Here is a 114,131-nt window from a genome sequence, read left to right on the forward strand (position 1 = left end):
GTAAAAAGGTGTGGGCTGTCGGTCCGATTTACTGGTAGACGAAGCCCATGACGATGCCGATGAGGGCGAGCGCCTCACAGAAGGCGAAGCCCATGATCTGGTTGGTGCGGATCAGACCGGCGGCCTCGGGCTGGCGGGCGAGTGCCTGCGTACCGTTACCGAAGATGATGCCGACGCCGACGCCGGGGCCGATCGCGGCGAGGCCGTAGCCGATCGAGGCGACGTTGCCGACGACGTTCTCCTTGGCGGAGGCCGCGAGGTTGACCATGTCGAGAGCAGCGGACATGCCGTTACTTCCTTCTCTTTCAATGACCCGGTGGGGGTTGGCCACCGGACGACTGTTGGATTGGGGGTCTAGCTGGGTCCCTGGGCGGGAGTGGCTCAGTGGTGCTCGGCCAGCGCGCCCTGGACGTAGCTGCAGGCCAGGAGGACGAAGACGTACGCCTGGACGGCCTGGATGAAGAGCTCGAAGGCCGTCATCACGAGGACCATCACGAACGAGGCGCCGGCGTAGACGAAGCCCAGGCCGTTCATGAGGTACCAGGTGGCCAGCGAGAACATCACGATCAGCAGGTGACCGGCGAACATGTTCGCGAACAGTCGGACCGCGTGCGTGAAGGGCCGGATGATGAGGTTCGAGAAGAACTCGAGGACGACGACCATCGGGAGGATCGCACCGAGGGACTTGTCGTAACCGACGATGTTCTTCCAGCCGCCGACGAAGCCGTGCTTCTTGAAGGTCAGCGAGATCCAGAGCACGTACACGATCAGCGCGAGACCGGCCGGGAAGGCGATCAGCGAGGTGACCGGGAACTGGGCGAGCGGAATGATCGACCAGAGGTTCATGATCCAGACGAAGAAGAACAGCGACACCATGAAGGGGACGTACTTCTCGCCGTCCTTCTTGCCGATGATCTCGTAGACGATGCCGCGGCGGACGAAGTCGTAACCGGCCTCGCCGACCATCTGCATCTTGCCGGGGATCAGCTTGGGCTTGTTGAAGGCCGCCCAGAAGAACCCGACGACCACGATGGAGCCCAGCAGAGCGAGCAGCATCGGCTTGGTGATGTCGATGCCTCCCACCGTGGCGATGGGCTCGTACATGAACGTGTGCAGGCCCGGCGCCGGGAAGCCGCATCCACTGAAGATGTGGCAATCCGGGTCGAAGGCAAGCGTCTGGTCAGCACTCACCGCGGGCTCCTTCAGCGTGGCGCATAGGTACGGCAACCTCGTTGTGTCGGCGCGGCACGCAGCCGCGGGTCGGCACTGGACTGGTCTTACGGATAAGGGGGCGGCGGTTCGGCGTCGAGCCTCGCGCTGGGACAGGCGTCAGCTCGGATGCCCGCGCCCGCAATGCCGCAGTTGGCACCGGACGATAGCAGGAAGCCGAACGCGCCTTTATCCCGGCCCTACCCCTCACTGCGACGACCCCGGCTTCTTGGGGTCGTCGACGTACATGATCTTGGCCTTCATGTACGCGCGTGCCTGCGCGGCGATCCAGACGAGGGTCGACGCGAGCAGGGTGAAGGCGAAGGCCTTGAAGTCGAAGAACGTCGTGTTCTTGAGCATCAGCATCAACACGAAGAGCAGCAGCAGCTGGGTCGTGTAGAGCAGCAGACCCATGGCCTGGAACAGGTGCGGGTACGACTTGGCCGTCCGCTGGAGCACCACGAGCCCGATCCCCATGAAGGCGATCACGACGGCGCAGCCGATGACGGCGCCGATCGCGCCCTTGCCGCCGGCAACCACGCCGCTGATGACCGCGGCGATGGCGCCGGTCGCAGCAGCGGGAATGGCAGCTGACAGAAGGATGCGTGCGTCGTTGGACGGCATGGCGGTGTCTCCGCTGTTGCTTGGTGGGGGCGATGGTGTCGTCAGGGACGAGCGTAAGCCCGGTCCGAGGTGTGTCTCGGGGCCAACGGACCGTCGCACTACGGTCTTTCGGCTCTGCCTCCGGGTCTCGTGAACGGTATCACAAACTATTTGAGTAGTTCTTTACCCGGGAAGTGTGCTGACTGTCACACATGAGTGGGACCGTGCGCGTGTGTGCAGCACGCCGAGGAGTTTTGTCTGGTAATGCGGCCCGATATGACATTCGTCAACTCGGCGTTCCGGCCTTCCGCCGGTCGGTGAAGCGCGAACGGTGGCCGATGGCGGTGGCCCCGTTGACCCCCGCGGGCACCGGTACGCGCTCCTCCGCCGGCTCCCCGACGGCCCCGGCGACCGGAACGGCGCCGTCCGGCCGCGTGCCCGGCAGGCCTCCCCGGCGTCCTGCTCCGCGGCGCCGGTAGCGCGGCGGGACGAAGGACTCCGCCCAGCGCGGGGCGCGCGGCGTGAAGCGCGGCAGCAGGAGCAGCACCAGGCCGATGGCGCTCAGGAACACGACCACGAGCACGATCCACATCGACGTCGAGTGCACCGAGTACGCGAGCGTCCCGAAGGCGATGAGCGCCGACCAGAAGTACATGATCAGGACGGCCCGGCTGTGCGAGTGCCCGATCTCGAGCAGCCGGTGGTGCAGATGCCCGCGGTCGGCGGCGAACGGCGACTGGCCGTTCCAGGTGCGGCGCACGATGGCCAGGATCAGGTCGGCCATGGGGATGGCGATGATCGTCAGCGGCAGCACGAGCGGGATGAAGACCGGCAGGGCGGCGTGGGTGGCCTCACGGGTCGAGCCCTCGAAGAGCTTCAGCACGTCCGGGTCGACCTGGCCGGTGATCGAGATCGCCGAGGCGGCCAGGATCAGACCGATCAGCATCGAACCGGAGTCGCCCATGAAGATCCGGGCCGGATGCATGTTGTGCGGCAGGAAGCCCAGGCACATGCCCATGAGGATCGCGGCGAAGAGCGTCGCGGGGGCGGCGGCCTCGATCGTGTAGCCGTACCAGAGGCGGTACCCGTACAGGAAGAAGGCCGCGGCGGCGATGCAGACCATGCCGGCGGCCAGGCCGTCGAGGCCGTCGACGAAGTTCACGGCGTTGATGGTCAGGACGACCAGGGCGACGGTGAGGAGCGTGCCCTGCCCCTTGGTGAGCGCGACCGTGCCGACGCCCGGGATCGGCAGCCACAGGATCGTCAGACCCTGCATCACCATCACGCCGGCGGAGATCATCTGCGCGCCCAGCTTGATCAGCGCGTCCAGCTCGAACTTGTCGTCGAGGACACCGATCAGCCAGATCAGGGCGGCACCGGAGAGCAGCGCGCGGGGCTCGTTGGAGAGCTCGAAGACGCTGTTGAGGTTCTGCAGGTGGTCCGCCACCAGCAGTCCGGTGCACAGGCCGAAGAACATGGCGATGCCACCGAGCCGCGGAGTCGGTTCTCGGTGTACGTCTCGGGCACGGATCTCCGGCATCGCCCCGGTCGCGATGGCGAACTTCCGCACCGGACCGGTGAGCAGATAGGTCACCGCGGCCGTGACACAGAGCGTCAGCAGGTAATCACGCACGGGCTGCCCCACAGGAATCGCTGGCCATCTCAGCCCCACACCCTAGCCGTGCTGTCCATGTGCTTGAGGACATACGTCCCGGCCGGATGGTTGCGCTCCGGGCTTCCTCACCGTCCATACGGGGGAAATCGCCCGGCAAGATCACGTACTTCCGCGCGTACCCGGGCCGTCTCCTGCGGTTCGTCCCGTAGCGCGATCGTGAACAGCGCGGCGATCCGGGCCATCTCCGAAGCGCCCATTCCCTGGGTGGTGACGGCGGCGGTTCCGAGACGAATCCCACGTCCGTCCCCGTACGGCAGGGCGCAGGTGTCGAGGACCAGGCCGGCGGCGGCGAGGCGCGAGCGCGCCGTGCGGCCGTCGACACCGAGGGGGGCGGGATCGGCGGTGATCAGGTGGGTGTCGGTGCCGCCGGTGGTGAGCGCGAAGCCCTCGGCGGAGAGCGCGTCGGCGAGGACCCGGGCGTGGGCGACGACCTGATGGGCGTACGTGGTGAAGGCGGGCGTCGACGCCTCGCCGAAGGCGACGGCCTTGGCGGCGATCGTGTGCATCTGGGCGCCGCCCTGCGTGAACGGGAAGACGGCACGGTCGACACGGTCGGCCAGCTCGCCGCCGCAGAGGATCATCCCGCCGCGCGGGCCGCGCAGGACCTTGTGCGTGGTGGCGCAGACCACGTCGGCGTACGGGACGGGGTTGGGCGCCGCTCCCCCGGCGACGAGCCCGATGGGGTGGGCGGCGTCGGCGATGAGATAGGCCCCGGCCTCGTCGGCGATCTCCCGGAAGATCGCGTAGTCGATGTGGCGCGGGTAGGAGATGGAGCCGCAGACGATCGCCTTGGGGCGGTGGTGACGGGCGAGGGCGGCGACCTGCTCGTAGTCGATCAGCCCGGTCTCGGCGTCGACGCCGTAGGGGACGAAGTCGAACCAGCGGCCGGAGAAGTTGGCGGGCGAACCGTGCGTGAGATGGCCGCCGTACGGAAGCCCCATGGCGAGGACGGTGTCCCCGGGCCTGAGAAGGGCCGCGTACGCCGCCAGGACGGCCGAGGAGCCGGAATGGGACTGGACGTTCGCGTGCTCCGCTCCGAAGAGCGCGGTGACCCGCTCGACGGCGATCCGCTCGGCGGCGTCGGCGAACTCGCAGCCGCCGTGGTGGCGGGCGCCGGGATACCCCTCGGCGTACTTGTTGGCGAGCGGGGAGCCGAGCGCGGCGAGGACGGCGGGCGACGTGAAGTTCTCGGCGGCGATCAGCTGCAGACTGTCGGCCTGCCGGCGCACCTCCCCGAGCAGCACGTCGGCGATCTCCGGGTCCTGACGGCGCAGGACGTCGAGATCCTCTTCGGGTGGAGCGGTGACCGGCATCGTGGGCTCCAGGCGGCGCGGGGGCTGGCCTTCAGCTCCAATGTAGGCGCGTGGGCACGCGTTTGCCCGATGTTCACCCGGACCCTGGGCCGGATGGCTCTGCGTCGCCCGGCGGCTCCCGCCGCCACGCGACACGCCGCACAGCCGCCCCCCTCAGCGCCGTTGCGGGCACCCCGGTCAGGGCCGTCACGACAGGGTCCGGTGCCGTGTCGAGTCCCCGGCGTCGACGCACCCCTCGCACTGCTCGGCCCCTGGGGGCCTTCCCAGGCATCGGGCCGCTGCGCCGGCCTCCGGCCGACGGACGTGGGCAGCACACGTCGGCACGCCTCAGCGGCGCGCCGGCACCCCGGTCAGGGCCGTCACGACAGGGTCCAGTGCCGTGTTGATCTCCTCGCCGATGGAGCGGAAGAAGGTGATCGGAGCACCGTACGGGTCGTTGACCTCGTCGGCCTCCGCGCTCGGGGCCAGGAGCCACCCGCGTAGAGCCGCCGCCGCACGCACCAGCGCACGCGCGCGTTCGACCATGCCCTCGTCCAGCGGATCCGGCAGGGTCGCGGGATCTATGGCGCGGACGAGGCGCGTGAACTCCTTCAGGGTGAAGGTGCGCAGGCCCGCCGAGTGGCCCATCGAGATGACCTGCGCCCGGTGGTCGCGGGTCGCCGTCAGGACCAGGTCCGCGCGGATGACGTGCTCGTCGAGGAGCTCACGTCCGACGAAGCCGCTGTGGTCCGCGCCGAAGTCGGCTAGGACCAGCTCCGCGTTGGCCTCCATCGGGGCCCCCTCGTGGCCCCAGGTGCCCGCGCTCTCCACGATCAGGCCGCCGCCCCGGGGGTCGCCGAGGCGGGAGCTCAGGGCATGGCGGGTCAGCCGCTCGGTGATCGGCGAGCGGCAGACGTTGCCGGTGCTGACGTGGAGGATGCGGAAGGAAGTGCTCTCGTGCCCCGCTATGCCACGCCCCTCAGGGGCGGTCAATTGGCCACCTCGAGGTCGGGTACGACCTTCCGGAGCTCCTCCGGGGAGAGCGCGCCCTGACGCAGCAGGACCGGCACCTTGCCTGTCACGTCGACGATCGACGACGGGACGATCCCCGGCGTCGGACCACCGTCGAGGTAGACGGAGACCGAGTCGCCGAGCATGCCCTGCGCCGCGTCGCAGTCCTCCGGCGACGGGTGCCCGGTGAGGTTCGCCGAGGAGACCGCCATCGGGCCGACCTCGGTGAGCAGCTCGATCGCGACCGGGTGCAGCGGCATCCGGATCGCGACCGTGCCCCGGGTGTCGCCCAGGTCCCACTGCAGCGACGGCTGGTGCTTCGCGACGAGCGTGAGCGCGCCGGGCCAGAAGGCGTCGACGAGCTCCCACGCCTGCTCGGAGAAGTCCGTGACGAGCCCGTGCAGCGTGTTCGGGGAGCCGATGAGGACGGGCGTGGGCATGTTGCGGCCCCGGCCCTTGGCGTCCAGCAGGTCCGCGACCGCCTCCGAACTGAAGGCGTCCGCGCCGATCCCGTACACGGTGTCGGTGGGCAGCACGACCAGCTCGCCACGGCGCACGGCGGACGCGGCCTCGCGCAGCCCGGTCGCACGGTCGGTCGCCTCGTTGCAGTCGTATCGCCGAGCCATTTAGCGGGCCTCCTCATACACAAGCGTGGTCATGGCAGCGCGGATCACGGCGTGGCCTTGCGGGCGGTCGCGAAACGCGGACGGTTGTTCAGGTCCGGGTGGTCGGCGGCATCCGCCCAGCCGGCCTCCTCGTTGAAGATCCACGGCACCTGGCCGCCCTGCGTGTCCGCGTGCTCGATCACGACGAGGCCCCCCGGGCGCAGCAGACGGTGCGCGGTGCGCTCGATGCCGCGGATGGTGTCGAGGCCGTCCTCGCCGGAGAACAACGCCATCTCCGGGTCGTGGTCACGCGCCTCGGGCGCCACGTACTCCCACTCGGTGAGCGGGATGTACGGCGGGTTGGAGATGACCAGGTCGACCTGGCCGTCGAGCTCCGGCAGCGCGCTGAGCGCGTCGCCCTGGTGGACCGTGACACGCGAACCCTCGGCGTTCTTGCGGGTCCACACCAGCGCGTCGTCGGAGAGCTCGACCGCGTGCACGCGCGAGCGCGGCACCTCCTGCGCCATCGCGAGAGCGATCGCGCCCGAACCGGTGCACAGGTCGACGATCAGCGGCTCGACCACGTCCATGGCCCGTACGGCGTCTATGGCCCACCCGACGACCGACTCGGTCTCCGGGCGGGGTACGAAGACGCCCGGCCCCACCTGGAGCTCCAGATAGCGGAAGAACGCCCGGCCGGTGATGTGCTGGAGCGGCTCGCGCGCCTCGCGGCGGGCCACCGCCTCCCAGTAGCGGGCGTCGAAGTCCGCGTCCTTGACGTTGTGCAGCTCCCCCCGCTTGACGCCGTGCACGAACGCGGCGAGCTCCTCGGCGTCGAAACGCGGTGAGGGAACGCCGGCGTCGGCCAGCCGCTGGGTGGCCTGGGCCACCTCGGCAAGCAGCAGGTTCACGCTGGTCCTCCGTGGTGCGGGTGGGGCTGACAAGTCCTACGCTGCTGCGAGCTTGGCGGCGGAGTCGGCGTCGACGCAGGCCTGGATCATCGCGTCCAGGTCGCCGTCGAGCACCTGGTCCAAGTTGTACGCCTTGAAGCCGACGCGGTGGTCCGAGATCCGGTTTTCCGGGAAGTTGTACGTACGGATCTTCTCGGACCGGTCGACGGTACGGACCTGGCTGCGACGGGCGTCGGCGGCCTTGGACTCCGCCTCCTCCTGCGCGGCGGCGAGCAGCCGGGACCGCAGGATACGCATCGCCTGCTCCTTGTTCTGGAGCTGGCTCTTCTCGTTCTGGCAGGAGGCGACGATGCCGGTCGGCAGGTGCGTGATGCGAACCGCGGAGTCGGTGGTGTTGACGGACTGGCCGCCGGGGCCCGACGAGCGGTACACGTCGATGCGGAGATCGTTGGCGTGGATCTCGACGTCGATCTCCTCGGCCTCGGGGGTCACGAGGACACCGGCGGCGGAGGTGTGGATCCGGCCGGCCGACTCGGTGGCGGGCACGCGCTGCACGCGGTGCACCCCGCCCTCGTACTTCAGCCGCGCCCAGACGCCCTGGCCGGGCTCGGTCGCGCCGTTGCCGCCCTTGGTCTTCACGGCGACCTGGACGTCCTTGTAGCCGCCGAGCTCGGACTCGGTGGAGTCGATGATCTCGGTCTTCCAGCCGACGCGCTCGGCGTAGCGCAGGTACATCCGCAGCAGATCGCCGGCGAAGAGGGCGGACTCGTCGCCGCCCGCGCCGGCCTTGATCTCCAGGATGACGTCCTTGTCGTCGCTGGGGTCGCGCGGGACGAGCAGCAGCCGCAGCCTGTCGGTCAGCTCCTCGCGCTGCTTCTCCAGATCCTTGACCTCGGCCGCGAAGTCGGGGTCGTCGTGCATCAGCTCGCGGGCGGTCTCGATGTCGTCACCGTTCTGCTTCCAGGAACGGTAGACGGCGACGATCGGGGTCAGCTCGGCGTAACGCTTGTTCAGCTTGCGCGCGTTGGCCTGGTCCGCGTGGACCGAAGGGTCAGCGAGCTTCGTCTCGAGATCGGCGTGCTCGCCGATCAGTTCCTCGACCGCCTCGAACATCGGGGGCTCCTGGTTTTCGTACGAACGGACTGCGGGGACGGCAAAGCGCCGGTCCGGTACTCCCAGCGGGAGCGACCAAGGACCGGCGCAGTGACGTGCTACTTCTTGGCCGCAGCCTTGCCGAAGCGGGCCTCGAAGCGGGCGACGCGGCCGCCGGTGTCGAGGATCTTCTGCTTGCCCGTGTAGAACGGGTGGCACTCGGAGCAGACCTCGGCACGGATGGTGCCCTCGGTCAGGGTGCTACGGGTGGTGAACGACGCGCCACAGGTGCAGCTGACCTGGGTCTCGACGTACTCGGGGTGGATCTCGCGCTTCAAGGTGTCTCCTAGTTTCGGGAGGGCTCCGGGTCGCCGTGCGGATTGCACCTGCGTGAACCGGGACCGACGTACCAGTCTGCCAGGACCGGCCGTATCTCCCAAAACCGGGTCCCTGGTGAAACTATTCCGAGGCCGTGGCGGGCGTTCCCACGACGCCGTCCGCCTGGCCCGTGGCCGCGTCCTCCGTGGCGGAGGCGGGGATGGGGCGGTCTGCCTTGAGAGCCTGCCAGACCTGTCGCGACGGGGCCTCCAGCGGGATGACGCGGTTCGGGTCGGCGGGGTCGTACTCGACGGGCATGGTGACCATGTGGACGTCCTTGGCGCCGAGCCCGGAGAGGCCCTGGGCGAAGCCCATCAGCTCGTTGACGGAGTCGAGCTCCGAGTCGGGAGTGATGGCCTTGGTGGCGGTGTCGGCGACGTCCAGGAGCTTCTTGGGGTTCGTGAGGACGCCGACGTCCTTGACCTGGTCGATGAAGGCCTTCATGAACGCCTGCTGGAGCTGGATGCGGCCGAGGTCGCTGCCGTCGCCGACGCTCTTGCGGGTGCGGACCAGGCCGAGGGACTGCTCGCCGTCGAGGGTGTGCGTACCCGGTTCGAGGTCGAGGTGGCTCTTGGAGTCCTTGATGGCCTTCGTCGTGGTGATCTCGACGCCGCCGAGCTTGTCGATCAGCTTCTTGAAGCCGGAGAAGTCGACCTCGATGTAGTGGTCCATGCGGATGCCTGACATCGACTCGACGGTCTTCACGGCGCAGGCCGGGCCGCCGACCTCGTACGCGGTGTTGAACATCGCCCGCCGCTCGCGGGGGACGGTCCTCCCCCGCCCGTCGGTGCAGGAGGGACGCTCCACGAGGGTGTCGCGCGGGATCGAGACGACGCTGGCCTTCTTGTGGCCCTCGTAGACGTGGACGACCATCGCGGTGTCGGAGCGGGCGCCGCCCTCGTCCTTGCCGTAGGCGCCGTTGTCGCCGGACCGGGAGTCGGAGCCGAGGACGAGGATGTCCATCGAGCCGTTGTCGACGTTCTTGGGCCGGTCGGTGCCGAGCTGGGCGTTGATGTCCACGCTCTTGAGGTTGCCGTCGAGCTTGAAGTAGACGTATCCGAGCCCGGAACCGCCGATGACGACGAGCGCGGCGGCGCTCCAGGCGGCGACTGTCACCGCGCGGCGGCCCTTCGGGGGCTCCTTGCGGCGGCGGCCGCTGCCTGGGGGTCCCCCCACGCCCCCTGGGCGTAGGGAGAATATTCGGCCGCCCCTGCTCTGCTCGCTCATCTCCCACCTCAGGTCTTCGCTTCACCTTCTGTGACGGCGAAGCACCCGAAAGGGTTGCATAGGAACCTGTGAGGTTTCGCAGAGCGACGGAACGGAACGCACAGCGCCCACCGTGCCGAGGCACGATGGGCGCTGTGTTCATCCAGGTCACGGCAGGGTTACGACCTCAGGGCCGGCCATCCGCCGTGTGACCGAGGTCTCGCCTCAGTCGTTGTTCCCGGCTCCGGGAGTCGTCTTCTGGATCTGGAGCAGGAACTCACCGTTCGACTTCGTCTGCTTCATCTTGTCGAGCAGCAGCTCGATCGCCTGCTGCTGGTCGAGCGCGTGGAGCACGCGGCGCAGCTTCCAGGTGACCGCGAGCTCGTCGGCGCCGAGCAGGATCTCTTCCTTACGCGTACCCGAGGCGTCGACGTCGACGGCCGGGAAGATGCGCTTGTCGGCGAGCTTCCGGTCGAGCTTGAGCTCCATGTTGCCGGTGCCCTTGAACTCCTCGAAGATCACCTCGTCCATGCGCGAGCCGGTGTCGACCAGCGCGGTGGCCAGGATGGTCAGCGAGCCGCCGTCCTCGATGTTGCGCGCCGCACCGAAGAAGCGCTTCGGCGGGTAGAGCGCGGTCGAGTCGACACCACCGGACAGGATGCGACCGGAGGCCGGGGCGGCGAGGTTGTACGCACGGCCCAGGCGGGTGATCGAGTCGAGCAGGACGACCACGTCGTGACCCAGCTCCACGAGACGCTTGGCGCGCTCGATGGCCAGCTCGGCGACCGTGGTGTGGTCCTCGGCCGGACGGTCGAAGGTCGAGGAGATGACCTCGCCCTTCACCGACCGCTGCATGTCGGTGACCTCTTCCGGACGCTCGTCGACGAGGACGACCATCAGGTGGCACTCGGGGTTGTTGTGCGTGATCGCGTTGGCGATCGCCTGCATGATCATGGTCTTGCCGGTCTTCGGCGGGGCCACGATCAGACCACGCTGGCCCTTGCCGATCGGCGACACGAGGTCGATGATCCGCGTGGTCAGCACGCCCGGGTCGGTCTCCAGACGGAGCCGGTCCTGCGGGTAGAGCGGGGTCAGCTTGTTGAACTCCGGGCGGCCGCGGCCGGAGTCGGCGGCCATGCCGTTGGAGGAGTCCAGACGCACCAGCGCGTTGAACTTCTCGCGGCGCTCGCCCTCCTTCGGCTGACGCACGGCTCCGGTGACGTGGTCACCCTTGCGCAGGCCGTTCTTGCGGACCTGGGCGAGGGAGACGTACACGTCGTTCGGGCCGGGCAGGTAGCCGGAGGTCCGGATGAACGCGTAGTTGTCGAGGATGTCCAGGATGCCCGCGACGGGGATCAGGACGTCGTCGTCGGAGACCTGCGGCTCACCGGTCGCGAAGTCGTCACGGCCACGACGGCCACGACGGTCGCGGTAGCGGCCGCGACGGCCACGGCGGCCGCCCTCGTCGTCGAAGTCGTCCTGCGGGCCGCCCTGCTGACCCTGCTGGCCGCCCTGACGCTGCTGGCGCTGACCGCCCTGGCCACCGCCCTGCTGGTCGTCGCCCTTGCCGCCACGGTCGCGGCGGTCGCGCTGACGGTCGCCGCGGTCACGGCGGTCCCCGCGCTCGCCCCGCTCGCCGCGGTCACGGCGGCCGCGGCCCTCGGCGGTGTCGGCGGCGGTCTCGGCCTTGGCGTCGGCGGAGCCGTCCGTACGGGACTCGGTTCGGGAGTCCGTCCGGGTGTCGGCCTTGGCCTCGGTCTTCACGGCCTGGGAGGACTCGGTCTTGACGTCGCCCTCCGGGCTGCCGGCCGGAGCCGTGGCCCGACGGCGGCGGCGCTCGCCGGCCGGCTGGTCGTCGGAGGCCGGCTGGCCGGGGATGTCGATCTGCTGCTGGGCGACGGCCTTCTCGGCCTTGTCCGCCTTCGGGGCAGCGGTCTCGGCGGCGCCCTCGGCCGTACGGGCCTTGGAGGTGGCGCGGCGCTTCGGCTTGGTCTCAGCCGTGTCGGCGGCGGCCTTGGCGGGGGCTCCGCCCCCGGCCTGCGCCTCCTTGATGACCTCGATCAGCTGGCTCTTGCGCATGCGCGCGGTGCCCCTGATGCCGAGGCCGGACGCGACCTGCTGCAGCTCGGCCAGGACCATGCCCTCGAGGCCGGTGCCGGAGCGGCGGCGCCGTGCGGTGGTGCCAGTGGCAGCACCTGCGGCGGGCGCGGAAGTGTCGACGGGGTTGTCGGCAGTCACGCCCATCAGATCGGTGGTGTCGCTCACGAAGGGTCCTTCCCTGGAGCGGACGTCGGCCATCTGGCTCGGCGACCGGTTGTGCTGTCCGACGACGGTCTGGCTTGTGGACCGTGTCGGGGCGGTGGTCCCGCCGGGTACGGCGGAGGAGGAAAAAACGTGCTGTGGGTCCGGCCCGAGGCCCCCTGCTCGGCCCTCACGTGGAAAGAGCGAGGGGTGTCGTGCCGGTTCCGGAGCGTGCTCGAAACTGCTCAGGCGGGCTGCTCAGGCAGTTGGGGAGGCTCCCGGAAGAATGGGTGGTCCCTGATGGGGACACTCCGCACCGCGCCACAAAAACGTCGGGTGCAGACTTGAGGTTAACACTACCGGCTCCAACAAACATTCCCCCTCTCCCTCACCGGCAATCACGCGTCCCTAGGGCGCGAGCGGCAGGACACTCGCTCCGGACACATCGAGGTCGAGCCGGTTCGCGGCCCATCCCTCGCCCGCCAGCAGGGCGACCTTGTCGGCCGACCCCTGTTCGGCCAGCGCGAGCACCGTGGGGCCCGCGCCGGAGATGACCGCGGGGACTCCGTCCGCCCGCAGCCGGTTCACGAGGGCGATGCTCTCGGGCATCGCGGGAGCCCGGTACTCCTGGTGCAGCCGGTCCTCCGTGGCCGCGAGCAGCAGCTCGGGGCGGCGGGTGAGCGCCTCCACGAGGAGCGCGGCGCGTCCGGCGTTGGCCGCGGCGTCGACGTGCGGGACGGTGCGCGGCAGCAGACCGCGGGCGGTCTCGGTCAGTACGGGCTTACCGGGGACGAAGACCACCGGAACGATGGAATCGGAGGGATCCATCCTGATCGCCCGCGCGGCACCGGACTCGGTCCAGGCGAGCGTGAAACCGCCGAGCAGGCAGGCGGCGACGTTGTCGGGGTGTCCCTCGATCTCGGTGGCGAGTTCGAGGAGGGCCGCCTCGTCGAGGCGGGTGTCGCCGCCTATGGTCACGGCGCGGGCGGCGACGATGCCGGCGCAGATGGCGGCGGAGGAGGAGCCCAGGCCCCGGCCGTGCGGGATGCGGTTGGCGCAGACGACCTCGAGGCCGCGCGGCTGGCCGCCCAGCAGGTCGAAGGCGGTACGCAGGGAGCGTACGAGCAGGTGGCTCTCGTCGCGCGGGAGCGTGTCGGCGCCCTCACCGGCGATGTCGATGTGCAGCCCGGAGTCGGCGACCCGGACGACGACGTCGTCGTAGAGACCCAGCGACAGGCCGAAGGCGTCGAAGCCCGGGCCGAGGTTGGCGCTGGTGGCGGGAACGCGCACCCGTACGGCGGCGGCGCGGAACGCGGGACCGGCCATCGCTCGATGACTCTCCTTGACTTGCGACTACGGGATTTCAAGAGAAGTACACGGAAACCCGGGGGCCGTTTCTGCCTCGGGGGCGACAACGGCAACGACACCGCGCATATGCAACGGGGCGGGTTCGGTACAGCCTATCGAAGGAAGGTTCTGTGGCGACATAGGGCGCACAGGAGGCGCACGATGCGTGTCGCATGCCTTCCTGTGCGCCTATGTACGTTCCTGATCGGGTTTGCCTCTCCGGGGCTTCCCGGAGAGGCGAATTCCGACGGCGGCGTGCCTACGGCTTACGTGCCTACGGCTTACGCGAGGCCGAGGCGCTCGGCCGCCGCGGCGGCGTCGACCGGGACGGTGACCGGCTGCGGCGCGCCGGCGACGGCCCAGTCGGGGTCCTTGAGGCCGTTGCCGGTGACCGTGCAGACGATCCGCTGGCCCGGGTCGACCTTGCCCTGCTCGGTGGCCTTCAGCAGGCCGGCGACGGACGCGGCCGAGGCGGGCTCGACGAAGACGCCCTCCTGGGAGGCCAACAGCCGGTAGGCGCGAAGGATCTCACGGTCCGTCACCTCGTCGATGAAGCCACCGGACTCGTCCCGGGCGGCGATCGCGTAGTCCCACGAGGCCGGGTTGCCGATGCGGATCGCGGTGGCGATCGTCGACGGGTCCTTGACGACCTCACCGCGTACGAGCGGAGCGGAGCCGGAGGCCTGGAAGCCCCACATGCGCGGGGTGTGGGTCGCGAGACCATCGGCCGCGTACTCCCGGTACCCCTTCCAGTAGGCCGTGATGTTGCCGGCGTTGCCGACGGGCAGCACGTGGATGTCGGGGGCGTCGCCCAGCATGTCCACGATCTCGAAGGCGGCGGTCTTCTGACCCTCGATACGGACCGGGTTCACCGAATTGACCAGCGCCACCGGGTAGTTCTCGGAGAGACCGCGCGCCAGCGTGAGGCAGTCGTCGAAGTTGCCGTCGACCTGGAGGATCTTCGCGCCGTGCACGAGCGCCTGGCCCATCTTGCCGAGCGCGATCTTGCCCTGCGGCACGAGGACGGCGGAGACCATCCCGGCACGTACCGCGTAAGCCGCCGCGGACGCCGAGGTGTTGCCGGTGGAGGCGCAGATGACGGCCTGCGCGCCCTCCTCCTTGGCCTTCGAGATGGCCATGGTCATGCCGCGGTCCTTGAAGGAACCGGTGGGGTTGGCGCCCTCGACCTTGAGGTGCACCTCGCAGCCCGTGCGCTCGGAGAGGACCTGAGCGGGAACGAGCGGCGTGCCGCCCTCACGGAGCGTGACGACCGGCGTCGTGTCCGTGACCGGAAGACGGTCCCGGTACTCCTCGATGATGCCGCGCCACTGGTGGGTGCCCTTGCTGGTCATGGGTCCTTACTCCCCTTCAACACGCATGATGCTGGCGACACCGCGCACGGTGTCGAGCTTGCGCAGCGCCTCGACGGTCCCGGAGAGGGCTGCGTCGGGCGCGCGGTGGGTGACGACGACGAGGGAGGCCTCGCCGTCCTTGCCCTGCTGGCGGACCGTGTCGATCGATACGCCGTGCTCGGCGAAGACCGTCGCGACCTGGGCGAGGACGCCCGGCTTGTCGGCCACGTCGAGGCTGATGTGGTACCGCGTCACCACGTCGCCCATGGGGCTCACGGGCAGCTGGGTGTACGCGGACTCGCCGGGGCCGGTGGCCTCGTTGAGCTTGTTGCGGCACACGGCGACCAGGTCGCCGAGGACCGCCGACGCCGTCGGGGCGCCGCCGGCGCCGGGGCCGTAGAACATGAGCCGCCCGGCGGCCTCCGCCTCGACGAAGACCGCGTTGTAGGCCTCGCGGACGGAGGCGAGCGGGTGGCTCAGCGGGATCATCGCGGGGTGCACGCGCGCGGTGACGGACTCGCCGTCGGCGGCCCGCTCGCAGATGGCGAGCAGCTTGATGGTGCAGCCCATCTGCCTGGCCGAGGCGAAGTCGGCGGCGGTGACCTCGGTCATGCCCTCGCGGTAGACGTCGTCGAGGCGTACGCGGGTGTGGAAGGCGATTCCGGCGAGGATGGCGGCCTTGGCGGCGGCGTCGAAGCCCTCGACGTCGGCGGTCGGGTCGGCCTCGGCGTACCCGAGGGCGGTGGCCTCGTCGAGCGCCTCGGAGTAGCCGGCGCCGGAGGTGTCCATCTTGTCGAGGATGAAGTTCGTCGTGCCGTTGACGATGCCCATCACCCGGTTGATCTTGTCGCCGGCGAGGGACTCGCGCAGCGGCCGGATGAGCGGGATGGCGCCCGCGACGGCGGCCTCGTAGTAGAGGTCCTGGCCGTGCTGGTCGGCGGCGGCGTAGAGGCTCGTACCGTCCTGGGCGAGGAGCGCCTTGTTGGCCGAGACGACCGACGAGCCGTGCTCGAAGGCGGTGGTGATGAGGGTGCGGGCGGGCTCGACACCGCCGATGACCTCGACGACGACGTCGATGTCGCCGCGTTTCACCAGCGCGGTCGCGTCGGTGGTGATCAGCTCCGCGGGAATGCCCTCACGGACCTTGTCCGGGCGGCGGACCGCCACGCCGGCGAGCTCGACCGGGGCGCCGATGCGCGCGGCGAGGTCGTCGGCGTGCGTCGTCATGATGCGCGCCACCTCTGAGCCGACCACACCACAGCCCAGCAGCGCCACCTTCAGCGGACGCGTACGCATCATCCGACCTCGTCTCTCGTACTGCTTCTCGTACTGCTTCGTATCTCTACGGTTGGACCAGTCTCACTCACCGGACGAGGGTTTCTGCCCCTCGTCCGGATCCTGAGACATCTATTTCATCACCCGACATCGAGACGCAGGAGATCTTCCTCCGTCTCACGCCGGACGATCACGCGCGCCTCGCCGTCGCGGACGGCGACGACGGGCGGGCGGAGTGCGTGGTTGTAGTTGCTGGCCATCGACCGGCAGTACGCGCCGGTGGCGGGCACGGCGACCAGATCGCCGGGCGCGATGTCGGCGGGCAGGAACGCGTCCCGTACGACGATGTCGCCACTCTCGCAGTGCTTGCCGACGACACGGGTCAGCATGGGCTCGGCGTCACTCGTCCGCGACACGAGCGCGACGCTGTACTCGGCGTCGTACAGCGCGGTGCGGATGTTGTCGGACATGCCGCCGTCCACGCTGACGTACGTCCGCAGCCCGTCGAGGGGCTTGACGGTGCCGACCTCGTACAGCGTGAAGGCGGTGGGTCCGACGATGGCGCGGCCCGGCTCCACGGAGATCCGGGGCGTGGCGAGCCCGGCGGCGGCGCACTCCCGGGTGACGATCTCGTGCAGGGCCTTGGCGATGTGGTGGGGCTCGCGCGGGTCGTCGTCGGAGGTGTAGGCGATGCCGAGGCCGCCGCCGAGGTCGATCTCGGGGAGTTCGACGCCGTGTTCGTCGCGCACCTCGGCGAGGAGCTGGACGACGCGGCGGGCGGAGACCTCGAAGCCGGCCATGTCGAAGATCTGCGACCCGATGTGCGAGTGGATGCCGATGAGCTCCAGTCCGTCCAGCTTCAGCACGCGCCGGACGGCCTCTGCGGCCTGTCCGCCGGCGAGCGCGATGCCGAACTTCTGGTCCTCGTGGGCGGTGGCGATGAACTCGTGCGTGTGGGCCTCGACGCCGACGGTCACGCGGATCTGGACGCGCTGCCGCTTGCCGAGGGAGTCGGCGATGTGGGCGACGCGGACGATCTCCTGGAAGGAGTCGAGGACGATGCGCCCGACGCCGACCTCGACGGCCCGCCGGATCTCCGCCTCGGACTTGTTGTTGCCGTGGTAGGCGATGCGCTCCGGCGGCATGCCGGCGGAGAGGGCCGTGCTCAGCTCACCGGCGGAGCAGACGTCGAGGTTGAGCCCCTCTTCCTTGAGCCAGCGCACGACGGCGCGGGAGAGGAAGGCCTTGCCGGCGTAGAAGACGTCGGCGTCGGCGCCGAAGGCGTCGGCCCAGGCACGGCAGCGGACGCGGAAGTCGTCCTCGTCGAGGATGTAGGCGGGCGTGCCGTACTCCTCGCGGAGCTCGTCGACGGTGAGACCGCCGACGGTGACCTGCCCTGCGTCGTCACGACGGACGGTCCGGGCCCAGACCTTGGGGTCGAGCCGGTTGAGGTCGGCGGGCGGGGCGGTGTAGTGCCCCTCGGGGAGGACGTCGGCGTGGCGGGGCCCGGCGGGGTGGGCGGAACGGCTCATGTCTGCATCTTTCAGATCTGGTCGGGTGCGCTGATGCCGAGCAGGGAGAGGCCACCGGCGAGCACCACCCCGGCGGCTTCGGCGAGCGCGAGCCGGGAGCGGTGGGCGGCCGAGGGTTTCTCGTCGCCGAGGGGCAGGACGGTGTGCTGGAAGTCGAGCAGCGCGTCGGCGACGACTTCGAGATGCCGGGCGACCCGGTCGGGGGCGCGGTGGCGTGCGGCGGAGGCGAGAACGGCGGGGTGGTCGCCGAGTGCGCGGGTGAGCGCGGGCGCGTCGACGTGCTCACGGACATCGCTGTGGAACGAGAGCTGTGCCGCGTTCCGGACGAGGGCACGGGCGCGGGAGTGGGCGTACCGGACCCGGAAGAGGGGATTGCCCTCGTCCTGCCGCAGCAGCAGTTCGTCGAGTGGGGCCCGGTCATGGCCGGCGGCGGAGAGGAGCCCCCAGCGGGCGGCGTCGAGCCCGAAGCGGCCGAGGAGCTCGGCGGCGGTGTACGGGACGGGCAGCGGGGCGATGTCGGTGACGAGGCGGCCCCGGGAGTCCTCGGCCTCGGTCCGTACCCCGAGATCGGCCCACGCGGGGTCGGCGGCGTCCTCGCAGGAGGTGCGCACGGCGTACCCCTGGAAGAGAAGGACGCGCCGCACGGCGTCGGCGGTGACGGCGGCCCGGACGTCGGCGCGGTAGGCGGGCTGGACGACCTGACCGGTGGGCTCGACCCGCCCGTACCGCTCGCCGCGCCGGAGGATCTCGCGCACGAGCTCCTGCTGGGCACCGGTCTGCAGGGTGAAGTTCAGGAACCCGGGCCCGGTGATGTCGACGGCGGCGATCCCGGGGCTCGGGTGGAGCCGCTCACGCAGGATCGCGGCGACGTCGAGCGGCGGCCGCTGGGCGGCGCGGGCGAGGGTGAGGGCGACGTTACTGGCGAAGTCCCCGACCCCCCCGGGCCGGGGCCGCTCGACCTTGACGCTCTCGGGCACGTCGACCCGCAGCGCACCGTCATCGACCGCACGGCGCACGGCGTGCAGCACGGTGAGGGAGAGGTCCGCGGGGGTCACGGGACAAGCGTATGGGAGAGGGGGGGTGGAAACGCGAACCGGTTTCGCGATGCGGGCAGGGGGGGTGGGGGCGGGGCGGCGCGGGGCGCGGGGCCCGGGCTCGGCGGACGCTGGGTGTGCGGGGCGGGCGGGGGCGGCGGTACGGGGCGGGCTCGACGGACGCAGGGACGCGGCCTCGACGGGCGAGGCTCTCGCGGTCGCCGAACGTGAGAAAGAAGAACAGGTCTTAGGGGCGGGTACGGGCGTGCCGGACGCTGTGCGGCCGCCCGTCGGGTCTGCCGTCGACGCCCGACGGCCCCTCCTGTCCGCCACGCCGCTGGCCGGGCTCGCGCCCGTCGCGGTGCATGAGCTTGCGCACGACGCGCACGAGCTCGGCGGGTTCGAAGGGCTTGGCGAGGAACGCGTCGACTCCGACGGCGACGCCGCTGTCCAGCTCGTACTGAGTGCAGCCGCTGACGATGGCGACGGGCAGATGACTGGTCCGCGGATCGGCGCGAAGTCTCTCAGCGGTGCTCAGCCCGTCGAGCCGGGGCATGACGACGTCGAGGGTGACGACATCAGGCCGAACCTGATGCACGACATCCAGACACTCGGCACCATCGGCCGCGGTCACGACCTCGAAGCCCTCAAGCTCGAGATTGACCCTGATCAACTGCCGGATCACCCGGTTGTCATCGACAACGAGCACCCGACCGGACATGCCTGACACACGACGAGAGTAGGTCGCCGGAAGTGGCTGCGTCCGGGTTTTGCCCACTTCCGACCCGTGAGGGGGAACGAGGGGTCGGTGACTCGACGGAAATACCTGTTCACAGGCACGGCTCGGATGCTGGTAGGGTTCTACCCGTCGCCGCCGAACGCGGCGCACGCCCCCGTAGCTCAGGGGATAGAGCAACGGCCTCCGGAGCCGTGTGCGCAGGTTCGAATCCTGCCGGGGGCACTTCGCAGGAAGTGCCTAAAGACCCCGCCACCAGCGTAAATGCTGAGGACGGGGTCTTCTTGCGTGTGCAGGCGTATGCCGCTCAGAGTCGCCGTATGACAGGCACCGCGGCCTATTCGCGGCCTGGACCGCGGGGGCATCGCCCCAGGTCGGCAGGGAGAAACGACGAAGGCCCCGGGACGGGTCCCAGGGCCTCACGGAGTAGATCACTCGCCGCTCACTCGTACTCGCGGAGCAGGTCCTCGATGCGCCGATTCGCCACGTCCTGACGGCCGTCGAGGCACTTCGCATACCGACTCAGCAGCACCTCCACGCTGTTGCCGGCGCGCTCGGCGACCTCAGTGGCGTCGACGCCCGCGTTGAGCCACGTGGAGAGCGCCGAGTGCCGCAGGTCGTACGGGCGTCGGGCGAGCGGAGAGGCAACGACGGCCGGTGGGAGAGCCAACATCCGGGCTTCCTGCCACGCCCGGTAGTAGGTCGAGGAGGAGACCACTCCCCCGCTCTCGCTGAAAAACAGCCGGCCGTCGTCTGCGGTGCCGAAGGTCTCGATGTGCTCGCGGAAGATGCTCACGAGCTGGGGAGGGACGGGCACCCGACGGACGTCCTCGTTCGGGCGATTCTTCAGCCCGCGGTCGTCGTGGCTCTCCCCGGAGTCGGTCCACTGCTTGCCTACGCTGGGGCGCGTGCGGTGAAGGAGAGCGGTGCCCCAGCCCGAGGCCGGGAGCGTCAGATCAGGTTCGGCCAGGCCCACCACCTCAGCGGGCCGGAAGCCGCCGAAGTACATCCCGGCGAAGAGCCCGACGAGGCGCCGGCCGCGGGCTCGGCGATAGCCACCGACGTACGAGACCGCGTGGAGGAGAGAGCGGGCCTGCTCCGGGTTGGCCACGACGCGGGGGTCCACCTCGCCGGACACCTTGGGCTTCTGCCAGCGCACCGCGGCGAGCGGGTTCTCCGAGAACTCTCCGAGGTCGACCGCGTAATTCATGGCGTTGACGAGCGTGCGCCGCTTTCGGCGTACTGTCTCGGCAGCCGCAGCGGTGCCGTCCAGCTTCAGTTTCAGCGAGTCGAGGACTGCCCGTCCGACGACCGGATCCGCAAGATCGGCCAGGGGCCGCGAGGCCTTAGCGACCCAATGCAGGGCTTTGCCGACTTCAATGGGGAGTTCCCTCTCCCCCGGTCCGGGAAGGACGAATGCCCACGTTCTGAGGATCTTGCGAAGCTCGTTGTCGGCAGGCCGGCCCGGGCGATCGCTCAGGAACGCCATCGTGACCGAGGTCAGCGACTCGTTGATGCCGTCCCTGGTGTTCGGGGCAGCGTGGGGCCACTTCATGGCGAGGTACTTCAGCGCGAAGTCGTACCAGGTAAGCGTGGCCTTCTTCTCGACCATGGAGTCCGGCAGGCCCGACTCCGTATCGAACTCCTCGCCCTCTCGCGCAGCGCGCAGGAGCTTGGATCGGAAGCTGTCCGCGAGTGCCTTGGTTTTTCGAGTCTGAGAGAACAGCTCCCCAGCGACCTTCCAACGCACTTGGTACGAAGGGCGAACCCCCGGCTTGGTGCGAATCGACCACACGCGCACATCCGTGGACTTCACGCGGCAGCACCTTCCAGCCCACGGAGCCAGGCAGCAAAGTCCGATCGCCAGACCCGCAGCTCGCCATTGGGAAGCTTGAACGCTGCGGGGCCCTGTCCCAGCTCGCGCCACCGGTAGAAGGTCCGCCGGGAAACGCCGCCAAGCTCGGCGAGGATCTGCGGGACGGTCATCAGCTCGTCCTTCACGTCAGCTCTCCTTCCAGCTCGGCGCGGATCTCGCGGGCCTGTTCGCGGTTGTGTTGGATGTCGCGGCGGATGTTTGCGGCGAGCCAGGACTCACCCGGGGTGGAGCCGTGGCCGGCGTACGTCCAATGGGCGACGACGAGGACGGTGGCCTCCGGGTTTTCGTCGGGGTAGGGCAGACCCAACGAGACACGTTGTTGGGTGGCGCGGTAGTCGGCGCGGACCTGGCGTAAGGCGCCGAGGGTGGTGGAGTAGCGACGGGATTTGGTGGAGAAATGGCCGCGGAAGCCGAGCATGTGGGCCCAGGCCCTCAGGCGCCGGTCCGGGTAGGCCGCATCGAGGTCCATGCAGGCTTCCATCAGGCGCCTTGGATGGTCGGGGACGTTGAGGAGGATCAGTGCTTCCTTGTTCCCGACCTGGCGGTCAACGGCCCCGGTGTTCTCGGCCGCTTTGGTGGCGTACTTGGCGACGTAAGCGGCGACGGCCTGTTCGGTGAGGTCTTCGCCCTGGCCGAAGGCGCCGATGGGCTGAACGTCGAACTGACTCCCCCAGTTGAGCTTCACGTCCTGGTCCACGCCGTACTCCGGTGCAGCGGGCACGGTGACACGGGCGCGGGCGGCTGCAGCGCGGATGGCGTCGGTCAGGAGCTCGAGGGTGGCCCAGGCAGGGGGTGGGGTGTGGGGACCGTCGGGGCCGTCGAAGCGGATGACGGCGTGGAAGTGGACGGCTCCGCGCTTCTGGTACTCGGCGACCTTGCCGAAGGAGACGCGGGATTCTTCGCGGGCGGCTGTCTGCGTGAGGCCGGCGCGTGCGGCGATTTCGCGGCGGAGGTAGATCGTGAAGTAGCGCCACAGCTCCGAGGCGTGGTTGTTCCACAGCACCGCGTGCGCGTAGTCGTACGTCTCGGGGTCGAGCGGGGTGCCGAGTTCGGGCGCGTCCTCCTGGTGGCGGATGCCGCAGCGGCACGGCCTGGTGCCGGGCCGGTTGTGGACCGGGCCGAAGGAGGGGGCGGTGAGGGTGGCGAAGACGCGGGGGTGGTCGCGGATCGTATCGGGGGTGCCCTTGTCGGGGTTGCCGACGAGTCCGGCACGGATCAGGTGGTAGGTGTCTCCGGCGTAGGTCCAGGCGCAGGCAGGGCAGCGCGAGGCGCGCCGGTTGCCGCAGGCGATCCGCAGGACGCCGCCGGGTTCGGTGTCGGTGTTGTAGGCGTGGAGGACCATCTTGGTGCTCGGGTCGAGGAGTTTGGTGCCGCCGGTGAGGCGGATGGGTGCGGTGCAGCCTCCGGTGCGGCGGAGTTGGTCGGTGAGGCGGTCGAAGCCGTAGGACCCGGCCAGCCGGAGCAGGTCGCTCAGGGTGGCCGGGTCCAGGCCCGCCGCGGTGGCGGTGTCGGTCAAAGTGGTCACTTCCCGGCGCGGACGAGGACGGCCGGGGCGGTGCGGGTGCCGGCGCCCTTGCAGGCCGGGCAGGAGGCCGGAAGGGTGCGGCGCTGCCCGTCCGGGGTGGTGGTGCCGGTGGTGACGTGGACGACGGGGAAGCCGTCGCAGTGCGAGCAGACGCGCGGGGTCGAGGCCTGGGGCATCATGGGTTTTCCCTTTCGGGTCCGTGGGATCTGAAGTGGGGTGTTGAAGGCGCCCGGGGCGGCGGAAACTTGGCGGTAGAGGCCGCTCCGGGGGCCGCTCAGTGTGTGTTGCGCCTGCCGTGGCCCTTGGCCGCATACATCGACGCGTCGGCTGCCGAGAGGGCGTCGGTGAGCGTCGGGACCGGCAGCTGGTCGGCGGAGCAGTGGCCGACCGAGGCCGAGACCCGCAGGACGTGGCCGTCGTGGGATACCGGGGTGTCCAGTGCGGACCAGAGGTCGAAGAGGTTGGCGTCGCCGAGGTTGATGATGACGGCGGCGAACTCGTCTCCGCCGAGGCGGGCGGCGATGCCGTCCCGTCCGCACCAGTCGCTCAGCCGCTGTGCGGTGGCGGTGAGGACGGCGTCTCCGGCGGCGTGGCCGTGGGTGTCATTGATGGCCTTGAAGTCGTCCAGGTCGACCAGGAGGACGAACGCACCCGGGTGCCGGGTGATGAGGCGTTCGGCGCGGGCGGTCCATCCGGCGCGGGTATGCAGGCCGGTCAGCGGGTCGCGGCGGGCGGTGGCCAGGCGGCGGGCGAGCAGGCTGCCGTGCAGGGCCCAGCCGAAGACGGGTAAGCCGGCGGCGGCGAGTGTGTAGGTGTCCATGGCGGTCACCGGCTCCGGCGCTGGTTGCGGGTGGGCTTGATGGGCGGGATGGCGTCGTAGGCGGCGCGGCCCTGGTCGAAGGAGGCACGGTCGCTGTCGCTCATGGGGTGGGTGTCGAGCTGGCGGTTGATGCGGCCGACGGCCTTGCGGTCTCCGTGGCGCTTGGCGATGGCGTACTCGCGGCCCAGCTCGGCCACCTGCGGGTTGGACGGCGTGCTGTCGGACTTGCGGCGGAAGAGGCCCATGGTCAGTGCTTCCTTTCCTGGCTGGTCAGGGACTTGAGGACGACGGCGCACACGGCGACCGAGACGGCGGTGACGGCGACCGCGAGGAGCATCGAGACCAGAACCGTGCCGACGACCAGGACTACGGCCCCACCGCCGGCCACCAGGGCGAGCGTGCTGCCGGGGGTGAGCTGAACCGTCGGCCGGGCCGGGGCGACCGGCACGGGGGCCGGGGTGGCGGGCTCGATGTCGGCGGTGGGGATGGGCTGGAGGAGCGGGGTGGTGATGCCGGTCGGGAGCGGGTTGACCGGGACGCGCGGTCGGAGCATGACGCTTCTCCCTACTGGTTGATTGCGGTGTCGATGGCGGGGGCGAGGAGGCTGTCGGCGAGGAGGTAGCCGCCGAGGAGGATCACGGCGACGAGCCACCAGGGCGGGCGGATGAGCTTGATGCCGAGGGCGCCGACGACGATCAGGGCGAGCCAGAGCGGAACGTCCATGGCAGGTCTCCTTGACGGCTAGCGGGGCTGGCAGCGGTGGGTGCGGGCGGCGAGCTGGGCGGCGGACTGGTTGGAGTAGTCGGCGGACCAGCCGCAGTCATCGGCGGTGCAGGCGGCTACGTGTTTGGTCCGGCCGTGGCGGTCGCGGTGGGTGCCGATCTGCACGGGGCCGATCCGGATCACGGAGTGGAACTGGTCGCGGGCGGGCATGAGGTCACCTCCTTTCAGGCGAGTTGGGCGGCGATGGCGTCTGCCATCACGGGCGGGACACCGAGACGGGCACGCAGGGTGTCGGCGTCGATCGGCGAGCCGGTCCGGGTGTGGTGCTCGTCGGCGAGCTTCCGGGCGTGGGCAACCAGGGCCGGCGGAACACTCACAGCGGGCGGAGCGGGGATGGGCTCGGGTGCCGGGTCGGGCTCGACGGCGGGCAGCGCGGGCGCGGATTCCGGCTCAGGCTCGGCGGGGATCTCACGCTCGACAACCGGGTCATCGGCGGGCAGTTCAGGTGTGGCCGCTGGCGTCGGGGTGTGGACGAGGAGGGTGCCGCCGAGGAATGCGAGGGCGGGCCATCCGGCGACCAGGATCCGCAGCCAGTCCGGGACATGGCCGAGGTCGAGGAGACCGGCGGTGGCGACGTTGGCACCGAGTGAGGCGGCCAGGGCGACGGTGAACCAGGTCCAGGCCGAGCGGGCGGAGGCGCCGGCGGCCCGCAGGGTGCGAAGGCGGCGCCAAGCGGCGACCAGCAGGAGGTCGACGGAGACGGGGTAGGCCCACGCCTTCCATCCGGTCTGTCCGGCGGCTGCGGCGAGGTCGTGCAGGTGGGCGAAGGACAGGGCACCGGCGATCACGGCCTGTACGAGGACGGCGTCCGGTCGCAGCGTGGGGCGCATCGTGGGTCCTCCTTCCGGTTTCGGGCATGGGTGGGGTAGGGACGTGGCGTGAGGCGGTCACGCCGACCGGTATGCGGGGTGTGTCAGGCGAGCGCCGGAGCCGAATCGGCTGACAGGACCGGGGCCTTGACCAGGCTCGGCAGGACGGGCCGGAAGGCGTCCAGCGCGGGGATCTCCGGGGTGCGATGAGCCTGCGCGTTCGCGATGTTCACGGCCCGGCGGAGCGTGAGGTGCGGGGTGCGGATGCGGACCCAGCCGCCGGAGGAGTCCCCGGCGACCGCGGTGCCGGGCCGGTCGGTACGGATCTGGATCGTGGCCAGGACGGCATCCGGGGAGACATCTCCGAAGGCCATGTTGGCGCTGGTCTCGTCGTTGACGCGGTGGGCTGTGCGGCCGGTGAGCTGGGCGCGGAGCATGGTGATGCCCTTGCCGAGTTCGGAGCCGAAGCGCTGCCCGCAGATCTCCAGATAGATGCCGGCGGCGCGGCCGAGCTGGGCGAGGCGGACCAGGGCGGTGATGATCCGGTCCCGGCGCTTCTCTTCCTCCTTCGTGGCGAACAGGGCGAGCTCGGCCACCTCATCGACCACCAGGACGACCGGGGTGGGGCGCAGGTCGTCGGGCAGGTCCCAGATATCGGCGGTGATCTCCGCGTCCGGGACGTCGGCGCTCAGCCGCTGCTCGCACCGGATGAGCTGATAGACCTCGGCCATGTGGTCGACGAGCACGTCGAGCAGCTCGGCGGCAGTGTCCGGGTTGTCGGCCAGGGCCGTGAACCGGCGAGCAAGCGGCGCGAGTTCCACACCCTGCTTGCAGTCGATACCGACCAGCGCAACATCCTGCGTGGCGAGTCCGGCTACGAGGTTGCGCTGATACACGGACTTGCCGGACTGTGTCGCGCCGACATTCAGCGCGTGCGGGCTCTGCCGGTAGTCGCGGAAGTAGACCTCACCGTCCTCCCGCATCGCGACCGGAACCCGCATCACCCCACCGCCAGCGACAGCGGGCATCTGGACCCTCTTGAGGACGTCATAGCCCGTCATTCGCAGCTCGACCACACCCGAGCGGATCTCACGGGCGGTGACGTTCTGCATCACGAACGAGTGCCGCAACCGGTCCGAGGCGGCAGAGAAGTCGAACGCATCCTGACCCCGCCGCAGCTTCACCCGCACCACCAGCCCGGTTCGTGTCGGGCTGAGCCGGAGGATCCTCGGTGCCCGGGGCTCAGGTGCGGGCCGGTTCGTCATCCGGGCGACCGCGAGGCGCAAGCGAGACGGCGGGACCGTCAGGCCGCACGCGTCCATGACCGAGGAGTACCGGATGAGGACCCGGACTACGGCGAACAGGATGCCGAAGGTCATCCAGTACCAGGCCGGACGCTGCCACCGCAGCAGCAGCGCGACCGTGGCGACCAGCGCCAGCGTGACGGATAAGGCGGTCCCGTTCATGCTCAGGCACCGACCGTGAGGGCGACCGCGCGGAACGAGATGCCATGCCGGGCCTGGCCGTTGAAGTTGTTCTCCCAGTCCCGCGCCTTGAGCCCGATCACCGACACCGGCATGCCCGGCGCGAGACCCTCGGGGAGACCGGTCTCCGGAACGGTCACCTGGTAGAGGTTGCCTTCTCCCTCGTCCGAGATCAGCAGGCCCACCGTAGAGAGGCCGGCACCGGTGTCCCGGTCCATGGCGCGCTCACCGGTCTGCTTGCTCACGAGCTTCGGGACGGGGGCCGTGGCCACGAACACCACGGCGGTCGAAAGGTCGATCTTGAAGGACGGCATGTCCACTCTCCCGGTAAGGGGGGCTTAACAGCCCGAGCGTCGAGACCCACTCCGTTAAGGGGGGGTTACCACCCAAGATGCATGCGACTGTTGCGCGATGTCAACCCCCCCTTAGCATGTGGAGTATGAAGACAGTCCCCCGTCCAGTTCCGCGAGGTGCCCGCCGTGATTGACGAAGTCCGGCGCGTCGCCGCTATGCAAGATCACGCGCTCCGCGTGAAGGCCGCCGTGGACCTGATGGGGGAGCTCCAGGCCGCCGTTGTCGAGACCTCGCGCATGCGCAAGGAGAGCATCGCTTGGCTTCGTGATCACGGGCACTCGATGGCGGACGTAGCGAAGCTGATGGGGGTCAGCCGGGCACGCGTGGCTCAGCTCCGTGACGCTGGCCCGCCGCCGGAGCGAGTGTTTCTCGGCACCGGGCCCGTCCAGGTACTTGTCCCCATGAGGCCGGGCGAGCGGGAGTATGTCGCGCTTGAGGACAGCTCCACCGGTCAGAAGCTGGTGGCGTTGGCTCATCAGCTTCAGCTCGAAGGGGACCTGGGGTACATCTCGACGTCGGGCGAGATCGACTTGAACCGCGAAGACCTCATCGTGGTCTGCGGCCCCAAGACATCGCCGGTGACCGCGGCCGCCCTCCAGTCCGACCCCCGCCTCTCGTTCGAGACGCTGCCGGATGGCCGGTGGGCGCTCATCGAGACGGACACCGGCAGGACGTACACCTCGCCGAGCGATGACCCGGGCAGCCCCACCTCTTCGGATGTGGCGTATTTGGGCCGGCTCCCAAGGCCCGACGGGCAGGGCACCTTCCTGCTGATCGCTGGTGTGCACGCAGTCGGCTCGCTGGGAGTCGCGCAATTCCTCACGGAGCACCTGGCGGACCTCTATCAGCAGGCCGGAACAGCCGAGTTCTCGATGGTCATCGGTTGTGACTACGAGCCGGGCACCAAGGCGATCACAGACAGCCGCGCGATCAGTGGGTTGCTTCTACACGAGGTGAGCTGACGTGGATGTCGCCCTGGCCAGCACCCCCCGACCTGGGGGACCCAACGAGGACTTCGCCATCGGCAGCGCCGAGTGCCTCGTGGTGCTGGACGGTGCCGGAATGCCAAAGGGGCTGCCCACCGGATGCATCCACGGCGTGGCTTGGTTTGTCCAGAGGCTGGGCAACTCGCTGCACGGACAGGCCACCGAAAGCCGAAGAGGCCTGACTCACTGCCTCGCTACCGCCATTGAGCGAACGGCGGATCTGCACCGGGGGACCTGCGATGCGGACAGTCCGTTTTCCCCGTCAGCAATGGTCGCCGTACTTCGAGTCCAGGACGAGCAGGTCGAATGGCTCGTGTTGGGAGACGGCTCACTCGTCCTCGACGCTGGGCAAGACCCCGTAGTCGTCACTGATCAACGCCTGAAAGCGGTGGCAAGCGAGAAGCGAGCCGCCTTGCGCGCGGCCACGCCGGGGTCACAAGAGGAACGGGCAACGCACACATCGTTGGTCGAGGAAGAGCGGGCACTGCGTAACCGGCCGGGTGGCTTTTGGGTAGCCGCTGCGGAGCCCGAAGCTGCGGCCGAGGCTCTGACGGGCACCATGCCGCTCGCACACCTGAGGCGGGCGGCGCTTCTCACTGACGGCTCAGCCCGGTTCGTCGACACCTTCGCTTTTGGCGACTGGTCAGATTGCCTCGATGTCCTGGAGCAGCACGGCCCAGCCTCTCTCATCGGCCGAGTCCGCGACGCCGAGCAGAGCGACCCAGACCGTGAGCGATGGCCACGCTCCAAGGGGCACGACGACGCAACGGTGATCTTCGCTCGCTTCTAGGGCGAGCTGTTACAGGTTTCTCTACCTCATCAAGGCACCCGCCGCGCACGGCGCGGCGCGCGCGGCCCGTCGCCCGGGCCGCCGCTCCTGTCTGCGCCCCGCTCCGGCCCGGCCGCCGGCCGCACGCCTGATAGCTCGGGTGATGGGCAACCAAAGCCGGGCTCCAAGCACGGCAACCGTCACATGGCACGCGTAGCCACGAGCGCTGCCGACCGCGGCCAGGACGGGCGGCCAAAAGACAGTCAACAGCGAGCGAGGGGGTGACCTCTTGCGCATGGCCGGCCGCCTGCCGGGCTTGAGTAGGGCGGGGCGCCGTACCCCCGCCGTCACGTATGACGGGAGCGTGATGCGACCGCACCACCGGGAATCGGTTGATGGGGAGCAGCTGCTGCCGCGATGTGGCACCGGCCGGTGTTGCCGCTCCGCGTCGGTACCGATATCACGGGGCTGATGAGCGTGTCGTTGGGCACGAGAACTTGTGCCCGTTCTGCAGCTCGTAGGTCGACGGCTGAGGAGCAGAGGAGACGGGGGTTGGGACGCTCCGTTGCGCAACGGAGCTGTGCTGCTGGCCCGTTGTGGCGAGGCCGGTTGTCAGCGTGGACCGGTACGGTCCGATCAACCGTCAGTTGAGATAACGCCGATGCTGGACACGGAGGCAGGGAGTAGCGGTATATTTTCCGGCATGAAATCCTATCCGTCTCCGGAGGATGTCCTGTCCGGCCTGGGCGCCAAGGTCACTGGCGGCCTGGCCCGCGCTGTAGTTAGGACGCGTAGGGATCTTGCTGCCTATCGCGAAACGCATACATCGTGGGTGTCGGACAGTAGCGAGCGAGGTCTGGCGAACTGGATTCACGATCGCCTCTGGGCTCACGTCTGCGCCGAACTGGATGGTGACCCGGGCATCACCCTCAGTGATCGGGAACCGACGCGCGAGATTGCCGTTGGCCTCAATTACCGGCTGCGACTGAAGCGTCACCGCGGAGAGGGCAGGGTCAGCAGCTACGCTACGCAAACTGCACTGGAGTTTTATGCTCAGGGGGTGCAGGAGGTTTTTCCCGGTCTGGAAGAGCTCCGCTTGATTGCGGGCTACGACTGGGATGCCGACACACGTTCCATGGGAGACGCGGTCCTCTCCTTGCGTGACGGCGAAGAGGAAGTGATCTGGCACATTCCGTTGCCGGAGGCGGACGCCGGTTTGGCCGGTGTGCCGGCGCAGCCGATTCGCCCCACCGAGTCCGAGCCCGCGTTGCCCACCATCGAGCTGCCTGACACGAGGTCTGGCGACATTCAAGGAGAAGTGGGTACATGACCGCCCTCGGCGAAGCGATCACTACTGCTCGCCGGGCACAAGGACTGACCCAGGAAGAGTTGGCGACGGCGGCCGGCGTAACGCAGGCCGCCTTGTCCCGCTACGAGAACGGCATGCGTGAGCCAGACAGCGATGTTCTTGCGCGTCTGGCTGCTGCCGTCGGGGTGACCACAGCCTTCATGAAGTCGGCTGGATCGGTCCGAGGAGCCATGGCCGTGGATGCGCACATGCGCCGCCGCGCTACCGCGAAGGCCACTACATGGCGGCAGCTTGAGGCCAAGCTCAACATGTATCGGATGCACGTCCGCCACCTGATGGAAGAGGTCTCCCTCAAGGCTGACCAGCAGATCCCTCGCTTTGATCCCATCGAGACAGATCCGGCTGACGCCGCCCGCATGGTGCGCATGCAGTGGCGCATGCCCATCGGGCCCGTCCGCTCGGTTGCTCGGTGGATGGAGTCTGCAGGCTGCATTGTCTTGGCGGAAGACTTCGGTACCTCTCGGATCGATGGCCTATCTCAGTGGGTGGACGACTATCCGGTCGCCATGATCAACGTCTTGGCTCCCACAGACAGGCTTCGACTCACGCTAGGGCACGAGCTGGGGCACCTATGCCTACATGCGTACGAGATCACCCCAGACATGGAGGACCAGGCAACGCGGTTTGCCGCAGAGTTCCTGATGCCTGAAGAGGTGATTCGTCCGCAGCTGAGAAATCTGAACCTGGGGCGGTTGCACGACCTGAAGCGTGAGTGGGGCACATCGATGCAAGCACTCATCGAGCACGCCTACCGGCTTAATACGATTACTGCGAGCAAGCGCGAGTACCTCTACAAGCAGCTCAGTAGCAAGGGCTGGCGTACGCGTGAGCCGCTGAGCGATGAGCTGGCGCCAGAGACACCTGCCCTCGCGCAGTCGATCGGCCAAGCGATGGCGGACAAGGGGTTGACCCCTGATGAGATCGCGCAGATGGCCGGGTTCTCGGAACCCTCACACAACACCGTATTCGTCTCAACTGCGCGACGACTTAGAGCGGTCTGACTCTTGCCTAGTTGTATCGGCAGCTTCGCGGGCGCTGCGACGGTTGAGGTCGGCCCCCTGGCTCATCCGTCTCCCGCGATCAGCTAATGACCAGTCCTGTGATCCCGAAGATCAGCGTCAACACGAAGCACACCAGGCTTACGAGCGTGGCGACACGAGGTACTTCGGAGCTGCGCCGAAAGTTCGATATGACACCGTTGGCCCCAAATGAACAGATAGCCACGATCACTGCAGGGATGAACAGCGGCGTGTCGCGACAGACGTACGCAGCTCCTGCGGCCAAGCCAATGAGCAGAACCAGGACCATGAATCCCCCTATGCTGCGGGCGGTCATGAACTCCCGCTCGATGAAGCACAGGCTAGAGCAGTGCGGGGAGTTGAGGATCGTCTTTGGCAAACACCGCGAACAGGTGGCCGTGCCACATCGTGCGGGGAGTCACGGGGAACGAGGCCGTCTACGGACGCCTGCACGGTAGATGAGCCAGCACCACAACCGTGCAGGTCAGGTGCGGGTGTGCACCTCTCTTGTAAAGCGGCACTTCTGAAAGCGCCGGCCCTTTTCGGAGTGGCGCTCGCTATCAGGCTTGTCCAGTAATAATCGCGGAACAAGCGCAGAGCTGTCTGATGGGCTGGAGCGAGGGACTCAGCGGGGCCCGTGAAGTGTCCAGGAACCGGGCGAAGCCGGTGCCCGCGCAACGCACGGCTCATTAGGTAAGGGAGGGTATCCCGCCATCAGAGTTGACGCGCACGGTTCAGTATCAGGTGCCGCTTGGAGGGAAACCGTTACGACTCTCGCCTTGAATCTGCGGCAGCCTGCGCTCACGCCTGAGGGGTAGAGACTGAGATGCCCAAGTCGGCGCGCATAGATCGCCGCATTTCGGAAATGTGATTCCAGGTCTGGCCTCGAAGTGCATCGGCCGACGCGGCGGACTCGCCAGCCTCCTGCTCCCCTTTGTCGAGCCGCCGCAGCTTGCCATAGAGATTTCCAAGCGATTTGTCCACCGTTCCGGCGAACTCGAGAACTCCATCGGGCAGGATCATTTGCGCCTCAGCGTGCCTCGCCCGATGCTCAAGACGGGCAGACTCCACCTTCTCGCGGATGACATCTGAGGCCCTCTCGGATTTTAGGGAGTGCAGGTAGTTGGTGAGTTCGGTCAAGAATATTCGAGCTGCCGTATTAAGTGCGACGTAAGTTGCGCGGCGACTCTCTAGGCTATTGAGGTGGTCTTGGTGTGCTCGTTCCGCTTCGCGTTCCTGAGCGGAATGGCTCAATTCCCTTATCTTTCCCTTGTTGGTACTGTGCTGGATGAGTACGGCAGAAGCCAGAGTCCCAGAGATGCCAATGAGTGCCACCATAAGTGAACTCGTTCCTGCATCCATCACCAAGCACCTTTCCGGCTGCGGACCCCTTCAAAGGGGTCAATCTCGGTGTACGTCCGCTCAATCTTGTAGGTGGCGCGCGAGTCTCGATCGAGGACGAGATGTAGCTCGGTGCCCCTCACATCATCTTTGGAGTCGACGCATCTCTCGTGCGGAACGTCCAGAACTATGCACGGTTTTCCCGTGGTGGCTGACGAGTACATCAGGCCGTCGACACCGTCTCCTTCCCGATGATGAATCTTGAGCAAGTACTCGGTGAGCACTTGGGTCGGCACGTAATCGACCTGCTCGTACGACTCACGGATGGGTTGGCTTAGATGATCGACGAATTCATGTAGGAACTGCAGCCCAGGACGCGCGGCTGCATCGGCGCCGAATAGAGATGGCACCGGCGGCAGTTTCTCCTTAGTGAGGTCGATAACGCTGCCCTTCTGGGGCGCCGCGAAAGCTGCGACGGTCACATGAGTGTCCATAGTCCTGACCAGGCTCTCACGAATAGCCGTGTCCATATCGGTGGCACCGTAGAACATAGGGATGCCCGCTGGATTCATGCGATTGGCCTGTTTAGAATGCTCGGAACGGGCAGTGCCGAGATCTGCTGCCCACCATTCATCGTCACGCTGGGAGCGAGTGCGGGCCCGCCAGAACTGTTGGCCAACTTCGATCTCGCTATAGAGATAGTGAAGGTCGATCAAGCGGCCAACTTCAGCAAGCATTTCATCGGGCGTTAGCTCCCGAAAATCCCGATGCTCATCCTTGGGCTTTGGGACCATGAACACGTAGCGTGTGTTGTGCTTCAATGAGTAGCAAAAGGAAGTCCAGCCATTTTGAAGGACCTCTCGAGGTGAGTCACCACCCCACTCGCCTTTCCTCACCCAGCTGGCTTCGTCCATTGCCGCACAGACGGCCTCAGCTAGTTCATGATTCATGAAGATATCGCCGAATACGTCGTGAACTAGATCCCATGTGTCCATTCCGGGAACTATGTAATCGCCATCTTCGCTGTCGTATGGGATAAGCTCGTCTTCTACGGTGGCATATTCCGAGTTAACGCCTGAAATGAACGCATCCATGAAGGTGTCAAAGGGTGCGGCAGGGGCGTGTTCGCAGAAGCTGCAATTTTCTGCGGATTCTGCGGCTTCTTTGACTTTCGCGGCTAGAGGAATGTCATCAATGCACTCCTCGCACACCCATTTTTCGGTGCCACTCCACCCGCGTTCTCGTTCTTCTTCCCAAACCCGCTTCGCAAGGCCCACGGCTGGAGCGTACCGGAGCGCCTTAACGGCTGTCCCGCAATCATCGCGGCTCCGAGTACGTAGTCACCTGAAGATCGACGACGTGCTCAGCCGGTGGTTCGGGGCCCGAAAGGGACCAGGTGAAGTCGGCGAGCGATGGTGGGCGGTCACGTGGGTCTGATCCAGCTCGTTCTGTTCGTCGTCCACCCTGATGGGCGCGCACGGGGGGCTTCCGAGCCTTCGTTGGCAAACAGACTTCGCCATCCACCGGATCGGGGAACGATGAGCGCCATGACGAGTGATGTCTACAGGGAAGCAGCGAAGCGCTTAGCCAATCAGGCTCACGAGGTAGAGCGGGTGTCTGGGCAAGAACGTTGGCGCAAGGTGTTGCAGCGGGTGAGCCGCCGTCGGCTTGGGCGGCGGCGCGGATGGGTGAGCGTTCCAGAGTTAGGCACCCCATGGCAGGACACCATCTCCGCAGAGCGGGGCGACGACTGGCGTCAGCGGGCAGCCAACCTGGACGGCGAGTTCGCGTTCAGCGTCGACTATCAGGTCTGCCTGCACTGTCAGCTCGGGTGGGTCGAGCAGCCTTACACGCTGCCGGAGTATCAGGGATGTGGTCTGGCTTCCGCCGGCCTCGCCGCGCTGCGGATCGAGCACCCTAGCCTGTCGTGGCACACCCTGGGTGGGCACCTCCGCGATTCCAAGGCATTCTGGGCGGCCGTAGGAGCCGATGTGCCCGGCGGGTACCAGCAGCGCAGCCTCTGTGCCCACGTCACCGCGGGATGATGTCAAACAGCGCCTTCCACGAGGCGCGGCCTATTCGTGGACCGACAACGTTCGCTACGTCACTCGTAGGCCGTTGACCTGCGGAGACGCGTGGGACGCACGGGGCCTCCGGAGCCGTGTGCGCAGGTTCGAATCCTGCCGGGGGCACTTCGCAGGAAGTGCCTAAAGACCCCGCCACCAGCAGAGATGCTGAGGACGGGGTCTTGTCGTATCCACTGAGCGTTGCCCGAAACGTCATCAGCTCGCCCGTATGAACCACGCTTGGAGCGCAAGCCTCCGAGAGCGCCGCCGAGCCGGCGGGGAGCGGGTCCTGGCCGGGCGAGCCTTGGGTCGTTGCTACCTGACGACGACGTTGTGTGCCGGGATGATCGTGGGCTGGACTTCGGCATGGCCGAGTTCGGCCAAGATCGGGCCGAAGAGCTTCGCATGGTTTTCGAGGGCCTCCACGCTCTCCCAGACCTCGGTCACCCGGAACCCTCCGTCAGTCGGCCCCGCCGCGTGCGAGACGAGACCGGGGTTCGGCAGGTCTGCGAACTGCGTGAACCCCTGCCCGCCGGTCACCCGTTCGATGACTGCGTCGTAAAGCTCCTGCCCGGCGCCTGGAAGTTCGAAGGTGACGATGACGGCCATGGAGTTCCCACTTTCTCGGTCAGCTGCCGCCTCTGCGGCAACGCCGGGATACTAGCGGCAGGTGACCTGGAGGGCACAGACAGTGACGGATGCGCGGCCGCGGACGGCCCTGCAGCTCCTGAAGCAGCAGGAGCCGAAGTCAGGGGGTGACAGTGCTAGGCCTCCTTTCTTCGTGTGATTGTGGGCAGTTGGGCCGCACGGTACGTTCGCGCGCACGAGCCGTTTCGGTGGGGAGGGGCAGGCACCTTCTGGATCAAGCAGGTGAACGGCCTGTACGAACGTCACGGAGCGGGCGGGTCGTGATCCCCTTCGCCGGAGTGGCGTCCGCAAAGCGTCGGCTCAGGAGACGTGGGTGGTGGTGGTGTTCCAGATGTTGTGGCCGGCGGACCAGTTCTCCACGAAGCGGCGTGCGGGGTAGAGCAGTTGTGGCATCAGAGGCCGGAGCCTGTGGGGATTGCTTCGGGCCTCCACCAGGAGGGTGATCGACAGCGGGCGTCTGAAATGGCCCGGGGACATCTCGTCCAGGATCTCCACGAGGCCCATCGCGAGGTACAGCAGGCCGGTGAGGGCTGGGCTTCCCATGGCGTAGCCGTCTCTGAGCTGCATGTCGTGCAGCGAGCGGAAGGCTCTGTCGCAGCGAGCGGCGCCGGAGGTGTTCCAGTAGTCCAGGAAGCTGTCGTCCAGCCGCGGCATGTCGAGGTTCACCAACGTGTCCATCGGGTCACCGAGGATCCCGGCCAGGCCGGCGAGTGCGTCGTTGGCGTGGTCGTACTGATGCTCGTCGATGTGAGCGCTGCCCATGACGTCGAAGACCCAGGCCGCCGGCGAGAGCGGGCCGAGTGCGTTCGGTGTGCCTGCCATGTCGAGCATGACGGACAGGACGTTGCTGTGTGCCGCGTCGGGCGGGCCGGCGGCGAGTCGCGCTTCCGGTGCGGCCAGCGTCGCGATGCTCGCCGCACCGGTGTACAGACTGACCGCCCACCCGGCGGAGGACTGCTGCGTACAGCTTGCGGCCACGCGTTGCAGGCTTCCCAGCGTGGCCAGGTGGCTCCGGACGGGATCGGCGTAGGGGCCGAGGCTCCGCCGATCGCTCGGATCCCTCTGCAGATGGTGCACGTTCGCGACGAGCCACGTCACCGAGAGGCCGCGGGAGGTCCCGTCGAGGGATCTGTCCGCCAGGAGCTCTTTGGCCACTTCCTGGAACGCCGTCCAGGCGGCTCCCGGGTAGGGGCCCGAGGGAGAGAGGAGCTTTCGCAGCTCGTCCGAGTAGCTGGAGAGGTAGCTTTCGACGGCGATCCTCATGAGAAGCTGCATCGTCGCGACGTTGATCTTCACAAGGTCGAGCCAGCGGGCCATGAATTCGACGAGCGTGCGCAGCGCTTCGCCCTCGGCCGTCCTTCCGCGCTCCAGCAGCCGAGCCACGACGCGGCTGCTTCCGCCGGCCCACTTCTCGTCCGCCAGGTTCATGCAGATCTGGGCGAGGATCTCCCACCTGCCTCCCATGAGCTCGGGGAGGAGGTGGTCCGCCAGCAGCTCGGGCGTACCGCTGTTCCGCGCCAGATAGAGGGCGGCGAAGTACTCCTGCAGGCTCTGGTGGGTGAAGCCGAAGATCCCGGATCCGTCGGCCTCCGTTCCCAGTTCCGTGAAGATCCACGCACGGCCGCGACAGAGATCGACGAGTTCGTCGGCCAGACGGCACGCCTCCTCGTGCGCCGGGACCGACTCGTCGGCCATGGCAGACGAGGCGACCAGCATCACATCCGCCTCCGGCATACCCGCCAGCCATTGAGGGTCGGTGATCGATGTGTACGCCAGTGAGGCGAGCGTGTGCCGCATCGTGTCCAGGTCCATTCCGCTGTCCACCGGCAGGCCTTGGAAGTTGTCCCAGTCGGCCAGGAGCAGTTCCGCGCATTTCCTGTACAGCTGCGCCCGGCTGCGAGGAATGAAGCGGTGCCCCCTGTAGAGCACGCATATATAGGCCAGCAGAAGCGGATTGCAGCGCAGGTCCGGAATACTCGCGCTTTCGCGCATGAAGCCGTCTGTCACTCGCTCGGGCGACTCCGGAAGCCGTGATCCCACCGAGAACCACTTCGATACGTACTCACGGACCTCGCCGTTGTTGCGGACGATCCCGTCGTCGAAGGGGAGGATGCGGAACTCGCGAAAGGTCGCGGGGTTGAGCTTCGCCGAGTTGTAGCCGACGATGCGTGACGTGGCGAGGATCCGTGACAGTGGGTAGAGCCGACTCGCGGTCTCGATGATCTCGGACGACCTTCGCCGCAGGCTCTCCGACTGCACCTCGTCCAAGCCGTCGAACAGCAGCAGGGCGGATCCGTCGAGCAGCATCTCCTCGACGAGCCCTTCCGGGACCTTGATCTGGTACCGGTGTGACAGCTGCCCTTCGATGACTTTGATCAACGAGAAGCCGGAGGCGGTGAAGTCGACTTCGCGCATCACCACGTAGAAGGGAACCGACCGGCGGTTCTGGAACATCAGCGACGCCGACAGGGAGCTACTCGTGGACTTTCCCGCACCGGGATCGCCCAACAGCACGGTCCGGTCGATGGAATCGACGAAACCGTCGTAGGAGACGACTCTCCCTGCCTGCCCGTCCACGAGCCGCGGCTTGACGAAGATCTTGCTGAAATGGATGCGCCGACGATTTCCGAGGTCCGGCAGCGGTATCTCCTCGTGCAGGGCGAACGCTTTGCGGTAGCGCTCGGTCCATTCCTCCCGCTCCTCGGCCTTCAGCCTGCGCGGACGGGCCAAGGCCGAGAGGTAGGAATCGATGGAGCCGACCGTCATCCTCGCCAGGGTGACATTCGGCCAGTCGATCGTGCCTGTGTCGGACTTCTGCGCGGCGCGAAGCGAGCCCACCAGCTCCGCGCACCTGCGATGCAGGTGAGTGAAGACGAGTTCTGCGTAGTTGTTCGCGGCGGCGGGGTCGACGGCCGGGATCTGCTCACGGAAGTGGGTCCGCAGAGCGAGTTTCAGTCTCGTCGTCGCCCGGCGCAGATCCTCGTCCACTATGTCGATGGCCACCAGGTGTTGGGCAATGCCCTGGATCTCCGGGGTTTCGATCCACCTGAGCACGTCCCGTTCGGTCGCTCCGGCCGGAGGGGAGTTGACGAGGGTGGCTGAGGGGACGGAAGAGGGATGGAGGTCGGTGAGGCCGGCCAGCGTGTGGGCGAGGCTTCCCCCCGCTCGTCCACGGCGGGCGAGTTCACGCTCCACCCGGCCCATGAGGCGCCTCACTGCCCCACCGGCCAGCCGGCCCTCGATGGCTGATGTGATGCTCAAGCGTTCCCCCACGCTGATCGCGGCTGCGGCCGCTTCCCCTCGAACGCCGCGGAAACGGCGCTCCTGCCGATGTCCTCGTGCGGTCAGAAACCGATCGGGATGCCGAGGAAGCCGGCGACCGCCTGTGCCGAACCCGTCGCGAGGACGGGGGGCAGGTAGGTCTTCGCGCCCTGCCATACCTTCTGTGTCAGCCGGCGCACACGTCCCGCGTCGGGCTCGGCCAGGGCGAGCTCCGCCTGCAGCGCCTCGGCATCGGCCACCACGTCTGCCCGGTCCGCGGCAGGCAGGTCCGCCGTCCGGGCGGCGGCCAGGACCTCTCGCGCGAAGGTCGCGAGCTGCTGGGGCTCGTAGCCGAACGTGTTGTGCTGAACGTTGCCCTGGCCCATCTGCGGCGCCCCGTTGTTGACGGTGACGTTCCAGGTGTTCTGGATGCCGGGCTGCTGTTGCTGCTGCTCGCTCACGTGGTCCTCACTGTGGTGTGGGGTGGCGGTGTGTGCGGGGTGGGCATGGGCTCAGGTGGGCGGTGGGGGCTGTCCTGCCACCAACCGCCTGTCGCTCCGGCTCACATGAGGCGCTCCACCGCCATCAACGCCATCTGGGCGCCCGATCTCGTAAGGCCCTCGTGGAGGCTTTCCAGGAGGCTTCGGACACGTTCGCGCTGCGGCTTCTCTCGTCCCGCCTCCCGCTCCAGCGCCTCGGCATCCTCGACGATCTGATGCCGGACGGTCTCGGCGACGGGCATCGACCTCTTCGAGACCATCTCATGCAGTTCTCGCGCGAACCGCATGACCTGTTCCAGGTCCGGACCGTGGTTGTGCTGGACGTTTCCATGACCGATCTGAGGGGCGCCGCCATGAACCGCGATGTTCCAGTTCTGGTGGAGTCCGCTGGGGCGGCGACCGGCCAGATAGCCCCTGACATCGGTCTTGTCGGTCCACCCGCACTCCCGCCCGCGAGGTGTGAGCGTGACGGCCGTCGGCATGTCGTCCGTACGCTCGACAGTGATCAACTTCTCCGCCTCCAGGAAGGTGACCGCACTGCGGATCTCGTCGGGGGTCAGCACCGTGTCCAGGACCTGAGCGTGCGGAGAGCCGGCGAAGTCGGTCAACTCCATTCGGTGCTCCGGAAATTGATTGACCGCAGCAGTCACCAGCCCGTTGACCGCCGCGTCGTACCGCACGATCGGACGGTCGCGGTCGTGCAGCAGTTTCTCCGCGCGCACCACACCGGTGGGCGTGACCCGCCAGGCCATCAGGCCCGCGGCGCCCATGGGTTTGACGAGGCCCGCGTGCTGGAGGTGCCCGATCACCACACGGAGCCGAGGGAGGCCCAGCTCCCCCCAGCCGGGTAACCGGTCGATGTGGGTGAAGTCGACCGGATTGACCTCGTTGTTCTGGTACATGGCCACGAGCAGCAGGGCCGAGGCCCGTTCCGTATCCACTCGCCGATCGTAGATTGCCGACCGACCCCCGGTCCTCCGGACGAGGGAATGGGGTCAGGTTTACTCCTGCTCCTCCGGCCGAGTGGGGCCGTCAGCTTCTCTTGAAGAACTCGACCTCCGACAGGGCGACATGACGGCCCTCGGTCAGGCCTGCCGCTTCGGTGAGGATGAGTTGGACCGAGACCACGTCGCTGTGGCCCGTCTGGATCGTCTGAGAGCCCGGTTTGTCCGCGAGGGTGATCGTCTTCCTCTTCGTCGTTCCGTCCGACGCCGTGATCAGCAGGTCCGCCTTGATCGGGCGGGCCTGGTCGCGGTGCGCCTCCGGTTTCTTCGAGACGCCCGTGTGGACCACCACGTCCACCAGGCGGAACGGAGAGCGGAACGTGAAGGTCAGCGCGTCGCCGACCTTCGGCGCGCCCCAGTACGTGTTGGTCAGGCCGTCCGTCGCGAGCGCCGGTCCGTGCTTCGGGACCGACGCCGTCGCCTCGACCGTGGCCGGCGTGATGTGCGTCGCCTTCGCGAGCTTGTCCCGTACGTCCTCGTACAGCCAGCGGCCCGCCGGGATCAGGAAGTAGCCCCCCACCAGGAGGCCCAGCACCACGACCGCTACCACCGTTCGGCGTGCCCACTGGCCCGAGCCCGAGCGGACCCTGCGGCGGAACGGCCACACCGTCCGCCACCACGGCAGCGGTGCCGCCTGCGCCGTCGCCCGCAGCGGGGTCGCACAGCGGCGGCAGAAACGGCGGTCCGAGGCGTTCGGCGTGCCGCACGACGGGCACGGGGGGCCCACCTGCTCCGTCTGTGCCGCCGTCGGGCGTACCTTCGGGCGCTGCGCGATCGGCTTCGCCGGCTTCACCGCCCCTACCTGAGACTCCGCCGTGGGAGTCGGTGGCAGCGTGGGGGTGGGGGTGGGAGTGGGGATGGGGGTGGGAGTGGGGGTCCTCGGGGGGATCGGTGACGGTGTGACGGTGTTCGTGGGGCTGTGCGTCGGCCTTGGCGGGGTGGTCGGAGCGGGGCGGGGCGGGGGTGCCTGGCGCTCCTTGGGGGTTTCCTCCTCCTCTTCCGTCGGAGAATCCGTGCGGGAGTCCGTCCCCGCCTGGAGGGCCGTCGGGAGGTCCGTCGGGAGCTCCGCCTGGAGGTTCGTCGGGAGCTCCACCGGCAGGTCCTGCTGGAGGCCCCTCAGCAGCCCCCTCAGGAATCCTGGCTGAGCCTCCTCCGGGAGTTCCGGTGCGAGTGACGGCGGCAGCGCCGACAGGGGTGCCGACGGGAGGTCCGGGGGCGTCAACGGGAGTCGGGGGGCCTCGGGCTCGGCCCGCTCTTCCTCCCTCCGCTCCTCGTCCCTCCTCTCCTCCCTCCTCTCCTCCTTCTTCTCCTCCTGCGACCAGCCCAGGTATCCCCCGCAGTTGCCGCAGAAGTCGTCCGTCTCGCCGTTCGCCGTTCCGCAGTCCGGGCATGAGCGCATGGAGTCAGCTACCTCCGTCTTCCGGTGGGCCGGTGAGGATCTCCACCCGGCATGTCAGGTGGACCGGGCACGATGCCGCGATCACGTCAAGCACCTGGCGCTCGTTCACCGTCGGGGTGCGGACCGGCCAGACCAGGACCAGGAGTTCGCCCGGTGGTGCCGGAGGCAGTTCCGAGGCGGGCGTCGTCGACCAGGTGGCGCCGCCGCCGTCGACGATCCGTGCCTCAACCCCGAGGCAGAGGCGCAGGCTCTCCACCAGGCCCCGGCGCGTGCCGCGGCGGCGGTGGAGGTCCATCGCCCGGGCCACGACCTGGCGGGAGAGCTCCTCCGGCCACTCCTCGTCCAGCTCCACGCCCAGCCAGGTCGCGAGCCACCGCAGGAAGTCCGGGGGTGTGAGCGCCGGATCGAAGTACGCGGGGAGGTTGTCCAGCGTGGACAGCACCGGGGCCAGGACCGTGTCGAGGCCCGTCGTGAAGCGCTGCGCGAAGTCGTCGTCCGCGTAGAGGGCCGGAAGCAGGCCACCGAGGGGGTGGCGGCTCGGCAGACCGGGGACCGCTGCTCTGGTCATGTCGCGCCGCCCAGGTCCCCGGGGGCCACGACCACCTGGTGCTGGTACGAGAAGACCAGCGCGTTGCGGGCCACGTCGATCCGTTCGACCGGGGCTCCGCGGCGGCCGGTCACCGGGTCGGCGGGGAAGAGGCGGACCTCCTCCACCAGGGCGTTCCCGGCCGCCCGTTGGAGGACGGCGAACACCTCTCCGTACTGGACGGGGCGGCCGAACGGCCAGCCCCTGCCGTCGGCTCCGCCGCGCAGCGGGTTGAAGTGCCGGAACAGCGCGGCGAGCGCGTCCTCCCGTACCCGGTCCACGTCCTGCGGGTCGGCGATCAGGCGCGCCACCACCGTGATCCCCTGGTACGCGGGGGGCTCCACCACCAGGCGCGTGCCGACCAGGCGGCGTTCGTCCAGGCGGGCCGTGACCGCCGACAGGACCTGCTCGGAGGGGATCAGCTGCTCGAACCGGAGCCGGTCGTCCCCCTCGTCGGCGACCGCGTCCGGGACGATCAGTACCCGTACCGCTCCGCCCTCCCCCGCCACGGCCGGCAGACAGCGCACCCGCCGCACCGAGGGCGCCGCCTCGCGGGCGATGAACTCGTAGTCCTGGGCCGTGACCGCCCGGTCCCGGATCCGCAGCACGTGCGGCGCCCGCACCTTGGCGTTGTCGACGGTCTCGCCGTCCACCCCGCCGCGGGCCGCCTCGCGGTTCTCCACCCGGGCGACGTACGGTACGGAGCTGCGCAGGACCGAGATCGCGCCGCGCGCCACGTTGCCGCCCGCGCCCCCTCCCGTGCGGTGACGCGGGACCCGGACCTGGGCTCCCTGGTCGGGGACCGCCCCGTAGGTGCGTATCGTGCCGTCGGGCTCGCGCAGCGCGGGCGGGAAGGTGAACTCGCCGTTCGTGGCGTCCACGACCACGTGCCGGTCGGTGGGCGAGGAGTCGCCGAAGTGGTCCACCGCCGTCCAGGTCTGCCAGCCCTCCGCCGAGGACACCTCGACCACCACCGGTCCGCCGTCGAGCAGCAGCGGCGGCCGGGGCAGCCGGAACCGCTGGCCCGCCACGCCGTCGGAGGTGCCGAGCATGGTGTCGTACACGGCCTCCGCGTGCTCGACCGTCATCGTGCCGCCCACCGTGAACACCTCCGCCTCGCGGATCGTCGGCGACTCGGAGTAGAAGGGCTGGCCCGCCTCGGGCGCGGTCACGCGGCAGCGCAGCCAGCCGGCGCGCGTGCCCGCGACCACCGACGCGGTGTGCCCCGCCGGTACGAACACGATGACCTCGCCCGGCCTGTTGAGCCCGCCCGTCGTGTCCGAGCCCGTCTCGCAGACCACCCACCGGGCACCGTCCCAGGCCTCCCACACGAGGGGCGGCTGCCGGGGGTCGACGCCGACGCCCTCGACCCGGCTGTCGAGCCTGACGGCGACGATGCAGCGCGGCACGGCCGTCGGCAGGCCGAACAGCAGGGCGTCACCGGGGGCCGGTGCCGCTTGGAAGCACGGGATGTCGCGGCCCTCGCCGAGCGCCGCTGTCCGGTCCGTCTGCTCGCCGCCCGCCGGGGCCGTCACCAGGCGGGTGAGGGAGCTGGGCACGATGGGCAGGTCGGCGACGGTGCCGAACACCACCGCGTCCTCGGTCTCGCTCCGTACGGTCGCCACCTCGACGCCCGCCCGCAGCATGACCGTGTCGGGCTGGGGTGCGGAGAGCCAGAAGTCGACGTCCGCCGTCGCGGCCGTCGGGGGGAACAGCCGTACGCCCAACAGGTCGAGGAACGCGGCGTAGTTCTTCTCCGGCACCCGGTTCAGCCGGTAGAGCAGCTGGTCGACCATGTAGGCGAAGGTCTCGATGAGCGTGACGCCGGGGTCGGACACGTTGTGGTCGGTCCACTCCGGCGCCGCCTGCTGCACGTACCGCTTCGCCTCGTCGACGAGCTGCTGGAAACGCCGGTCGTCCAGGTTCGGTGAGGGCAGAGCCATCAGCGTCCTCCCGCCTCGTCGGAGCCCTCGTGGGAGGGGATGGAGTAGAACGGGAAGACCAGGTTCCGCAGGTCGTTGGTGGAGCGGACCGTGTACCGGACGTCGATGTAGAAGATGCCGTCGTCCACCGCGTCGAAGGCGACCACCACGTCGTCCACCTCGATCCGCGGCTCCCAGCGCTCCAGCGCCGTCCGCACCTCGTGTCCGATCCGGCCCGCTGTCTCGCCGTCCCCGGGCGCGAAGACGTACTCGTGGATCCCGCAGCCGAACTCGGGGCGCATCGGGCGCTCGCCCGGCGCCGTACCGAGGACGAGACGGATCGCCTCCTCGATCTCCCGGTCGCGCTCCACCATGCCGATCCCGCCGGTGGGGCTCACCCTGAGCGGGAAGCCCCAGCCCCGGCCGATGAACCGCTCGCTCACACCGGCCCCCCGATGAGCACGTTGAACGCGCCGGCCACGATCTGCGCCCCGCAGCTCGTCTGGTCCCGTACGCAGGCGGCGGGCAGCCCGCCGATCAGTACGGGGCCGGTCACGGCGGCGCGCGGGTTCGGCATGATCACGTTGCCCGGGCCGAGGTAGGCGTGCGGCACGCACGCGTGCAGGCTTCCTGTCACCGCGGCCGGCTTGCCGCCGATGAGCACGGTGGGGACCAGGACGGCGCCGGGCGGCGGGGTGCCGATGACACCGCCGTGGGCCGTGGGGTCTCCGACGCGGGCTGCGGGAGGCATTCACTTTCTCCTTGCTGATGATGATGAGGGGGGATTGGGGGGTGCAGGGCGGATGGGGTGGGGTGGGGGCATCGGGATGCCTTCGGCTGATGCGCGTCGCGCGTCGGAGCCCGTTCGGCCCTCCGTCAGTTGAGGCGGATCATCCGTGCCTTGATCGTCGCCAGCAGCCCGCCGTCCACCGTCACCCCCGTCTTGCCGTTGATGTTCACCGTCCGGCCGTTCAGGTCGAGCGTCCCCGTCCCCGCGTCGAGCGTGATGCCCTTCGGGGTCAGCGTCACCGAGCTCAGCGCCCGTCTGCCGCCCGGCCCGAACACCGTCAGTTCGAGCCGGTTGCGGCGCTCGTCGAGCTTCACCTCCAGCCGCTTGTTCCCACTGGCCAGGCGCACCCCGGACGTGCCGCGCGGGGTGTCGAGCAGTTCCAGGCGGTGGCCCGAGCGGGACACCAGGGAGCGGCGCTGGACCTTGCCGCTGGTCTTGTCGACCAGCGGGACGTCGTGCGGTGACGGCTTGTCCACGCCGTTGTAGAGGCCGCCGAGCACGTACGGGCTGTCGAGCAGCCCCTGTTCGAAGCCGACGAGCACCTCGTCGTTGACCTCCGGGCTGAAGACCCCTCCCCCGCCCTGGCCGCCCCACTGGACGGTCCGTACCCAGTCCGTCACGTACGTGGCGTCGAGCCAGGGGAACTTCAGCTTCACCCAGCCGCGCTGGCCGCCGCCCGTCTCACGGATGTCGGTGACCACGCCGATCGCCAGACCGGGCATCCGCGAGCCTCGCGCGGGCGCGTTCCCGCCCGTCGCGAGGCCGGTGAGGGAGCGGTCGGGCGAGGAGCTGACGACGATCGTCGTGCGGTAGCCGCCCTGCGGCTCCAGGACGTGGTGGGCGGCGGTGGCCGTGTACCGGCCGGAGAACGCGGGGCCGACGTTGCCGAGGGCGACCGGCTTGCCCGCCCGCAGCTTGGGGTTCCCCTCGGCGACCGCCTCGATCTCGCCGAACCCGGCGCTCACCGACGCGGCCACCGAACCGGCCACGGCCGTCGTCTCGGCCTGCGAACGGTACGGGGTGTCGGTGACGGTGACCTTCGCGGAGGCGCCGAACGCGGACGCCACCGACGGGTTGAGGCCCGGGGTGACGGTGGTGCTGCGGACGGCGGGCCGGGTGGCGACCAGCGGGGTCTTGGTGGTCACGTTCCAGCCGCGCACCTCCACGTTGCCCGCCCCGTCGGCGCCCGTCAGGACCGCCCGCAGGGCCAGCAGGTTGCGGCCGTACTCCAGGACCAGCGGGTTGCGGGTCGCCGGGGTGGACGGGGCCGGCGCGGACGCGGCGGGCGCCGGCTTCACGAACTGGAGCAGGCCCTTCTCGTCGACCCGCACATGGGCACCGCTCTCCCCCGCCAGGTACTGGAGGAAATCCCAGTCGGAGACGTTGGGCTGGGAGAGCTGCTGATGGGTGACCGGAGCCGCCTCGATCTTCCCGCAGGCCAGACCGGCCCCGGCGGCGACCTTGCGGACGATGTCCGCCGTCGTCATGTTGCGGTACGCGACGACCTTGCGGCCGCGCTGGAGGCGGTGCGCCTTGGAGTACGCCCGGATCACCGTGAACGATCCCGTGGTGTCGGTGTCCAGTTCGACGGCCGTCACCTCGCCCGTGAACAGGCGCTCCCTGGCCTGGCCCGTGACGGTCACCACCGAGATCTTCAGCGGCGTGCCGATGGTGATGCCGGTGGCGGTGAGCAGTTCGTGGTTCGGGTCGCGGTAGGTCAGCAGCGCGGTGTCGGGCAGCCCGACGTTCTCGTCGACCACACAGCTGACCAGCTGCGCGACCCAGGCGGGCGGCAGTTCGGCGGGGGCCTCGACGATCGGGTCGGCCGCGAACGACCTGCCGCCCCGCGACTCGCCGGCAGCGCTCATCGGTCCTCCTCGGCTGTTCCGTCGGCGCCGGGCACGACGAGTTCGGTACCGGGCACGAGCACCATCGGGTCGTCGATGGCGTTGGCCTCGGCGATGACGCGCCAGGCGGTGGCGTCCCCGTACTCGCGCCAGGCCAGCAGCGGCAGGCTGTCGCCCGCGACGACCCGGTGCGTACGGCGTGCCTCGCGCGAGCCCGACGTCGGGTTCTGGCCCGGCGGGTCGACGCTCGCCTCCTCGATCGACAGCGAGCAGGTGGCGCGCAGCGGCTTCCCGTCGACGTCGAACAGGGTGTAGTCGACGGAGAAGTTGGACAGCACGCCGTCGAACGAGGTGGTCTTCGAGGTTCCCCATTCGAACCGGACCCAGGGGCTGGCCGGTGTCTTGCGGGCCAGGCTGGCCTTGGTGGGCACACAGGCCGTCATCATCTGCTGCACGGCCTGTTCGACGGAGTTGTCGTGCTTGGCCGTCGCGTCGAGGAAGACCTCCAGGGAGAGCGAACGCGGTCCGCTGCCGACGAATTCGGGCAGGGCCGACTGGCCCGCCATCCGGGACGGGGTGCGCCGCCACTCGGTGGACTTGCTCATGCTCAGCGTCGACGGGTTGAACTGGAGCTTCACGCGGGCCAGGGTGCCGCCGGGCTTGGCGCCGACCTTCGCGGGCGGCTCCATGATCGTCAGCTGGGCCCGTGCGCGGCTCGATCGGGCGGGTGCCATCGCGTACGTACCTCCTCTCCGTGGTTGTGGCCGGGGCGGCCGGGTCTCAGGACGGGCGCAGGCCCTCGTGGGCGATCTCCAGGGTCTCGATCGCGGCCTGGGAGTTCGCCGGGTCGAACGACGGGCCCTGCCAGCGCACCGGGACGATGCCGAGCACCTGCCAGCTGACGATGCGGCTGAGATCGGGCCTGAGCGCGACGATCTCCCCGTCCTTGGGCTCGACCCGCTCGATGATCTCGTCGAGCCAGCGGGCGATCTTGGCGGTGTCCGAGGTGACGGGCCGGGTCAGGGTGATGTTGGACCAGGTGATGCGGCCGGGGAGCTGCCAGGCGAACCCGTTGTTGCCGCCCTCCGCGTACTGGTGCATCTCCACCTCCGCGCCGAGGCCGGAGCAGGTGTGGAAGGCACCGAGGTCGTTGCCGCCGATCGCGAGCCGGAAGAACACGCTCGTCGCGACGATGCTGTCCGTCATCTCTCTCCTTGGCCCGGGGGCCCGTTCTGTGTGCCGGTCTGTGTGCCGGTTGCTTGCCGGTCTGTGTGCCGGTCCGTGTCTGGGTGGTGGCGGGGGGAGCGGCCGGGGTCAGCGGCGGCTGTCGTACGGACGTCCCGTGCGCTCCCGCCCTCGGCGCATCTCGGCCCGGAGCAGCCGGGCCACCGGATCGATCAGCTGCCTGGCCAGCTCCTCGATCTCGGGCCCTCGCGGACTGGAGGCCGGAGTGGACTTGGCCGCGGCGGCCGGGGGCGGCGGTTCGGTGGCCGACGAGGGCGTGGCGGGCGTGGCGCGGGTCACCGGGGTCACCGGGACGCCGCCGAGCCCTTCCTGCGCCATGCGCTGGACGGCCCTGGCCTGAAGCCGGTTGGCGGCAGGCGCCGTCACGACGGGGGGCGGGGACGGCTCGGCCCCGAGTCCCGGTCCGGCGCCCCTCGTGAACGGCATCGGCAGCGGGGAGGCGGTCCGCTGCACGGAGGCGGGGGCGGAGTGGGCGGGCGTCGGGTCGAGACGTACGCGCGGGACGACATGGGGAGCGTCGGCGGGGCCCGCGGGGGCGGGAGCGGGAGCGGGGGCGGGAGCGGGGGCGGGGGCGCGTTGGACCGGGGCGGTGGTGGTGGCGTCGGTACGGAGTACGGGCGCGGCTCCGCCGGACCCGCCCTGGCCGGCGGGGTGGGCGGGGTGGGCGGCCCGTGGCCTCCGATCCGCTGCCCGCTGCCCGGACGCAAGGGCGGGCGCGGGCTCGCGGCGCCACGTGGCGGCCACCACCGGGCGGGGGGCGGCACCGGCCGCCGTAGCGGGGGCGGGCTGCGCCGAGAACCCCTCGGGCACGCCCGTACTGACGACGAGAGGGCGCTCGGGGAGCAGTCGGCGCGCGCGCTGGACGGGGGTGGCGGCGGCGGAGGTCAGCCCGGCCGCCGGTCGGGTGGGTGCGTCCCCGGAGGGCGGGGTGGGCCCCGCCGGGCCCGCCGCCCTCTCGACGGCGCGGGCCACCGGGACCAGCGGGACCAGCGGGAGCGGAGGGCGCGGCTGAGCCGAAGGTTTCCGTGACGTGCCGGAGGCGACCGCCGGGGCACCGCCCGGGTTCACCGCGTCACGCTGTACGGAAGTGCGGCCCGTGGGCGTGGCCGGTCGCCGCTCGCGGCCGCCGAGCAGGGGCGCCGCAGGCGTGGCCGTCGGCGGGAGTTCCCGCAGGGGGGCGCCGAGACCGGAGCGCGTCGTGGGCCGGGGACCGGTCGTCGCGTCGGCCTCGGTCATGCGTCGCATGACGGGCAGCGGCGGCGCCTCGCTCGTCGGTGCGGGGGCCGGGGTCGTCGTGTTCGTGGGGTCCGTACGCCGTGCCGTGGCCGGGAGTTCGGAGAGCGGTGCGCCCAGGCCGGGTCGGGCGGCGGGCGTACGGGGGCTCCGCTCCGCCCTCGCGGGCGGTGCCGACTCCGGCTCGGGCGCCCGGTCGGCGGTCGTGGCCGGGGCCGGGGCGCGCGGCGGTACCGCGGCGAGTACGCGCGGTGCGACCGCCGGGCGCCTGGCCACGACCAACGACGCGCCGACCGGACGTGGCCGAACCGGTGCCGGCCGGGTCCGCCGGGGGGTGGTGGCGGACGGCCGGCCCGTTGGGGTGCCCGCGGGGTCGCCGGACGCGTCCGGGCGTGACCCGACGACGGGCAGGGTGGTGGGTCCGTTCGCATCGGGCGTGCCCGGCGCGGTGGGCGTGCCCGGCGCGGTGGGCGCCGTACGCCGGAGGATCGTGGGCATGCCGCTGCCGGTGCCGAGGGTGCGGGCCGTGGTCGAGGTGTGGGGAGCAGCCACGTCTCGGCCAGGCCCGGCCGGACTGGTGGGCGTGGCCGAGTCGCCGCGCGTGGCCGACCCGCTGGGCGCGGTCGATTCGTTGTGCGTACCCGACCTGCTGGACACGGACGAGTGGCCGCGGTCGCCCGAACCGCTGGGCGCAGTCGGGTTCTTCGACGTCGCCGAAGCACGCGGAGTGACGAGTCCGGCGTTCTTGTGCGCCCCGGACGTCGTCTCGGGGGTGGTGGGGGCCGCTCCCGTGGCGGGCTCGGCGCCCGTGCGCCGGGAGACGACCAGCGGGTCGGTCGACGCCGTCGTCGAACCCGCTCCGGTCGCATCCGGCGTCCGGCGGGACACCATCAGCGCATCGGAGGCACCGGGGTCCGCGCCCAGCACCGGCGCGGTGCCGGCGGTCCCGCCCTCCGAGACCGGCGTCGCCCGCCGGGGGGCGGCGGACGACGCCGGGGTACCGGGCGCCGCGTCGGCGGCCGGGTCGGCCTCCGTACGCCGGGACGCCGGCAGGGCGTCGGAGGCTCCGGGGTCCGCACCCGGCACAGGCGCGCTGCGCGCGGGCCCGCCTTGCGGTCCTCCGTCGGGGACCGACGCCGTCCGCCCGGGGGTGGCGGACGACGTCGGGGTTCCGGGTGCCGCGCCCGTGCTCCGGGACACGACCAGCGGGTCGGTCGACGCCGTCGTCGAACCGCTTCCGGGGGCTTCCGGCGTCCGGCGCGACACCGTCAGCGCCTCGGAGGTGCCGGAGTCCGCGCCCAGTACAGGCGCGGTGGCCGGCGGTCCGCTCTCCGCCGCACGCGCGGAAGCCGAGGCCCCGGCCGTGGCTGACGTGCTGCCCGTGCGCCGGGACACCACCGACGGGTCGGTACCCACCGTGGTCGCACCGCTTCCGGCCGCGTCCGTCGTACGGCGGGACGCCGTCGGCGCATCCGGAGCGCCCGAGTCCGCATCCCGCACCGGCGTGGTGGCCGGGGACCCGCCCTCGGGGACCGACGCCGTCCGCCGGGGGGAGGCGGACGACGTCGGGGTTCCAGGTGCCGCGCCCGTCCCCGTACGCCGGGACACGACCAACGGGTCGGTCGCCGCCGCCGTCTTCGCGGCGGAATCCGCACCCCGTTCGGGAGCCGACCGCGTCGGCCCTCCGGGCGCCGCGTTCGTCCCCGTGCTCCGTGGTGTCGCGGTTCGCCGCTGGACCGGGTGCTCGGGTCCCTGGGCCGACACCGCCGGCCCCGGCTCTCCCTGAGTCTCGGCCTCCGGGTCCCGCACCGCGCGCAGCAGCAGCGGGCCGCCGCCCTCGGCCGTCGGCGTACGCGGCCCCCGGGCGGGGCGGGCGACGCCGTGGATCAGACCGGCGGGCGCGGACGGCATGAGGCCGTGGCCGAGCCCCGAGGTGAGTGTGGGGTTCTGCCAGGCGGCGAGGCCCGAGCGGAAGCGCAGGCCGTCGCTGACGGCCGGCGTCGAGCGCGCGATGGTGACCGACGGCGGGGCGACCTCGCGCCAGCCCCCGTCCCAGTCCGGGCGCCCGGCCGGACCCTCGGGCACGGCAGCCGTGGCAGCCGATGCGGATGCGGCCGTCGACGCGACCGTCGACGCGACCACGGCGCCCGGCGGCCCCGCCGCGGTGGCCGATGCGGGCGTGGCCGGCGGCAGTGCGCCGTCCCGTCGGAACCTGTCCCAGAACCCCATGCCCTCACCTCACCCGCCTTCGTTCACCCGTGTGTTGATCCGCGCTATCTCCCTCACCCACTGCTGACGCTCGGCGTGGGTGAGGTCGAGGATGTCCTCGCGCTGCCAGTGGAAGTGGTAGGCGACGTACGCGATCTCCTCCCGCAGCCGGGGAAGGGCGTACGTCACGATTCCCCCAGGCGCCCGCCCGAGAGGTCCACCTCGAAGTCGCCCTGGCAGTGGGGGCAGGTCACCGCGGCGTGCGTGTGCCCCTCGCTGTTGATGCGCCGGTAGAAGTCCTGGAGGAAGGCGACGTCGGTCGCGTACATCCGCTCGACGACTCCGGCGTGGACGTCGGTGATCGCGCCGAGCGTGGTGATCACCTGGCTGAGCAGGACCACGCTCAGGTACGCCGGGTTCTCCTTCACCCGCAGGTCGATCTGCGGGCGCAGCTCGTCCCGGGCGGTCGCGAGCCGCATGGTGCCGGTGCGGTGGACCGTGCCCTCGTCGTCGACGTACCCGCGCGGAAGCTCGAAGGTGAACTCGGTCTGCAGCTGTTCGCGTTGCCGCGCCGCCGGCGGGGGCGGGGCCGCCGCCGGGGCCGGGGCGGCCGCCGGGGTGGCGGCCGCCGCACGCTCGGCGGACGAGGCGGCTTCGAGGAGTTCTTCGAGGCCGCCCGAGGTGACCGTCCTGCGCCTCATTCGATCACGATCTCCTCGAAGGTGATGGTCACCGTCTCGGTGGCGGCGCTGGACTCGCCGGCCTTGAGCGAGGGCCCTTCCCACTTGCTCGCCCAGCCCTGCATGAGCTGGATGCGGCGGACGGTCTCGCCGGCGGCGTCCTTGACCTCGATCGTGAGGTTCTGCCGGGCCGAGTCGACCGCGCCGTTCTCCAGCGTCTCCTTGACCCACTTGGTGAACTCGGTGCTCTTGTCCATGCCGCGGGTGATCGTCACCTCGCCGGCCTGGCGCGCGCCCGGCTGCTTGCGGATGAGCAGCTTGCCGTCGGGGGTCACCTGACGGACCTCGACCACGTCCTCCTCGTAGGACAGGCCGCTGATCTCCTGGATCGACTCGACCATGTAGCCGCCCAGCTGCACGCCGAATACATGAGTGGAAAGAGCGTCGCCCTCTGCCATGACTGCTTTCACCTTTTCTTGTTACTCGTTGACGAGGCTGGTGCTGTCGGAGAACTGCGAGAGCCGGAAGATCACGAACTCGGCGGGCTTGACGGGCGCGACGCCGATCTCGCACACCACCTGGCCGAGGTCGACGGACTCCTGCGGGTTGTTCTCGCGGTCGCACTTGACGTAGAACGCCTCGGCCGCCGTGCGTCCGAAGAGCGCGCCGCGGCGCCATTCCTCGGTGAGGAAGGCGGTGACGTTCCGCCGGATGCTCGCCCACAGCCGGTCGTCGTTCGGCTCGAAGACCACCCACTGGGTGCCCAGGAGGATGGACTCCTCCAGGTAGTTGAAGAGCCGGCGGACGTTGAGGTAGCGCCAGGCCGGGTCCGAGGAGAGGGTGCGGGCGCCCCAGATGCGGATGCCCCGGCCCGGGAAGGCGCGGACGCAGTTGACGCCGATCGGGTTGAGCAGGTCCTGCTCGCCCTTGGTGAGCCGGACGTCCAGGTCGACGGCGCCGCGGATGACCTCGTTCGCCGGGGCCTTGTGCACCCCGCGCTCGCCGTCGCTGCGTGCCCAGACGCCGGCGACGTGGCCGCTCGGCGGCACGGTCGTGTTGCGGCCCGTGGCCGGGTCGAAGACCGAGATCCAGGGGTAGTACAGGGTGGCGTAACGGGAGTCGTAGCCCGCCTCGTCCTGGCGCCAGGTACGGATCTGCTGCGCGTTCATGCTCGGCGGGGAGTCCAGGACCGCGACGCGGTCGCCCATCTGCTCGCAGTGGGAGATGACCGCGAGCTGGACGGTCCTGACGCCCTCGGCGTCGATCTCGCCGCGCTGGTGGGCGCCCATGAGGTCCGGTACGGCGACCATGGTGATCTCGTCGATGGCCTCGAGGCCGGCGAAGCCGGTGCGGGCGGAGGAGTCGCCGACGTACTCGGTGGGGTCGATCCGCGCGACGCCGCCCGGGGCCGAGGCCGCCGGGGTGGCGGCGGGGGCGGCCGCCAGGGTGACGGTCTGCTTCTCGGGCCGGGTCTGCGCCGTGCCGGGCTGCTCGGCGACCTCGATGAGCTTCGACTCGCGTACCTGGTTGAGCAGGTAGCCCTTGACGTTCTTGCGGACGGAGGCGTCGTACGTCTCCACCACCTTGCCGCCCTGGCGGACCAGCAGCTTGAACTTGTCCTCCGGCGGGTTCTCGCCGTCGGCGTCGGCGATCTCGACGGAGACGTCGGCTCCGGCGCCGGGGCGGGTCGAGAGCAGGAAGCCGCCGAGCGCGGTGGGCCGGGGCGCCTGGAGGGCGGCGGGGCGGCCGTCGTCGGCCTGGTCGGCCGCCGGGCCGCCGACGCGGACGATGTACGCCGTGCCGCCGCCGTTGGCGAAGTAGCCGTAGACGGCGTGGGCGAGGTAGGTGCCGGTCGTGAAGCCGCCGAACGTCTGCACGTACTGGTCCCAGTTGGTCACCAGCGTCGGCCGGTGGAAGGGCCCCTGCTCAGCGAAACCGACGAAGGCGGCAACCGCGGTGCCCACTCCCTCGATCGGCCGCGCACCGGACTGCACCTCCTCCACATACACGCCCGGGGTGAGGTACGACGGCATACTCGCTCCTTGAAGTGGCCACTGGGTCACCACCGAGTCTCACCGCCAGGACGTGCCCGGTCCTAGGCCTCCAGGTCCCCGGCGGAGGGCAACGCCTCTGCCTGAACGGGCAGGTGGGAGGGGTCGAACCGGCAGGTCGGGAGGGGTCGAACCGGCAGGTCGGGGGCGCGTCGGCCGCCGGTCAGCCCGCCGTCTGCGTCTGTTCGCTCCGCAGCCAGGGACCGAACTCGCTCTCCAGGACCAGACGGCCGAGCTTGCGGTACTCCTGCAGGACGGCGGAGGCGAGCTGGGGCATGCCGAGCGGTCGGCCCGCCTCGGCCGCGAGGTAGGCCGCCGTCACCGCGCAGGCGCGGATCGAGCCGCCGGCGAGTTCGAACCGGTCGGCGCAGAACCGCAGGTCGAGGTCGTCGCCCCGGGGCATCTCGGGGCCCAGACAGCGGTCCCACAGCGCCAGCCGCTGCCGCGCGTCGGGCATGGGGAAGTCGGCGATCACGTCGATGCGCCGGGTGAAGGCCTCGTCCAGATTGGCCCGGAGGTTGGTGGTGAGGATCGCGATGCCGTCGAAGGACTCCATGCGCTGGAGCAGGTACGCCGACTCGACGTTGGCATGGCGGTCGTGCGCGTCCTTCACCTCGGAGCGCTTGCCGAAGATCGCGTCCGCCTCGTCGAAGAGCAGGACTCCGTTGACCTCCGAGGCCTCGACGAAGATCCGCTCCAGATTCTTCTCGGTCTCGCCGACGTACTTGTCGACGACCGTGGAGAGGTCCACCACGTAGAGCTCCATGCCCAGTTCGGCGGCCACGACCTCGGCGGACATCGTCTTTCCCGTACCGGACTCGCCGGCGAACAGGGCGATCACGCCTCGTCCGCGCCCGCCGCCGGGACGCATCCGCCAGCGGCCGAGCACCTGCTCGCGATGGCGGGCCCGCAGGGCGAGTTCGCCGAGCTGACGGCGGGTGGGCGGCGGCAGGACGAGGTCGTCCCAGCCCACGGCGGGGTCGATGCGACGGGCGAGGCGTTCGAGGCCCGCGCCGTTCTGGGCGCGTACGGCGGTGCGGAGGTCCTGCGGTACGACGGGCCGCCGCTGTGCGACCGCCGTGCGGACGGCGACCGTCGCGGCCTTGCGCACCTGCTCGGCGTCGAGGCGGTACGAGGCGACGGCCGCTTCGAGCGCGTCGTCGTCCGGCAGCGTCACGAGCGGCGGGTGCGGGGGCGCGGCGGAGACGCCGGAGGTCCCGGAGACGCCGGAGGGTTCAGAGGCCACGGAGGCGGCAGCCGCGTCCGTCAGGGCCTGGCGCCACTGGGCCGCCCTGCGTCCGGTGGCGGGCGGGCCGACCGTGAAGGGGACCGGGCTGTGCCGGGACCAGAGCGGGTCCCAGTTCTTCGCACCGTGGGTGATCAGCGGGAGGCCCGTCGCGGCGGCGCACAGGTCGCGCAACCAGAGCGCCCGCTCCGGGCGTTCGGGTTCGAGGGCCTCGAGCGGTCCGACGACGATACCGCCGCCGGAGAGCCGGGCCTCGGTCGCGAGGAGGCCCGGCAGACGGGCGGCCTCGGGGTCCGTGGTGAGTGCGGCGACGTCGAGGACCAGGGGCCGGCGGCCCGCGGCGGTGAGCGCCTCGACGGCGGCCCGGCCGGCGTCACCGCCCCGGGCCCTGAGGTGGACCGGGCCGGTGCCGGGGGCGGCTGCCGCCGCCACGCGCAGCACCGTCTCGTCGTACGGCCCCGGAGCGTACGCCCCCGTGTCGACCAGCCCCGCGAGCCTGCCGTCGGGCTCGTCGTGGCCGAGCAGATGCGCGGCGACCCGGTCCGGCACGCGCAGGGTGCGCGAGAGGAGCGGACGGTCCGGTTCCGTGATCTCCAGAAGGCCGCCGCGCATCAGGGGCGCGGCGGCGGAGAAGCGGAACCGGCCCGGTCCCGCGACGGGTTCCCCGCAGAGTTCGAGGGCGAGGCCGATGGTCGGGCGCCGCCGGGTGAGGTCGTCGTTGAGGTAGCCGTAGAGCGCCTCGAAGCGGGCGTCGACGTCGGGGACGAGGGCCACGAGCAGCAACTCCTCGTCGAGCGGGAGGAGTCCGAAGTCCTCGGCGAGGCGGCGCAGCCGGGACCCGGCGGATGCCGGGGCCGCGTCGGCGGTACGCGCGGCGGAGCCCGGGCCCGGGTGGAAGGCAGCCGGGGCCCGCAGGAGCCGCTCCGCGCCCTCCGGGGTGAGGTACTGGCCCCGGTAGGGGTCGTCCGGATTCGGGTCGGTCGCGTGGCGGGCCGCCACCGCGTCCCGGACCCGCACTTCGACGCGGGCCAGCCGGTTCCAGAGGTGGGCGAGCCCGGCCGGATCCCCGGCCCCGTCCATGGCGGCGCCCGCTTCCAAGTCCGCGTCCACGCCCGGCTCCGCGCCCCGCTCCAAGTCCGCGTCCACGCCCGGCTCCGCGCCCCGCTCCAAGTCCGCGTCCACGCCCGGCTCCGCGCCCCGCTCCAAGTCCATGTCCACGTGCGTCCGTACGTCGTCCTGGATCACCGGACGGGCCCCCGGTGGCGGCGCGTCGGCCGGGGCCTGTCGCGCGGGGCGGCGAAGCCCTGCGGACCGGGGTCGCCGGCGTCGTCGTAGCGCAGGCGCCGTCCGGGGTCCGGCGGTGTGTCGTCGGCCGCGGGGGTGACGCGTACCTCCATCCCCTCGGTGACCGGCGGCGCGGCGTCGATGAGCTCGCCCGCCAGCGGGGCCAGCACCCTGAGGTCGATCGCGGCCTTCAGCTCGCCGCCGAGGGCGGACCACACGTCTCCGGCCGACCGGCCCTGCGTGCCCCCGCCGGCCACCTCGATGGGGACGGCGAGGCCCAGCTCGGCCAGGGTGCCGGTGCGCAGACGTGCGGGCAGCACGTCCGTACGGGCCATGCACCGCAGCACCTCGGAGAGCAGCCGGTGCTCGTCCTGGGGCCGGTTGGTCCAGGCGGTGACCAGGTAGGTGAGGTCGAACCAGCGGGGCGGCGTGCGGTACGCGACGATCCGGCCGGTGTCGTCGTACTCCTCGAGCCTGCCGGTCCGCCGCCGTTCGACGTCCTCCCTGATGTCGTAGAGGAAGACGCTGACGGTCGGGGCGTTGCGGCGCGCCGCCCACTCACGGGTGGGCGGGTCGAAGACCAGGTCGACACCGCTCTCGGTCAGCCCGGCCTGGGTGAGCAGCAGGCGCAGCCCCTCGTCGACTTCGTGGATCACCGGCGCGCCACCTCGTCGGGCGGGGCGACGTTGCCGGTGACGACCAGGAAGGGTGTGGTGACCGGGGAGAACCCCGCGCCCTTGGCGGTGATCGTGCGCGGCCCCGTCTCGTCCTTGGCGAGGATCAGCAGCTGGGCGATGAACGTGCCGTCGGCGCGGGGGACGGTGGGCACGGCCGCGGCGGTGATGCCCGGCTTCCAGCTGAGCGTGACGGGGGTGCCGGGCGGGAAGTCCTTGCCGCGCACGGAGGTCACGAAGCCGGGCTTGCCGATGGCCGGTACGGCCACGATCTTCGGCTGGAGGATCCGGATCCGCTGCCGGTCGGCGTTGTCGGAGGCGTCGGCGTCGGTGCCGGAGGTGGTGATCCGGCCGCTGGCGGTGGCCGTGAGCGCCTTGTCCGGGGAGAGGACGACCGTGACGACGGTGGAGGCGCCGGGGGCGAGGTCGCCGAGGGCGCACACACCGTCGACGCATCCTGCGGGGGCCTTCCCGGCCGGGATGCCGCGGGGCAGGCCGAGCCGCAGGGAGAGGCCGGTGGCCAGCGCCTCCCGGCCGTTGCGGACGGTGTACGTGAGGACCACGCGGCCGCCGACGTACCCCGGTTCGGGCTGGGCGGTGAGGGTCAGCGCGGGGCCGGCCTCGGGCGCGGGCGGCGGCGGGGTGGGCTTCGGCGGGGCCGGCGTGGGCGTCGGCGTCGGCGTGGTCGGCGTCGGCGTCGGGGGCGCGGGGGCGTCGTCGACGGGGACGAGGGTCCGGGTGGCGTTGTCGGCCGGGCTGCGGTCGATCACAGCTCCGGTGACGGACCAGTCGATCACCTGGTCGCCGGGGGTCACGCCGGTCAGCGTCACGAGGACGGTGACGCTCTCGCCCGGGGTGAGGACCCCGAGGTCGCACTGCGGGGACCCGGGCTCGCACCGCCCCTTCGACGGGGTCAGCCGGTCGAGGCGTACGCCGGGGGGCACGGCCGCGGTGAAGGTCGTGCCGGGCGCGGCGGAGGGGCCTTGGTTGGTGACGGTCACGCTCACCGTGCCGGTCTCGCCCTCGGCGACCGGGTCGGCGGCGGGCGGAGCGGTGACCGTCAGGTTCACGGACTGCTGGTACGCGGGCTCCTTCTGGCGGCCCGGGAGGGCACCGGTCAGGGACGTGACGGCGCCGGTGGCGAGCTCGACGGTGGACAGGGCCTCCGGCGAGTTGGGCGCGAGGGCACGGCGGGAGCTGAACACGAGCCGGCTCGCGTCCGGGGACCAGGCCACGTCTCGGGGCTGGAAGGGGCCGGTGGCGGAGGTGTCGGGGACGTCCCGCCGGCACCCGTCGGGGTCGCCGCTCCGGCCCGCCGGCAGGAGCACCCGGCAGCGTCCGTCGGTGAGGTCGGTCATGAGGACGCTGTTGCGTTCGTTGACCCGCCCGCCGCCGTCCTTGCGGTTGAAGGCGAGGCGCTTGCCGTCGGGCGAGAAGGCGGGGCTGTCGTCGATGACCTGGCAGGTGCCGGGGCAGAGTCGGGCGCTCAGGTCGCTCTGCTGGTCGAGCGCCTTCACGGGCACGGTCCAGATGTGCTTGTTGCCGCCCACGCCGTCGATGGTCTGGTTGCGGGTGAAGGCGAGCGTCGTGCCGTCCGAGGACCAGGTCGGCTGGGCGTCGCCGCCGGTCTGTCCGGCGGGCGGGCGTACCTCGCCGACGAGTGCGCCGGTCGTGGCGTCCGCGACGAGGATGCGGCCGGGGCCGGAGGCCGTACCGACGCCGCCGGGCGAGGTGCGGGTGAAGGCGAGGAGCCTGCCGTCGGGCGAGAAGGTGGGGTCGGTGTCCCAGTCCTTCTCGCCGCGTCCTGCGAGCGGTACGAGGGTGGGCTTGGTGCCGTCGGCGTCGGTGAGCCAGATCTGTTCGATCCGGCCGGTCTCGGGGTCGCCCGAGAAGCGGGAGACGACGATCCGCCGGCCGTCGGGGGTGTAGTTCTGCCGCTGGGTCCACGGGTCGTAGCCCTTGGCCGGGTTGAAGAGCGGGTCGGCCGCCGGATCGGTGGTGGTCCTCGCGGCGGGGTCCTCGCGGAGGATCTTGACACCGAGGTCGCGCGGGTCGGAGCCGTCGGGCCGGACGTCCTGGAGGTACGCGTGGTTGCGGGCCTCGGCGGTGGTGCGGGTGACGACGACGGAGCCGCCGTTCTGCGGGCCGAGCCAGGTCGGGGAGTCGACGACGCGGTCCTCGTAGAGGACGACCTCGGCCCTGGCCGCGGAGTGGGCGACGGCGCGGTAGACGGTGTCGTACGGGTTGGTGCAGCCGCAGGCCCCGTTGATGCTGAGGAAGAGGAGGGTGTCGCCGTCGGGCTGCCAGGCGGCGGCGCGGGTGTTCCAGCCGGCCTGTTCGCCGGAGAGGAGCGGGCCGTCGGCGCCCCGGCCGGAGGTGACGCGCAGCCGGGAGCCGGTCTCCTGACCGCCGGGGGCGAGGGTGAGGGTGTAGGCGACGAGGTCGCGGTTGACGGTGTCGTCGACCGGGTTCCAGGCGGGGTCGTCGGCGTCGCCGGCCGGTCCGTCGCTGATCCGCTCGGATGTTCCGCCGGCCAGCTGGCGGCGGTGGATCTGCCGTCCGCGCAGCGGGTCGGCGTCGGTCGCGTACGCGATCCTGGCGCCGTCCGGCGAGACGGTGGGCGCGGTCTCGTTCGCGGGGGTCTCGGTGAGGGGACGGGCCCCGGACCCGTCGGTGCCCACGATCCACAGGTCGCGCTGGGTGCCGCCGATGCCGGGCTCGGCGGAGTCGAACACCACGGACCGGCCGTCCGGGGTGAGTTCGGGGTTGGCCGCGTCGCGGTCGGAGGTCAGCTTGTGGATGCCCCCGGCGGCGTCCCGCAGGTACACCTGGGGACGGGTGCCGTCGCGCAGGCTGGTGAAGACGACCTGGTCCCCGCGTGCGGAGGCCTCGGTGTCGTAGTGCGCCGGGCCCTTGCCGAGCAGCGGCTCGCTCGTGGCCGGGTCGCCGGTGACGCGCCCCATGGAGCGGTGCTCGGTGCCCGCGAAGGCGATGCGGCCGGTCTCGTCGGCGGCCGCCGCCGCGCGGGCGGGCGCGGCGGCGGGGGTGGCGGCGCGGGGTGAACTCACCGCGAGCAGGGGCACGATCAGCGCCACGGCGACGGACAGTCTGCCCAGCCCGATACGGCCCACCGGGCCGGGGGTGCCGATCACGTCCACCTCACAGTCTGGGAGCGGTTCACCGTCGTCGAGCGTCACAGCCCTGGTGGAGCGGTGCCAGGGCGCGAGTACCCGTGCCGGGGGAAGCGTCCGCTGCTCTTTCGGGCACTCATATGAGTCCGTGCCGCATCGCGTAGCCCACCGCGTGGGCGCGGTTGCGCAGTTGGAGCCGGCTGGTGACCTCGTGCAGCACGTTCTTGACGGTCCGTTCGGAGTACGAGGTCTTCTGCGCGATCTCCACGGTGTCGAAGCCCTCGGACACCAGCCGGAGCATGTCGGCCTCACGGGTCGTCAGGGTGGAGAGGGTCAGGCCGCGCGGGTCGAGGACCGTCCGCTGGAGGCTGCTGACATGGGCGAGGAGCTTGCCCAGCAGGTCGCCGGGGAGGACGCCCTCCCCCTTGGCCAGCGCGGTGACCAGGTGCACGAGGCGGTCCTGGTCGGCCTCGGCGCGGCGCAGTACGGCGGCGACCGAGCATTCGATCATGGTCTGGAGCGCGCCGGCCTCGAACCGTCCGACGACGAGTCCGGTGCTCGTGGCGGTGTTGCGCTGGAGCCGGCGCAGCAGTTGCACGGTGGAGTCGTCGACCGTGTCCACCACCACCAGGGTGGCCCTGGCCCGGTCGGCGTCGGCCTCGGGCAGCAGCTCCACCTCGGGGCGCCTGCGCAGTTGCTCGGTGATTCCCGCCTGGAGGATCAGGTCTTCGGCGTAGACCGAGACCGACACCCTGGAATTGCACTGATCGCTGTTCGTCATGTTTCTTCCCACCCGTTTCATGGTCGTCCGCCGGCCGGAGGGTCTACGGCCGGCGGGTGGTTCAGATGTGGCGCGTGGCCGTGCGGCGTTGGTCCGCGGGGGCATCCGGGCTGCCCGGTCGTTGGCCCCCGCGTCCCTGGAGAAGGGCCCTTCGGCGGCCTAGGTTCCCTGCGTGACCACTTCTGCCGAACTCGAAATGCCGACCGTGACGGTCTCGCCCGGTGGCGAGGCGACGACCACCCTGAACGTCCGCAACGACAGCGACATCGTCGAGGCGTACACGTTCACGGTGGTCGGTGAGTGCGCCGCGTGGAGCACCGTCGAGCCGGCCCGTGTCTCGCTCTATCCCGGCACCTCCGAGACGGTGACGGTGCGGCTGGCCCCGCCGCGCTCCCCCGAGGTCCGTGCCGGGGAGAAGCCGCTCGGTGTGCGGGTCCTGCCCGTGGAGCACCCGGAGAACGTGACGGTCCCGGAGACCACGGTGCGTGTGGGGGCCTTCCGGGAGGTACGTCAGGAGCTCACGCCCCGCCGGCGGCGCGGCTGGCGCGGGGCGCGCTACCGGATCGCCCTGCGGAACCAGGGGAACACGCCCGTGTCGCTCGTCCTCTCCGGCCGGCAGGCCGGGGAGGAGCTGACCCTGCGCACCACGCCGCAGCGGAAGCGTCTCGAGCCCGGCGAGTCCGCCGAGGTCGCGCTGAAGGCGGGGGTACGGCCGCTGATCTGGTTCGGCGAGCCGGTGAGCCACCCCTTCGAGATCGAGGTGGCCGAGGCCGCCGCGGCGGTCGAGGGCGGTGCGGACGCGCCGGGGATCGCCAAGTCCTCGGGATCCGCGGAGAGTTCGTGGAGCACGGAGAGCGGCGGTGAGCCCGCCGTGTCGGGCGTCGTCGAGGGCGAGTTCGTCCAGTTGCCGGTCCTGCCGAAATGGCTGCTGATTCTGCTCGCCGTGCTCATGGCCCTGCTGGTCGCCTGGTTCGCGCTGGTCAGGCCGGCGGTGCGGAGCGCCGCGAAGGAGGCCGCGACCACCGCGCAGAAGGAGGAGGCCGCGAAGCAGCAGGAGGCCGCCGAGCAGGAGAGGGCGCGGGCCAAGCCGGCCGACAAGACCGGTGGTCAGGACCAGGGTTCGGGCGGCGGACAGGGCGACGGCGGCTCCGGTACGGGCCGCTCCGGTCCCGGTCAGCAGAGTTCCGCCACGATCGACGTCCAGACGGGCACGGGCGGCAAGAAGGCGGGGACGTACCAGGTGCCCCGGGGGAAGGTGTTCGGGGTCACGGACATGGTCGTGGCGAACTTCCAGGGCGACGAGGGTGTCATCACGATCTCGTTCGGCGAGCGGAAGATCACCACGATCGCGCTCGAGACCTTCCGGAATCAGGACTACCACTGGGTCACCCCCATCGAAATCCCCGAGAACTCGACCGTGACCGCGGAGGTGACCTGCGCGAAGCCGGGAACTCCGGCGACCGGCCGGCAGGCGTCCGGCTGCCACGCCGTGCTGAACGTCAGCGGTGTGCTCCGTGACCTGAGGCCATGAAGCGGAACGTAAACACATCTTTGTTCTCGGTTTCGTGAACGGGAAGACCGGGCCGACGGGTTCGTCCTGAACCCGTCGGCCGTACCGGTCTGCTGTCATCCCCATGAGGAACGGCCTGACCTGTCACGATCGTTGGCCACGGCCCGATTCCCTGAGAGCGGTTTCAGGAACAGGGTAGACAGAGTTCAGTGCCGAAAAAGTGACGCCCCGCCTCACCACCGCTCGGGCGGCGGTGCGAACGGTTCCCGTTCGGCGAGCCGCTCCCTGACCTGCTCGGCGTCGGGATGCCCCAGGTGCTCGAAGAGCCGCAGGGCTTCCCGCCAGGCGACCGCCGCGGCGGCGGGGTCGCCCGCGGCCGCGTGGCTGTCGCCCAGGTGCGCCAGGGTGTCGGCCTGCAGGCTGAGGTCCCCGATCTCGCGGTAGAGGGCGATCGCCCGGGCGTAGGCGTCGAGCGCCTCCGCGTGTTCAGCGCGGTGGTGTCTGGCGTAGCCGACGCTGTCCCAGGCCGCGGCCTCGCCGTTGCGGTTCCCGTTCCGGCGGTGCAGGAGGACGGCTCTGCCGCAGTCGTCCAGCGCCTGTTCGTAGGCGCCGGTGAGGATGTGCGTCCAGCCGATCTCGTTGAGCACGGCCGCCGCTCCCGTGCGGTGTCCGGAGGACTCGTACAGGGCGGACGCGACCCGGTAGTGCTCCAGGGCCTGGGTGTGCCGCCCCCTCGCGTTGCAGAGGAACGCCAGGTTGCGGTGGGCGGTCGCCTGTCCGTCCCGTTCACCGGCGGCGGTGAAGCGGTCGAGCGCCTGCGAGAGGGTGTTGTGGGACTCCTTGAAGAGCCCGAGCCTGCAGTACGCGAATCCCAGCGCGCGCAGGATGTACGCCTCGCCCGTGGTGTCGCCGGCCTCGCGGGCGGCGCGCAGGGCCCGTTCCTGGATGACCCGCTGCTCCTCCCAGCGTCCGGCCCGGTCCAGGAAGAGCTCCAGGGTCGCGGCCAGCCGCCAGCAGAGACCTTCGCCGCCGTCGCCGTCCGCGGCGGCGCGCTCCACGGCCGCCAGCAGCACCTGCCGCTGCCGGTGGAGCCACTGCGCGGCCTGCGTCTCGTCGGTCAGCTTCTCCGGCACCACTCCCTCGCCCGGGGGCGGCAGCGGAACCCGGTCCCGGTACGGGGCGAGGAGGGCGTCGGCCGCCCACGCGCTGTGCAGATGGTGCTCGACGAGCCTGCGCCGGGCAGCGGCCCGGTCCGCCTCGTCGTCGCGTTCCCGGTTCAGCTCCCCGGCGTACGCCCGCAGCAGCTCGTGGCAGGCGTAGCGCCCCGGCGCCTCCTCCAGGAGGAGCTGGCTCTCCAGCAGTTCGGCGATCTGGCGGCGGGCCTCCCGTACCGGCACGCCCGCGAGGCTCGCGGCGGCCGGGACGGAGATTTCCGGGCCCGCGTGCGCGCCGCCGAGCAGCCGGAAGAGCCGGGCGGCGGGCGGGGTGAGGGCCCGGTAGGACCAGGAGAAGACGCTCCGGGCGTCGGCGCTCGCGTCGCTGCCGGCGAAGGAGTCCAGGCTGCCCCGGTCTGCGCGCAGCTCCGTGGCGATCGCCTCCAGGGCGAACCGGGGGTTGAGCAGGGCGCGTGCGCAGACGATCGCGAGGGCGAGCGGCAGATGTCCGCAGAGCTCGACGATCTCCCCGGCGGCTTCGGGCTCGGCCGCGACCCGGTCCAGGCCGAGCCGCCGGGTCAGGAACTCGTAGCCCTCCGCGCGGGAGAGCACGTCCAGACCCAGGAAGCGGACGGCGTGGGTGACGAGGAGCCCGTCGAGCCGGTGGCGGCTGGTGACGAGGGTCAGACAGCCGGGGGTGCCGGGGAGCAGGGGCCTGACCTGCTCGGCGTCGCGGGCGTTGTCCAGCAGGATCAGCATGCGGCGGGGCGCGAGAAGGCTGCGGTAGAGGGCGGGGAGGGCCTGGGGGTCCTCCGGGAAGCGCTGGGGCGGGACCCCGAGCGCCGAGAGCACCTCGCGCATGACGTCGGGCGCGCCGAGGGGGGCCATGGTGGGGTGGAAGCCGCGGAGGTTCACGTAGAGCTGGCCGTCCGGGAAGCGGCGCGCCACGCGGTGGGCCCAGTGCACGGCGAGGGTGGTCTTGCCCACCCCGGCCATGCCGCTGATCGCCACGATCGCCGGCGCCCCGCCGGAGGCGGGGACGGGGGCAGGAGTGGAGGCGGGAGTGGAGGCAGCGCTGGAGGCAGGGCTGGAGGCGCCGTCTGTGCCGTCGGCCCCGTCCAGCAGCTCCTTCGACAAGGCCAGTTCCCCGCGGCGCCCGGCGAAGGTGGATATGTCGGAGGGGAGTTGGGCCGGAAGGAGCGAGGGTGCCGGCGGTCGGGTCTCCGGCTCCGCCGCGCCGCCCCGCGGGTCGACGGCTCGGACCACGACGGGCACGGCCTGCCGCAGGACGCGTTCGTGGGCGGCGCGCAGCTCAGGACCCGGGTCGATGCCGAGCTCCCCCACGAGCCGGGAGCGTACGGACTGGTGGACGGCCAGGGCCTCGGCCTGCCGCCCGAGGGCGGCGAGGGCGGTGACGAGCCTGGCGTGCAGCGCCTCGTCGAACGGATAGTGGTGGGTGGCCTGTTCGAGCAGCGTCAGCACGCGCTCGACGTCGACCTGCCGCGCCGCCGGGACGTGCCCGCTCGCCAGGGCGAGGTCGGCGGCCTCCTTGACGGCGGCCAGGTACTCGTGGTTCAGCGTCGTGAAGAGAGGGTGCTCGGCGACGCCCGGGGGCAGGCCCGTACCGGCGGGACCGCCCCACAGCCCGAGGGCGTCCACGAGGAGCGACACCCCCTCGGCCCGGTCGCCGTCCGCTGTGGCCCGGCCCGCGTCCGCACGCAGGGACCGGAAGCGCAGCAGGTCCAGCTCGCCCGGTTCCACACGCAGCCGGTAGCCGCCGGCCCCCCGCAGGAGCCGTCTCGCGGCGGTCCGGCTGGGCAGTTCGGGTTCCAGGAGCCTGCGCAGCGCCCCGACATGGCGGTGCACCACGTTGACCGCGCTGCCGGGCGGCTCCTCCCAGAGGGCGTCGATCACCTCCTGGGGTGTGAGCAGTTCTCCCGCCCGCGCCAGCAGCAGCGCCAGCACGGCCTGCTGCTTCGGGGGCCCCAGGGCCAGTTCGGCGTCACCTCGCCAAACCCGCACCGGTCCCAGGATCCGGTAGTGCATGCTGCCGTCCTCACCTCTCGCTCTTCGCACCTGTGTTCGCTCACGTTAAGTGTCGTGGGAGGCGAATCCGTTACGGCTGTGGCCAGCGTGTTTCCGTCACGTAGCCTGTGGCGATCCGGCCACCGAACGCGAACCGGGGCAGAGGGGACCACCCATGGAATCGCTTCTCTACGTCACCGACCTCGGCTACCAGGCGCGCGGGCGGCGCTACTGCGACGAGGACATCTGGCTCTCCGGACGGCTGCGCGAGGAGTTCGACGTCGCGCTCTGTCATCCCCTCGACGCCGCCGCGCTGATGGACCGCTTCGACGCCGTCGTCGTACGCAACAGCGGGCCCGTCCTCCACTACCAGGAGGCGTACGACGCCTTCACCCGCGCCGCGCGCGAGGGCGGGGTGCGGGTGTTCAACTCGCTCAGCGGGAAGGGCGACATGGCCGGAAAGGACTACCTCCTCCAGCTGTCGAGGGAGGGATTTCCGGTCATTCCCACGGCGGGTCGGCGGGAGGAGTTCGCGCGGCTGCCGGAGGCCGAGGAGTACGTCGTCAAGCCGGTCCTCGGGGCCGACTCGGTCGGCCTGCGGTTCGTGGAGCGGGCGGCGCTCCAGGACGTGGACCCCGAAGGGATGCTCGTCCAGCCGCGGATCCCGTTCACGTACGAGGTCTCGTTCTACTTCGTGGGGCACGCCTTCCAGTACGCCCTGTACGCGCCCGACCCGGACGCGCGGTGGAGGCTGGAGCGGTACGAGCCGACCGGCGAGGACCTCGCGTTCGCGCGGCGGTTCGTGGACTGGAACGGCCTGGAGTTCGGCATCCAGCGCGTCGACGCCTGCCGGGCGCCGGGCGGGAAGCTGCTGCTCGTGGAGCTGGAGGACCTCAATCCGTACCTCTCGCTCGACCTGGTGGGCGAGTCGGAGCGGGAGGCGTTCGTGACCGCGATGAAGGGGTCGCTGCGGGAGCTGCTGAAGAGCTAGACACCCCTAGGCCCGGAGGCGGGCCACGGCGCCGCCCCACCGGCTCGCCGCTATGCCCCTCCGTGTGCCCCTACGCCGACCGCTTGCGCGGGGTCGCCTTCTTCGCGGACGCCGTGGTCTTCTTCGCCGCCGTCTTCTTGGCGGCCGTCTTCGCCGTCGACTTCGTCGCCGACTTCGCCGTCGTCTTCTTCGCCGCCGTCTTGCCACCGCCCGCCCCGGACCCCGCACCGGCCGTCTTCGACGTCGACTTGCGGGCCGGGGCCGCCTTCTTCGCGGCCGTCTTCGACGTGGACTTCCGCGCGCCCGTTTCCTTCGGGGTGCGTGCCGAGGTCTTGCGGGGAGTCAGCTCCCTCACGTCGGCGTCCCCGCCCTCGCCGCGCGCCTCCTTGGCCGCGCGGACACTGCTCTCCAGGGCCGCCATCAGGTCGATGACCTGGCCGCCGCCCGCCTCCTCGGGCTCCGGGGGCGCCACCGCGGCGCCGCCCTCCGCCTTGGCGGCGATCATCTGCTCGACCGCCTCCCGGTAGTCGTCGTGCAGGGTGTTGATGTCCACTTCGCCGAGGGTCGCCATCAGCGCGTCCGCCAGGTCGAGCTCCGCGTCCCGCACCGAGACGGGCGTCTCCGGGGCCACCCCCTCGGGCGCCCGGATCTCGTCCGGCCAGAGCAGTCCGTGCATCGCGATCACGTCGTCCACGACCCGGAGCATCCCGAGCCGCTCGCGCCCGCGGAGCGCGTACTTCGCGACGGCCACCTTGTCGCTCCGCTTGAGCGCCTCGCGCAGCAGGGTGTACGGCTTGGCGGCCGCCGCCCCGCTCGCCGAGAGGTAGTACGCGGCATCCATCTGGAGCGGGTCGATCTCACCGGCGGGCACGAAGGCCACGATCTCGATCGTCTTCGCCGTCGGCAGCGGGAGCGTCGCCAGATCCTCGTCCGTGATCGGGATCATGGTCCCGTCGGACTCCTCGTAGGCCTTGCCGATCTCGGCCTGGGAGACCTCCTCGCCGTCCAGCTCGCACACCTTGCGGTAGCGGATCCGGCCGCCGTCGGCGGCGTGGATCTGGCGGAAGGACACGGACCGGCTCTCGGTGGCGTTCACCAGCTTGATCGGGATGCTCACCAGACCGAAGGAAATGGCGCCGTTCCATATGGATCGCACGTTTCATCCCTTTCGCACGGTACTTCCGGATTCGTGGGATTCTCATCGTATGACGCCCATCACGGAGGTGGAGGGGCGGCGCCTCCCGCTCAGCAATCTGGAGAAGGTCCTCCACCCCACCACCGGCACCACCAAGGGCGAGCTGCTGCACTACTACGCCACCGTCGGCACCGCGCTCCTGCCGCATCTGCGCGACCGCCCGGTGTCCTTCCTGCGCTATCCGGACGGCCCCGACGGTCAGCTCTTCTTCACCAAGAACCCGCCGCCCGGCACACCCGCCTGGGTGAAGACCACCCCGGTCCCCCGCTCCGACGACCCTCGTGCGCGGCAGGTCATGATCCAGGACCTCCCGTCCCTGATGTGGGCGGCGAACCTGGTCGTGGAGTTCCACACCCCGCAGTGGCGGGCCGGCTCGCAGGCCGTCGCCGACCGGCTCGTCCTCGACCTCGACCCCGGGCCGCCGGCCACCGTCGTGGACTGCTGCCGGGTGGCCCTCTGGCTGCGGGAGCGGCTCGCGGCGGACGGTCTGGAGGCCTTCGCCAAGACCTCCGGGGCCAAGGGCCTGCACCTGCTCGTTCCGCTGGAGCCGGCCCCGTCCGACGAGGTCTCGGCGTACGCGAAGCGGCTCGCCGTCGAGGCGGAAGCGGACCATCCGGCGCTCGTCGTCCACCGGATGGCCCGGTCGCTGCGGCCGGGGAAGGTCTTCGTCGACTTCAGCCAGAACGCGGCCGCCAAGACCACCGCGACGCCCTACACCCTGCGCGCCCGCCCCCGGCCCACCGTCTCCGCGCCGGTGACCTGGGAGGAGGTCGAGGCCTGCGACGCGCCCGAGCGGCTCGTGCTGCTGATGGACGACATCGCGCCACGTCTGGAGCGGTACGGAGACCTGCTCGGGCCGCTCTTCGACCCGGACCGGGCCGGGGCCCTGCCATGACCGCGGCCCCCGGACCGGAGCCCGCGGAGGGTCCCGTCCTGCGGCCGCCGGTCGACGTCATGCGCCCGCGCCCGGCCGACGAGATCCCGGCGCAGGGAAGCACGCCGGGGGGTCTGCAGTACACCCTCAAGCTCGACGGTTTCCGGGCCCTCGCCTTCGTCCTGGAGGACCGCAGGGTCTTCCTGCAGTCGCGCTCGCACCGGGACCTCTCCCGGGAGTTTCCCGAGATCGCGGCGCATCTGGGCGCCCGGCTGCCGGCCGGCGTCGTCCTGGACGGGGAGCTGTGCGCGTACCGCGAGGGGCGGCTGAGCTTCACCGACCTGCTCCGCTCGCACGCCGACCGCAGACAGGCCGGCGTACCGGTCTCGTACATCGCCTTCGACGTCCTCGCCCTCCCCGGCCGGGACCTCAGGGCGCTGCCGCTCGTCGAACGCTGGCAGCTGCTGGGCGTCGCGCTGAGCGATGTCGGGCCGCCCGTGCAGCCCGTGCTCGCGACGCTGGACGAGGAGACGGCGCGGGGCTGGTTCCGCGATCTGCGCGCGGTGGGCGTCGAGGGGATCGTGGCGAAGGCGCTGCGCTCTCCGTACCGGGCCGGCGAGACGTGGGCGTGGCGGAAGGTGCGGCACGCGGACACGCTCGACGGCACGCTCCTCGGGCTGGTCGGCCCGGTGGGCCGGCCCCGGGCGCTGCTCGTCCGCCTCCCCGACGACCGTACGGTGACGACCTCGCCGAAACTGACTCCGGTGCAGGCCCGCGAGGTCGGCGCGCTGGCCGAAGGCCGGCTCGGGGCCCCGGTGGAGCATCCCGAGCACGGCACGGTGACCCCGCTCGCCGACCCTCTCACCGTCGAGCTGCGGCAGCAGGCGGGGCGCCACGAGACGGCCCGCTTCGTGCGCGTACGGTCCGACGGCTAGGCCGCCGGCGACGGTACGGCGGGCCTCCGTCCCCGGCTCCGTACACCCGTTCTCCCGTGCTCCCCATACGCCACTCCCCGTACCGGCGGGCGCAACTCCGCGTACCGCTCCCGCAGATGGCGCAAAGCGAGCGGCTCGCGGGCCCTTCGGGGACCGCGTCCGGTCAGCGGGTCCTTGTTCCCGGTGTGGTGGTGCACACTTGCTGCCTGGTACAGCGCTCACGGGGAAGGCGGCGGCCGCATGCTGACGGGGATCGAGGAGGTCGACTGGGCCTCGTTGGGGCATGCCTACGGACCAGCCGACGATGTACCGGGGATGCTGCGCGGACTCGCCTCGCCCGACCCCGGCGAACGGGAGCTCGCCCTCGACGGCATGTACGGCGCGGTGCACCACCAGGGGGACGTGTACGACTCGACGCTCGCCTGCATCCCCTTCCTGCTCGAACTCGTCGCCGACCCTGAGGTCCAGGACCGGGGCGGCATCGTCGAGTTGCTGACCAGCATCGGCGGGATCGATCTGAGCGGCGAGGACGAGCTCGACGAACTCGACCCGGACGACGAGGACTTCATCCCGGCCGCGAACTACGCCATGGCCGCCGCCGCGGTCGCCGCGGGCGCCGACGTCTTCCTCGGGCTCGTCGGCGACCCGGACTGCGAGGTGCGGCTCGCCGCCCCGTGCGCGCTCGCCTCGCTTCACCCGGACCCGGCCGGTGTGCTGACCCTGCTGAGGGAGCGGCTGACCGTCGAGCGGGACACGGAGGTGCGGCTCGCGCTGGTGGAGGCCGTCGGGCGGATCGCGCGGCGGCACGAGTCGCTGCGGGACGAGACCGTCGACTGGCTCGGCTGGCTCACCCGCGCGGCCCACGCGCCGGGGCTGCGGCTCGCGGCGCTCACGCAGCTGGCCCGGTGCGCGCCGGGCGAGGTCCCGGACGACGTGGTCGAGCGGGTGACGCGGCTGCTCGACGAGGTGCGTGCCGCGCCGCCCGAGACGGCCGCCCCGGAGAGCTCCCGGCCGTCCGCGCCCACGTTCGCCGGGCAGGTCCGTGAGCTCTTCGAGGAGCATGCCGCGAGCCGTGCGACCCCGTGGACCGACGAGCTGATGCGCACCCTGCACACCGCGCTCGACGACCGCGTCGAGGACCGGATCGCGCTGATCCTCGCCCAGCTGCGCAGCCCTGACCGGTGCCAGCGCGCGGACGCCATCTGGCTGAGCGGCGGTCTGATACGGGTCTGGCGCGGGGGGTACGAGGAGGTGGTGCGGCTGGTCGGGACGCAGCTCGCCGACCCCGATCCCCGGCTGCGCGAGGCCGCCACCTCGTTCCTGGAGAGCCTCTTCGAGCTCACCGGGCCCGCGACCGACGCCCTCGCGGCCGGGCTCGCCGCGCGCCCCGGACGGCCCGACCGGCCCGAGTGGGAGGAGTGGGCGGACCGGCCGGAGGACGAGCCGGGGGCACCGGACGTGCGCGGCCGCGCCCTGCTCGCCCTCACCCGCTCGGGCGACGCGCGGGCGGTACCGCTGATCGCCCGCGCCCTGGTCGAGCCCGAGGTCCGGCGTGATCTGCTGTACGCCGTCCCCACCCTGGGGCCGGCCGCCGCGCCGCTCGCGCCGCTGCTGCGCCGCCGGCTGGCCCGCGTCGACCTGGGCGACCGGCTGTACGAGCACGCGGCGCCGCTGCTCCACGCCCTGGCCTCGGTGCGCGGCGTGCAGGCGATGCCCGAGGTGCTGCGGGTGCTGCGCGGGGCCCCGTCGAACCGGCGGGACTGGGTGCAGGAGGCGGCGCTGAGGACGCTCGCCGCGTTCGGGCCCGCGGCGCGGCAGGCGATCCCGGACGCGCGGGCCCTGCTGGAGAGCGGGTCGGCGGCGGTCTCGGCGCAGGCGGCGCTCACGCTCTGGGCGGTGGAGGCCGACCTGGAGGCCGTCCTGCCGGCGCTGGTGGCCTGGCTGGGCCCGGACGCGGCCGCTCCTGACCGGTGCGCGGCGGCCCGCGCCCTGGGCGCGATCGGCCCGGCGGCGGCGAGCGGCGCGCCCGCCCTGCTCCCGGGGCTCACGGCGCTCGACCTGTGGGTTCGGGTGCGCAGCGCGGCGGCCCTGTGGCGGGTCTCCGGGGACGCGGCGGCGGCGCTGCCGGTGCTGCTCGCGGCCTGGGAGGAGAACAGGCACGCGCGCGTGGACATCGCGGAGTGCCTGGCGGAGATGGGTCCCGAGGCGGTGGAGGCGCGGTGGGTGATCCGTTCGGAGCTGGCCCGGCCGCGCCGTCACAACGTGCGGGAGAGCGGCTACAGCAGCCATGACGTCCACGAGGACGAGAAGCTGCTGACCTTCTGCCGCGCCGCGCTCGACCGGATGGAGCGGTAGGGGTCCGGGTACGACGGCTTCGTCGCACCACGTATGGGCCACTGTCACAAGTCTGCAATAGCGGACATTTAGCTTCGAATCATCTCCGCCGGCGACTGCTCGCCGGTCCGGCGCCCACCCCCGCCCTCGACCGGAAGATCCAGCGGGTCGACAAAAAGGACTTCCCTACGAATAAGGTCTACGGGAGGACCGACCGTCCGGGCCTCCCGCCGATCACCCGTGGGGCCGATCGTGGGCGGTCACCGGAGTGACACCGTCATCGTCTTCGCCGACCCGGTGAAGCAGCGAACCGATCGCCCCCGAGGAGCAGAGTGAGACCGCCCGGACGGCCGCTCGCCGCCGCCGTGGCCCTGGCCGCGGCGGTGCCGCTCGCACTCTCCGGCTGCGGCGCCGAGGGCGAGCTGAGGAGCGCGGGCGCCACTCCCACCGCGGTCGGACCCGTGCACCTCTGGCCGGACCTGCCGCCCGCGACCGCGCCGCCGCTCGACTACGGCGAGACCGACACCGAGCCCGTCCCGGGCATCCAGGTGCCCGACAACGACGTCCACCGGGTGGACGCCGTGGCCGTGGTCCGCGCCGAGGTGAAGGCCCATCCGGACACGTACTCCGGGGCGGACGGCATGTACCAGGAGACGGCGCGGCAGATCGACCGGTGCACGGCGGACCCGGCGAGGTGCCCGGTCATGAAGCCGTACTACCGCGATCTGACCGGCAACGGCCGGGACGAGCTGATCGTCGGCATCCGGATGCCCGAGCAGCAGGTGGGGGTGCGGGTGTATCTGGCCGAGAACGGCGGGCTCACCCGGATCATGTCCACCGTCGACCAGGTGATCAGCGTGGAGCTGGCGGGCCGGGACCTGATCGTACGGGCCTCCTCGGCCGGCATCCCGGGGTACGAGTACCGCACGGCCTGGTCCTGGGACGAGCAGCAGGGGGCGATGCTGCCGGCCCGGGACGAGATCGTCCGCGTCAAGCCGCCGGGCCCGTCCGTCTCGCCGGCGCCCCGGCCTCGGCTCGTCGAGCCGACGCCCACACCCGGTCCGACCGGCTCCTCCCCGGCGCCCTTCGACACCGACGACACCGTCGGGGAGGCCCCGTGACCGCGCGCGGGCGGCTCCGTCTGCCCGCCTGGACCGCGACACTCACCTGGAAGTCCGCGGTCTTCATCACCGTCATGTGCTGCGCCCTGGCCGCGCTGCTCGGCGCCCTCGTCCATGTCTCCGTGTCCCGGCAGACCGAGGACGACTTCCGCGAGCGGGCGCTCGCCCGGCTGGCCACGGCCTCACGGGCGTACGAGGCGGGCGACCCGCTCCCCCGGGGCACCGGGATCGACCCCGAGGACCTCCCGGACGAGTTGCGCGCACTCGCCCTCAAGGGGGAGCGCGGCACGATGGCCGGGGAGTACCGGGACCGGCCGACCATGTGGGGTGCCGGCCCGGCCGACGGCCGGGCCCTCGCCGTCCGGGTCGACTACTCCACGGGCACGGAGATCATCGACGGACTCGACCGCTCGATCCTGGGCTCCTCGGTCCTGGCGATCGGGGCGACGCTGCTCGTGGGCGCGTTCGCGGTCACCCGGGTCACACGGCGGCTGCATCTGACGGCCCAGGTGGCCCGGCGGATCAGCGCGGGCGATCTCGACGCGCGCGTGGACGACCCCCGCACGAAGGTCCCCGGGCGCCCGCAGGACGAGGTGGCCACGGTCTCCGGGGCGCTCGACACGATGGCCTCCTCGCTCCAGCGCAAGCTCCAGACCGAGCAGCGCTTCACGGCGGACGTGGCGCACGAGCTGCGCACCCCGCTGACCGGGCTGTCGGCCGCCGCCGAACTGCTGCCGGAGGGGCGGCCGTCGGAGCTCGTGCGGGACCGGGTGAAGGCCATGCGCGGGCTGACCGAGGACCTGCTGGAGATCTCGCGGCTCGACGCCCGCAACGAGACCGTCGACCTGGCGATGCACGATCTCGCACCGCTCGCGCGCGGGGTGGTGCGGGCCTCCGGGACGGAGACGGAGGTACGGGTCGTCCGGGACGCGATGGTCGAGACGGACCGGCGGCGCCTGGAGCGGGTCCTCGGCAACCTCGTCGCCAACGCGCACCGGCACGGCGCCCCGCCGGTCGTGCTGACCGTGGACGGCCCCGTCGTCACCGTGCGGGACCACGGGGCCGGATACCCGGAGTACCTGCTGGCGTCCGGGCCGCAGCGGTTCCGTACCGAGAGCGGCGGGAAGGGACACGGCCTCGGGCTCACCATCGCGGCAGGCCAGGCCGAAGTGATCGGCGCGGAGCTGGTCTTCGGCAACCCGCCGGACGGCGGCGCCGAGGCGCGGCTGACGCTGCCGGAGTACGTACCGTTCACCGGCCCCTGACGGCACACCGTCACACATAAGGGATATAAGCCATATCGCTTGCTACGTTGCGGACCATGACCGCAACGACGGCGGACGCTCCCCCGCCCGCGCTACGTGTCCCGAAGCGCCGCGGCGTGGAACTCACCCTGCTCGTCGGCGCCGTCCTCATCTCCGTCATGGGCTACGCGAACGTCGGGCTGGCCAGGAACGACGCCGTCCCGCCGGACGCCCTGCGCTACGGAGCCGGCCTGGGCGCGCTCGCGCTCCTCGCCCATCTCGCCGTACGGTTCCGCGCCCCGTACGCCGATCCGCTGCTGCTGCCCATCGGCGTCCTCCTCAACGGCCTCGGTCTGGTGCTGATCTACCGTCTCGACCTGGAGACGCCGAAGGACCAGGCGGCCTTCACCCAGCTGGTCTGGTCGGCGCTCGGTGTCGCGCTCTTCGCCGCCGTCGTGGTGCTGCTGCGTGACCACCGGGTGCTGCAGCGGTACGCGTACCTGTCGATGGCCAGCGCCCTGGTCCTGATGCTCGTGCCGATCCTCTTCCCCGCGGTGAACGGGGCGAAGATCTGGATCCGGATCGGCGGACTCTCCTTCCAGCCGGGCGAGTTCGCCAAGATCCTGCTCGCGGTCTTCTTCGCCGCCTACCTGGCCGCGAACCGCAACGCGCTGGCGTACACCGGCCGCAGGTTCTGGCGGCTCCAGCTCCCCACCGGCCGGGTGCTCGGGCCGATCGTGGCGATCTGGGTGCTGAGCGTGGGAGTGCTCGTCCTGGAGCGGGACCTCGGCACGTCCCTGCTCTTCTTCGGGCTCTTCGTGATCATGCTGTACGTGGCGACGGGCCGGACCGGCTGGATCGCGGTCGGGCTGCTCCTCGCGGGCGTCGGGGCGTTCGCGGTCGGCTCGCTCGAACCTCACGTGCACAGCCGTGTCGAGGACTGGCTGAACCCCTACGCCTCCATCGAGGCGGGGGACGGACCGAGCCAGCTCGCGCAGTCCCTGTTCTCCTTCGCCGCGGGTGGGATGCCCGGCACGGGACTCGGCCTCGGGCACTCCATCCTGATCGGCTTCGCCGCCAAGTCCGACTTCATCCTGGCGACGGCGGGCGAGGAGCTCGGACTGGCGGGGCTGACCGCCCTGTTCCTGCTGTACGCGCTGCTCGTCGCGCGCGGGTTCCGGGCCGGGCTCGCCCTGCGCGACCCCTTCGGGCGGCTGCTCGCGATCGGTCTCGCCTCGATCCTGGCGCTCCAGGTCTTCGTCATCGCCGGCGGGGTGATGGGTCTGATCCCGCTCACCGGAATGGCGATGCCGTTCCTGGCGCAGGGCGGCTCGTCCGTCGTCACCAACTGGATCATCGTGGCGCTGCTGATCCGGCTCAGCGACTCGGCCCGCGCACCGCTTCCGGACACGGTCGAGCCCGGTGTCGTCGCACCGGCGGTGGAGGACGCCCGGTGATCCCGTACATCCGGCGCGCCGCCGCGCTCTGCCTGATCCTGCTGGCGGCGCTGCTCGTCAACGCGGCGCGCGTGATGGTCGTCCAGTCCGACGAGCTGAACGAGAACCCGGCCAACCGGCGCGTCGCGATCACCCGCTGGAGCGAGCCGCGGGGCGAGATCGTGGTCGAGGGACGGCCGGTGACCGGCTCGCGGGACAGCGGCCAGCAGCTGCGCTACGAACGGACGTACAAGCAGGGACCGTTGTACGCGCCGGTGACCGGCTACGCCTCGCAGACGTACGGCACGACCTTCGTCGAGCACGCCGAGGACGACATCCTGGCCGGTACGAGCCCGTTGCTCGCCCCTCTGCCGTTCTGGAACGACGTCGGCCCCGGACGGCAGCCCGGCGGTGACGTGGTGACGACGGTCCGGGCGTCGATGCAGGCGGCCGCGTACCGGGGGCTCGGCGGGAAGCGGGGCGCGGTGGCGGCGATCGAGCCGTCGAGCGGGCGGATCCTGGCCCTGGTCTCCTCCCCCTCGTACGATCCGGCGCTGCTGTCCGGGACGGGTGCCGAGGTCAAGACCGCCTGGGCCCGGCTGAACACCTCGCCGAACCAGCCGATGCTGAACCGGGCGATCCGGCAGACGTATCCGCCCGGCTCCACGTTCAAGATGGTGACGGCGGCGGCGGCGCTGGACGCGGGCGTGGTGACGGACGTCGACGCGCCGACGGACACCCCGGACCCGTTCGTGCTGCCGGGGACCCGGCAGGTCCTCCCGAACGCCGCGGAGGGGTGCGGGAACGCGTCGCTCGCGTACGCGATCCAGTGGTCGTGCAACACGGTGATGGCCGGGCTCGGGGTGGAGGTCGGGCTCTCCGGGATGGTGCAGGCGGTGGAGAACTTCGGCTTCAACGACACGGGCCTGTCGATCCCGTCCTGGGTCGCGAGGTCCAACTTCGACCGGGAGATGAGCGACGACCAGCTCGCGCTGTCGTCCATCGGCCAGTTCGACACGACGGCGACGCCCTTGCAGATGGCGCTGGTGGCGGCGGCGATCGCCAACAACGGGGAGATCGCCCACCCGTATCTGGTGGAGCGGACGACGACGGCCGGCGGCAGGACGGTCGACACGACGGGTCGCCGCAGCTACCGCCAGGCGATGCGCCCGTCGACCGCGAACCGGCTGCAGCGGCTGATGGTCAAGGCGGTCGAGGAGGGCACCGGCACCAACGCGGCGATCCCGGGGGCGACGGTCGGCGGCAAGACCGGCACCGCCCAGCACGGCCTGGGCAACACGGGCACCCCGTACGCCTGGTTCATCGCCTGGGCGCAGGCGGCGGACTCGGCCCAGCCCGCGGTGGCGGTCGCGGTCGTCGTGGAGGACGCGGAGGCCAGACGTACGGAGATCAGCGGCGGCGGCAGCGCGGCGCCGATCGCCCGGGCCGTGATGGAGGAGGCGCTGCGGCCCCGGGACGACGGCTGACCGGTCAGCCGATCGGCTTGCGGATCTCGGCGCGGACCTTGGCCGCGGTCTCGGCGAGTTCGGCCAGGTCGATGTCCTTCGGGTCGGCGGTCGCCGACCCGGGGGTGACGAGGGCGACGGCGGCCGCGGTGTTGTCGTCGCCCCAGGCGCACATGGGCAGCGTGGCCGTGGCGAGGGCGTCCTTGGACGTCGTGACCTGGCAGCTCACGGTCACGCCGTAGCCGGCGGGGGTGAAGTCCTCGGGCGGGACGGCGAGCGTGGAGCCCTTCTCCGTGGAGGCGCCCTTGAGGATGGAACGCCGGGTGACGTCGGCGTTCTTGATGCGCCCGTGCATCCCGGAGACGACGAGGACGGCCCCGTCCTTGCCCGTGTACTGGCCGACCGCCGCCTCGGCGTCCTTGACGGTGAGGTCGGGGGTGTCCTCGATCTCCTTGCCCTGGGTGTCGGAGAGGTCGGAGACCAGCGTGTACTCGCCGGCGAGGAGCGTCTTGGGGACGACCAGCTTGTGCGTCGCCTCGGGGAAGGAGCCGGTGGCGCCGGAGAGCCCGGCCTTCGCCGCCCAGCCGATCCCACCGACCAGCACCAGGGAGCCGACGACGATGGCGACGATCGCCCCCGCCGAGAGCGACTTCTTCGGCGGCGGACCCATGGGCGGCTGCCCCCAGGCGCCGGCACCCGGCTGCTGGTACGGCGGAGGGAAGCCCTGCGGAGGAACGCCCTGCGCGGGATACCCCTGCTGAGGAACCCCCTGCGCGGGGTACCCCTGCGGAGCCCCGTACGGGCCGGGCTGCTGCGGGGGCGGGACGGGGCCGCCGTACGGGTTGTGGGGCGGCTGGTTCGGCGATGGCGGCATGGTCATGGCGGGCACGCTACGTCACCGGTACGACATCCCACCCTCCGGGGCCGTACCGGGACCCGGGAGGTTCCCGCTTCCGCCTACTCCTCCGCCGCGCCCTGCGCGATGGCCTCCTCGACCTCCGCCACCCGCTCCGCCTCCTCCGTCGCGAACCGCTCCCGGTCCAGCGCCTCCGCGATCTCCTCGTCCTGGGTCATCAGGAGGTCGAGGTTCGAGTCGCCGAGGTCGAAGACGCCCATGTCCAGGTAGGCCTTCTGGAGGCGTTCGCCCCAGAGGCCGATGTCCTTCACGCAGGGGACGATCCGGCTGAACAGCAGCTTGCGGAAGAGGTGCAGGAACTCGCTCTGCTCACTGAGCTCCTCCGCCTCCTCGCGTCCGATGCCGAAGTTCTCCAGGACCTCGACCCCGCGCAGCCGGTCCCGCATCAGGTAGCAGCCCTCGATCACGAACTCCTCGCGCTCGCGCAGTTCGGCGTCCGTCAGCTGCCTGTAGTAGTCGCGCAGCGCCATCCGTCCGAAGGCCACGTGGCGGGCCTCGTCCTGCATGACGTACGCGAGGATCTGCTTCGGGAGCGGCTTGTCCGTGGTGTCGCGGATCATGCCGAACGCGGCCAGGGCCAGGCCCTCGATCAGGACCTGCATCCCGAGGTACGGCATGTCCCAGCGCGCGTCGCGGAGGGTGTCGCCCAGCAGGCCCTGGAGGTTGTCGTTGATCGGGTAGAGCATCCCGATCTTCTCGTGGAGGAAGCGGCCGTAGACCTCCGCGTGCCGGGCCTCGTCCATGGTCTGCGTCGCCGAGTAGAACTTGGCGTCCAGGTCCGGGACCGACTCGACGATCCGAGCGGCGCAGATCATCGCGCCCTGCTCGCCGTGGAGGAACTGGCTGAACTGCCAGGAGGCGTAGTGCCGGCGCAGCTCGGCCTTGTCCTTCTCCGTCATCTTCGCCCAGTGGCGTGTGCCGTGGAGGGTGAGAACGTCGTCGGGGGTGCCGAGGGGGTCGTACGGGTCGACCTCCAGATCCCAGTCGATGCGCCTGGAGCCGTCCCACTGTTTGTCCTTGCCCTTCTGGTACAGGGCGAGGAGGCGATCGCGACCGTCGTCGTACTCCCAGCTGAAGCGGGCCGAACCGGTCGCCGGCACCTGCCAGACGGGGTCTTCCGTGGCGTTCGAGGCTTTCAAGGTCTTCGTGTAGAGGTCGTACGTCGACACTGACGTCTCCTTGCTCTCACGTGGACGTGATGGTCCCTCCCGGCAGGCTGACACCTTGGTAGACATCGAGTCAACAAGTCGCGCACAGGGGATTGACGGGCTTACTGACGGGCAGTCTGATAGGGGCGACCGCCGGTAACCCGACTGCGAGCACAGCGAGGTGTCGCACCGTCATGACCACTCGGACCGAACTGGACTTCAGCCTCCTCCAGGACGCCCTCGGCCCGCTCCGCGACCGGGAACAGGTCGCCGCCCGGCTGCTCGAGTCCTCCCTCAAGCACTCCTTCGACCCCGAGACCGAACTCGACTGGGCCGCGCCCCTCGAGGACGGCAAGTGGTTCTGGCCGCCGGAGCTGGTCTCGCTCTACGACACCCCGATGTGGCGGCGGATGTCCGAGGAGCAGCGGATGGACCTGGCCCGGCACGAGGCCGCGTCGCTCGCCTCGCTCGGCATCTGGTTCGAGATCATCCTGATGCAGCTGCTCGTCCGGCACATCTACGACAAGTCGCTCACGAGCGACCATGTGCGGTACGCCCTGACCGAGATCGCCGACGAGTGCCGGCACTCGATGATGTTCGCGCGGATGATCCAGAAGGGCGGCGCGCCCGCCTACCCGGTGCCGCGGATCTACCACAATCTCGCCCGTGTCCTGAAGACCGTCTCCACCACCCCCGGCTCCTTCGCCGCCACCCTCCTCGGCGAGGAGATCCTGGACTGGATGCAGCGGCTGACCTTCCCCGACGAGCGCGTCCAGACGCTGGTACGGGGCGTGACCCGCATCCACGTCGTCGAGGAGGCCCGGCACGTGCGCTACGCCCGCGAGGAGCTGCGGCGCCAGATGGTGACCGCGCCGCGGTGGGAGCAGGAGTTCACCCGGCTCAGCTGCGGCGAGGCCGCCCGGGTCTTCTCCACCTGCTTCATCAACCCCGCGGTGTACGACAACGTCGGCCTCGACCGCCGCGCGGCGGTCGCCCAGGTCAGGGCGAGCGGCCACCGCCGCGAGGTCATGCAGTCGGGCGCCCGGCGCCTGACCGACTTCCTCGACGACATCGGGGTGCTGCGCGGCCCCGGCCGGCGGCTCTGGAAGTCGTCGGGCCTGCTTGCGTGAGCCGGCGGGCGGGTGCGGCGGCGGGGGGACGGCCGGGCGGGGCGGTGGGACGGCAGGGCGGGGCGGTGGGCCTCGGACTTCCGCCCGGGGCGTCACCTCGCGGAGCTACCCTGCGAGGCATGACCAGTGCCGCCTCGCCCGCGTACCGCCGGCTCAGCGTCGAGGAGAGACGGGTGCAGCTCCTCGCCGCCGCCCTGACGCTCTTCGCGCACCGGGCACCCGACGAGGTCTCCCTCGACGACGTCGCCGAGGCGGCGGGCGTCTCGCGTCCGCTCGTCTACCGGTACTTCCCCGGTGGCAAACAGCAGCTGTACGAGGCGGCCCTGCGCTCCTCCGCCGACGAGCTGGAGCTCTGCTTCGCCGAGCCGCACGCCGGCCCGCCGACGGAGCGGCTCAGCCGGGTACTCGACCGCTATCTGGCCTTCGTCGACGAGCACGACGCCGGGTTCAGCGCCCTGCTCCAGGGCGGCAGCGTCGCCGAGACCTCCCGGACCACCGCGATCGTGGACGAGGTGCGGCGCGCCGCGGCGGAGCAGATCCTCGTCCACCTGGGAGTGGACCGCCCCGGGCCCCGGCTGCGGATGATGGTCCGCACCTGGATCGCCGCGGTGGAGGCGGCCTCGCTGATCTGGCTCGACGAGGGGAAGCAGCCCCCGTCCGGCGAGCTGCGGGACTGGCTGGTCGACCATCTGGTCGCGCTGCTCGCCGCCACGGCGGCGAGTGACGAGGAGACGGCGTCGGTCGTCTCGCTGCTCCTCGCGCAGGAAACGGCGGACGGACCGGTCGGCACGCTGGCGCGGCGAGTGACCCCCGTGGTGAGCAGGGCGGCGCACCTCATATGAGACTGGTCCCGTGAGAAGCGAGAACACCCCTTTCCGCGGCGGTCCCCTGGACGGCCAGCTCCTGCCCGTCCTCCTCGGCCACACGGGGCACCCTCCGAAGTGGTACGAGGTTCCCGTCCCGGACGCCGACGGCGGCCCCCCGACGGTCCACGCCTACCGCCGCGAACCGGCCGGGCACACCAAGCGGCTCGGGATCCAGCGCGGCTGGGTCTACGAGTACGTCCCCGAGGGCCGCGAGCGGCAGTCGCCGAAGTGGCCCTGGTCCAAGCCGAACGGGTGAGCCGATTGGGCCGATTCGCCCCTTTGTGAGGTCATCCGACCGCCCGGTCCCTCCATCATCGCGGTGGAGGTGATGTCGTGTCAGGAAGGTTGCTGCGCACGGTCTGCACGGGGGTGCTCGCCGCGACGACCGCGCTCGCGGGGGTTCCGGCGGCCACGGCGGACGACCCGGCGGACGCGGGGGCGGAGGCCCCGCTGGAGTTGCCGGCGACCGCCCCGGGCGAGGAGGCCGGGCCCGGGGACGCCGGGCCCGGGAAGGCCGACGCCGAGGGCACCGTGCCCGAGGACGCCGACCCCACCGGCGGCACCGATCCGGCCGACGCCACCGACCCCACCGACCCCACCGGCGGCACCGATCCGGCCGACGGCACTCCCCTCGACGACGCCGCCGAACTACCGCCCTCCGGCGCCGAATCCGTCGCGACGCTCCTCGGCCGGCTCCGGACCCTCTACCGCCAGGCCGAGCAGGCCACCGAGGCCTTCAACGCCACGGACGAGGCCCTGCGCCTGCAGACCGCCGACACCAAGAAGGTCAGCGGCGCCCTCACCGAGGCCCGCGAGCGCCTCGCCCGGGGACGGAACGCCGCCGGGCGGCTGGCCAGGGAGCAGTACCAGGGGCGGGTCACGACCTCGGCGTTCTCCTCGTACCTGCGGCTGCTGCTCGCCGACGACCCCCAGCACGCCCTGGACCAGGGACATCTGATGGACCGCGCGGTACGTGACCGGGCCACCACCGTGTCCCGGCTCACCCGGGCCGAGAAGCGGGCCGACGAGCTGGCGAGCGCCTCGCGCAAGGCCCTGGACCGGCAGCAGACGCTCACCGCCCGGCGACTCAAGCAGCGCGACGACGTCCGGAAGCGGCTCGCGGAGGTCCAGCGGCTGCTCGCCTCGCTCCCCGCCGACCAGCTCACGCGGCTGACCGAACTGGAGCGCCGGCAGACAGCGGGCGCGCAGCGCGACCTGCTCGACTCGGGCGTCCTGGAGGGCGAGCGGACGCCGTCCCGGGCGGGCGGCGAGGCCCTGCGGTTCGCGGTGGGCCAGATCGGCAAGCCGTACGTGTGGGGCGCCGAGGGGCCGGAGTCGTACGACTGCTCGGGGCTGACCTCGCAGGCGTGGGCGAGCGCCGGCCGGCAGATCCCGCGCACCAGCCAGGAGCAGTGGCGGACCCTCCCGAGGGTGGAGCTGCGCGACCTGCGCCCCGGCGACCTGGTCGTCTACTTCCCCGAGGCCACGCATGTGGCGATCTACCTCGGCCACGGACTGGTCGTGCAGGCGCCCCGGCCGGGCGCCAAGGTCAAGGTCTCCCCCATCGCCGCCAACCCGCTTCTCGGGGCGGTCCGTCCCGACCCGGACGGCGCACCCCTGGACTCGTACACGCCGCCCGACCTCCCCGCCGGGGCCAGGGACGGCACGGACGAGGGGTTCGATCAGGGGCCCGCCTGAGCGTGTCGGTGCTGCGCGTGAAGTGCCGGCACGCGATGGTGGCGCCCGGCGACCTGAACTCGGACGGCAGGGCCGACCTGGTGGCGGGGCGCCTCGGGCGTCCTCTGGTACTACCGGGGGACGGGCCTCGCGGCGAAGCCGTACGCGGCGCGCGTGAAGGTCGGCGGCGGCTGGCAGAAGTTCAACCTGCTGTTCTAGCCGGCCCCGAACCGGGTAAGGCAACGGCCTCCGTCCTTCGTGGACGGAGGCCGTCGTCTTGTCGGCCCTGCCCAGGAGCGCCCATGCCAGAGCCCCGCCGTCCGGCCCCCCGGCCCGCCCGTCCAGCGTCGCCGCCCCCGCACGTCTGGTACGCCGCGTACGGCTCCAACGTGCACCTCTCGCGGCTGCTCCACTACATCGACGGAGGCCGGCCCCCGGGCTCGGCCCGGAGCTACCCCGGCTGCCGCGACCGGACGCCGCCCGCGGGGTCCGTGGCGGTCGTCCTCCCCGGTGCGGTGTACTTCGCCACGGAGTCGGCCGTCTGGACCGGTGGCCGCGGCTTCTACGATCCCGAGGCACGGGGCCCGGCGCTGGCGCGCGCCCATCTGATCACCGCGGGTCAGTTCGCCGACATCGCGGCGCAGGAGATGTACCGGGAGCCGGAGAGCGACCTGGATCTGACCGAGGCCGTCACCCGGGGCCGCTACGAACTCGGACCGGGACGGTACGAGACGCTGGTGTGCCCCGGCACGCTCGACGGCGTCCCGGTCCTCACGCTGACCGCACCCTGGCGGATGACCGACGTGACCCTGCGCGAGCCGTCCGCCCCCTACGTCCAGCACCTGGCGACGGGCCTGGACGAGACCGGAGCATGGCGGCCCGCCGAGATCGCCGCGTATCTGGGCACCTGCCCGGGAGCGGCGGGCCACTGGACGACGGAGGCCGTCCTGGCCCTCATCGACCCCGACTGAGCACCCGACATCGTCGGCTCCACAAAACGGAGGAATCGATTCCATCCGCTCGGCGGACCCAGCGCGCCCGCGCGCGGCCCAAATGGCGGGCATGGAAGACCAGTTACATCGAAAACCTATGCGATCATGAACGGCGATTTCCGGCCTCGTGTCGGATTCTCCTATGGATTGCAGAGGACCATGAAGTTCAACCCGATCACCCGCGCCCGCCGCGGCCTGCTCGTGCTCGCCGCATCGCTCGGTCTCATCCTCGGCGTCTCGGCCGTTCCGGCCCAGGCAGCGACCCTCCACTACGGGGGTACGGTCGAGATCCGCGCCGGGCACTCCGGCCAGTGCCTTGAGGTGGCGGACTGGAGCAAGGCGAACGGTGCGGCCGTCCGCCAGTGGCCCTGCACCGGTGGCGCCAACCAGAAGTGGGAGCTCTACTACTACACCAGCACGCCCGTCGGCGCGTGGTACTACCGGAACGCCAACAGCGGCAAGTGCCTGGAGATCGGCGGCTGGGGACGCAACAACGGTGCGACCGCCAACCAGTGGGACTGCCACTACGGTCTCAACCAGCTGTTCCACGGCGACGGCAAGCTCTACATGGACTACGACTACGCCTGGAGCAAGTGCCTGGAGATAGCCGACTGGAGCACGCAGCCGGGCGCCCGCGCGCGGCTGTGGGACTGCCACAGCGGCGCCAACCAGAGCTTCACCAAGCGGGCCGTGTGACCGCCGGGCGGGCGCCGGACACCTGCCCGGCGCCCGCCCGCGTCCTGTGACTGTCAGGCCCCCGAGACCTCGGCGAGGTACGCGGACGTCTTCTCCGGGTCGAAGAAGAAGTTCTCGAAGTCGGCCGGGTCGTTGAAGCCGTTCGCGAAGCGGTCGGCGACCGGCTGGAGGCCGCCCGCGGCGCCGAGCAGGTTGAGGACGTGCTCCGGCGGGACGCCGAGCATCGCGTTCGTCCACTTGGTGACGTGCTGGGCCGTGTCCCAGTAACGGTCGAACGTGGCCTGCATCCACTCCTCGTCGAACGGCTTGTCGCCGTGCTCGACGATCGACGTCAGGTAGGCGGCGGCGCACTTCGAGGCAGAGTTCGAACCCTGGCCGGTGATCGGGTCGTTGGCGACGACGACGTCCGCGACGCCCAGGACCAGACCGCCGCCGGGGAGGCGGCCGATGGGGTTGCGGACGGTCGGGGCGTAGCGGCCCGCGAGGGTGCCGTTGGCGTCGGTCAGTTCGACCTTGGTGGCGCGCGCGTACTCCCAGGGCGTGAACCTCTCCATCAGCTCCAGGGTGAGCGACAGGTGCTCCGCCGGGTCCTTGACGCCCTGGAAGACGTCGAGCGGACCGCCGGGGATGCCCTCCCAGAAGAGGATGTCCGCACGGCCCGAGGTGGTCAGCGTCGGCATGACGAAGAGCTCGCCTACGCCGGGGACCAGGTTGCAGCGCACGGCGTCGAAGTCCGGGTGCTCGGGGCGCGGGCCGAGGCCGTGGACGTACGCGACGGCCAGGGCCCGCTGCGGCTCGCCGTACGGGGAACGCGCGGCGTCCCGGCCGAACATGGAGACCAGCTCGCCCTTTCCGGCGGAGACGAGCACCAGGTCGTACGTACGGGAGAAGAAGTCCAGGTCGGAGACTGCCGCGCCGTGGATGACGAGCTGCCCGCCGCGCTGGGCGAAGGTCTCCATCCAGCCGGCCATCTTCACGCGCTGGTCCACGGACTGGGCGTAGCCGTCGAGCTTGCCGACCCAGTCGATCACACGCTGCGACTCCGGGCCGGCGACGGAGACGCCGAGTCCCTCGATCCGGGGGGCCTGGGACTCCCAGAAGTTGATGCCGAGGTCACGCTCGTGCTGGAGAGCGGTGTCGAACATGCACTGGGTGGACATGACCCGGCCGGCCCGGATCTCGTCCGCCGTGCGGTTGGACATGAGGGTGACTTCGTACCCCTGCGACTGGAGTCCGAGGGCGAGCTGGAGACCGGACTGACCGGCTCCGACGATGAGTATCTTCCGCATGGCGGGTGTTCCTTACGAGGGGTCCGACTATTCGGGGGAGGATTCGAGCGCGTGCCCGACCATCGCGAGCAGGGTCTCGACGACGCTGTACCGCTTGCGCGCGTCCATGATCACGACGGGTACGTGCGGAGGCACCGTGAGGGCCTCCCGGACGTCCTCGGGCTCGAACCGCTCGGTGCCCTCGAAGTGGTTGACGGCGACGATGTACGGCAGCCCGCAGCTCTCGAAGTAGTCGAGGGCGGCGAAGCAGTCGGTCAGCCGGCGCGTGTCGGCGAGCACGATCGCGCCGATCGCGCCCCGCACCAGGTCGTCCCACATGAACCAGAAGCGCTGCTGGCCGGGCGTACCGAAGACGTACAGGACGAGGTCGTCGTCGAGGGTGATCCGGCCGAAGTCCATCGCCACGGTCGTGGTGAGCTTCTCGGGCGTCGCGGAGAGATCGTCGGTCTCCTCGCTGGCCTGCGTCATCAGGGCCTCGGTCTGGAGCGGGGTGATCTCCGAGACGGCCCGGACGAAGGTCGTCTTGCCGACGCCGAACCCGCCCGCGACGACGACCTTGGTCGCTATGGGAGCCCGGGTGTGGTCGAGCTGCCAGTCCCGGGCGCCGTCCTCCGTGGCGACATCGACGGGCCGGGGCTGCGCGGGGATTCCGGCGGACGCCGGGGCTGCGGCTTCAGAGACGGCGGAGTCCACTCAGCACCCTTTCGAGGAGCGCGCGGTCGGGCTGGCCGGTGCCGTGACCGGTCCCGTACACGCGGATCTTTCCCTGGTCGGCCAGGTCGCTGAGCAGCACCCGGACGACACCCAGCGGCATCTTCAGGAGCGCCGAGATCTCCGCGACGGTACGCATCCGGCGGCATATCTCGACGATGGCCCGCATCTCCGGCATGAGTCCGCGGGCGGCGGGGCCGCCGTCCGTCAGGACCTTGCGCTCCGGCGCCGCCTCCAGCGCCGCGACGAACGTCTCGACGAGCAGGACGTGACCGAAGCGGGTGCGGCCGCCGGTGAGGGAGTACGGGCGTACGCGCGCGGGGCGGCGGCCCTCCCCCCGGAGCGGCAGCCTCTGGGCGTGGTAGACCGACGGCACGGACGTCACTGGGCGCTCTCCATCGATTTGCGCAGCTCACTGCGGAGTTCGGGGGTGAGTACGTGTCCGGCGCGGCCGACGAAGAGAGCCATGTGGTACGCCACGACGCTCATGTCGCAGTCCGGCTCGGCGTGCACGCCGAGCAGCGAGCCGTCGCTGATGGACATGACGAAGACGCTGCCCTCGTCCATCGCCACCATCGTCTGCTTGACCCCGCCGCCGTCCATCAGCCGGGCGGCGCCGACGGTGAGGCTGCCGATCCCGGAGACGATCGTGGCGAGGTCGGCGCTCGATCCCCTCGGTCCGGCCGTGCGCCGCTCGGCGGGCGCGGCGTTCTGAACCGCCGGGTCGGACGACAGCAGCAGGAGTCCGTCGGAGGAGACGACGGCGACCGAACGGACCCCGGGCACCTCCTCGACGAGGTTGCCCAGCAGCCAGTGCAGATTGCGGGCTTCCCTGCTCAGTCCGAATGTTCCGGTCGCAGTCAACTGCGTGCCTCCTCGACTGTGTCCCCCGTCTTCTCCTCGGTACGCGCGGTGTCCACGGCCGCGTTCTCGGTCTCGGTCCCGGCCGTGGTCCCGGCCTTCTCGGTCTCGGCCGTGGTCCCGGCCTCGGCCCTCTTGGTCTCGGTGCCCGTCGCGGCGGCCGCCCCGATCTCGGCCTCCACGTCGCGGCGCCCTTCCTTGGCCCCCTGGTGGAAGCCGCCGAGCCGGCGGCGCAGGGCCTCGGCGTCCACTCCGCCCGTACGGGGGGTGGGCGAGGTGTCGGCCTGCTGGACGATCCGCGGTGTGCGCTTGGGCAGGCCCTTGTCCGTGAGCCGCTGGGCGCCGGGACCGGCCTCCTCGGAGGCGCGCTCGTGGGCGTCGGGCTCCGGGGCCGGCTCGGGCAGGCGGACCTGGAGGGTGGTCTCGGCGAGCGTGGGCCCGTCGGCCTCGGTGGGTCCGTCGGCCTCGGTGGGCTCGGCGTGCCCAGTGGGTCCGGCGGGCTCGGCGGGCTCGGTGGGTCCGTCGGCCTCGATCTGCCCGGTGGGCTGGGCCGGCACGGCGGGTCGGGCCTGCTCCGGAGCGGCCTCGACGGTCTCGCCGGTCTCCGCAGCCTCGGCGGCCGCCCTCGTCTCCTCCTCCGCCGCCTCGAAGGCGCGCTCCGCGGCCTCCACGAGCGGGTCACGGGTGCGGGACGGCAGGGTGTTGGAGTTGGCCTCGGCGACCGAGCCCGGAAGGTTCAGCGTGGGAGCCGCGCCCGCGACCGGGACGGCCGGCGGGCCCGCGGTCGGCGGGGCCGACGGGAGGAGCGGGAGCGGCAGGACGACGACGGCCGCGATGCCCCCCTGCTTCTGCTCCCGCAGCTGCACCCGTACGCCGTGACGCGCCGCGAGCAGGGCGGCGACGCGGATGCCGAGCCCCTCCCCCGCCACGTCGGCCGGATCGGCCTCGGCGAGCCGCGCGTTGAGCTCGACGAGCCGGGACTCGGTCATGCCGATGCCCTCGTCCTGGACGGAGAGCATGACCTCGCCGGACTCCAGGAGCCAGCCCGAGAGCTGGACCTGGGTGTCGGGAGGCGAGAAGGAGGTGGCGTTCTCCAGGAGTTCGGCGATCAGGTGGCTGAGGTCGTCCGCGGCGAAGCCGGCGATCTGGGCGTGCGGCGGCAGGGACTGGATCGCGACCCGCTCGTACCGCTCGATCTCGCTGACGGCGGCGCGCAGCACGTCCACGAGCGGGACGGGCCCGGGGTGGCCGTGGACGTGCTCGTGGCCGGCGAGGACGAGGAGGTTCTCGCTGTGGCGACGCATGACGGTCGCCATGTGGTCGAGCTTGAAGAGGGTGGCGAGCCGCTCCGGGTCCTGCTCGCGCTCCTCCAGCTTCTCGATCACTCCGAGCTGGCGCTCCACCAGTCCGAGGCTGCGCAGCGAGAGGTTGACGAAGGTGTGGTGGACGCTGTGCCGGAGCCGTTCGAGTTCGGCGGTGAGGAGCGCGGTGTGGCCCTGGAGTTCGGCGCGCTGGGCGGCGAGCTCCGCGGTGAGGGCCTCGCGGGCTCCGGTGAGGTCGGCGCGCTCGCTGTCGAGCTGCGCGGTGCGCCGGCCGAGGTCGGCGAGCTTGCCGTGGAGGGTGTTGAGGGACCGTACGACCTGGGCGAACTCGTCGTTGCGGCCGGTGAAGCGGACCGGCTCCTCGCTATCCGGCTCCGGGGCCGCGGCCAGACGGGCGGCGCCGATGCGCAGGACGGCGAGCGGGCGGGTGAGGGTGCGGGCGACGTAGGTGGAGATGCCGATCGCGACCAGGAGGCAGCCGCCGAGGAAGGCGATGCGGACCTCGAGCGCGGTGACGTCGTCGTCGCGGAGCTGGGAGAGCCGCTCCACCCGGGTGGCGGCGAGGGCGGACTCGACGCCGCGCATCTGCTCGACACGGGCGGAGAGCGCGGCTTCCAGCGTCTCCGGGTCGGTCTTGCGCTCGGACTTGCTGAGCTCCGGTTGGTCGGTGAGCCGCGCCAGGAGCCGCTCGGCGTTCTTGACGTCGGGTCCGGTGACGGTGGCGGCGAGGGAGTCACGTCCGGCGCTGGAGGCGGCCTGGTCGAAGTCGGCGAGGGTGGCCAGTTCGCGGACCCGGGCCTGCTGGGCGGCGGCCGTGAGGGCGTTGCGGATCCGCTCGGCCTCGTCGGCGCCCTCCGCCTTGACGGGGACGTACGTGCCGGTGACCGGGTCGTAGGTGACACCGCTGGACTCGGGCTGGGGCACGGCCAGGGCGGCGAGGAGCAGTCCGCGCGTGGCGGACGCCTGCTCGACGGCGCGGCCGAGGGCGGCGGGCGCCCTGGTGTCCTGGGCGGCGCGGGCCGGGGTCTGTTCGGCGAGCTCGTCGGCGAGGGCCTGGAGCTTGGCGATGACGTCCGTGTACGCCTTGTGCGCCTCCAGGGCGGTGCCCTTGCCGGTGAGCGCGGTACGGCGGATGGAGGGCAGGCCCGCGAGGTCGCGGCGCAGCTCGGCGGGGGCGGTGGGCCGGATCTCGTCGATCTGGCGGTCGACGCGGGTGGAGCGGGCGCTGGTGACCTGCCGCTTCTCGTCGCTGTCGCCCTTCTGCTCGTCGCGGCCCGCGGCGATGTACGCGACGACCTCGTCGCGCTCGTCGGCGAGGGAGTGCGCGAGGGTGACGGCCTGGCGGTCGAGTTCGGCGAGGGTGACCAGGCTCTGGGAGTCGTTCAGTTCGCCGGAGGCGGTGAGGACCGCGGGGGCGCCGGCGGCGAGGACGGTGACGCCGACGAGGGCGACTCCGGCGACGAGGCGGTTGCGGACGCGCTTGGACCGGCCCGGCTTCGCCTGCGGGGGCACGGCGGCGGAACCCGTTCCCGGCTGTGCGGGGACGACGACAGGGCCCGTGGCGTCGCCCGTGCTCAGCGGGTCACCGGGGGCCTGGCTCCGGCTGCCGTTGTTGCTCCGAGGCCGCTTCTTCTGCACCGGTGCTCGCATTCTCGACTCGTCCGCCCATGAAGCAGAGGTGACGACCGGTCATGTGCTAGAGCGCCCCCACCCCTGGTACGGCTTCCGACCATTCCAGCGCTTCTGGGAAGGGGACGCGCATCGGCCGCTCCGCCACCCGAACGAGTGAACAACACTCCTGAGTTGGGGAACAACTTCCGGCGGCGCCGTCCGCGCGCCCGCGCGGTGTGCCGGTTGGATCTTCCGCCCGGCCTTTGGCAGGATGCGCGCCCGCAGCTCGCCGGAGGTTCCGCTTCCGCCTCTCGGGCGGCCCTGGAGAGCCTGGCGCGAGGCCCGTTCGTCTCTATGGAGACGCCGTGAAGGTGCCGTGCGGGCGCGGTCGGCCGGAGGCAGACTGGGGATCATGCGCACCGAAGCCGCCACCCTCCCCGGCCGCCCCGAACGCCCCAACGAGGACTGGGCGGCCACGGCTCTTCCCGTGTCCGGCGGGGGCGGGACGGTGGTGGTCCTCGACGGGGTGACACCGCCGGCGGGTGATGACGGTTGTGTGCACGACGTGCCGTGGTTCACCGCCCGCCTCGGGGGTGCGCTGACCGAACTGTCCGCTTCGCGGCGTGACATGACGCTGAGCGGGATCCTCGCGGAGGCAATCCGGCGCACCGCGGACGCCCACCGCGACGGCTGTGACCTTTCTCACGTCCGTACGCCCCAGGCGACCGTGGCGATGGCGCGCTGGGACGCGGCGACCGTCGAGTACCTGGTGCTGTCGGACGCCGTGCTCCTCCTGGCGGCGCCGGACGGGTCCGTACGGGCGGTGCTCGACGACCGCCTCGACCGGCTCCCGGACACCGTCAGGCGTTCACTGGAGGCGACGGACCGGCTGCGGAACCGCGAGGGCGGCTTCTTCACGGCCGCGGCGGACCCGGACGTGGCACGGCGGGCGGTCACCGGGACGGCGCCCCGGGCGGCCGTACGGGCGCTGGCGGCGCTCACGGACGGGGCGGCGCGCTGGGTGGAGCTGTTCGGGCAGGGCGACTGGGCGGACTGCATGGGGGTGCTCGGCAAGGAGGGCGCGCACGGACTGCTGGCGCGCGTCCGGTCGCTGGAGGCGGGGAGCGAGGCGACGGGCCGAGCGCTTCGCGGGAAGCTCCACGACGACGCGACGGCGGCGTACGCGGTCCTCTGAGGCGGCCCCCGCCCGGACCCGCCCCCGCCCGGACCGGCCTGCCCGGACCGGCCTGCCCGGACCCTTCCGGGCCGGCCCGGACCACCCGGCCCGGGCCGGGGCTCAGCCCTCGGCGCGGGTGTTCAGCTGGTGGAGCAGGCGCGCCAGTTCGGCGACCTCGCCGCGGTCCCAGTCGGCGAGCTTGCGGACGTACCGCCCGCGCCGCGCGTCCCGTACCCGCCGGAAGCGGAGCCGGCCCTCCTCGGTCAGCCGGACGAGCGAGGCGCGCCCGTCGGCGGGATCGGGGTCGCGGGCGACGAGTCCGAGTTCTTCCAGGGCGCGCAGCTGGCGGCTCATGGTCGCCTTGCCGACGCCGAAGTAGCCCGCGAGTTCGGTGGCGCGCTGGGGCCCGGTGTCGTCGAGCCGTACGAAGAGTCCGTACGCGGAGGATTCGAGCTCGGGATGGACCTCGCGTGCCATCTCGCCGGACTGGGCGCGGGCGCGGCGCAGAAACACCGCCAGTTCCCGTTCCAGGGCCAGGAATTCCTGGTCCACACCACTCCTCGCCGTGGGTTCGCCTTCACTCCCCGTACCGCTTCCGTGCACGTCAGCACCCCTCGCGCGCTTTCCGGTCGCTGAAAGTTTCTTTCGTCCGCGGTCATCGCCGCAGCTCCTTCAGTATTTCGCAGGCATAGACCAACGGCGGCACCCGGCCCCCCTTCCGCCGAACCGGTCTACGTGCGTAGCGTCATCGGTGACATGTCCACACCAGGACTGTCCCGGCACGCTCCCCCACCGAGCCTTTCGGAGGCACGCAATGCCCGTGCACAGATCCGGAAAGACCCTCGCCGGCGCCGCTCTCGCGGCCCTGGCCCTCTTCCTGCCCCTCACCTTCTCCGGCCCCGCGAACGCCGCCGACGCCGACGCCGTCCCCCCACGCGGCTCCGCCCACATGGGCATGGGCGTCGTCGAGCACGACGGCCGGAGCGGCACACCCGGAACGCCCCGGGCGGCCCAGACCGAAGGCGTGGACGTCTCCAGCCACCAGGGGAACGTGGCCTGGTCGACGCTGTGGAACAGCGGAGTGAAGTGGGCCTACGTCAAGGCGACGGAAGGCACCTACTACAAGAACCCCTACTTCGCGCAGCAGTACAACGGCTCGTACAACGTGGGCATGATCCGCGGCGCGTACCACTTCGCCACCCCGGACACGACGACGGGCGCGGCGCAGGCGGACTACTTCGTCGACAACGGCGGCGGCTGGTCGAGGGACGGCAGGACCCTGCCGGGCGCGCTGGACATCGAGTGGAACCCGTACGGCGCGACCTGCTACGGCAAGTCGCAGTCGGCGATGGTCACGTGGATCCGCGACTTCCTCAACCGCTACAAGGCGCGGACCGGTCGTGACGCGGTGATCTACACGGCGACGAGCTGGTGGACGCAGTGCACGGGCAACTACGGCGGCTTCGGCGCGAGCAACCCGCTGTGGGTCGCGCGGTACGCGTCGACGGTCGGCACGCTGCCGGCCGGCTGGGCGTACTACACGATGTGGCAGTACACCTCGACCGGTCCGACGGTCGGCGACCACAACCGCTTCAACGGCGACCTCTCGCGCGTCCAGGCGCTGGCGAACGGCTGAGCCGAGCAGGCCTTCGCCCTCGTGCGGCGGTCCTCCGGGTGCGCGGCGGCGCGTCCGGGGGGCCGCCTTCGCCCCCTCCGCCTCCCTGCGTTCCCCCCGCCCACCTTCCCGCCTTCCCGTCATTTTCGCTCCCCCTCTTGCCGATTGGTATGGACCAATGCGAGTCTCTGGGGCGACGCGTGCGGCTTTCAACTTCCGTACGCCACCCGCTCATTGCTCGTTCCGTCCTCCCCCACGCACGAGAGAGAGCCCCGACATGCCGTCCTCGTACCGCCGGACCGCCGCAGCCGTCACCCTGTCCGCGGCCGCGCTGATCCCCCTCACCCCGTCCACCGCGGGCGCGCACGGCGCCGTCTTCAACCCGGTGAGCCGGGTGGCGGCCTGTTACGCGGAGGGACCCGAGTCCCCCGACTCCCAGGTCTGCAAGGACCTCGTCGCCGACTCCGGCACCCAGCCGCTCTACGACTGGAACGAGGTGAACATCGCCAACGCGAACGGGCAGCACCAGGTGGTCATCCCCGACGGCAAGCTCTGCTCGGCCAACCGCGAGAAGTACCGCGCGCTGGACTGGGCCAGGACCGACTGGCCCGCGACGGCGGTCGGGGCGGGCTCCTTCGACTTCAAGGTACGGGTCACGGCGGCGCACTCCGGCACGATGACGGTCTACATCACCAAGCAGGGCTTCGACCCCACGAAGCCGCTGAAGTGGTCGGACCTGGACGCGACCCCCGTGGCCACCTACGCCACGCCGCGCACCTCGGCGGACGGCTACTACAACTTCACCGGCAACCTGCCCGCGCGCACCGGCCGTCACATCGTCTACAAGGTCTGGCAGCGCAACGACAGCCCGGAGGCGTTCTACAGCTGCTCGGACGTCACCTACGGCGGTGCGACGACGGTGGCGGGCTCGGCGCCGAGCGAGGCCGGGATCGCCGCCGGCGCCGACCGATCGACGGTGAGCCACGCGGGCCACGGTGGCGACGAGCAGGCCCCGGCGCTCTCCGCCGAGGCCGCGCGGACCTCCCCCTCCCCGCTCCCCCTGGCCCTCGGCGGCGCGGGCGCCCTGGCGGCCTTCGGCGCGGGCAGCCTGCTCCTGACGCGGCGCCGGAACGTGTCGTGACGGCACGGCCGGATCGGCACGCGCCCCGTCAGACGCTCCGGCCCGTGGTGGAGGCGAAGCCCAGCCAGGTGTGACGGTTGTTCCACCAACACCAGCCGACCTTCGGAGCGTTGCGCCGCTCGCGGCCGTCCCGCCCGGTCCCGTTGCTGATCCAGATCGCCGGGGTGCGTGCGTCGAAGGCGCCGTTCGCCTTGCGGAGCCGGGAGCCGATGGTCATGAAGCAGAGGTTCCGCTCCAGGGCCTCCGGCTGCTGGAGGACCCAGTGGATGCCCTCGCTGAGCAGCAGCGGGGTGCGGTCCTCGTCGGCGAGGGCGGGCAGCGCCTCGTCGGGGCTCCAGTTGGACATGCGGTCCCCGCGGTCGACGCCGGAGACGAGGTAGAGGGGAGCGTCGGGAAGCTCGACGGTGTCGAGCGGCGCGAAGTCGTCGACGTCGGGCATGTCGACGACGACGAAGCCGGGCTTGTCGTCGCGGCGGAGCAGCGGCGCGAGGGCGGAGGCGGGCGCGCGGTCGGGGTGCACGGCGAGCAGGGCGTCCACCCGCCCGCCGCCGGCTCCCGTGGCGAAGGCACGCAGCTCGTCCGCCGGAATCCCGGCGAGCTCGTGCACCCCGAGCTCGATCAGCCGCTCCGCCTGGGCGGTGAGCGACGGGAGGGCGGTGAGCGACGGGAGGGCGGTGAGCGACGGGAGGGCGGTCGCGGGCGAGGGGAGGGTCTGCGGGTCGGGGCCGGTCGACGGCGTCTGGGTCAAGGAACTCCTCGGTCCGTGGTGCGAATGGTCGTCAGAGCGTCAACGGAGCGCCCGCCCTCGATGTTCCCGCCACGCGCGCCGCCGGGCACGGGAGAAGCGGGTCGCCCCGGTGAGGGGGCGCCCCGCTTCTCGTACCGCCGGAACCGCGAGCGCGCCGTCGGCTGCGACCGGAGCCTCCTACGCGGCCGCGCCGACCGTCACCTGCGCGGGCGCGAGGGCGATCTCCAGGACCTGGCGGACGTCCGTCACCGGGTGGACCTCCAGCTTCTCCAGGATCTCGGCCGGGACGTCGTCGAGGTCCGCCTCGTTCCGCTTCGGGATCACGACCGTCGTGATGCCGGCCCGGTGGGCCGCGAGCAGCTTCTGCTTCACACCGCCGATCGGGAGGACGCGACCGGTCAGCGACACCTCACCGGTCATCGCCACGTCCGTCCGGACCAGCCGGCCGGAGAGCAGCGACGCCAGCGCGGTCGTCATCGTGATGCCCGCGCTCGGGCCGTCCTTCGGCACCGCTCCCGCCGGGAAGTGGATGTGCACGCCCCGGTCCTTCAGGCCGGTCACGGGCAGCTCCAGTTCCGCGCCGTGCGACCGCAGGAAGGAGAGCGCGATCTGCGCCGACTCCTTCATGACGTCGCCCAGCTGGCCCGTCAGGGTCAGCCCCGCGGCGCCCGTCTCCGGGTCGGCGAGCGACGCCTCCACGAAGAGGACGTCACCGCCCGCGCCCGTGACGGCCAGCCCGGTCGCCACGCCCGGCACCGCCGTCCGGCGCTCGGCCGGGTCCTGAGCGGACTCCGGGATGTGGTGCGGACGCCCGATCAGCCCGCGCAGATCGTCGACGCCGACCGCGAACGGCAGCTCCCGGACGCCCAGTTCGTGCTGCGCCGCGACCTTCCGCAGAAGCCGCGCGATGGACCGTTCCAGGTTCCGTACGCCCGCCTCACGGGTGTACTCGCCCGCCAGCTTCCGCAGCGACGCGTCCTCGAGGACCACCTCGCCCGGCTCCAGACCCGCGCGCTCCAGCTGCCGGGGCAGCAGGTGGTCGCGGGCGATGACGACCTTCTCGTCCTCCGTGTACCCGTCGAGGCGCACCAGCTCCATCCGGTCGAGCAGCGCCTCCGGAATGGCCTCCAGGACGTTCGCCGTCGCCAGGAAGACGACGTCGGAGAGATCGAGTTCGACCTCCAGGTAGTGGTCGCGGAAGGTGTGGTTCTGCGCCGGGTCGAGGACTTCGAGGAGCGCGGCCGCGGGGTCGCCGCGGTAGTCCGAGCCGACCTTGTCGATCTCGTCGAGCAGGACCACCGGGTTCATCGACCCGGCCTCCTTGATCGCCCTCACGATCCGGCCCGGCAGCGCGCCGACGTACGTACGGCGGTGACCGCGGATCTCCGCCTCGTCCCGTACGCCGCCGAGCGCGACGCGGACGAACTTCCGCCCCATCGCGTGCGCGACGGACTCGCCCAGCGACGTCTTTCCGACACCGGGCGGGCCGACCAGGGCCAGGACGGCGCCGCCGCGACGGCCGCCGACGACCCCGAGCCCGCGCGCGGCGCGCCGCTTGCGGACCGCCAGGTACTCGGTGATCCGTTCCTTCACGTCGTCCAGGCCCGCGTGCTCGGCGTCGAGCACCGCCTTGGCGCCCTGGATGTCGTACTGGTCCTCGGTCCGTTCGTTCCATGGCAGTTCGAGGACGGTGTCGAGCCAGGTGCGGATCCAGGAGCCCTCCGGAGACTGGTCGCTGGACCGCTCCAGCTTCTCGACCTCCTTGAGGGCCGCCTCCCGTACGTTCTCGGGCAGGTCTGCGGCCTCGACGCGGGCCCGGTAGTCGTCGGACTCGTCGCCGTCCGTCTCACCGTTGAGGTCGCGCAGTTCCTTGCGTACGGCGTCGAGCTGGCGCCGCAGCAGGAACTCCCGCTGCTGCTTGTCGACGCCCTCCTGGACGTCCTTCGCGATGGACTCGGCCACGTCCTGCTCGGCCAGGTGCTCGCGGAGCTGGGCCGTGGCGAGCTTGAGGCGGGCGACCGGGTCGGCGGTCTCCAGGAGCTCGACCTTCTGCTCCAGGGTGAGGAAGGGCGAGTAGCCGGAGTTGTCGGCGAGGGCGGACACGTCGTCGATCTGCTGGACGCGGTCCACGACCTGCCAGGCGCCGCGCTTCTTCAGCCAGCTGGTGGCCAGCGCCTTGTACTCCTTGACCAGCTCGGTCACGGAGCCGGGCAGCGGGTCGGGCAGGGCCTCCTCGACGACGGTGCCCTCGACCCAGAGGGCGGCGCCGGGGCCCGTCGTACCGGCGCCGATCCGGACGCGGCCGCGGCCGCGGATGAGCGCGCCGGGGTCGCCGTCGGACAGCCGGCCGACCTGCTCGACGGTGCCGAGGACGCCGGTCCCCGCGTACGTCCCGTCGACCCGGGGCACGAGGAGCACCCTGGGCTTGCCGGCCCCGGAAGGGGCGGCGGCCTGGGCGGCCTCGACCGCGGCGCGTACGTCGTTGTCGGACAGGTCGAGCGGCACCACCATTCCGGGCAGCACGACCTCGTCGTCGAGCGGCAGCACGGGCAGAGTGAGCGGCGCGGACGCCATGGACTCAGCAGCCATGATCTCCCCTTCGGCAGTCAAGTTGAGCTATGTGGACTCAATGCACATGAGCCTCGGGTTGTTCCCCGAGCGGCGTTCGCTCTGAGCGATCGGGGCGCGGCAGGATGTATCGGATTCGGCCGGCCGTAGGCTGGATTCCTTCTCGAGCGAGAACGAGGAGACCGAGGTGACCGAGGTGACCGAGGTGACGACCGGGGCTGCCGGGGCTGCCGGGGCTGCAGGGGCGACGCTGGCGCGGGTCATGGCCGACCTGGCCGGGCTCGAGGACCCGAAGATGCGCGCGGCGAACGAGAAGCGCGGTGACGATCACGGCGTGAACCTCACCCGGCTGCGCGCGCTCGCGAAGGAGCTCAGGACGCAGCAGGATCTCGCCCGCGACCTCTGGGCGACGGACGACACCGCCGCGAGGCTGCTGGCGCTGCTGATCTGCCGCCCGAAGGCGTTCGGGCGGGACGAGCTGGACGCCATGGTGCGTGAGGCGCGCGCCCCCAAGGTGCACGACTGGCTCGTGAACTACGTGGTGAAGAAGAGCCCGCACGCCGAGGAACTGCGGCTCGCATGGTCGGCGGACCAGAACCCGGTGGTGGCGAGCGCCGGCTGGGCGCTGACCGCCGAGCGCGTGGTGAAGAAGCCCGCCGGCCTGGACCTCGACGGACTGCTCGACATCGTCGAGGCGGAGATGAAGGACGCCCCCGACCGGCTGCAGTGGGCGATGAACGCCTGCCTGGCCCAGATCGGGATCCAGCACCCCGAGCATCGCGCCCGCGCGGTCGGCATCGGCGAGCGCCTGGAGGTCCTCAAGGACTACCCGACCGCCCCGAACTGCACCTCCCCTTTCGCCCCGACGTGGATCGCCGAGATGGTGCGCCGCCAGGAGGCCGCCCGGCCGTAAGGGGGGCGGGGCGCCGGGCGCCGGCCTCCCGCGCATCCCCGCGCCCGCGGCGCATCGGAATCTGCCCGCGGACCGGGATCCCCGCCTCGACGCCGCGCTCGCGGCCCTGGCCAAGCGGGGCGGGTGAGGGCAGGATCGTGTCCATGACGCTCAAGGGCGGTAACGCGAGGCTCTGGGCCGCGTCGGCGGCACTGGTTCCGGTACTGGCACTGACCGGCTGCGGCGACCAGGGCACCCCGCCGGGGCCCGCCGCACCCCGGGAGGGAAGCCCGGCATCCGCGTCGGTTCCGACTCCCGACCGGACCGGCGACGTCTCCGTCCCGCCGGTCCCGACCGCGACGGACGGGACCGTGCGCAAAGACCACGAGCCCGGTCCGCGCGAGGTCCTCGTCGAGGTGAACGTCAACGGCGGGCTCGCCGGCGTCCGCAACCAGCTGGTCGTCCACTACGACGGCAGCTACACCACCCGCTCCGGGACGGAGGAGCCGCGCGCGGGCCGTATGACCGCCGCCGAAGTGGCCGAGCTGCGGGCGGCGCTGGAGGACCCGGCGTACGCGAAGGTCCCCGCCCGGCCGACGGGCGCGACCGTCCAGGACGGCTTCCAGTACGTCTTCACGTACCGGTACCGCGTCGTCGTCGCGGCGGACGGCGAGCGCCCTCCCGCGCTGCAACGCGTCTTCGAGGCCCTGCCCGACGGCGGCCCCCCGACCGGCCCCTGAGGGCCCTCACGCCCGACCCCTCACCGGGTGCCCGGGAGCCCCTCCCCCGTCGCCGATATTCCCCTCAACTGGCGGTCCAGGTACTCCCCTACGCGCCCCGGCATGTCCATCGCCCCGGGATCCAGCGCCCACTGGAGCTGCAGACCGTCCATGACGGCGAGCTGCTCCTGCGCGACGGTCCGGCAGTCGACGCCCTCCCGCAGCTCCCCGCGCCGCACCGCCGCCTCCATCAGGTCGACGGTGTGGCGCAGCACGCGCGCGTACCGCTCCTTGAAGTAGGCGTGCGCGGGGTGTCCGACGTTGCCCGACTCTCCTACGAGGACGTTGAACATCCGCACGATGCCGGGGCGCCGGGTGTTGTCCTCGACGAGGCCGACGACGGTCTCCAGATACGCGGTGTACGACTCCGGTTCCTCGGCGAAGAGGCGCTCGACGTCGTGCTGCTCGCTCTGCGCGAGGACCGAGAGCAGAAGGTCCTCCTTGCTGCGGAAATGGTGCAGGAGGCCGCCCTGGGTGATGCCGCAGTCGTTGGCGATCCGGGCGAGCGAGGAGGCGTGGAAGCCCCACCGGCCGAAGTGGTCGACGGCTGTGTCGAGGATCTTGCGGCGGCGCTCGTCGCCCACCGCGTAGCTGCCCCTGCCCGCGCCCGCGCGGGTCGTTCGGCCTTTGTTCTCCGGCATGCGGCCACCCTAGACGCTGGCCGAAATACGCCCCTGCGAGGCGTGATCCGGGTCACATCACAGAAACCTAGTACCTACTCGGTTTTCACGCTTAGCCTGAGCCCGCCGCCCCCTCAAGCAGCCGCCCTCAGGAGCCTCGACATGCACCCCTACCAGGACGCCACCCGCCCCGTCGCAGAGCGGGTGGAGGATCTGCTCTCCCGGATGACGCTGCAGGAGAAGGCCGGCCAGCTCTTCCACTCGATGCTGATGATGAACGCGGACGGCACTCCGGTGACCGAGACGGACGGCTCGATGCTGCCGTTCACCACGCCGGAACTCGTCGAGGACCGCCACCTCAGCCACTTCAACCTGCTCGGCACCTACGGCGCCCGCGAGATGGCCCTCTGGCACAACGCGGTCCAGGAGATGGCCGAGAACACCCGCCTGGGCATCCCGGTCTCCCTCTCCACCGACCCGCGCCACGCCTTCACGGACAACGTCGGCGCCTCCTTCAACGCCGGTGCGTTCTCCGCCTGGCCCGAGGCGCTGGGGCTCGCCGCGATCGGCGACCCGGAGCTGGTGTTCCGCTTCGCCGACACCGTGCGCCGCGAGTACCTCGCGGTCGGCTTCCGTACGGCCCTGCACCCGCAGATCGACCTCGCCACCGAGCCCCGCTGGGCCCGCCAGTCCGGCACGTTCGGCTCGGACGCGAAGCTGACCGGGGAGCTGGTCCAGGCGTACGTCCGGGGGCTGCAGGGCGAGGAGCTGGGGCCGGACTCGGTGGCCGCCATGGTGAAGCACTTCCCCGGCGGGGGGCCGCAGAAGGACGGCGAGGACCCGCACTTCCCGCACGGCAAGGAGCAGATCTATCCGGGCGGGATGCGGGAGCACCACCTGGAGCCGTTCAGGGCCGCCGTGGCCGCCGGTTGCTCGCAGATGATGCCGTACTACGGCCAGCCGATCGGCACCGACTGGGAGGAGGTCGGCTTCGGCTTCAACAAGGGCGTGGTCACCGGCCTGCTGCGGGAGGAGTTGGGCTTCACCGGCATCGTCTGCACCGACTGGGGGCTGCTCACGAACGCGGTGATCTTCGGCGAGACGCACGAGGCGCGGGCGTGGGGGGTGGAGCACCTGAGCGTGGCCGAACGGGCGGCGAAGGCGCTGGACGCGGGCTCGGACCAGTTCGGCGGCGAGCAGTGCCCCGAGGTGATCGTGGAGCTCGTGGAGTCGGGCCGGATCCCCGAGGAGCGGATCGACGCCTCGGTGCGACGGCTGCTGCGCGAGAAGTTCGTCCTCGGGCTCTTCGACCGGCGGCGGTACGTCGACCCCGACGAGGCTGCCGAGACGGTCGGCCGCGCCGACTTCAAGGCCGCGGGCGCGGCTGCCCAGCGCCGCTCGCTCACGGTCCTCACGAACGGGCCGCTGCCCCTGGCCGGCCGCCCGAAGCTGTACGTCGAGAACGTCGACCCGGCGGTCGCGGCGGCGTACGGCGACGTCGTGAACGCCCCCGCCGAGGCGGACCTGGCGGTGCTGCGGCTGCGCACCCCGTACGAGGAGCGCCCGAACCGCTTCGAGGCCTTCTTCCACTCCGGCTCGCTCGCCTTCGAGGAGGCGGAGCTGGCCCGGATCCTGTCCCTGCTCGCCACGGTCCCGACGGTGGTGTGCGTCAACCTGGAGCGCCCGGCCGTCCTGCCGGAGATCGCCGAGCGGGCGGCGGCGCTGGTCGCCGACTACGGGGCGGGCGACGACGCCCTGCTCGACGTGGCGTTCGGCCGGGCGGCGGCGGAGGGGCGGCTCCCCTTCGAGCTGCCGCGCTCGATGGCGGCGGTGGAGGCGGCCCGCCCGGACGTCCCGAACGACACGGCGGACCCGGTCTTCGCCCATGGCCACGGCCTGTCGATCTGAGACCGGATCCAACGCCCAACAGATTGGATCCAATAGATCGGATCCACGATCCGATCTATTGGATCCGATCCCCTCCGACCGCGGGGTTCCTGACCGACCCCGCACCGGGTCCGGGGCCGGCCCGTGGGGGGCCCGGCCCCGGACCGCTCCCTTCCGGTTGTCCCGGCCACCGGCATCCCGCAAGGATGGACGGCCACGACGACCCCGAGAGCCCGATCGGAGCGAGTACCCATGTCCCAGCCCGTCACCCTCGACCGCCGCGAGGGACCGTACGGCGAGGTCGTGCTGCGCCGGCGCGACGAGCACTTCGAGATCATCGCCAACGGCACCTTCCTGATGGACACCTCCGACGGCCGCTCCGAGCGGCTGCTGATCGACGCGGCGATGGACGCGCTCGGCGGCCGGCCCGGCGCCTCCGTGCTGATCGGCGGGCTCGGCGTCGGTTTCTCCCTCGCACACGCCGCCGCCGACCCCCGCTGGGCCAGGATCGTGGTCGTCGAACGCGAGCAGGCGATCATCGACTGGCACCACGAGGGACCGCTGGCCGCGATCTCCGGAGCGGCCCTGGCCGATCCGCGCAACGTGATCCTTCACACGGACCTGGTCGAACACCTCCACACCTCCCCGGACCACTACGACGCCCTCTGTCTGGACATCGACAACGGCCCCGACTGGACGGTGACCGAGGACAACCAAAGCCTCTACTCCGCCGAGGGGTTGGAGGCCTGCGCACAGCGCCTGAACCCTGGCGGAATCCTCGCCGTGTGGTCCGCCCGGCCGTCCGCCGATTTCGAAGAGTCGTTGCGGAATGCCGGATTCAGCGGGGTACGGACGGAAGAGATCCCGGTTGCCCGGGGCGTCCCTGACGTGGTGCACCTCGCCGTAAGGCCTGCGTAGCCGGGACGCTGCCCGTGCCTCTAGGCTGCTGGCCGACACCAGCGATGCGAGGCGGGGCAATGGAGCAGACACACACCACTCACCACGGTGCGGCGGCCACTCCGGGTGCGCAGCGACGAGTGCTGGTCGTCGAGGACGACACGACGATCGTGGAAGCCATCTCCGCGCGCCTGCGCGCGGAGGGCTTCCTCGTCCAGACGGCGACCGACGGCCCCGCGGCCGTGGACGCGGCCGAGGCCTGGCAGCCCGACCTGATGGTCCTCGACGTGATGCTGCCCGGCTTCGACGGCCTCGAAGTCTGCCGCCGGGTCCAGGCGCAGCGTCCGGTCCCGGTCCTGATGCTGACCGCGCGGGACGACGAGACGGACATGCTGGTGGGGCTCGGCGTCGGCGCCGACGACTACATGACCAAGCCGTTCTCGATGCGCGAGCTGGCCGCGCGGGTCCACGTCCTGCTGCGCCGGGTGGAGCGCGCCGCCCTGGCGGCCGTGACCCCGCGGAGCGGGATCCTGCGCCTCGGCGAGCTGGAGATCGACCACGCGCAGCGCCGGGTCAGGGTCCGCAACGAGGACGTGCATCTGACGCCGACCGAGTTCGACCTGCTGGTCTGCCTGGCGAACACCCCGCGCGCGGTCCTCTCCCGCGAGCAGTTGCTCGCCGAGGTCTGGGACTGGGCGGACGCCTCCGGTACGCGCACGGTCGACAGCCACATCAAGGCGCTGCGCCGGAAGATCGGGGCCGAGCGGATCCGTACGGTCCACGGCGTCGGTTACGCGCTGGAGACGCCGGCGTCATGAGACGCCGGGGGCAGCGCCCCGAGCGCCGGAGCAGGCGCCGGATCGTGATCTCGATCAAGACCAAGCTGGGCACACTGGTCGTCGGGGCGGTCCTGCTGACCTCCGGGCTCGCGCTGGTGGCGATCCGGACCTCGACGGAGTTCCGCTACATCACGATCTTCGCGATGATCGCGACGCTGTTGATCACCCAGTTCGTGGCGCAGTCCCTGACGGCACCGCTGGACGAGATGAACACGGTGGCCGGGTCGATCTCGCGCGGCGACTTCAGCCGGCGCGTGCGCGGCGCGGACCGCCGGGACGAACTGGGCGACCTCGCCTCGACGATCAACCGCATGGCGGACGACCTGGAGGCGGTCGACCGGAACCGCAAGGAGCTGGTCGCCAACGTCTCGCACGAGCTGCGGACCCCCATCGCCGCCCTCCGCGCCGTCCTGGAGAACGTGGTCGACGGTGTATCCGAGGCCGACCCGGAGACGATGCGGACGGCCCTGAAGCAGACCGAGCGGCTCGGCCGGCTGGTCGAGACGCTGCTCGACCTGTCACGCCTTGACAACGGTGTCGTCACGCTCAAGGCACGGCGTTTCGAAGTCTGGCCGTACCTCTCCGGCGTGCTCCGCGAGGCCAACCTCGCCGCCTCCCAGCGCGGTCTGTCCTCGACGTCGGGGCTGCACAACCGTACGGACGTCCATCTGCACCTGGACGTCTCGCCGCCCGAGTTGACCGCGCACGCGGACGCCGAGCGGCTGCACCAGGTGATGGCGAACCTGATCGACAACGCGGTGAAGCACTCCCCGCCGCACGGCCGGGTGACCGTACGGGCGCGCCGCGGGTCGTGGCCGGACTCGCTGGCCCTGGAGGTCGAGGACGAGGGCCCGGGCATCCCGGAGTCGCTCCGCCACACGGTCTTCGAGCGGTTCAACCGGGGACAGGTGCCGGCCCAGTCCGGCAAGGGCAGCGACGGCGGTACGGGTCTGGGGCTCGCGATCGCCCGCTGGGCGGTGGATCTGCACGGCGGCGAGATCGGTGTGGCCGAATCGTCACGGGGCTGCCGGATCCAGGTCACTCTTCCGGGAAGCATTCCGGCACGCGATTGACGTAGGGTCGAACCGGAAGCACATGTTCTGCGTGTACACGATCAGAACGTGGTCAGGGATGCGTGCCTCATGGGCCGCAACCCGGGTCCCCCGTACCCACGGGAGGGCAGAACCACGCTTGTTTCCCGCCATTCCCTGCCCCGAAACACCGCGTCAAGTGTGACTTGCGCGACGTTGGAGCTGCCCGGCCTGCACCTGTCGGTCAGGGAGGCGTAGCCTTTATTTCCGCTGTCCATCACCTTGTGAAGCGGAAGAGGGCGGTTACCGCCGTGTCGTCTCAGTCCCCCAGTACCCCGAGTACCTCCACCGGCCAAGACGGGCAGGGTCAGAACCCTGCGACCGCCTTCGGCGCCAATGAGTGGCTCGTCGACGAGATCTATCAGCAGTACCTCCAGGACCCGAATTCGGTCGATCGCGCCTGGTGGGACTTCTTCGCCGACTACAAGCCCGGTGCGACGGAGACTCCGGCCGCCGCGCCGCAGGTGAGCCCCGCACAGGCCGCACCTGCCGCGCCCGCCGCTCCGGCGCCCGCCCAGGCTCCCGCCAAGGCCGTCCCGGCCCCGGCCGCCGCTGCCCCGGCCGCTGCCGCCCCGGCGCCCGCCAAGCCCGCCGCGGCGGCTCCGGCGAAGCCCGCCGCCGCCGCTCCGGCGCCGGCGAAGACCGCGCCCGCGGCGAAGGCCCCCGCGGCCCCTGCTGCCTCCGCGGACGAGGCGCCCGCCGGCCCCGAGCTGATCACGCTGCGCGGCCCCGCCGCCGCCGTCGCGAAGAACATGAACGCCTCGCTGGAGGTGCCGACGGCCACGTCCGTCCGCGCCGTCCCGGTGAAGCTGCTCTTCGACAACCGGATCGTGATCAACAACCACCTGAAGCGCGCCCGGGGCGGGAAGATCTCCTTCACGCACCTCATCGGCTACGCGATGGTGCAGGCGATCAAGGCCATGCCGTCGATGAACCACTCCTTCGCGGAGAAGGACGGCAAGCCGACCCTGGTCAAGCCGGACCACGTGAACTTCGGCCTGGCGATCGACCTGGTGAAGCCGAACGGCGACCGCCAGCTCGTCGTCGCCGGCATCAAGAAGGCCGAGACGCTGAACTTCTTCGAGTTCTGGCAGGCCTACGAGGACATCGTCAAGCGCGCCCGCGTCGGCAAGCTGACGATGGAGGACTTCACCGGCGTCACGGTCTCGCTGACCAACCCCGGTGGCCTCGGCACCGTCCACTCCGTGCCGCGTCTGATGCCCGGGCAGTCCGTGATCATGGGCGTCGGCTCGATGGACTACCCGGCCGAGTTCCAGGGCACCTCCCAGGACACCCTGAACAAGCTGGGCATCTCCAAGGTCATGACCCTGACCTCGACGTACGACCACCGGGTCATCCAGGGCGCCGCCTCCGGCGAGTTCCTGCGGGTCGTCGCGAACTACCTCCTCGGCGAGGAGGGCTTCTACGACGAGATCTTCAAGGCCCTGCGGATCCCCTACGAGCCGGTCCGCTGGCTCAAGGACATCGACGCCTCGCACGACGACGACGTCACCAAGGCCGCCCGCGTCTTCGAGCTGATCCACTCCTACCGGGTCCGCGGCCACGTCATGGCCGACACCGACCCGCTGGAGTACCGCCAGCGCAAGCACCCCGACCTGGACATCACCGAGCACGGCCTCACCCTGTGGGACCTGGAGCGCGAGTTCGCGGTCGGCGGCTTCGCCGGCAAGTCGATGATGAAGCTCCGCGACATCCTCGGCGTGCTGCGCGACTCGTACTGCCGCACCACCGGCGTCGAGTTCATGCACATCCAGGACCCGAAGCAGCGCAAGTGGATCCAGGACCGCGTCGAGCGCTCGCACTCCAAGCCGGAGCGCGAGGAGCAGCTGCGGATCCTGCGCCGCCTGAACGCGGCCGAGGCGTTCGAGACCTTCCTGCAGACCAAGTACGTCGGTCAGAAGCGGTTCTCCCTGGAGGGCGGCGAGTCCGTCATCCCGCTGCTCGACGCGGTCATCGACTCCGCCGCCGAGTCCCGCCTGGACGAGGTCGTCATCGGCATGGCCCACCGCGGCCGCCTGAACGTCCTCGCGAACATCGTGGGCAAGTCGTACGCGCAGATCTTCCGCGAGTTCGAGGGCAACCTCGACCCGAAGTCGATGCACGGCTCCGGCGACGTGAAGTACCACCTGGGCGCCGAGGGCACCTTCACCGGCCTGGACGGCGAGCAGATCAAGGTCTCGCTCACCGCCAACCCCTCGCACCTGGAAGCGGTCGACCCGGTCCTGGAGGGTGTCGTCCGCGCCAAGCAGGACGTCATCAACAAGGGCGGCACGGACTTCACCGTCCTGCCCGTCGCCCTGCACGGTGACGCGGCCTTCGCCGGCCAGGGTGTCGTCGCCGAGACGCTGAACATGTCGCAGCTGCGCGGCTACCGCACCGGCGGCACGGTCCACATCGTCATCAACAACCAGGTCGGCTTCACCGCCGCCCCGGAGTCCTCGCGTTCCTCGATGTACGCGACCGACGTGGCCCGCATGATCGAGGCGCCGATCTTCCACGTGAACGGCGACGACCCGGAGGCCGTGGTCCGCGTGGCGCGGCTCGCCTTCGAGTTCCGCCAGACGTTCAACAAGGACGTCGTGATCGACCTCATCTGCTACCGCCGCCGCGGTCACAACGAGGGCGACAACCCGCAGTTCACCAACCCGCAGATGTACAACCTGATCGACAAGAAGCGCTCGGTGCGCAAGCTGTACACCGAGTCGCTCATCGGTCGCGGCGACATCACCCTGGAAGAGGCCGAGCAGGCGCTCCAGGACTTCCAGGGCCAGCTGGAGAAGGTCTTCGCGGAGGTCCGCGAGGCCACCTCCGCCCCGGCCCCGGCGCACGTCCCGGACCCGCAGCCGGAGTTCCCGGTCCAGGTGACCACCGCGGTCTCCCAGGAGGTCGTGAAGCGGATCGCCGAGTCGCAGGTCAACATCCCCGAGCGGATCACGGTCCACCCGCGTCTGATGCCGCAGATGCAGCGCCGCGCGGCCTCCATCGACGACGGCACGATCGACTGGGGCTTCGGCGAGACCCTCGCCATCGGCTCGCTGCTGATGGAGGGCACCCCGGTCCGGCTGTCCGGTCAGGACTCCCGCCGCGGCACCTTCGGCCAGCGCCACGCGGTCCTGGTGGACCAGGAGACCGGCGAGGACTACACCCCGCTGCTCTACCTGGCCGAGGACCAGGCCCACTACAACGTCTACGACTCGCTGCTCAGCGAGTACGCGGCGATGGGCTTCGAGTACGGCTACTCGCTGGCCCGCCCGGACTCCCTCGTGGTCTGGGAGGCCCAGTTCGGTGACTTCGTCAACGGCGCGCAGACCGTCGTCGACGAGTTCATCTCCTCGGCCGAGCAGAAGTGGGGCCAGACCTCCGGCGTCACGCTGCTCCTGCCGCACGGCTACGAGGGCCAGGGCCCGGACCACTCGTCCGCGCGTCCAGAGCGCTTCCTGCAGATGTGCGCGCAGGACAACATGACGGTCGCGATGCCGACCCTGCCGTCGAACTACTTCCACCTGCTGCGCTGGCAGGTGCACAACCCGCACCACAAGCCGCTGATCGTCTTCACCCCGAAGTCGATGCTGCGTCTGAAGGCCGCGGCGTCGAAGGTGGAGGAGTTCACCACCGGCGGCTTCCGCCCGGTGATCGGCGACGACTCGGTCGACGCGGCCGCCGTCCGCAAGGTCGTCTTCTGCTCCGGCAAGGTCTACTACGACCTGGAGGCCGAGCGGCAGAAGCGCGGTGTCACGGACACGGCGATCATCCGTCTGGAGCGCCTGTACCCGCTGCCGGGTGCCGAGCTCCAGGCCGAGATCGCCAAGTACCCGAACGCCGAGAAGTACCTGTGGGCCCAGGAGGAGCCGGCGAACCAGGGTGCGTGGCCGTTCATCGCGCTGAACCTGATCGACCACCTGGACCTGGCGGTCGGCGCCGACATCCCGCACGGCGAGCGCCTGCGCCGGATCTCGCGTCCGCACTCCTCGTCCCCGGCGGTCGGCTCGGCCAAGCGCCACCAGGCCGAGCAGCAGCAGCTGGTCAACGAGGTCTTCGACGCCTGATCCGCTGTTCCGGTACGCACGGAGGCCCGGCACCCCGCGAGGGGTGCCGGGCCTCCGGCGTGTCCGGGCCGCGCCGGGCTATCCGAGGTTGGCCTCGAAGTCCCAGTAGGGGCGGTTGCGGTGGCGGGCGGAGAGAGTGTGCGGGTGCTGGGCGCCCAGGGTACGGGTGAGGGAGAGCAGGGCGGCCTCCTCCAGCTTTCCGGCCTCCTCGACCTCGCGCAGACCGCGCAGGTCGGTGGCGAGCGCGACCTGACAGGACAGGGTGAGCGGGTGCTCGTTGCCGAGGGCGTGGCGGGCCCGGCGCAGGGTGTCCCGGCTGAGTTCGGCGGCGTCGGCGACCCGCCCGTTGAAGTTGCGGGCGGCGGACGTGTTGAGCGCGCAGCCGAGAACCCAGGGGTGGTCGGCTCCGAGGGAGGCGGTGAGGCCGGCGAGCGCGCCCTCCAGGATGGCCATGGCGTCGGCGCGTTCTCCGGAGGCCTGCATGACGAGGGCGGTGTTGGCGAGCACGCCGGTGGCGACGGGGTGGGCGGGTCCGAGCAGGGAGCGGTAGCCGGCCTCGGCCTCGGTGACGAGCTCCCTCGCGTGGTCGAGGTCGCCGTGCTCGCGCAGGTAGTTGGCGTAGTTGTTGATGGCGGCGAGCGTGATGTAGTGCCCGCGGCCGTGGACCTGTTCGAGCTGTTCCAGCAGGCTGGCCATGGTGGCGCCGAGGTCCTGCTGGAAGCCGCCTTCGCGGCGTCGGCAGAGGGCCAGTTGGGTGCGTGCGTACAGGGTCTGCAGATGCTGTGGTCCGAGGACCTGCACGTGCACCCGGACGTTGGCCTCCTGGCGGGCGAGCGCCTCGCGGTACTGGCCGAGGAGCCGGAGGTCGTGGGCGAGGGCGTTGCCGGCGCCCAGGGTGTGGGCGTGACGGGTGCGCAGCACGGTCTCGCAGCGGACGAGGGACTCCGCGTCGAGGTCGTACGCCTCCTGGTAGCGGCCGAGCATCCGCAGGACGACGCCGAGGTTGTGGCGGGCGACGAAGGTGGAGAACTCGGTGTCGCCGAGGAGGCGTTCGGCGTCGGCGAGCACCTGGCGCTGGAGCTTCTCGGACTCCTGGTACTGGCCGAGGAAGCGCAGGTCGCTGGCGATGGCGCTGCCGGACAGGAGGGAGCCGAGCTCGTTGGGGGGTGTGGCGGCGCTCAGCCGCTCGCGCTGGGCGAGGTCGAGTTCGTACGCCTCGCGGAACCGGCCGAAGGAGCGCAGGACGTTGCCCTGCTGTGTGGTCAGGTCCAGCATGGGCTGGTCCAGCGGGTCCATGAAGGTGGACCAGGCGTCCCGGATGCGCTCGGCGAGCTGGGCGCCCGCCCGGAACTCGCCGCTGCGGTAGCAGTAGCGCAGGCTGTTGAGGACGGCGGTCTGCACACGGGGGCTGCGGCTGGTGAGGGCGCCGGACGGGCCGACGTGCGGCAGCAGTTCGGCGTACCGGGGCCAGTTGCGGCTGTCCATCGGGTTGCCCGGGTCGGCCTCGGCGAGCAGGGAGCGGACGGCCTTGCGGTGGGCCTCGCGGTTCTCGCCGTCGGTGAGGCGGGCGACGATGTCGTGGACGAGCCGGTGCATGTGCACGGACTCCTGGTGCGGTCCCACCTCGACGTTGGTGGCGGGGCCGCGGGTCTCGCGAGTGAGCACCGAGTAGTTGACGAGGGTGTCCAGGGCGCGGGTCCAGGCGGGCAGGTCGGTGGCCATCCAGCGCAGGTCCTCGGGAAGTTCGGCCTGCGGGTAGGCGCGGACGAGTCCGAGGGGGATGCGGCCGGGGGCGAAGGAGGCGCACAGGCTGAGGACGTCGATGGCCTGCGGCTGGGAGCGCCGGAGCCGGTTGATCAGTATCGACCAGGAGGTGAGCGAGGCGTTGGGGTAGCCGTCGACGGCGGAGGGCTCCTCGACGGTGGAGAGACGCCCGTCGCGGACCATGCGCAGGTACTCGGGGACCTCCATGCCGGACTCGCCGAGCCAGGCGGCGGCCTGGACGAGCGGCAGGGGTACGTCGCCGAACTCGGCGGCGACCTCGTCCGCCTGGGGTGCGGTGATGTGGGAGGCGCGGCGCATCAGGTAGGCGGTGGACTCGGCGCGGTCGAAGCTGGGGACTTCGAGGACGTCGGTGTAGTCGCCCCAGCCGCGGTTGCGGGAGGTGATCAGTACGTGTCCGGGGCCGTGGGGCAGCAGGACCTGGGCGCCGTCGGTGTCGTCCCAGCCGTCGAAGATGACGAGCCAGCGGGAGTGGGGGTCGCCCCGGCGCAGGGCCTCGCGTACGGCGCGGATGCGTTCGCCGGGTTCGTTGCCGCTGGGCAGGCGGAGTTCGGCGGCGAGTTCGCCGAAGCGGTCGCGCTGGACGTTGCGGTCGTCGGAGTTGACCCACCACACGACGTCGTAGTCGGGGCTGAAGCGGTGGGCGTACTCGGCGGCGATCTGGGTCTTGCCGATGCCGGACATGCCGAGCAGGGTGCAGGCCGCGTTGCCGCGGTCGGCGTCCATGAGCCGTTCCTGGAGCTCGGTGAGGAGGTCGTCCCGGCCGGTGAACCGCGGGTTCCGGCGCGGGATCTCGCCCCAGATCGCGGGTGGGGTGTCGGGGTAGCGGACGGGCGTGCCGAGCGGGCCGCGGCGCCCGGAGGTGCGGCGGGGCTCGATGCCGAGCCGGCTCAGGAGGCGTGCTTCGGCCTCGTCCTCGCCGACGCCCCAGAGGCTGACCGGTTCGAGGACGGCGGTGGCGGGGAGCAGCGGCCGGTTGGTGAGGTTGACGGCGGCGAACCGGTCCGCGCGGGAGGCGACGAAACCGCGCAGGACGTCGTTCCACTCGCCGGCCGGCCGGGGGCCGAGCTGGAAGAACCAGTCGTTGAGCACGAGCAGCACCTGCCCGCTGGCGAGCAGCAGGTCGCTGAGGGAGTCCTCCAGGGGCACCTCGCGCGGCGGGTCCCAGCGCTGCAGGGTCGCGCGCACTCCGTGGGCTTCGAGGCGCTGGTTGATCCAGGCCGCCCAAGGCCGGTGGTAGCCGGGGAAGACCACAAGAACGTGCTCGGGGGCGCCCCTGCCGCCGTCGTCCGTCGCGCCGCCACCCGACCGCTGTTCCGCCATCTGATACGTCTCCCGTCCCGCTCACGCGCAACGCAGTGTCATGTGCCCTGGGCACAGTGTTACCCAGCTGCCCGGGGGGCCGCGCCGAGGCTCGCGTGATGCCGCCTCATTTGCTGGGCGAACTCCCGTCCCTCATTGGTCAGTTCATCGGATTCAAGCAGGATCGTCAGCGCCTCGCCCACCTGATCGTGCATATGGTCGAACTGTTGCCCGGCGCTGGACCGCCAGGGCCGGGGCGCCGCGCGGGCGGTTGCGGCACGCCGCCAGAGGTCGGTCAGGGCCAGGTGTGCGTACGCGCCCTGGAGCACTCCGCCGATGGGCCGGGCGTCGGGGCGCCAGCCCACCCGGTGCACGGCCGCCCTTCCCTGCCGGTAGAGCGGTACGAGCTCGTGCAGGGTGGCGAGTTTGCTGTGGTGGAGCTCGTGGACGAGCGTCTCGGCCATGTCCTGGGCCCCGGCCGGCAGGGAGGTCAGGACGGCGCCGGGAGCCGAACGCAGGGTGGCTCCCTGGGAGCGGGGGCCGAGCGGCAGCAGGGGGACGACGGCGCGCAGGGCGTGCCGGATCTCGGCGGCGCGTCCCGGGTCGGTGTGGGCGAGCAGCGCCTGCGCGCCGCGCCAGCGCGCCGACCAGACGGCGGGTTCGGTGTCGGCGGGGCCGGCGGCGGTACGGGGCGGGGTGCCGATCCCGCCGGGCGGCACCCGATACGGGTCGAGGTCGTCGAGGCGGGCGGTGGAGTCGGGCAGGGTGTGCAGCCCGTCCCAGCCCGGGCCGCGGCCGACGAGGGTGCCGGCGCGCCGGTCGGTGAGCAGCAGGACGGTGGAGGTGGCGTGCGGGCCTTCGGGGTGGATCCGGGCGACGCGCGATCCCGCCCTGATCCGGAGGCGACCGCCGTCCGCGGTCTGTCGGCCGACGCCGGGCAGCGACAGCCGGCCGTCGGGGGGCTCCACGGTGAGGTCCAGGGAGCAGTCGGCGCGGAGGGCCGCGGTGACGGCGATGCCTTCGAGGCGGGTGAGGTGCCGGTCGAGGGCGGGGCCCACCGGCTCGGCCAGCGCGGCGGCGAGCCACGCGCCCGTCATGGGGTAGTCGAGCACGTCCCGTACGACGTCGGGGTTGCGGCTCTCGGCCCGTTCGAGCAGGTGCCAGGAGTCCTCGAAGCGGCGGAACACGGAGGCGTCGACCGCGCCACGGTGCCGGTGGACGCGGACCAGGAGGGCCTTGAGCAGCAGCAGGCGCCGCGCGTGCAGCGCGGAGCGCAGCAGGGCGACGTCGGCCGGGGCGGGGCGGGTGCGCGCCAGCTCGGTGAAGACCCCCGCGGGCAGGGGCGCGAAGTTCATTCCCGCCTCCTTCGGGGGAACCTCGGCCATCGCGAGGATCCGGCCGGAAACAGACGGTGGCTGCGGCGCCTGTCAGGCGGCTCGGTCCCCCGCGCCTTCGCACCAGGCGTCGACCAGCTCGGGTGAGCGGAGCAGCACCAGCTCGACCGCGGCGGCGAGTTCGGGATCGTCCAGGCCACGCAGGGTCCGCAGGTCCACGGCGGCGAGATCGGGCAGGTGCGCGGACCGGCCGTTGTCACGGTCGGCACCGGTCGCCCACTCGTTGTGCTCCAACACCCTCGGCTCCTCCTCACCGACGCCTGTCCCCCGCCGTCGTAGCGGCGGAGCGGTTCTTCCCGACGCCAGGAAGACGGAAACCCGTTCGACTCAACTGCGCCCATGTGCGCCCCCGTTATTCAGCCGTTCTCCGTTTCGGTGCTCCGGCCGTCACCTACCCGCCCGTATCGCTCCACGCCCACCACGGCGGCGCGATCCGGCGCCGGTCCTCGCCGGACGGCGGCGCGTGGGGCCGGTCGTGGTCCGCGGCCGCCTCCGCCAGGAGGCTCCTGGTCCGTTCGACGTCGCTCCAGTCCACCTCCACCAGCGCGGCGGTCAGCCGCCGCCACTGTTCGGCCGCGGCGCGCAGCACCTCGCTCGCCCTGCCCGTACGGCCCATGAGCCGGAGCACCGCTCCCTGC

The 114,131-nt window shown here is 71.2% G+C and carries 101 protein-coding genes and 2 tRNA genes (1 of these 103 running past the window's edge); 32 read left to right on the plus strand and 71 right to left on the minus strand.

What is annotated here, in order from left to right:
- Window positions 1-28: 28 nt before the first annotated feature.
- The 18 genes from atpE to ACZ3IJ_RS06530 form a co-directional block, all read right to left on the minus strand.
- Entirely contained in the window at window positions 29-286 is a 258-nt protein-coding gene (gene atpE / locus ACZ3IJ_RS06445) for an ATP synthase F0 subunit C (RefSeq protein WP_158990502.1), read from the minus strand.
- 95 nt (window positions 287-381) lie between these two features.
- Complete coding sequence (gene atpB, locus ACZ3IJ_RS06450; RefSeq protein WP_329115866.1) at window positions 382-1,191, minus strand: F0F1 ATP synthase subunit A; 810 nt, start codon at window positions 1,189-1,191, stop codon at window positions 382-384.
- Between the two features lie 225 nt (window positions 1,192-1,416).
- Window positions 1,417-1,833, minus strand: a complete 417-nt coding sequence (locus tag ACZ3IJ_RS06455) for a hypothetical protein (protein WP_352188980.1) — start codon at window positions 1,831-1,833, stop codon at window positions 1,417-1,419.
- 265 nt (window positions 1,834-2,098) lie between these two features.
- Complete coding sequence (locus ACZ3IJ_RS06460; protein WP_467466545.1) at window positions 2,099-3,445, minus strand: MraY family glycosyltransferase; 1,347 nt, start codon at window positions 3,443-3,445, stop codon at window positions 2,099-2,101.
- A 107-nt stretch (window positions 3,446-3,552) separates the two neighbouring features.
- Window positions 3,553-4,800, minus strand: a complete 1,248-nt coding sequence (locus ACZ3IJ_RS06465) for a serine hydroxymethyltransferase (protein WP_467466546.1) — start codon at window positions 4,798-4,800, stop codon at window positions 3,553-3,555.
- Between the two features lie 327 nt (window positions 4,801-5,127).
- Complete coding sequence (locus ACZ3IJ_RS06470) at window positions 5,128-5,772, minus strand: arsenate reductase/protein-tyrosine-phosphatase family protein (protein WP_352188983.1); 645 nt, start codon at window positions 5,770-5,772, stop codon at window positions 5,128-5,130.
- Window positions 5,769-6,416, minus strand: a complete 648-nt coding sequence (locus ACZ3IJ_RS06475; protein WP_352188984.1) for an L-threonylcarbamoyladenylate synthase — start codon at window positions 6,414-6,416, stop codon at window positions 5,769-5,771. Before ACZ3IJ_RS06475 ends, ACZ3IJ_RS06470 begins: the two co-directional genes overlap by 4 nt.
- A 44-nt stretch (window positions 6,417-6,460) precedes the next feature.
- The gene (gene prmC, locus ACZ3IJ_RS06480; RefSeq protein ID WP_391798420.1) at window positions 6,461-7,306 is read right to left on the minus strand and encodes a peptide chain release factor N(5)-glutamine methyltransferase; all 846 of its coding nucleotides are present in this window, start codon (window positions 7,304-7,306) and stop codon (window positions 6,461-6,463) included.
- A 36-nt stretch (window positions 7,307-7,342) separates the two neighbouring features.
- Entirely contained in the window at window positions 7,343-8,419 is a 1,077-nt protein-coding gene (prfA, locus tag ACZ3IJ_RS06485; protein ID WP_352188986.1) for a peptide chain release factor 1, read from the minus strand.
- 98 nt (window positions 8,420-8,517) lie between these two features.
- Window positions 8,518-8,736, minus strand: coding sequence for a 50S ribosomal protein L31 (gene rpmE / locus ACZ3IJ_RS06490; protein WP_046909139.1), 219 nt, complete (start codon window positions 8,734-8,736; stop codon window positions 8,518-8,520).
- Window positions 8,737-8,857: 121 nt separating this feature from the next.
- Entirely contained in the window at window positions 8,858-10,003 is a 1,146-nt protein-coding gene (locus tag ACZ3IJ_RS06495) for an LCP family protein (protein WP_467466547.1), read from the minus strand.
- A gap of 204 nt (window positions 10,004-10,207) precedes the next feature.
- A complete protein-coding gene (rho, locus tag ACZ3IJ_RS06500) occupies window positions 10,208-12,247 on the minus strand; it encodes a transcription termination factor Rho (RefSeq protein WP_467466548.1) in 2,040 nt (679 codons plus the stop codon).
- A gap of 384 nt (window positions 12,248-12,631) precedes the next feature.
- Window positions 12,632-13,549: a homoserine kinase gene (gene thrB, locus ACZ3IJ_RS06505; protein WP_467466549.1), complete on the minus strand. Its 918-nt coding sequence runs from the start codon at window positions 13,547-13,549 to the stop codon at window positions 12,632-12,634.
- Window positions 13,550-13,851: 302 nt separating this feature from the next.
- Window positions 13,852-14,922 carry a threonine synthase gene (gene thrC / locus ACZ3IJ_RS06510; protein WP_467466550.1) on the minus strand — a complete coding sequence of 357 codons (1,071 nt, stop codon included), beginning with the start codon at window positions 14,920-14,922 and terminating at the stop codon, window positions 13,852-13,854.
- 6 nt (window positions 14,923-14,928) lie between these two features.
- Complete coding sequence (locus ACZ3IJ_RS06515; protein ID WP_383221991.1) at window positions 14,929-16,221, minus strand: homoserine dehydrogenase; 1,293 nt, start codon at window positions 16,219-16,221, stop codon at window positions 14,929-14,931.
- A gap of 116 nt (window positions 16,222-16,337) precedes the next feature.
- On the minus strand, window positions 16,338-17,729 hold the full coding sequence (gene lysA / locus ACZ3IJ_RS06520) for a diaminopimelate decarboxylase (RefSeq protein WP_467466551.1): 1,392 nt from the start codon (window positions 17,727-17,729) through the stop codon (window positions 16,338-16,340).
- Between the two features lie 11 nt (window positions 17,730-17,740).
- Window positions 17,741-18,784, minus strand: a complete 1,044-nt coding sequence (gene nrtL, locus ACZ3IJ_RS06525) for an ArgS-related anticodon-binding protein NrtL (protein ID WP_467466552.1) — start codon at window positions 18,782-18,784, stop codon at window positions 17,741-17,743.
- A gap of 226 nt (window positions 18,785-19,010) precedes the next feature.
- On the minus strand, window positions 19,011-19,493 hold the full coding sequence (locus ACZ3IJ_RS06530) for a response regulator (protein WP_467466553.1): 483 nt from the start codon (window positions 19,491-19,493) through the stop codon (window positions 19,011-19,013).
- A gap of 159 nt (window positions 19,494-19,652) precedes the next feature.
- Between ACZ3IJ_RS06530 and ACZ3IJ_RS06535 the strand changes: the two genes are divergently transcribed.
- Window positions 19,653-19,724, plus strand: a tRNA-Arg gene (locus tag ACZ3IJ_RS06535).
- A gap of 217 nt (window positions 19,725-19,941) precedes the next feature.
- Here the strand turns inward: ACZ3IJ_RS06535 and ACZ3IJ_RS06540 are convergent.
- The 12 genes from ACZ3IJ_RS06540 to ACZ3IJ_RS06595 all read right to left on the minus strand — a co-directional run bounded on the left by ACZ3IJ_RS06540 (window position 19,942) and on the right by ACZ3IJ_RS06595 (window position 27,110).
- Window positions 19,942-21,315, minus strand: coding sequence for a tyrosine-type recombinase/integrase (locus ACZ3IJ_RS06540; RefSeq protein ID WP_467466554.1), 1,374 nt, complete (start codon window positions 21,313-21,315; stop codon window positions 19,942-19,944).
- Complete coding sequence (locus tag ACZ3IJ_RS06545; protein ID WP_467466948.1) at window positions 21,312-21,485, minus strand: helix-turn-helix transcriptional regulator; 174 nt, start codon at window positions 21,483-21,485, stop codon at window positions 21,312-21,314. Before ACZ3IJ_RS06545 ends, ACZ3IJ_RS06540 begins: the two co-directional genes overlap by 4 nt.
- Window positions 21,486-21,496: 11 nt before the next feature.
- Complete coding sequence (gene repSA, locus ACZ3IJ_RS06550) at window positions 21,497-22,891, minus strand: replication initiator protein RepSA (protein WP_467466950.1); 1,395 nt, start codon at window positions 22,889-22,891, stop codon at window positions 21,497-21,499.
- 5 nt (window positions 22,892-22,896) lie between these two features.
- The gene (locus ACZ3IJ_RS06555; RefSeq protein WP_467466555.1) at window positions 22,897-23,079 is read right to left on the minus strand and encodes a hypothetical protein; all 183 of its coding nucleotides are present in this window, start codon (window positions 23,077-23,079) and stop codon (window positions 22,897-22,899) included.
- Window positions 23,080-23,174: 95 nt separating this feature from the next.
- The gene (locus ACZ3IJ_RS06560) at window positions 23,175-23,720 is read right to left on the minus strand and encodes a GGDEF domain-containing protein (protein ID WP_467466556.1); all 546 of its coding nucleotides are present in this window, start codon (window positions 23,718-23,720) and stop codon (window positions 23,175-23,177) included.
- A 5-nt stretch (window positions 23,721-23,725) separates the two neighbouring features.
- Window positions 23,726-23,965, minus strand: coding sequence for a hypothetical protein (locus ACZ3IJ_RS06565; RefSeq protein ID WP_467466558.1), 240 nt, complete (start codon window positions 23,963-23,965; stop codon window positions 23,726-23,728).
- A 2-nt stretch (window positions 23,966-23,967) separates the two neighbouring features.
- The gene (locus ACZ3IJ_RS06570; protein WP_467466559.1) at window positions 23,968-24,273 is read right to left on the minus strand and encodes a SpdD-like protein; all 306 of its coding nucleotides are present in this window, start codon (window positions 24,271-24,273) and stop codon (window positions 23,968-23,970) included.
- Between the two features lie 11 nt (window positions 24,274-24,284).
- Window positions 24,285-24,443 (minus strand): hypothetical protein, encoded by a 159-nt coding sequence (locus ACZ3IJ_RS06575; RefSeq protein ID WP_467466560.1) that lies wholly within the window; start codon window positions 24,441-24,443, stop codon window positions 24,285-24,287.
- Between the two features lie 18 nt (window positions 24,444-24,461).
- Window positions 24,462-24,653 (minus strand): mobile element transfer protein, encoded by a 192-nt coding sequence (locus ACZ3IJ_RS06580; RefSeq protein WP_467466561.1) that lies wholly within the window; start codon window positions 24,651-24,653, stop codon window positions 24,462-24,464.
- Window positions 24,654-24,667: 14 nt separating this feature from the next.
- Window positions 24,668-25,333, minus strand: coding sequence for a DUF2637 domain-containing protein (locus tag ACZ3IJ_RS06585; protein ID WP_467466562.1), 666 nt, complete (start codon window positions 25,331-25,333; stop codon window positions 24,668-24,670).
- Window positions 25,334-25,416: 83 nt separating this feature from the next.
- Window positions 25,417-26,778 carry an FtsK/SpoIIIE domain-containing protein gene (locus ACZ3IJ_RS06590; protein WP_467466564.1) on the minus strand — a complete coding sequence of 454 codons (1,362 nt, stop codon included), beginning with the start codon at window positions 26,776-26,778 and terminating at the stop codon, window positions 25,417-25,419.
- A gap of 2 nt (window positions 26,779-26,780) precedes the next feature.
- On the minus strand, window positions 26,781-27,110 hold the full coding sequence (locus ACZ3IJ_RS06595) for an SCO3933 family regulatory protein (protein ID WP_467466565.1): 330 nt from the start codon (window positions 27,108-27,110) through the stop codon (window positions 26,781-26,783).
- Window positions 27,111-27,275: 165 nt separating this feature from the next.
- Here ACZ3IJ_RS06595 and ACZ3IJ_RS06600 point away from each other — a divergent pair, with 165 nt between their 5' ends.
- The 4 genes from ACZ3IJ_RS06600 (at window position 27,276) to ACZ3IJ_RS06615 (ending at window position 31,275) form a co-directional block, all read left to right on the plus strand.
- On the plus strand, window positions 27,276-28,112 hold the full coding sequence (locus tag ACZ3IJ_RS06600) for a sigma-70 family RNA polymerase sigma factor (protein ID WP_467466566.1): 837 nt from the start codon (window positions 27,276-27,278) through the stop codon (window positions 28,110-28,112).
- A gap of 1 nt (window position 28,113) precedes the next feature.
- Window positions 28,114-28,926: a protein phosphatase 2C domain-containing protein gene (locus ACZ3IJ_RS06605; protein ID WP_467466567.1), complete on the plus strand. Its 813-nt coding sequence runs from the start codon at window positions 28,114-28,116 to the stop codon at window positions 28,924-28,926.
- 682 nt (window positions 28,927-29,608) lie between these two features.
- Window positions 29,609-30,235, plus strand: coding sequence for a hypothetical protein (locus tag ACZ3IJ_RS06610; RefSeq protein ID WP_467466568.1), 627 nt, complete (start codon window positions 29,609-29,611; stop codon window positions 30,233-30,235).
- Window positions 30,232-31,275 carry a helix-turn-helix domain-containing protein gene (locus tag ACZ3IJ_RS06615; RefSeq protein WP_467466569.1) on the plus strand — a complete coding sequence of 348 codons (1,044 nt, stop codon included), beginning with the start codon at window positions 30,232-30,234 and terminating at the stop codon, window positions 31,273-31,275. Before ACZ3IJ_RS06610 ends, ACZ3IJ_RS06615 begins: the two co-directional genes overlap by 4 nt.
- Before the next feature lie 79 nt (window positions 31,276-31,354).
- Here ACZ3IJ_RS06615 and ACZ3IJ_RS06620 read toward each other — a convergent pair whose 3' ends face one another.
- The 3 genes from ACZ3IJ_RS06620 to ACZ3IJ_RS06630 form a co-directional block, all read right to left on the minus strand.
- A complete protein-coding gene (locus ACZ3IJ_RS06620; protein WP_467466570.1) occupies window positions 31,355-31,609 on the minus strand; it encodes a hypothetical protein in 255 nt (84 codons plus the stop codon).
- A gap of 485 nt (window positions 31,610-32,094) precedes the next feature.
- Window positions 32,095-32,655: a hypothetical protein gene (locus ACZ3IJ_RS06625; RefSeq protein WP_467466571.1), complete on the minus strand. Its 561-nt coding sequence runs from the start codon at window positions 32,653-32,655 to the stop codon at window positions 32,095-32,097.
- Window positions 32,655-33,911, minus strand: a complete 1,257-nt coding sequence (locus ACZ3IJ_RS06630; RefSeq protein WP_467466572.1) for a HEPN-associated N-terminal domain-containing protein — start codon at window positions 33,909-33,911, stop codon at window positions 32,655-32,657. The genes ACZ3IJ_RS06625 and ACZ3IJ_RS06630 overlap by 1 nt, the downstream gene beginning before the upstream one ends.
- Before the next feature lie 270 nt (window positions 33,912-34,181).
- Between ACZ3IJ_RS06630 and ACZ3IJ_RS06635 the strand changes: the two genes are divergently transcribed.
- Both ACZ3IJ_RS06635 and ACZ3IJ_RS06640 read left to right on the plus strand, forming a co-directional pair.
- Entirely contained in the window at window positions 34,182-34,679 is a 498-nt protein-coding gene (locus tag ACZ3IJ_RS06635) for a hypothetical protein (protein ID WP_467466573.1), read from the plus strand.
- 69 nt (window positions 34,680-34,748) lie between these two features.
- A tRNA-Arg gene (locus ACZ3IJ_RS06640) sits at window positions 34,749-34,826 on the plus strand.
- 189 nt (window positions 34,827-35,015) lie between these two features.
- Here ACZ3IJ_RS06640 and ACZ3IJ_RS06645 read toward each other — a convergent pair.
- The 21 genes from ACZ3IJ_RS06645 to ACZ3IJ_RS06745 form a co-directional block, all read right to left on the minus strand.
- Window positions 35,016-35,309 (minus strand): hypothetical protein, encoded by a 294-nt coding sequence (locus ACZ3IJ_RS06645; RefSeq protein WP_467466574.1) that lies wholly within the window; start codon window positions 35,307-35,309, stop codon window positions 35,016-35,018.
- Window positions 35,310-35,648: 339 nt separating this feature from the next.
- Entirely contained in the window at window positions 35,649-38,402 is a 2,754-nt protein-coding gene (locus tag ACZ3IJ_RS06650; protein WP_467466575.1) for an NACHT domain-containing protein, read from the minus strand.
- A gap of 290 nt (window positions 38,403-38,692) precedes the next feature.
- Entirely contained in the window at window positions 38,693-39,070 is a 378-nt protein-coding gene (locus tag ACZ3IJ_RS06655; protein ID WP_467466576.1) for a hypothetical protein, read from the minus strand.
- 101 nt (window positions 39,071-39,171) lie between these two features.
- A complete protein-coding gene (locus ACZ3IJ_RS06660; protein WP_467466578.1) occupies window positions 39,172-40,050 on the minus strand; it encodes a hypothetical protein in 879 nt (292 codons plus the stop codon).
- A 91-nt stretch (window positions 40,051-40,141) separates the two neighbouring features.
- On the minus strand, window positions 40,142-41,512 hold the full coding sequence (locus ACZ3IJ_RS06665) for an NADase-type glycan-binding domain-containing protein (protein ID WP_467466579.1): 1,371 nt from the start codon (window positions 41,510-41,512) through the stop codon (window positions 40,142-40,144).
- 4 nt (window positions 41,513-41,516) lie between these two features.
- Complete coding sequence (locus ACZ3IJ_RS06670) at window positions 41,517-42,080, minus strand: phage tail protein I (RefSeq protein ID WP_467466580.1); 564 nt, start codon at window positions 42,078-42,080, stop codon at window positions 41,517-41,519.
- On the minus strand, window positions 42,077-44,041 hold the full coding sequence (locus ACZ3IJ_RS06675) for a putative baseplate assembly protein (protein WP_467466581.1): 1,965 nt from the start codon (window positions 44,039-44,041) through the stop codon (window positions 42,077-42,079). Before ACZ3IJ_RS06675 ends, ACZ3IJ_RS06670 begins: the two co-directional genes overlap by 4 nt.
- Window positions 44,041-44,463 carry a GPW/gp25 family protein gene (locus tag ACZ3IJ_RS06680; RefSeq protein ID WP_352189000.1) on the minus strand — a complete coding sequence of 141 codons (423 nt, stop codon included), beginning with the start codon at window positions 44,461-44,463 and terminating at the stop codon, window positions 44,041-44,043. The genes ACZ3IJ_RS06675 and ACZ3IJ_RS06680 overlap by 1 nt, the downstream gene beginning before the upstream one ends.
- Window positions 44,460-44,771 carry a PAAR domain-containing protein gene (locus tag ACZ3IJ_RS06685; protein ID WP_391798435.1) on the minus strand — a complete coding sequence of 104 codons (312 nt, stop codon included), beginning with the start codon at window positions 44,769-44,771 and terminating at the stop codon, window positions 44,460-44,462. Before ACZ3IJ_RS06685 ends, ACZ3IJ_RS06680 begins: the two co-directional genes overlap by 4 nt.
- Window positions 44,772-44,896: 125 nt before the next feature.
- The gene (locus tag ACZ3IJ_RS06690) at window positions 44,897-46,678 is read right to left on the minus strand and encodes a VgrG-related protein (RefSeq protein WP_467466582.1); all 1,782 of its coding nucleotides are present in this window, start codon (window positions 46,676-46,678) and stop codon (window positions 44,897-44,899) included.
- Window positions 46,675-47,391: a CIS tube protein gene (locus tag ACZ3IJ_RS06695; RefSeq protein WP_391798437.1), complete on the minus strand. Its 717-nt coding sequence runs from the start codon at window positions 47,389-47,391 to the stop codon at window positions 46,675-46,677. Before ACZ3IJ_RS06695 ends, ACZ3IJ_RS06690 begins: the two co-directional genes overlap by 4 nt.
- A gap of 46 nt (window positions 47,392-47,437) precedes the next feature.
- Entirely contained in the window at window positions 47,438-47,863 is a 426-nt protein-coding gene (locus ACZ3IJ_RS06700; RefSeq protein ID WP_467466583.1) for a phage tail protein, read from the minus strand.
- Window positions 47,864-47,971: 108 nt separating this feature from the next.
- On the minus strand, window positions 47,972-51,364 hold the full coding sequence (locus tag ACZ3IJ_RS06705; RefSeq protein WP_467466584.1) for a hypothetical protein: 3,393 nt from the start codon (window positions 51,362-51,364) through the stop codon (window positions 47,972-47,974).
- A gap of 9 nt (window positions 51,365-51,373) precedes the next feature.
- Window positions 51,374-51,532 carry a DUF6760 family protein gene (locus tag ACZ3IJ_RS06710; protein WP_018492281.1) on the minus strand — a complete coding sequence of 53 codons (159 nt, stop codon included), beginning with the start codon at window positions 51,530-51,532 and terminating at the stop codon, window positions 51,374-51,376.
- The gene (locus tag ACZ3IJ_RS06715; protein WP_467466585.1) at window positions 51,529-52,044 is read right to left on the minus strand and encodes a hypothetical protein; all 516 of its coding nucleotides are present in this window, start codon (window positions 52,042-52,044) and stop codon (window positions 51,529-51,531) included. The genes ACZ3IJ_RS06710 and ACZ3IJ_RS06715 overlap by 4 nt, the downstream gene beginning before the upstream one ends.
- Complete coding sequence (locus tag ACZ3IJ_RS06720; RefSeq protein ID WP_352189007.1) at window positions 52,041-52,481, minus strand: phage tail protein; 441 nt, start codon at window positions 52,479-52,481, stop codon at window positions 52,041-52,043. Before ACZ3IJ_RS06720 ends, ACZ3IJ_RS06715 begins: the two co-directional genes overlap by 4 nt.
- 21 nt (window positions 52,482-52,502) lie before the next feature.
- Entirely contained in the window at window positions 52,503-54,056 is a 1,554-nt protein-coding gene (locus ACZ3IJ_RS06725) for a phage tail sheath family protein (RefSeq protein ID WP_467466587.1), read from the minus strand.
- Window positions 54,057-54,237: 181 nt separating this feature from the next.
- A complete protein-coding gene (locus ACZ3IJ_RS06730) occupies window positions 54,238-56,400 on the minus strand; it encodes an ATP-binding protein (protein WP_467466951.1) in 2,163 nt (720 codons plus the stop codon).
- A 161-nt stretch (window positions 56,401-56,561) separates the two neighbouring features.
- Window positions 56,562-57,260, minus strand: coding sequence for a Pvc16 family protein (locus ACZ3IJ_RS06735; RefSeq protein ID WP_467466588.1), 699 nt, complete (start codon window positions 57,258-57,260; stop codon window positions 56,562-56,564).
- The gene (locus ACZ3IJ_RS06740) at window positions 57,257-60,430 is read right to left on the minus strand and encodes a hypothetical protein (RefSeq protein ID WP_467466589.1); all 3,174 of its coding nucleotides are present in this window, start codon (window positions 60,428-60,430) and stop codon (window positions 57,257-57,259) included. Before ACZ3IJ_RS06740 ends, ACZ3IJ_RS06735 begins: the two co-directional genes overlap by 4 nt.
- A gap of 115 nt (window positions 60,431-60,545) precedes the next feature.
- Entirely contained in the window at window positions 60,546-61,211 is a 666-nt protein-coding gene (locus tag ACZ3IJ_RS06745) for a helix-turn-helix transcriptional regulator (RefSeq protein ID WP_391798444.1), read from the minus strand.
- Window positions 61,212-61,386: 175 nt separating this feature from the next.
- Here ACZ3IJ_RS06745 and ACZ3IJ_RS06750 point away from each other — a divergent pair, with 175 nt between their 5' ends.
- A complete protein-coding gene (locus ACZ3IJ_RS06750) occupies window positions 61,387-62,721 on the plus strand; it encodes a COG1470 family protein (RefSeq protein WP_467466952.1) in 1,335 nt (444 codons plus the stop codon).
- Between the two features lie 212 nt (window positions 62,722-62,933).
- Here ACZ3IJ_RS06750 and ACZ3IJ_RS06755 read toward each other — a convergent pair whose 3' ends face one another.
- Entirely contained in the window at window positions 62,934-65,900 is a 2,967-nt protein-coding gene (locus ACZ3IJ_RS06755) for an AfsR/SARP family transcriptional regulator (protein WP_467466590.1), read from the minus strand.
- 154 nt (window positions 65,901-66,054) lie between these two features.
- Here ACZ3IJ_RS06755 and ACZ3IJ_RS06760 point away from each other — a divergent pair, with 154 nt between their 5' ends.
- Window positions 66,055-66,870: an ATP-grasp domain-containing protein gene (locus ACZ3IJ_RS06760; RefSeq protein WP_467466591.1), complete on the plus strand. Its 816-nt coding sequence runs from the start codon at window positions 66,055-66,057 to the stop codon at window positions 66,868-66,870.
- 70 nt (window positions 66,871-66,940) lie between these two features.
- Here the strand turns inward: ACZ3IJ_RS06760 and ku are convergent, their stop codons facing one another.
- The gene (gene ku / locus ACZ3IJ_RS06765) at window positions 66,941-68,026 is read right to left on the minus strand and encodes a non-homologous end joining protein Ku (protein WP_467466592.1); all 1,086 of its coding nucleotides are present in this window, start codon (window positions 68,024-68,026) and stop codon (window positions 66,941-66,943) included.
- 49 nt (window positions 68,027-68,075) lie between these two features.
- On the opposite strand from ku, the gene ligD reads away from it, so the two are divergent.
- The 7 genes from ligD to ACZ3IJ_RS06800 all read left to right on the plus strand — a co-directional run bounded on the left by ligD (window position 68,076) and on the right by ACZ3IJ_RS06800 (window position 77,496).
- Window positions 68,076-68,960, plus strand: coding sequence for a non-homologous end-joining DNA ligase (gene ligD / locus ACZ3IJ_RS06770; RefSeq protein ID WP_467466593.1), 885 nt, complete (start codon window positions 68,076-68,078; stop codon window positions 68,958-68,960).
- Entirely contained in the window at window positions 68,957-69,874 is a 918-nt protein-coding gene (locus tag ACZ3IJ_RS06775; protein ID WP_467466594.1) for an ATP-dependent DNA ligase, read from the plus strand. Before ligD ends, ACZ3IJ_RS06775 begins: the two co-directional genes overlap by 4 nt.
- A 240-nt stretch (window positions 69,875-70,114) precedes the next feature.
- On the plus strand, window positions 70,115-72,229 hold the full coding sequence (locus tag ACZ3IJ_RS06780; RefSeq protein WP_467466595.1) for a PBS lyase: 2,115 nt from the start codon (window positions 70,115-70,117) through the stop codon (window positions 72,227-72,229).
- A gap of 311 nt (window positions 72,230-72,540) precedes the next feature.
- Window positions 72,541-73,329 carry a hypothetical protein gene (locus tag ACZ3IJ_RS06785; protein WP_467466597.1) on the plus strand — a complete coding sequence of 263 codons (789 nt, stop codon included), beginning with the start codon at window positions 72,541-72,543 and terminating at the stop codon, window positions 73,327-73,329.
- Complete coding sequence (locus ACZ3IJ_RS06790; RefSeq protein ID WP_467466598.1) at window positions 73,326-74,594, plus strand: ATP-binding protein; 1,269 nt, start codon at window positions 73,326-73,328, stop codon at window positions 74,592-74,594. Before ACZ3IJ_RS06785 ends, ACZ3IJ_RS06790 begins: the two co-directional genes overlap by 4 nt.
- A gap of 56 nt (window positions 74,595-74,650) precedes the next feature.
- On the plus strand, window positions 74,651-76,030 hold the full coding sequence (locus ACZ3IJ_RS06795; protein ID WP_467466599.1) for an FtsW/RodA/SpoVE family cell cycle protein: 1,380 nt from the start codon (window positions 74,651-74,653) through the stop codon (window positions 76,028-76,030).
- The gene (locus ACZ3IJ_RS06800; RefSeq protein WP_467466600.1) at window positions 76,027-77,496 is read left to right on the plus strand and encodes a penicillin-binding transpeptidase domain-containing protein; all 1,470 of its coding nucleotides are present in this window, start codon (window positions 76,027-76,029) and stop codon (window positions 77,494-77,496) included. Before ACZ3IJ_RS06795 ends, ACZ3IJ_RS06800 begins: the two co-directional genes overlap by 4 nt.
- A 4-nt stretch (window positions 77,497-77,500) precedes the next feature.
- Here the strand turns inward: ACZ3IJ_RS06800 and ACZ3IJ_RS06805 are convergent, their stop codons facing one another.
- Window positions 77,501-78,355, minus strand: a complete 855-nt coding sequence (locus ACZ3IJ_RS06805) for a hypothetical protein (protein ID WP_467466601.1) — start codon at window positions 78,353-78,355, stop codon at window positions 77,501-77,503.
- A gap of 77 nt (window positions 78,356-78,432) precedes the next feature.
- On the minus strand, window positions 78,433-79,560 hold the full coding sequence (locus tag ACZ3IJ_RS06810; RefSeq protein WP_467466602.1) for a ferritin-like domain-containing protein: 1,128 nt from the start codon (window positions 79,558-79,560) through the stop codon (window positions 78,433-78,435).
- A gap of 173 nt (window positions 79,561-79,733) precedes the next feature.
- On the opposite strand from ACZ3IJ_RS06810, the gene ACZ3IJ_RS06815 reads away from it, so the two are divergent.
- The 6 genes from ACZ3IJ_RS06815 to ACZ3IJ_RS06840 all read left to right on the plus strand — a co-directional run bounded on the left by ACZ3IJ_RS06815 (window position 79,734) and on the right by ACZ3IJ_RS06840 (window position 84,900).
- Window positions 79,734-80,669, plus strand: a complete 936-nt coding sequence (locus ACZ3IJ_RS06815; protein ID WP_467466603.1) for an AurF N-oxygenase family protein — start codon at window positions 79,734-79,736, stop codon at window positions 80,667-80,669.
- Between the two features lie 119 nt (window positions 80,670-80,788).
- Window positions 80,789-81,511 carry a TetR/AcrR family transcriptional regulator gene (locus ACZ3IJ_RS06820; protein ID WP_467466604.1) on the plus strand — a complete coding sequence of 241 codons (723 nt, stop codon included), beginning with the start codon at window positions 80,789-80,791 and terminating at the stop codon, window positions 81,509-81,511.
- 10 nt (window positions 81,512-81,521) lie between these two features.
- Window positions 81,522-81,791, plus strand: a complete 270-nt coding sequence (locus tag ACZ3IJ_RS06825; protein WP_467466605.1) for a hypothetical protein — start codon at window positions 81,522-81,524, stop codon at window positions 81,789-81,791.
- A 77-nt stretch (window positions 81,792-81,868) separates the two neighbouring features.
- Window positions 81,869-83,233, plus strand: coding sequence for a C40 family peptidase (locus tag ACZ3IJ_RS06830; RefSeq protein ID WP_467466606.1), 1,365 nt, complete (start codon window positions 81,869-81,871; stop codon window positions 83,231-83,233).
- A 281-nt stretch (window positions 83,234-83,514) separates the two neighbouring features.
- The gene (locus ACZ3IJ_RS06835; protein ID WP_467466607.1) at window positions 83,515-84,183 is read left to right on the plus strand and encodes a histone deacetylase; all 669 of its coding nucleotides are present in this window, start codon (window positions 83,515-83,517) and stop codon (window positions 84,181-84,183) included.
- A 180-nt stretch (window positions 84,184-84,363) separates the two neighbouring features.
- Entirely contained in the window at window positions 84,364-84,900 is a 537-nt protein-coding gene (locus ACZ3IJ_RS06840; RefSeq protein ID WP_391798462.1) for an RICIN domain-containing protein, read from the plus strand.
- Window positions 84,901-84,953: 53 nt separating this feature from the next.
- On the opposite strand, the gene ACZ3IJ_RS06845 is transcribed toward ACZ3IJ_RS06840, so the two are convergent.
- From ACZ3IJ_RS06845 to ACZ3IJ_RS06865, 5 genes are read right to left on the minus strand one after another with little or no spacing between them, the layout of a single operon-like run.
- Window positions 84,954-86,189 (minus strand): styrene monooxygenase/indole monooxygenase family protein, encoded by a 1,236-nt coding sequence (locus tag ACZ3IJ_RS06845; protein WP_467466608.1) that lies wholly within the window; start codon window positions 86,187-86,189, stop codon window positions 84,954-84,956.
- 27 nt (window positions 86,190-86,216) lie between these two features.
- Window positions 86,217-86,882 (minus strand): GTP-binding protein, encoded by a 666-nt coding sequence (locus tag ACZ3IJ_RS06850; protein ID WP_467466609.1) that lies wholly within the window; start codon window positions 86,880-86,882, stop codon window positions 86,217-86,219.
- Complete coding sequence (locus ACZ3IJ_RS06855; protein ID WP_467466610.1) at window positions 86,863-87,285, minus strand: DUF742 domain-containing protein; 423 nt, start codon at window positions 87,283-87,285, stop codon at window positions 86,863-86,865. The genes ACZ3IJ_RS06850 and ACZ3IJ_RS06855 overlap by 20 nt, the downstream gene beginning before the upstream one ends.
- A complete protein-coding gene (locus ACZ3IJ_RS06860; protein ID WP_467466611.1) occupies window positions 87,282-87,764 on the minus strand; it encodes a roadblock/LC7 domain-containing protein in 483 nt (160 codons plus the stop codon). The genes ACZ3IJ_RS06855 and ACZ3IJ_RS06860 overlap by 4 nt, the downstream gene beginning before the upstream one ends.
- Window positions 87,761-90,733 carry a sensor histidine kinase gene (locus tag ACZ3IJ_RS06865; protein WP_467466612.1) on the minus strand — a complete coding sequence of 991 codons (2,973 nt, stop codon included), beginning with the start codon at window positions 90,731-90,733 and terminating at the stop codon, window positions 87,761-87,763. The genes ACZ3IJ_RS06860 and ACZ3IJ_RS06865 overlap by 4 nt, the downstream gene beginning before the upstream one ends.
- Before the next feature lie 373 nt (window positions 90,734-91,106).
- Here ACZ3IJ_RS06865 and ACZ3IJ_RS06870 point away from each other — a divergent pair, with 373 nt between their 5' ends.
- Complete coding sequence (locus ACZ3IJ_RS06870; RefSeq protein WP_467466613.1) at window positions 91,107-91,889, plus strand: hypothetical protein; 783 nt, start codon at window positions 91,107-91,109, stop codon at window positions 91,887-91,889.
- A gap of 102 nt (window positions 91,890-91,991) precedes the next feature.
- On the opposite strand, the gene ACZ3IJ_RS06875 is transcribed toward ACZ3IJ_RS06870, so the two are convergent.
- Entirely contained in the window at window positions 91,992-92,474 is a 483-nt protein-coding gene (locus tag ACZ3IJ_RS06875) for a MarR family winged helix-turn-helix transcriptional regulator (RefSeq protein ID WP_352189036.1), read from the minus strand.
- A gap of 211 nt (window positions 92,475-92,685) precedes the next feature.
- Between ACZ3IJ_RS06875 and ACZ3IJ_RS06880 the strand changes: the two genes are divergently transcribed.
- Together ACZ3IJ_RS06880 and ACZ3IJ_RS06885 are read left to right on the plus strand one after the other, a co-directional pair.
- A complete protein-coding gene (locus ACZ3IJ_RS06880) occupies window positions 92,686-93,507 on the plus strand; it encodes a lysozyme (RefSeq protein WP_467466614.1) in 822 nt (273 codons plus the stop codon).
- Window positions 93,508-93,763: 256 nt separating this feature from the next.
- The gene (locus ACZ3IJ_RS06885) at window positions 93,764-94,627 is read left to right on the plus strand and encodes a lytic polysaccharide monooxygenase auxiliary activity family 9 protein (protein ID WP_467466615.1); all 864 of its coding nucleotides are present in this window, start codon (window positions 93,764-93,766) and stop codon (window positions 94,625-94,627) included.
- 28 nt (window positions 94,628-94,655) lie between these two features.
- Here the strand turns inward: ACZ3IJ_RS06885 and ACZ3IJ_RS06890 are convergent, their stop codons facing one another.
- The gene (locus ACZ3IJ_RS06890) at window positions 94,656-95,249 is read right to left on the minus strand and encodes a DUF5701 family protein (protein WP_467466953.1); all 594 of its coding nucleotides are present in this window, start codon (window positions 95,247-95,249) and stop codon (window positions 94,656-94,658) included.
- A 303-nt stretch (window positions 95,250-95,552) separates the two neighbouring features.
- Complete coding sequence (gene lon / locus ACZ3IJ_RS06895) at window positions 95,553-97,964, minus strand: endopeptidase La (protein WP_467466616.1); 2,412 nt, start codon at window positions 97,962-97,964, stop codon at window positions 95,553-95,555.
- Window positions 97,965-98,205: 241 nt separating this feature from the next.
- Here lon and ACZ3IJ_RS06900 point away from each other — a divergent pair, with 241 nt between their 5' ends.
- Window positions 98,206-98,856, plus strand: a complete 651-nt coding sequence (locus ACZ3IJ_RS06900) for a DNA alkylation repair protein (protein ID WP_467466955.1) — start codon at window positions 98,206-98,208, stop codon at window positions 98,854-98,856.
- Window positions 98,857-98,999: 143 nt separating this feature from the next.
- Window positions 99,000-99,575: a hypothetical protein gene (locus ACZ3IJ_RS06905; RefSeq protein ID WP_467466618.1), complete on the plus strand. Its 576-nt coding sequence runs from the start codon at window positions 99,000-99,002 to the stop codon at window positions 99,573-99,575.
- Between the two features lie 20 nt (window positions 99,576-99,595).
- On the opposite strand, the gene ACZ3IJ_RS06910 is transcribed toward ACZ3IJ_RS06905, so the two are convergent.
- Window positions 99,596-100,255 carry a TetR/AcrR family transcriptional regulator gene (locus ACZ3IJ_RS06910; RefSeq protein ID WP_467466619.1) on the minus strand — a complete coding sequence of 220 codons (660 nt, stop codon included), beginning with the start codon at window positions 100,253-100,255 and terminating at the stop codon, window positions 99,596-99,598.
- A gap of 141 nt (window positions 100,256-100,396) precedes the next feature.
- On the opposite strand from ACZ3IJ_RS06910, the gene ACZ3IJ_RS06915 reads away from it, so the two are divergent.
- The 5 genes from ACZ3IJ_RS06915 to ACZ3IJ_RS06935 all read left to right on the plus strand — a co-directional run bounded on the left by ACZ3IJ_RS06915 (window position 100,397) and on the right by ACZ3IJ_RS06935 (window position 109,015).
- Window positions 100,397-102,142: a glycoside hydrolase family 3 protein gene (locus tag ACZ3IJ_RS06915; RefSeq protein WP_467466620.1), complete on the plus strand. Its 1,746-nt coding sequence runs from the start codon at window positions 100,397-100,399 to the stop codon at window positions 102,140-102,142.
- Between the two features lie 231 nt (window positions 102,143-102,373).
- On the plus strand, window positions 102,374-103,039 hold the full coding sequence (locus ACZ3IJ_RS06920) for a spermidine synthase family protein (RefSeq protein WP_467466621.1): 666 nt from the start codon (window positions 102,374-102,376) through the stop codon (window positions 103,037-103,039).
- Between the two features lie 59 nt (window positions 103,040-103,098).
- Complete coding sequence (locus tag ACZ3IJ_RS06925; protein WP_352189045.1) at window positions 103,099-103,836, plus strand: response regulator transcription factor; 738 nt, start codon at window positions 103,099-103,101, stop codon at window positions 103,834-103,836.
- On the plus strand, window positions 103,833-104,930 hold the full coding sequence (locus ACZ3IJ_RS06930) for a HAMP domain-containing sensor histidine kinase (protein ID WP_467466622.1): 1,098 nt from the start codon (window positions 103,833-103,835) through the stop codon (window positions 104,928-104,930). Before ACZ3IJ_RS06925 ends, ACZ3IJ_RS06930 begins: the two co-directional genes overlap by 4 nt.
- Window positions 104,931-105,199: 269 nt before the next feature.
- A complete protein-coding gene (locus ACZ3IJ_RS06935; RefSeq protein WP_467466623.1) occupies window positions 105,200-109,015 on the plus strand; it encodes a multifunctional oxoglutarate decarboxylase/oxoglutarate dehydrogenase thiamine pyrophosphate-binding subunit/dihydrolipoyllysine-residue succinyltransferase subunit in 3,816 nt (1,271 codons plus the stop codon).
- Between the two features lie 78 nt (window positions 109,016-109,093).
- Here the strand turns inward: ACZ3IJ_RS06935 and fxsT are convergent, their stop codons facing one another.
- The 4 genes from fxsT to ACZ3IJ_RS06955 all read right to left on the minus strand — a co-directional run.
- Window positions 109,094-112,120 carry an FxSxx-COOH system tetratricopeptide repeat protein gene (fxsT, locus tag ACZ3IJ_RS06940; RefSeq protein WP_467466624.1) on the minus strand — a complete coding sequence of 1,009 codons (3,027 nt, stop codon included), beginning with the start codon at window positions 112,118-112,120 and terminating at the stop codon, window positions 109,094-109,096.
- Between the two features lie 59 nt (window positions 112,121-112,179).
- Entirely contained in the window at window positions 112,180-113,454 is a 1,275-nt protein-coding gene (locus ACZ3IJ_RS06945; protein ID WP_467466626.1) for an aKG-HExxH-type peptide beta-hydroxylase, read from the minus strand.
- A gap of 72 nt (window positions 113,455-113,526) precedes the next feature.
- Complete coding sequence (locus ACZ3IJ_RS06950; protein ID WP_391798481.1) at window positions 113,527-113,730, minus strand: hypothetical protein; 204 nt, start codon at window positions 113,728-113,730, stop codon at window positions 113,527-113,529.
- Window positions 113,731-113,884: 154 nt separating this feature from the next.
- Window positions 113,885-114,131 carry the 3' end of an SAV_2336 N-terminal domain-related protein gene (locus tag ACZ3IJ_RS06955; RefSeq protein WP_467466627.1) on the minus strand. The gene runs 2,960 nt beyond the window's last position, so 247 of the gene's 3,207 nt are visible here — the last part of the coding sequence; its start codon lies off the right edge, out of view; the stop codon is at window positions 113,885-113,887.

It is taken from the genome of Streptomyces sp. NPDC013317 (assembly GCF_055563155.1).

Bases quoted from the DNA above. Each gene is read 5' to 3' on its own strand.
- atpE (WP_158990502.1), bottom strand. From the start codon at position 286: ATGTCCGCTGCTCTCGACATGGTCAACCTCGCGGCCTCCGCCAAGGAG.
- ACZ3IJ_RS06455 (WP_352188980.1), bottom strand. From the start codon at position 1,833: ATGCCGTCCAACGACGCACGCATCCTTCTGTCAGCTGCCATTCCCGCT.
- ACZ3IJ_RS06465 (WP_467466546.1), bottom strand. From the start codon at position 4,800: ATGCCGGTCACCGCTCCACCCGAAGAGGATCTCGACGTCCTGCGCCGT.
- ACZ3IJ_RS06475 (WP_352188984.1), bottom strand. From the start codon at position 6,416: ATGGCTCGGCGATACGACTGCAACGAGGCGACCGACCGTGCGACCGGG.
- prfA (WP_352188986.1), bottom strand. From the start codon at position 8,419: ATGTTCGAGGCGGTCGAGGAACTGATCGGCGAGCACGCCGATCTCGAG.
- ACZ3IJ_RS06495 (WP_467466547.1), bottom strand. From the start codon at position 10,003: ATGAGCGAGCAGAGCAGGGGCGGCCGAATATTCTCCCTACGCCCAGGG.
- thrB (WP_467466549.1), bottom strand. From the start codon at position 13,549: ATGGCCGGTCCCGCGTTCCGCGCCGCCGCCGTACGGGTGCGCGTTCCC.
- thrC (WP_467466550.1), bottom strand. From the start codon at position 14,922: ATGACCAGCAAGGGCACCCACCAGTGGCGCGGCATCATCGAGGAGTAC.
- ACZ3IJ_RS06515 (WP_383221991.1), bottom strand. From the start codon at position 16,221: ATGATGCGTACGCGTCCGCTGAAGGTGGCGCTGCTGGGCTGTGGTGTG.
- lysA (WP_467466551.1), bottom strand. From the start codon at position 17,729: ATGAGCCGTTCCGCCCACCCCGCCGGGCCCCGCCACGCCGACGTCCTC.
- ACZ3IJ_RS06545 (WP_467466948.1), bottom strand. From the start codon at position 21,485: ATGACCGTCCCGCAGATCCTCGCCGAGCTTGGCGGCGTTTCCCGGCGG.
- ACZ3IJ_RS06555 (WP_467466555.1), bottom strand. From the start codon at position 23,079: ATGATGCCCCAGGCCTCGACCCCGCGCGTCTGCTCGCACTGCGACGGC.
- ACZ3IJ_RS06560 (WP_467466556.1), bottom strand. From the start codon at position 23,720: ATGGACACCTACACACTCGCCGCCGCCGGCTTACCCGTCTTCGGCTGG.
- ACZ3IJ_RS06565 (WP_467466558.1), bottom strand. From the start codon at position 23,965: ATGGGCCTCTTCCGCCGCAAGTCCGACAGCACGCCGTCCAACCCGCAG.
- ACZ3IJ_RS06570 (WP_467466559.1), bottom strand. From the start codon at position 24,273: ATGCTCCGACCGCGCGTCCCGGTCAACCCGCTCCCGACCGGCATCACC.
- ACZ3IJ_RS06575 (WP_467466560.1), bottom strand. From the start codon at position 24,443: ATGGACGTTCCGCTCTGGCTCGCCCTGATCGTCGTCGGCGCCCTCGGC.
- ACZ3IJ_RS06580 (WP_467466561.1), bottom strand. From the start codon at position 24,653: ATGCCCGCCCGCGACCAGTTCCACTCCGTGATCCGGATCGGCCCCGTG.
- ACZ3IJ_RS06585 (WP_467466562.1), bottom strand. From the start codon at position 25,333: ATGCGCCCCACGCTGCGACCGGACGCCGTCCTCGTACAGGCCGTGATC.
- ACZ3IJ_RS06590 (WP_467466564.1), bottom strand. From the start codon at position 26,778: ATGAACGGGACCGCCTTATCCGTCACGCTGGCGCTGGTCGCCACGGTC.
- ACZ3IJ_RS06595 (WP_467466565.1), bottom strand. From the start codon at position 27,110: ATGCCGTCCTTCAAGATCGACCTTTCGACCGCCGTGGTGTTCGTGGCC.
- ACZ3IJ_RS06610 (WP_467466568.1), top strand. From the start codon at position 29,609: ATGAAATCCTATCCGTCTCCGGAGGATGTCCTGTCCGGCCTGGGCGCC.
- ACZ3IJ_RS06615 (WP_467466569.1), top strand. From the start codon at position 30,232: ATGACCGCCCTCGGCGAAGCGATCACTACTGCTCGCCGGGCACAAGGA.
- ACZ3IJ_RS06620 (WP_467466570.1), bottom strand. From the start codon at position 31,609: ATGACCGCCCGCAGCATAGGGGGATTCATGGTCCTGGTTCTGCTCATT.
- ACZ3IJ_RS06625 (WP_467466571.1), bottom strand. From the start codon at position 32,655: ATGGATGCAGGAACGAGTTCACTTATGGTGGCACTCATTGGCATCTCT.
- ACZ3IJ_RS06635 (WP_467466573.1), top strand. From the start codon at position 34,182: ATGACGAGTGATGTCTACAGGGAAGCAGCGAAGCGCTTAGCCAATCAG.
- ACZ3IJ_RS06645 (WP_467466574.1), bottom strand. From the start codon at position 35,309: ATGGCCGTCATCGTCACCTTCGAACTTCCAGGCGCCGGGCAGGAGCTT.
- ACZ3IJ_RS06665 (WP_467466579.1), bottom strand. From the start codon at position 41,512: ATGCGCTCATGCCCGGACTGCGGAACGGCGAACGGCGAGACGGACGAC.
- ACZ3IJ_RS06670 (WP_467466580.1), bottom strand. From the start codon at position 42,080: ATGACCAGAGCAGCGGTCCCCGGTCTGCCGAGCCGCCACCCCCTCGGT.
- ACZ3IJ_RS06675 (WP_467466581.1), bottom strand. From the start codon at position 44,041: ATGGCTCTGCCCTCACCGAACCTGGACGACCGGCGTTTCCAGCAGCTC.
- ACZ3IJ_RS06685 (WP_391798435.1), bottom strand. From the start codon at position 44,771: ATGCCTCCCGCAGCCCGCGTCGGAGACCCCACGGCCCACGGCGGTGTC.
- ACZ3IJ_RS06690 (WP_467466582.1), bottom strand. From the start codon at position 46,678: ATGAGCGCTGCCGGCGAGTCGCGGGGCGGCAGGTCGTTCGCGGCCGAC.
- ACZ3IJ_RS06695 (WP_391798437.1), bottom strand. From the start codon at position 47,391: ATGGCACCCGCCCGATCGAGCCGCGCACGGGCCCAGCTGACGATCATG.
- ACZ3IJ_RS06700 (WP_467466583.1), bottom strand. From the start codon at position 47,863: ATGACGGACAGCATCGTCGCGACGAGCGTGTTCTTCCGGCTCGCGATC.
- ACZ3IJ_RS06705 (WP_467466584.1), bottom strand. From the start codon at position 51,364: ATGGGGTTCTGGGACAGGTTCCGACGGGACGGCGCACTGCCGCCGGCC.
- ACZ3IJ_RS06715 (WP_467466585.1), bottom strand. From the start codon at position 52,044: ATGAGGCGCAGGACGGTCACCTCGGGCGGCCTCGAAGAACTCCTCGAA.
- ACZ3IJ_RS06720 (WP_352189007.1), bottom strand. From the start codon at position 52,481: ATGGCAGAGGGCGACGCTCTTTCCACTCATGTATTCGGCGTGCAGCTG.
- ACZ3IJ_RS06725 (WP_467466587.1), bottom strand. From the start codon at position 54,056: ATGCCGTCGTACCTCACCCCGGGCGTGTATGTGGAGGAGGTGCAGTCC.
- ACZ3IJ_RS06730 (WP_467466951.1), bottom strand. From the start codon at position 56,400: ATGGACGGGGCCGGGGATCCGGCCGGGCTCGCCCACCTCTGGAACCGG.
- ACZ3IJ_RS06745 (WP_391798444.1), bottom strand. From the start codon at position 61,211: ATGAAACGGGTGGGAAGAAACATGACGAACAGCGATCAGTGCAATTCC.
- ACZ3IJ_RS06750 (WP_467466952.1), top strand. From the start codon at position 61,387: ATGCCGACCGTGACGGTCTCGCCCGGTGGCGAGGCGACGACCACCCTG.
- ACZ3IJ_RS06755 (WP_467466590.1), bottom strand. From the start codon at position 65,900: ATGCACTACCGGATCCTGGGACCGGTGCGGGTTTGGCGAGGTGACGCC.
- ACZ3IJ_RS06760 (WP_467466591.1), top strand. From the start codon at position 66,055: ATGGAATCGCTTCTCTACGTCACCGACCTCGGCTACCAGGCGCGCGGG.
- ligD (WP_467466593.1), top strand. From the start codon at position 68,076: ATGACGCCCATCACGGAGGTGGAGGGGCGGCGCCTCCCGCTCAGCAAT.
- ACZ3IJ_RS06775 (WP_467466594.1), top strand. From the start codon at position 68,957: ATGACCGCGGCCCCCGGACCGGAGCCCGCGGAGGGTCCCGTCCTGCGG.
- ACZ3IJ_RS06780 (WP_467466595.1), top strand. From the start codon at position 70,115: ATGCTGACGGGGATCGAGGAGGTCGACTGGGCCTCGTTGGGGCATGCC.
- ACZ3IJ_RS06795 (WP_467466599.1), top strand. From the start codon at position 74,651: ATGACCGCAACGACGGCGGACGCTCCCCCGCCCGCGCTACGTGTCCCG.
- ACZ3IJ_RS06805 (WP_467466601.1), bottom strand. From the start codon at position 78,355: ATGACCATGCCGCCATCGCCGAACCAGCCGCCCCACAACCCGTACGGC.
- ACZ3IJ_RS06815 (WP_467466603.1), top strand. From the start codon at position 79,734: ATGACCACTCGGACCGAACTGGACTTCAGCCTCCTCCAGGACGCCCTC.
- ACZ3IJ_RS06820 (WP_467466604.1), top strand. From the start codon at position 80,789: ATGACCAGTGCCGCCTCGCCCGCGTACCGCCGGCTCAGCGTCGAGGAG.
- ACZ3IJ_RS06835 (WP_467466607.1), top strand. From the start codon at position 83,515: ATGCCAGAGCCCCGCCGTCCGGCCCCCCGGCCCGCCCGTCCAGCGTCG.
- ACZ3IJ_RS06840 (WP_391798462.1), top strand. From the start codon at position 84,364: ATGAAGTTCAACCCGATCACCCGCGCCCGCCGCGGCCTGCTCGTGCTC.
- ACZ3IJ_RS06845 (WP_467466608.1), bottom strand. From the start codon at position 86,189: ATGCGGAAGATACTCATCGTCGGAGCCGGTCAGTCCGGTCTCCAGCTC.
- ACZ3IJ_RS06865 (WP_467466612.1), bottom strand. From the start codon at position 90,733: ATGCGAGCACCGGTGCAGAAGAAGCGGCCTCGGAGCAACAACGGCAGC.
- ACZ3IJ_RS06870 (WP_467466613.1), top strand. From the start codon at position 91,107: ATGCGCACCGAAGCCGCCACCCTCCCCGGCCGCCCCGAACGCCCCAAC.
- ACZ3IJ_RS06880 (WP_467466614.1), top strand. From the start codon at position 92,686: ATGCCCGTGCACAGATCCGGAAAGACCCTCGCCGGCGCCGCTCTCGCG.
- ACZ3IJ_RS06885 (WP_467466615.1), top strand. From the start codon at position 93,764: ATGCCGTCCTCGTACCGCCGGACCGCCGCAGCCGTCACCCTGTCCGCG.
- lon (WP_467466616.1), bottom strand. From the start codon at position 97,964: ATGGCTGCTGAGTCCATGGCGTCCGCGCCGCTCACTCTGCCCGTGCTG.
- ACZ3IJ_RS06900 (WP_467466955.1), top strand. From the start codon at position 98,206: ATGGCCGACCTGGCCGGGCTCGAGGACCCGAAGATGCGCGCGGCGAAC.
- ACZ3IJ_RS06905 (WP_467466618.1), top strand. From the start codon at position 99,000: ATGACGCTCAAGGGCGGTAACGCGAGGCTCTGGGCCGCGTCGGCGGCA.
- ACZ3IJ_RS06910 (WP_467466619.1), bottom strand. From the start codon at position 100,255: ATGCCGGAGAACAAAGGCCGAACGACCCGCGCGGGCGCGGGCAGGGGC.
- ACZ3IJ_RS06915 (WP_467466620.1), top strand. From the start codon at position 100,397: ATGCACCCCTACCAGGACGCCACCCGCCCCGTCGCAGAGCGGGTGGAG.
- ACZ3IJ_RS06920 (WP_467466621.1), top strand. From the start codon at position 102,374: ATGTCCCAGCCCGTCACCCTCGACCGCCGCGAGGGACCGTACGGCGAG.
- ACZ3IJ_RS06925 (WP_352189045.1), top strand. From the start codon at position 103,099: ATGGAGCAGACACACACCACTCACCACGGTGCGGCGGCCACTCCGGGT.
- ACZ3IJ_RS06930 (WP_467466622.1), top strand. From the start codon at position 103,833: ATGAGACGCCGGGGGCAGCGCCCCGAGCGCCGGAGCAGGCGCCGGATC.
- fxsT (WP_467466624.1), bottom strand. From the start codon at position 112,120: ATGGCGGAACAGCGGTCGGGTGGCGGCGCGACGGACGACGGCGGCAGG.
- ACZ3IJ_RS06945 (WP_467466626.1), bottom strand. From the start codon at position 113,454: ATGAACTTCGCGCCCCTGCCCGCGGGGGTCTTCACCGAGCTGGCGCGC.